Origin of the sequence: Aeromicrobium wangtongii, assembly GCF_024584515.1 — a bacterium.
Lineage (GTDB): Bacteria > Actinomycetota > Actinomycetes > Propionibacteriales > Nocardioidaceae > Aeromicrobium > Aeromicrobium wangtongii.
In genome coordinates, this window is the sequence record NZ_CP102173.1 from 2249884 (window position 1) to 2360975 (window position 111092).

General features: G+C 70.0%; 116 protein-coding genes and 1 riboswitch (2 of these 117 only partly in view). Of the genes, 35 read left to right on the forward strand and 81 right to left on the reverse strand.

Going from position 1 to position 111092, the window contains the following annotated elements; genetic code table 11:
* Positions 1-515, forward strand: partial view of a Dps family protein gene (locus NQV15_RS11025; RefSeq protein WP_232399906.1) — the 3' portion only. It extends 55 nt beyond the left edge of the window; only the last 515 of its 570 coding nucleotides appear in the window; its start codon lies off the left edge, out of view; it ends in the stop codon at positions 513-515.
* 67 nt (positions 516-582) lie between these two features.
* On the opposite strand, the gene NQV15_RS11030 is transcribed toward NQV15_RS11025, so the two are convergent.
* The 5 genes from NQV15_RS11030 to NQV15_RS11050 form a co-directional block, all read right to left on the reverse strand.
* Positions 583-813, reverse strand: coding sequence for a hypothetical protein (locus NQV15_RS11030; protein WP_232399907.1), 231 nt, complete (start codon positions 811-813; stop codon positions 583-585).
* A complete protein-coding gene (locus NQV15_RS11035) occupies positions 810-1487 on the reverse strand; it encodes a type 1 glutamine amidotransferase (protein WP_232399908.1) in 678 nt (225 codons plus the stop codon). Before NQV15_RS11035 ends, NQV15_RS11030 begins: the two co-directional genes overlap by 4 nt.
* Positions 1488-1501: 14 nt before the next feature.
* On the reverse strand, positions 1502-2407 hold the full coding sequence (locus tag NQV15_RS11040) for a hypothetical protein (RefSeq protein WP_232399909.1): 906 nt from the start codon (positions 2405-2407) through the stop codon (positions 1502-1504).
* Positions 2408-2451: 44 nt separating this feature from the next.
* Positions 2452-4347 (reverse strand): penicillin-binding transpeptidase domain-containing protein, encoded by a 1896-nt coding sequence (locus NQV15_RS11045; protein ID WP_232399910.1) that lies wholly within the window; start codon positions 4345-4347, stop codon positions 2452-2454.
* A gap of 162 nt (positions 4348-4509) precedes the next feature.
* Positions 4510-4863, reverse strand: coding sequence for a LysM peptidoglycan-binding domain-containing protein (locus NQV15_RS11050; RefSeq protein ID WP_232399911.1), 354 nt, complete (start codon positions 4861-4863; stop codon positions 4510-4512).
* Between the two features lie 280 nt (positions 4864-5143).
* Between NQV15_RS11050 and NQV15_RS11055 the strand changes: the two genes are divergently transcribed.
* Positions 5144-6148, forward strand: a complete 1005-nt coding sequence (locus NQV15_RS11055; protein ID WP_232399912.1) for a YihY/virulence factor BrkB family protein — start codon at positions 5144-5146, stop codon at positions 6146-6148.
* Positions 6149-6157: 9 nt separating this feature from the next.
* On the opposite strand, the gene NQV15_RS11060 is transcribed toward NQV15_RS11055, so the two are convergent.
* Positions 6158-6994, reverse strand: coding sequence for an SDR family NAD(P)-dependent oxidoreductase (locus NQV15_RS11060; RefSeq protein ID WP_232399913.1), 837 nt, complete (start codon positions 6992-6994; stop codon positions 6158-6160).
* Positions 6995-7077: 83 nt separating this feature from the next.
* Here NQV15_RS11060 and lexA point away from each other — a divergent pair, with 83 nt between their 5' ends.
* Positions 7078-7806: a transcriptional repressor LexA gene (gene lexA, locus NQV15_RS11065; RefSeq protein ID WP_232399914.1), complete on the forward strand. Its 729-nt coding sequence runs from the start codon at positions 7078-7080 to the stop codon at positions 7804-7806.
* A gap of 188 nt (positions 7807-7994) precedes the next feature.
* Here lexA and galE read toward each other — a convergent pair whose 3' ends face one another.
* The 7 genes from galE to NQV15_RS11100 are packed head-to-tail and all read right to left on the reverse strand — an operon-like array spanning position 7995 to position 16438.
* Positions 7995-8960: a UDP-glucose 4-epimerase GalE gene (gene galE / locus NQV15_RS11070; protein ID WP_232399915.1), complete on the reverse strand. Its 966-nt coding sequence runs from the start codon at positions 8958-8960 to the stop codon at positions 7995-7997.
* 58 nt (positions 8961-9018) lie between these two features.
* Complete coding sequence (locus NQV15_RS11075; RefSeq protein ID WP_232399916.1) at positions 9019-10596, reverse strand: selenium-binding family protein; 1578 nt, start codon at positions 10594-10596, stop codon at positions 9019-9021.
* Between the two features lie 41 nt (positions 10597-10637).
* A complete protein-coding gene (locus tag NQV15_RS11080) occupies positions 10638-12566 on the reverse strand; it encodes an ATP-dependent DNA helicase (protein ID WP_232399917.1) in 1929 nt (642 codons plus the stop codon).
* Between the two features lie 52 nt (positions 12567-12618).
* On the reverse strand, positions 12619-14028 hold the full coding sequence (gene hflX, locus NQV15_RS11085) for a GTPase HflX (protein ID WP_232399918.1): 1410 nt from the start codon (positions 14026-14028) through the stop codon (positions 12619-12621).
* Positions 14025-14852, reverse strand: a complete 828-nt coding sequence (gene dapF, locus NQV15_RS11090; RefSeq protein ID WP_232399919.1) for a diaminopimelate epimerase — start codon at positions 14850-14852, stop codon at positions 14025-14027. Before dapF ends, hflX begins: the two co-directional genes overlap by 4 nt.
* Entirely contained in the window at positions 14849-15778 is a 930-nt protein-coding gene (miaA, locus tag NQV15_RS11095) for a tRNA (adenosine(37)-N6)-dimethylallyltransferase MiaA (RefSeq protein ID WP_232399920.1), read from the reverse strand. The genes dapF and miaA overlap by 4 nt, the downstream gene beginning before the upstream one ends.
* Positions 15779-15790: 12 nt before the next feature.
* Positions 15791-16438, reverse strand: a complete 648-nt coding sequence (locus tag NQV15_RS11100) for a class III extradiol ring-cleavage dioxygenase family protein (protein ID WP_232399921.1) — start codon at positions 16436-16438, stop codon at positions 15791-15793.
* A gap of 35 nt (positions 16439-16473) precedes the next feature.
* Here NQV15_RS11100 and NQV15_RS11105 point away from each other — a divergent pair, with 35 nt between their 5' ends.
* The gene (locus tag NQV15_RS11105; RefSeq protein ID WP_232399922.1) at positions 16474-17064 is read left to right on the forward strand and encodes a hypothetical protein; all 591 of its coding nucleotides are present in this window, start codon (positions 16474-16476) and stop codon (positions 17062-17064) included.
* Positions 17065-17075: 11 nt separating this feature from the next.
* Here the strand turns inward: NQV15_RS11105 and NQV15_RS11110 are convergent, their stop codons facing one another.
* The gene (locus NQV15_RS11110; protein WP_232399923.1) at positions 17076-18011 is read right to left on the reverse strand and encodes a hypothetical protein; all 936 of its coding nucleotides are present in this window, start codon (positions 18009-18011) and stop codon (positions 17076-17078) included.
* Between the two features lie 66 nt (positions 18012-18077).
* Positions 18078-18647, reverse strand: a complete 570-nt coding sequence (locus NQV15_RS11115) for an HhH-GPD-type base excision DNA repair protein (protein WP_232399924.1) — start codon at positions 18645-18647, stop codon at positions 18078-18080.
* Between the two features lie 41 nt (positions 18648-18688).
* A riboswitch (guanidine-III (ykkC-III) riboswitch) is annotated at positions 18689-18752 on the forward strand.
* Between the two features lie 11 nt (positions 18753-18763).
* Here NQV15_RS11115 and NQV15_RS11120 point away from each other — a divergent pair.
* Positions 18764-19078, forward strand: coding sequence for a DMT family transporter (locus NQV15_RS11120; protein WP_232399925.1), 315 nt, complete (start codon positions 18764-18766; stop codon positions 19076-19078).
* A 13-nt stretch (positions 19079-19091) separates the two neighbouring features.
* Here the strand turns inward: NQV15_RS11120 and NQV15_RS11125 are convergent, their stop codons facing one another.
* The gene (locus NQV15_RS11125; protein WP_232399926.1) at positions 19092-19727 is read right to left on the reverse strand and encodes a TetR/AcrR family transcriptional regulator; all 636 of its coding nucleotides are present in this window, start codon (positions 19725-19727) and stop codon (positions 19092-19094) included.
* A gap of 79 nt (positions 19728-19806) precedes the next feature.
* Between NQV15_RS11125 and NQV15_RS11130 the strand changes: the two genes are divergently transcribed.
* On the forward strand, positions 19807-22698 hold the full coding sequence (locus NQV15_RS11130) for an MMPL family transporter (RefSeq protein ID WP_232399927.1): 2892 nt from the start codon (positions 19807-19809) through the stop codon (positions 22696-22698).
* Positions 22698-24818 (forward strand): YhgE/Pip domain-containing protein, encoded by a 2121-nt coding sequence (locus NQV15_RS11135; RefSeq protein WP_232399928.1) that lies wholly within the window; start codon positions 22698-22700, stop codon positions 24816-24818. Before NQV15_RS11130 ends, NQV15_RS11135 begins: the two co-directional genes overlap by 1 nt.
* Here NQV15_RS11135 and NQV15_RS11140 read toward each other — a convergent pair.
* The 4 genes from NQV15_RS11140 to miaB form a co-directional block, all read right to left on the reverse strand.
* Positions 24815-25378 (reverse strand): DinB family protein, encoded by a 564-nt coding sequence (locus NQV15_RS11140; protein ID WP_232399929.1) that lies wholly within the window; start codon positions 25376-25378, stop codon positions 24815-24817. The two genes, NQV15_RS11135 and NQV15_RS11140, sit on opposite strands and share 4 nt — an antisense overlap.
* Complete coding sequence (locus NQV15_RS11145) at positions 25375-26484, reverse strand: hypothetical protein (protein ID WP_232399930.1); 1110 nt, start codon at positions 26482-26484, stop codon at positions 25375-25377. The genes NQV15_RS11140 and NQV15_RS11145 overlap by 4 nt, the downstream gene beginning before the upstream one ends.
* A gap of 134 nt (positions 26485-26618) precedes the next feature.
* Complete coding sequence (locus NQV15_RS11150) at positions 26619-27860, reverse strand: M15 family metallopeptidase (protein WP_232399931.1); 1242 nt, start codon at positions 27858-27860, stop codon at positions 26619-26621.
* Between the two features lie 139 nt (positions 27861-27999).
* Positions 28000-29469: a tRNA (N6-isopentenyl adenosine(37)-C2)-methylthiotransferase MiaB gene (gene miaB / locus NQV15_RS11155; RefSeq protein WP_232399932.1), complete on the reverse strand. Its 1470-nt coding sequence runs from the start codon at positions 29467-29469 to the stop codon at positions 28000-28002.
* A gap of 265 nt (positions 29470-29734) precedes the next feature.
* On the opposite strand from miaB, the gene NQV15_RS11160 reads away from it, so the two are divergent.
* Both NQV15_RS11160 and NQV15_RS11165 read left to right on the forward strand, forming a co-directional pair.
* On the forward strand, positions 29735-30043 hold the full coding sequence (locus NQV15_RS11160) for a hypothetical protein (RefSeq protein ID WP_232399933.1): 309 nt from the start codon (positions 29735-29737) through the stop codon (positions 30041-30043).
* Between the two features lie 221 nt (positions 30044-30264).
* Entirely contained in the window at positions 30265-30534 is a 270-nt protein-coding gene (locus tag NQV15_RS11165; protein ID WP_232399934.1) for an excalibur calcium-binding domain-containing protein, read from the forward strand.
* A 26-nt stretch (positions 30535-30560) separates the two neighbouring features.
* Here the strand turns inward: NQV15_RS11165 and NQV15_RS11170 are convergent, their stop codons facing one another.
* The 7 genes from NQV15_RS11170 to NQV15_RS11200 form a co-directional block, all read right to left on the reverse strand.
* A complete protein-coding gene (locus tag NQV15_RS11170) occupies positions 30561-30728 on the reverse strand; it encodes a hypothetical protein (protein WP_232399935.1) in 168 nt (55 codons plus the stop codon).
* Between the two features lie 142 nt (positions 30729-30870).
* Positions 30871-31776, reverse strand: a complete 906-nt coding sequence (locus tag NQV15_RS11175; protein ID WP_232399936.1) for a hydroxymethylglutaryl-CoA lyase — start codon at positions 31774-31776, stop codon at positions 30871-30873.
* A complete protein-coding gene (locus NQV15_RS11180; RefSeq protein ID WP_232399937.1) occupies positions 31773-32396 on the reverse strand; it encodes an isochorismatase family protein in 624 nt (207 codons plus the stop codon). Before NQV15_RS11180 ends, NQV15_RS11175 begins: the two co-directional genes overlap by 4 nt.
* Positions 32393-34264, reverse strand: coding sequence for a hydantoinase B/oxoprolinase family protein (locus NQV15_RS11185; RefSeq protein ID WP_232399938.1), 1872 nt, complete (start codon positions 34262-34264; stop codon positions 32393-32395). The genes NQV15_RS11180 and NQV15_RS11185 overlap by 4 nt, the downstream gene beginning before the upstream one ends.
* Positions 34265-34266: 2 nt before the next feature.
* Positions 34267-36366 carry a hydantoinase/oxoprolinase family protein gene (locus NQV15_RS11190; protein ID WP_232399939.1) on the reverse strand — a complete coding sequence of 700 codons (2100 nt, stop codon included), beginning with the start codon at positions 36364-36366 and terminating at the stop codon, positions 34267-34269.
* A gap of 10 nt (positions 36367-36376) precedes the next feature.
* Positions 36377-37600: a CaiB/BaiF CoA transferase family protein gene (locus tag NQV15_RS11195; RefSeq protein WP_232399940.1), complete on the reverse strand. Its 1224-nt coding sequence runs from the start codon at positions 37598-37600 to the stop codon at positions 36377-36379.
* Positions 37601-37864: 264 nt separating this feature from the next.
* The gene (locus NQV15_RS11200) at positions 37865-38413 is read right to left on the reverse strand and encodes a hypothetical protein (protein ID WP_232399941.1); all 549 of its coding nucleotides are present in this window, start codon (positions 38411-38413) and stop codon (positions 37865-37867) included.
* A 211-nt stretch (positions 38414-38624) separates the two neighbouring features.
* Here NQV15_RS11200 and NQV15_RS11205 point away from each other — a divergent pair, with 211 nt between their 5' ends.
* The 4 genes from NQV15_RS11205 to NQV15_RS11220 all read left to right on the forward strand — a co-directional run bounded on the left by NQV15_RS11205 (position 38625) and on the right by NQV15_RS11220 (position 41849).
* Positions 38625-39353 (forward strand): amino acid ABC transporter ATP-binding protein, encoded by a 729-nt coding sequence (locus tag NQV15_RS11205; RefSeq protein ID WP_232399988.1) that lies wholly within the window; start codon positions 38625-38627, stop codon positions 39351-39353.
* A 32-nt stretch (positions 39354-39385) separates the two neighbouring features.
* Positions 39386-40291, forward strand: coding sequence for a glutamate ABC transporter substrate-binding protein (locus NQV15_RS11210; RefSeq protein ID WP_232399942.1), 906 nt, complete (start codon positions 39386-39388; stop codon positions 40289-40291).
* A 65-nt stretch (positions 40292-40356) separates the two neighbouring features.
* Positions 40357-41004, forward strand: coding sequence for an amino acid ABC transporter permease (locus NQV15_RS11215; RefSeq protein WP_232399943.1), 648 nt, complete (start codon positions 40357-40359; stop codon positions 41002-41004).
* Complete coding sequence (locus NQV15_RS11220; protein WP_232399944.1) at positions 41001-41849, forward strand: amino acid ABC transporter permease; 849 nt, start codon at positions 41001-41003, stop codon at positions 41847-41849. The genes NQV15_RS11215 and NQV15_RS11220 overlap by 4 nt, the downstream gene beginning before the upstream one ends.
* Before the next feature lies 1 nt (position 41850).
* Here the strand turns inward: NQV15_RS11220 and NQV15_RS11225 are convergent, their stop codons facing one another.
* Together NQV15_RS11225 and NQV15_RS11230 are read right to left on the reverse strand one after the other, a co-directional pair.
* Positions 41851-42315 carry a hotdog fold domain-containing protein gene (locus NQV15_RS11225; RefSeq protein ID WP_232399945.1) on the reverse strand — a complete coding sequence of 155 codons (465 nt, stop codon included), beginning with the start codon at positions 42313-42315 and terminating at the stop codon, positions 41851-41853.
* Between the two features lie 30 nt (positions 42316-42345).
* Positions 42346-43431, reverse strand: coding sequence for a WD40/YVTN/BNR-like repeat-containing protein (locus NQV15_RS11230; RefSeq protein WP_232399946.1), 1086 nt, complete (start codon positions 43429-43431; stop codon positions 42346-42348).
* 45 nt (positions 43432-43476) lie between these two features.
* Between NQV15_RS11230 and NQV15_RS11235 the strand changes: the two genes are divergently transcribed.
* Complete coding sequence (locus tag NQV15_RS11235; protein WP_232399947.1) at positions 43477-44022, forward strand: PadR family transcriptional regulator; 546 nt, start codon at positions 43477-43479, stop codon at positions 44020-44022.
* A 13-nt stretch (positions 44023-44035) separates the two neighbouring features.
* Here the strand turns inward: NQV15_RS11235 and NQV15_RS11240 are convergent, their stop codons facing one another.
* From NQV15_RS11240 to NQV15_RS11275, 8 genes are all read right to left on the reverse strand, one after another.
* Complete coding sequence (locus NQV15_RS11240; RefSeq protein WP_232399948.1) at positions 44036-44554, reverse strand: regulatory protein RecX; 519 nt, start codon at positions 44552-44554, stop codon at positions 44036-44038.
* 45 nt (positions 44555-44599) lie between these two features.
* Positions 44600-45616 (reverse strand): recombinase RecA, encoded by a 1017-nt coding sequence (gene recA, locus NQV15_RS11245; protein WP_439647523.1) that lies wholly within the window; start codon positions 45614-45616, stop codon positions 44600-44602.
* Between the two features lie 228 nt (positions 45617-45844).
* Positions 45845-46864: a Gfo/Idh/MocA family protein gene (locus tag NQV15_RS11250; RefSeq protein WP_232399950.1), complete on the reverse strand. Its 1020-nt coding sequence runs from the start codon at positions 46862-46864 to the stop codon at positions 45845-45847.
* Positions 46861-47898, reverse strand: a complete 1038-nt coding sequence (locus NQV15_RS11255; RefSeq protein ID WP_232399951.1) for a LacI family DNA-binding transcriptional regulator — start codon at positions 47896-47898, stop codon at positions 46861-46863. The genes NQV15_RS11250 and NQV15_RS11255 overlap by 4 nt, the downstream gene beginning before the upstream one ends.
* Before the next feature lie 22 nt (positions 47899-47920).
* On the reverse strand, positions 47921-49282 hold the full coding sequence (locus NQV15_RS11260) for a GH1 family beta-glucosidase (protein WP_232399952.1): 1362 nt from the start codon (positions 49280-49282) through the stop codon (positions 47921-47923).
* Positions 49279-50103 carry a carbohydrate ABC transporter permease gene (locus NQV15_RS11265; RefSeq protein ID WP_232399953.1) on the reverse strand — a complete coding sequence of 275 codons (825 nt, stop codon included), beginning with the start codon at positions 50101-50103 and terminating at the stop codon, positions 49279-49281. The genes NQV15_RS11260 and NQV15_RS11265 overlap by 4 nt, the downstream gene beginning before the upstream one ends.
* On the reverse strand, positions 50103-50996 hold the full coding sequence (locus NQV15_RS11270) for a carbohydrate ABC transporter permease (protein WP_232399954.1): 894 nt from the start codon (positions 50994-50996) through the stop codon (positions 50103-50105). Before NQV15_RS11270 ends, NQV15_RS11265 begins: the two co-directional genes overlap by 1 nt.
* 99 nt (positions 50997-51095) lie before the next feature.
* Positions 51096-52385: an ABC transporter substrate-binding protein gene (locus NQV15_RS11275; protein WP_232399955.1), complete on the reverse strand. Its 1290-nt coding sequence runs from the start codon at positions 52383-52385 to the stop codon at positions 51096-51098.
* 211 nt (positions 52386-52596) lie between these two features.
* Between NQV15_RS11275 and NQV15_RS11280 the strand changes: the two genes are divergently transcribed.
* The gene (locus NQV15_RS11280; protein WP_232399956.1) at positions 52597-53673 is read left to right on the forward strand and encodes an ABC transporter ATP-binding protein; all 1077 of its coding nucleotides are present in this window, start codon (positions 52597-52599) and stop codon (positions 53671-53673) included.
* Positions 53674-53688: 15 nt separating this feature from the next.
* Here the strand turns inward: NQV15_RS11280 and NQV15_RS11285 are convergent, their stop codons facing one another.
* From NQV15_RS11285 to dapA, 11 genes are all read right to left on the reverse strand, one after another.
* Positions 53689-53883, reverse strand: coding sequence for a DUF3046 domain-containing protein (locus tag NQV15_RS11285; RefSeq protein WP_232399957.1), 195 nt, complete (start codon positions 53881-53883; stop codon positions 53689-53691).
* Positions 53884-53905: 22 nt separating this feature from the next.
* The gene (locus NQV15_RS11290; RefSeq protein WP_232399958.1) at positions 53906-54208 is read right to left on the reverse strand and encodes a helix-turn-helix domain-containing protein; all 303 of its coding nucleotides are present in this window, start codon (positions 54206-54208) and stop codon (positions 53906-53908) included.
* 33 nt (positions 54209-54241) lie between these two features.
* Positions 54242-54730, reverse strand: coding sequence for a CinA family protein (locus NQV15_RS11295; RefSeq protein WP_232399959.1), 489 nt, complete (start codon positions 54728-54730; stop codon positions 54242-54244).
* The gene (gene pgsA / locus NQV15_RS11300) at positions 54727-55335 is read right to left on the reverse strand and encodes a CDP-diacylglycerol--glycerol-3-phosphate 3-phosphatidyltransferase (RefSeq protein WP_232399960.1); all 609 of its coding nucleotides are present in this window, start codon (positions 55333-55335) and stop codon (positions 54727-54729) included. The genes NQV15_RS11295 and pgsA overlap by 4 nt, the downstream gene beginning before the upstream one ends.
* A 31-nt stretch (positions 55336-55366) precedes the next feature.
* On the reverse strand, positions 55367-55804 hold the full coding sequence (locus tag NQV15_RS11305; protein WP_232399961.1) for a hypothetical protein: 438 nt from the start codon (positions 55802-55804) through the stop codon (positions 55367-55369).
* 2 nt (positions 55805-55806) lie between these two features.
* Positions 55807-58302 carry an FtsK/SpoIIIE family DNA translocase gene (locus tag NQV15_RS11310; RefSeq protein WP_232399962.1) on the reverse strand — a complete coding sequence of 832 codons (2496 nt, stop codon included), beginning with the start codon at positions 58300-58302 and terminating at the stop codon, positions 55807-55809.
* An 85-nt stretch (positions 58303-58387) separates the two neighbouring features.
* Positions 58388-59113 carry a sirohydrochlorin chelatase gene (locus tag NQV15_RS11315; protein WP_232399963.1) on the reverse strand — a complete coding sequence of 242 codons (726 nt, stop codon included), beginning with the start codon at positions 59111-59113 and terminating at the stop codon, positions 58388-58390.
* 454 nt (positions 59114-59567) lie between these two features.
* Complete coding sequence (locus NQV15_RS11320; protein ID WP_232399964.1) at positions 59568-59822, reverse strand: DUF6457 domain-containing protein; 255 nt, start codon at positions 59820-59822, stop codon at positions 59568-59570.
* Positions 59815-60411: a molybdenum cofactor guanylyltransferase gene (gene mobA / locus NQV15_RS11325; protein WP_232399965.1), complete on the reverse strand. Its 597-nt coding sequence runs from the start codon at positions 60409-60411 to the stop codon at positions 59815-59817. Before mobA ends, NQV15_RS11320 begins: the two co-directional genes overlap by 8 nt.
* Positions 60412-60418: 7 nt before the next feature.
* Positions 60419-62098 carry a ribonuclease J gene (locus NQV15_RS11330; RefSeq protein WP_283252409.1) on the reverse strand — a complete coding sequence of 560 codons (1680 nt, stop codon included), beginning with the start codon at positions 62096-62098 and terminating at the stop codon, positions 60419-60421.
* 6 nt (positions 62099-62104) lie between these two features.
* Positions 62105-63019: a 4-hydroxy-tetrahydrodipicolinate synthase gene (gene dapA, locus NQV15_RS11335; RefSeq protein WP_232399966.1), complete on the reverse strand. Its 915-nt coding sequence runs from the start codon at positions 63017-63019 to the stop codon at positions 62105-62107.
* Between the two features lie 54 nt (positions 63020-63073).
* Between dapA and NQV15_RS11340 the strand changes: the two genes are divergently transcribed.
* The 4 genes from NQV15_RS11340 to NQV15_RS11355 all read left to right on the forward strand — a co-directional run bounded on the left by NQV15_RS11340 (position 63074) and on the right by NQV15_RS11355 (position 66335).
* Complete coding sequence (locus NQV15_RS11340) at positions 63074-63862, forward strand: thioesterase family protein (RefSeq protein WP_232399967.1); 789 nt, start codon at positions 63074-63076, stop codon at positions 63860-63862.
* 52 nt (positions 63863-63914) lie between these two features.
* Positions 63915-64130, forward strand: coding sequence for an amphi-Trp domain-containing protein (locus tag NQV15_RS11345; RefSeq protein ID WP_232399968.1), 216 nt, complete (start codon positions 63915-63917; stop codon positions 64128-64130).
* A 64-nt stretch (positions 64131-64194) separates the two neighbouring features.
* The gene (locus NQV15_RS11350) at positions 64195-65361 is read left to right on the forward strand and encodes a mechanosensitive ion channel family protein (protein ID WP_232399969.1); all 1167 of its coding nucleotides are present in this window, start codon (positions 64195-64197) and stop codon (positions 65359-65361) included.
* Complete coding sequence (locus NQV15_RS11355; RefSeq protein WP_232399970.1) at positions 65358-66335, forward strand: glycosyl hydrolase family 18 protein; 978 nt, start codon at positions 65358-65360, stop codon at positions 66333-66335. Before NQV15_RS11350 ends, NQV15_RS11355 begins: the two co-directional genes overlap by 4 nt.
* A 7-nt stretch (positions 66336-66342) precedes the next feature.
* Here NQV15_RS11355 and NQV15_RS11360 read toward each other — a convergent pair whose 3' ends face one another.
* Together NQV15_RS11360 and NQV15_RS11365 are read right to left on the reverse strand one after the other, a co-directional pair.
* Complete coding sequence (locus tag NQV15_RS11360; protein ID WP_232399971.1) at positions 66343-66822, reverse strand: dihydrofolate reductase; 480 nt, start codon at positions 66820-66822, stop codon at positions 66343-66345.
* Between the two features lie 25 nt (positions 66823-66847).
* A complete protein-coding gene (locus NQV15_RS11365) occupies positions 66848-67642 on the reverse strand; it encodes a thymidylate synthase (protein ID WP_232399972.1) in 795 nt (264 codons plus the stop codon).
* 52 nt (positions 67643-67694) lie between these two features.
* Between NQV15_RS11365 and NQV15_RS11370 the strand changes: the two genes are divergently transcribed.
* Genes NQV15_RS11370 through NQV15_RS11385 form a run of 4 tightly spaced genes read left to right on the forward strand, consistent with a single transcriptional unit; the run spans position 67695 to position 69704 of the window.
* Positions 67695-68192: a hypothetical protein gene (locus NQV15_RS11370; protein WP_232399973.1), complete on the forward strand. Its 498-nt coding sequence runs from the start codon at positions 67695-67697 to the stop codon at positions 68190-68192.
* On the forward strand, positions 68189-68734 hold the full coding sequence (locus tag NQV15_RS11375; RefSeq protein ID WP_232399974.1) for a GNAT family N-acetyltransferase: 546 nt from the start codon (positions 68189-68191) through the stop codon (positions 68732-68734). Before NQV15_RS11370 ends, NQV15_RS11375 begins: the two co-directional genes overlap by 4 nt.
* Positions 68731-69402 carry an AzlC family ABC transporter permease gene (locus NQV15_RS11380; protein WP_232399975.1) on the forward strand — a complete coding sequence of 224 codons (672 nt, stop codon included), beginning with the start codon at positions 68731-68733 and terminating at the stop codon, positions 69400-69402. Before NQV15_RS11375 ends, NQV15_RS11380 begins: the two co-directional genes overlap by 4 nt.
* On the forward strand, positions 69399-69704 hold the full coding sequence (locus tag NQV15_RS11385) for an AzlD domain-containing protein (protein ID WP_232399976.1): 306 nt from the start codon (positions 69399-69401) through the stop codon (positions 69702-69704). Before NQV15_RS11380 ends, NQV15_RS11385 begins: the two co-directional genes overlap by 4 nt.
* Positions 69705-69712: 8 nt before the next feature.
* Here NQV15_RS11385 and dapB read toward each other — a convergent pair whose 3' ends face one another.
* Positions 69713-70456 carry a 4-hydroxy-tetrahydrodipicolinate reductase gene (gene dapB, locus NQV15_RS11390; RefSeq protein WP_232399977.1) on the reverse strand — a complete coding sequence of 248 codons (744 nt, stop codon included), beginning with the start codon at positions 70454-70456 and terminating at the stop codon, positions 69713-69715.
* A gap of 90 nt (positions 70457-70546) precedes the next feature.
* Here dapB and NQV15_RS11395 point away from each other — a divergent pair, with 90 nt between their 5' ends.
* Entirely contained in the window at positions 70547-71212 is a 666-nt protein-coding gene (locus NQV15_RS11395) for a hemerythrin domain-containing protein (RefSeq protein WP_232399978.1), read from the forward strand.
* Positions 71213-71215: 3 nt separating this feature from the next.
* Here NQV15_RS11395 and kynU read toward each other — a convergent pair whose 3' ends face one another.
* The 3 genes from kynU to rpsO form a co-directional block, all read right to left on the reverse strand.
* Positions 71216-72406, reverse strand: coding sequence for a kynureninase (kynU, locus tag NQV15_RS11400; RefSeq protein ID WP_232399979.1), 1191 nt, complete (start codon positions 72404-72406; stop codon positions 71216-71218).
* Positions 72407-72497: 91 nt separating this feature from the next.
* Entirely contained in the window at positions 72498-74723 is a 2226-nt protein-coding gene (locus NQV15_RS11405; RefSeq protein WP_232399980.1) for a polyribonucleotide nucleotidyltransferase, read from the reverse strand.
* A gap of 235 nt (positions 74724-74958) precedes the next feature.
* A complete protein-coding gene (gene rpsO / locus NQV15_RS11410; RefSeq protein WP_372490364.1) occupies positions 74959-75198 on the reverse strand; it encodes a 30S ribosomal protein S15 in 240 nt (79 codons plus the stop codon).
* A 203-nt stretch (positions 75199-75401) separates the two neighbouring features.
* Here rpsO and NQV15_RS11415 point away from each other — a divergent pair, with 203 nt between their 5' ends.
* The gene (locus NQV15_RS11415; RefSeq protein WP_232399981.1) at positions 75402-76256 is read left to right on the forward strand and encodes an SGNH/GDSL hydrolase family protein; all 855 of its coding nucleotides are present in this window, start codon (positions 75402-75404) and stop codon (positions 76254-76256) included.
* Here the strand turns inward: NQV15_RS11415 and NQV15_RS11420 are convergent.
* The 8 genes from NQV15_RS11420 to rimP all read right to left on the reverse strand — a co-directional run bounded on the left by NQV15_RS11420 (position 76253) and on the right by rimP (position 84623).
* Entirely contained in the window at positions 76253-77182 is a 930-nt protein-coding gene (locus NQV15_RS11420; RefSeq protein WP_232399982.1) for a bifunctional riboflavin kinase/FAD synthetase, read from the reverse strand. The two genes, NQV15_RS11415 and NQV15_RS11420, sit on opposite strands and share 4 nt — an antisense overlap.
* Before the next feature lie 43 nt (positions 77183-77225).
* Entirely contained in the window at positions 77226-78467 is a 1242-nt protein-coding gene (locus NQV15_RS11425) for a phospholipase D-like domain-containing protein (RefSeq protein WP_232399983.1), read from the reverse strand.
* A 16-nt stretch (positions 78468-78483) separates the two neighbouring features.
* On the reverse strand, positions 78484-79362 hold the full coding sequence (gene truB, locus NQV15_RS11430) for a tRNA pseudouridine(55) synthase TruB (protein WP_232399984.1): 879 nt from the start codon (positions 79360-79362) through the stop codon (positions 78484-78486).
* A complete protein-coding gene (gene rbfA, locus NQV15_RS11435) occupies positions 79359-79793 on the reverse strand; it encodes a 30S ribosome-binding factor RbfA (protein WP_232399985.1) in 435 nt (144 codons plus the stop codon). Before rbfA ends, truB begins: the two co-directional genes overlap by 4 nt.
* 85 nt (positions 79794-79878) lie before the next feature.
* On the reverse strand, positions 79879-82662 hold the full coding sequence (gene infB, locus NQV15_RS11440) for a translation initiation factor IF-2 (protein ID WP_232399990.1): 2784 nt from the start codon (positions 82660-82662) through the stop codon (positions 79879-79881).
* Between the two features lie 162 nt (positions 82663-82824).
* Positions 82825-83130: a YlxR family protein gene (locus NQV15_RS11445; RefSeq protein WP_232399991.1), complete on the reverse strand. Its 306-nt coding sequence runs from the start codon at positions 83128-83130 to the stop codon at positions 82825-82827.
* 3 nt (positions 83131-83133) lie between these two features.
* A complete protein-coding gene (gene nusA, locus NQV15_RS11450; RefSeq protein WP_232399992.1) occupies positions 83134-84171 on the reverse strand; it encodes a transcription termination factor NusA in 1038 nt (345 codons plus the stop codon).
* Complete coding sequence (gene rimP, locus NQV15_RS11455) at positions 84171-84623, reverse strand: ribosome maturation factor RimP (protein WP_232399993.1); 453 nt, start codon at positions 84621-84623, stop codon at positions 84171-84173. Before rimP ends, nusA begins: the two co-directional genes overlap by 1 nt.
* 165 nt (positions 84624-84788) lie before the next feature.
* Between rimP and NQV15_RS11460 the strand changes: the two genes are divergently transcribed.
* Together NQV15_RS11460 and NQV15_RS11465 are read left to right on the forward strand one after the other, a co-directional pair.
* Entirely contained in the window at positions 84789-85259 is a 471-nt protein-coding gene (locus NQV15_RS11460; RefSeq protein ID WP_232399994.1) for a hypothetical protein, read from the forward strand.
* Positions 85256-85657, forward strand: a complete 402-nt coding sequence (locus tag NQV15_RS11465; RefSeq protein WP_232399995.1) for a DUF4439 domain-containing protein — start codon at positions 85256-85258, stop codon at positions 85655-85657. Before NQV15_RS11460 ends, NQV15_RS11465 begins: the two co-directional genes overlap by 4 nt.
* Positions 85658-85740: 83 nt before the next feature.
* On the opposite strand, the gene NQV15_RS11470 is transcribed toward NQV15_RS11465, so the two are convergent.
* Genes NQV15_RS11470 through NQV15_RS11480 form a run of 3 tightly spaced genes read right to left on the reverse strand, consistent with a single transcriptional unit; the run spans position 85741 to position 88762 of the window.
* Positions 85741-87480, reverse strand: coding sequence for a proline--tRNA ligase (locus tag NQV15_RS11470; protein WP_232400348.1), 1740 nt, complete (start codon positions 87478-87480; stop codon positions 85741-85743).
* A gap of 50 nt (positions 87481-87530) precedes the next feature.
* A complete protein-coding gene (locus tag NQV15_RS11475; protein ID WP_232399996.1) occupies positions 87531-87893 on the reverse strand; it encodes a DoxX family protein in 363 nt (120 codons plus the stop codon).
* 26 nt (positions 87894-87919) lie between these two features.
* Positions 87920-88762, reverse strand: coding sequence for a GNAT family N-acetyltransferase (locus NQV15_RS11480; protein WP_232399997.1), 843 nt, complete (start codon positions 88760-88762; stop codon positions 87920-87922).
* A 145-nt stretch (positions 88763-88907) separates the two neighbouring features.
* Between NQV15_RS11480 and NQV15_RS11485 the strand changes: the two genes are divergently transcribed.
* Together NQV15_RS11485 and NQV15_RS11490 are read left to right on the forward strand one after the other, a co-directional pair.
* Positions 88908-89438, forward strand: coding sequence for a hypothetical protein (locus NQV15_RS11485; RefSeq protein WP_232399998.1), 531 nt, complete (start codon positions 88908-88910; stop codon positions 89436-89438).
* On the forward strand, positions 89432-90358 hold the full coding sequence (locus tag NQV15_RS11490; protein WP_257125045.1) for a hypothetical protein: 927 nt from the start codon (positions 89432-89434) through the stop codon (positions 90356-90358). The genes NQV15_RS11485 and NQV15_RS11490 overlap by 7 nt, the downstream gene beginning before the upstream one ends.
* A 3-nt stretch (positions 90359-90361) precedes the next feature.
* Here the strand turns inward: NQV15_RS11490 and ispG are convergent, their stop codons facing one another.
* The 5 genes from ispG to NQV15_RS11515 are packed head-to-tail and all read right to left on the reverse strand — an operon-like array spanning position 90362 to position 95772.
* A complete protein-coding gene (ispG, locus tag NQV15_RS11495; protein ID WP_232400000.1) occupies positions 90362-91510 on the reverse strand; it encodes a flavodoxin-dependent (E)-4-hydroxy-3-methylbut-2-enyl-diphosphate synthase in 1149 nt (382 codons plus the stop codon).
* Entirely contained in the window at positions 91507-92808 is a 1302-nt protein-coding gene (locus NQV15_RS11500) for a M50 family metallopeptidase (protein ID WP_232400001.1), read from the reverse strand. The genes ispG and NQV15_RS11500 overlap by 4 nt, the downstream gene beginning before the upstream one ends.
* Positions 92805-94007, reverse strand: a complete 1203-nt coding sequence (dxr, locus tag NQV15_RS11505; protein WP_232400002.1) for a 1-deoxy-D-xylulose-5-phosphate reductoisomerase — start codon at positions 94005-94007, stop codon at positions 92805-92807. The genes NQV15_RS11500 and dxr overlap by 4 nt, the downstream gene beginning before the upstream one ends.
* Positions 94008-94039: 32 nt before the next feature.
* Positions 94040-94861, reverse strand: coding sequence for an ABC transporter permease (locus NQV15_RS11510; protein WP_232400003.1), 822 nt, complete (start codon positions 94859-94861; stop codon positions 94040-94042).
* Positions 94858-95772: an ABC transporter ATP-binding protein gene (locus tag NQV15_RS11515; protein WP_232400004.1), complete on the reverse strand. Its 915-nt coding sequence runs from the start codon at positions 95770-95772 to the stop codon at positions 94858-94860. The genes NQV15_RS11510 and NQV15_RS11515 overlap by 4 nt, the downstream gene beginning before the upstream one ends.
* A gap of 130 nt (positions 95773-95902) precedes the next feature.
* Between NQV15_RS11515 and NQV15_RS11520 the strand changes: the two genes are divergently transcribed.
* Genes NQV15_RS11520 through NQV15_RS11530 form a run of 3 tightly spaced genes read left to right on the forward strand, consistent with a single transcriptional unit; the run spans position 95903 to position 98724 of the window.
* The gene (locus tag NQV15_RS11520) at positions 95903-97057 is read left to right on the forward strand and encodes a sensor histidine kinase (RefSeq protein WP_232400005.1); all 1155 of its coding nucleotides are present in this window, start codon (positions 95903-95905) and stop codon (positions 97055-97057) included.
* Positions 97054-97707 (forward strand): response regulator transcription factor, encoded by a 654-nt coding sequence (locus NQV15_RS11525; RefSeq protein ID WP_232400006.1) that lies wholly within the window; start codon positions 97054-97056, stop codon positions 97705-97707. Before NQV15_RS11520 ends, NQV15_RS11525 begins: the two co-directional genes overlap by 4 nt.
* A 30-nt stretch (positions 97708-97737) precedes the next feature.
* Positions 97738-98724 carry an SDR family NAD(P)-dependent oxidoreductase gene (locus tag NQV15_RS11530; RefSeq protein WP_232400007.1) on the forward strand — a complete coding sequence of 329 codons (987 nt, stop codon included), beginning with the start codon at positions 97738-97740 and terminating at the stop codon, positions 98722-98724.
* Between the two features lie 8 nt (positions 98725-98732).
* Here the strand turns inward: NQV15_RS11530 and NQV15_RS11535 are convergent, their stop codons facing one another.
* Genes NQV15_RS11535 through NQV15_RS11545 form a run of 3 tightly spaced genes read right to left on the reverse strand, consistent with a single transcriptional unit; the run spans position 98733 to position 101846 of the window.
* Positions 98733-99122 carry an Lsr2 family DNA-binding protein gene (locus NQV15_RS11535; protein ID WP_232400008.1) on the reverse strand — a complete coding sequence of 130 codons (390 nt, stop codon included), beginning with the start codon at positions 99120-99122 and terminating at the stop codon, positions 98733-98735.
* Between the two features lie 24 nt (positions 99123-99146).
* Positions 99147-100403, reverse strand: coding sequence for a saccharopine dehydrogenase family protein (locus tag NQV15_RS11540; RefSeq protein WP_232400009.1), 1257 nt, complete (start codon positions 100401-100403; stop codon positions 99147-99149).
* Between the two features lie 6 nt (positions 100404-100409).
* Complete coding sequence (locus NQV15_RS11545; protein ID WP_232400010.1) at positions 100410-101846, reverse strand: gamma-aminobutyraldehyde dehydrogenase; 1437 nt, start codon at positions 101844-101846, stop codon at positions 100410-100412.
* 112 nt (positions 101847-101958) lie between these two features.
* Between NQV15_RS11545 and NQV15_RS11550 the strand changes: the two genes are divergently transcribed.
* A complete protein-coding gene (locus tag NQV15_RS11550) occupies positions 101959-103359 on the forward strand; it encodes an aspartate aminotransferase family protein (protein ID WP_232400011.1) in 1401 nt (466 codons plus the stop codon).
* A gap of 168 nt (positions 103360-103527) precedes the next feature.
* Here the strand turns inward: NQV15_RS11550 and NQV15_RS11555 are convergent, their stop codons facing one another.
* The 4 genes from NQV15_RS11555 to NQV15_RS11570 are packed head-to-tail and all read right to left on the reverse strand — an operon-like array spanning position 103528 to position 107570.
* Positions 103528-104355 (reverse strand): ABC transporter permease, encoded by an 828-nt coding sequence (locus NQV15_RS11555; RefSeq protein ID WP_232400012.1) that lies wholly within the window; start codon positions 104353-104355, stop codon positions 103528-103530.
* Positions 104352-105269 carry an ABC transporter permease gene (locus NQV15_RS11560; RefSeq protein WP_232400013.1) on the reverse strand — a complete coding sequence of 306 codons (918 nt, stop codon included), beginning with the start codon at positions 105267-105269 and terminating at the stop codon, positions 104352-104354. Before NQV15_RS11560 ends, NQV15_RS11555 begins: the two co-directional genes overlap by 4 nt.
* A complete protein-coding gene (locus NQV15_RS11565) occupies positions 105266-106426 on the reverse strand; it encodes an ABC transporter ATP-binding protein (RefSeq protein WP_232400014.1) in 1161 nt (386 codons plus the stop codon). Before NQV15_RS11565 ends, NQV15_RS11560 begins: the two co-directional genes overlap by 4 nt.
* Entirely contained in the window at positions 106410-107570 is a 1161-nt protein-coding gene (locus NQV15_RS11570) for a polyamine ABC transporter substrate-binding protein (protein WP_232400015.1), read from the reverse strand. The genes NQV15_RS11565 and NQV15_RS11570 overlap by 17 nt, the downstream gene beginning before the upstream one ends.
* A gap of 156 nt (positions 107571-107726) precedes the next feature.
* Here NQV15_RS11570 and NQV15_RS11575 point away from each other — a divergent pair, with 156 nt between their 5' ends.
* Complete coding sequence (locus NQV15_RS11575; protein WP_232400016.1) at positions 107727-108206, forward strand: Lrp/AsnC family transcriptional regulator; 480 nt, start codon at positions 107727-107729, stop codon at positions 108204-108206.
* Between the two features lies 1 nt (position 108207).
* On the opposite strand, the gene NQV15_RS11580 is transcribed toward NQV15_RS11575, so the two are convergent.
* A complete protein-coding gene (locus NQV15_RS11580; protein WP_232400017.1) occupies positions 108208-108666 on the reverse strand; it encodes an AMP-binding protein in 459 nt (152 codons plus the stop codon).
* Positions 108666-109385, reverse strand: coding sequence for an enoyl-CoA hydratase (locus tag NQV15_RS11585; protein ID WP_232400018.1), 720 nt, complete (start codon positions 109383-109385; stop codon positions 108666-108668). Before NQV15_RS11585 ends, NQV15_RS11580 begins: the two co-directional genes overlap by 1 nt.
* Positions 109386-109470: 85 nt before the next feature.
* Between NQV15_RS11585 and NQV15_RS11590 the strand changes: the two genes are divergently transcribed.
* Positions 109471-110043 carry a YdeI/OmpD-associated family protein gene (locus NQV15_RS11590; protein ID WP_232400019.1) on the forward strand — a complete coding sequence of 191 codons (573 nt, stop codon included), beginning with the start codon at positions 109471-109473 and terminating at the stop codon, positions 110041-110043.
* A gap of 15 nt (positions 110044-110058) precedes the next feature.
* Here the strand turns inward: NQV15_RS11590 and NQV15_RS11595 are convergent, their stop codons facing one another.
* Positions 110059-110850, reverse strand: a complete 792-nt coding sequence (locus tag NQV15_RS11595) for an HAD family hydrolase (protein ID WP_232400020.1) — start codon at positions 110848-110850, stop codon at positions 110059-110061.
* Positions 110850-111092: the final stretch of a 23S rRNA (adenine(2503)-C(2))-methyltransferase RlmN gene (gene rlmN, locus NQV15_RS11600; RefSeq protein ID WP_372490361.1), read on the reverse strand. It continues 897 nt past the right edge of the window; only the last 243 of its 1140 coding nucleotides appear in the window; its start codon lies off the right edge, out of view; it ends in the stop codon at positions 110850-110852. The genes NQV15_RS11595 and rlmN overlap by 1 nt, the downstream gene beginning before the upstream one ends.

Here is a 111092-nt window from a genome sequence, read left to right on the forward strand (position 1 = left end):
AGCTCGCTGGCATCCTTCAGGACCGCCTGAACGCTCTCAACGACCTGCACCTGACGCTCAAGCACGTCCACTGGAACGTCGTCGGCCCGCACTTCATCGCGGTCCACGAGATGATCGATCCGCACGTGCTCGAGGTCATCGGCATGGTCGACGAGACGGCCGAACGCATCGCGACCCTGGGCGTCTCCCCGCAGGGCACGCCGGGCGCCATCGTCAACGGACGCACCTGGGACGACTACTCCCTGGGTCGCGCCACGACCAATGAGCACCTCGGTGCGCTGGACGAGGTCTACGTCAACCTGCTGAAGGACCACCGCAAGGCACAGGAGGCGGTGTCCGAGCTCGACCCGGTCACCGAGGACCTGATCATCGGTCAGCTGACCAAGCTCGAGCTGTTCCACTGGTTCGTCCGCGCGCACCTCGAGAGCGCCGGCGGCAAGCTGTCGACGAGCGACGCGCGGTCCGAGAAGGGTGCCGCGAAGGCCGCCCAGAAGGCAGCCGAAGCCACCAGCTGACGCAGCCCCCCCCAGCTCGGAGCCCCGGCCCACACGCTGAGCCGGGGCTTCGTCTTGCCCGGGGGCCCTACTGGCGCCTGCGGGGGCGCGGCTTGGGACCGGAGCGACGCTCGTCGGGTGCCTTGTAGGTGCCGCCGGCGATGCGCGCCATCAGCAGCTGCGGATCACCCTTCTCGGCCTCGCGGACGAACTGGTGCGCCCGCTCGCCCTTGAGGACCGCCGCCTCGGCGCCGTGGTGGGAGATCACCACCTCCTTGCCGCGGACCTCCCAGGCGTAGCCACTGGGACGGTTCTTCATGCGACACCCAGGTAGCTCAGCGCCGCGTCGGTGAGGCGGTGCGCCAGATTGCGGGACCCCGGGGCGTGATCGTAGGCCTGTCGGATCAGGTCCTTCGGATCGGCGCCCGTGTCACCCCAGTAGCCCTCCTTGACCCACCGCTCGTACGTCGTGGGGGTCACCTCGGGATGGAACTGCCAGCCGATCGCCCGGGCCCCGAAGCTGTCGTCGATGATGCACTGCGGGCCGCGCCACGAGGTGCCGATGACCTTGGTGGTCGGGCCGGGAGCGAAGACGTCCCGGTGCATCTGCCCCCACGGCCCCTCGGGGCACAGCGCCTGGTCGGTCGTGTCGACCCGGGCCCAGCCGAGCTCGGCCTGGTCGGAGCGCCAGGACGTCCCGCCAAGCGCGCGGGCCATGATCTGGGCGCCGTAGCAGATGCCCATGACGGGGGTGCCGGCCTTCAGCGACGCTCGCACGAAGCGGATCTCGGCAGTGACGGACTCGATCCACTTGTCCTCGTGCGCCGACTTGTCCGAGCCGAGCAGCAGCACCAGGTCGGAGTCGCCGATCGTGTCGTGGGCCGGGAGGTCGTCGCGGTCCAGCTCGACGATCTCTCCCCCGCGCTGCACGAGACGTTCCGCGACGTAGCCGCCGTCCTTGTCCGCCGTATCGGCGACGACATGAATTCGCATGCGCCCATTGTCGCCTACGGCTCGGCCGGCACCGGATGGTCCTTCGCCCGCACCCGGTCGAGGACCAGCGAGATGACGACGCCGGCCACGATGGCGACGATCCACGGGGTCAGCGGGCGGACGCCGGGCGAGGCGGCCATGCGCCACACGTCCAACGTCGCCGAGAGGTGCTCACCCAGCATGTCCGGCAACCCCATGCCTGGGCGCAGCATCGGCTCGATGTACGCAGCAGCGGTGACCGTCGGAGACACGATCCACGCCAGGACGATCGCGACCGGCCACCAGACCAAGCGCGCCACGCGCCGCAGCCCGATCGTGGCGAGCGATGCGGCCAACATGGCGGCGCCCACCCATCGCGCGACGTCGGTGACGTGCTGGAAGGCACCCGGGCCGTCCAGACCGACCTGGCTCAGCACTGCGGGGAGCCACACGGGCGCCGCGCCGGCGAGCGCGGCGCCGGCGATGCCGATCCCGGCACGACCGGCGGTCGCCAGCAGACCGATCGCGAGGGCGACGACCGACACGAGCACGACGAGCGCGGTCAACCCGTCCAGGACGCGTCCGTCGGTGCCGCCAAGCGCACTACGCGACTGCATCACGACGATCATGACCGTCAGCGTCACGCCGGCGGCCACAGCAGCGATGCGCGACGCCCGACGACCCCGGCCCAGCAGCGGCACGAAACCGGCGGTCAGCCCGCCGACGCCCGACCCGACCAGCAGCTCGCTCACGTGGCCGGTGAACAACGGCACCGCCGCCAAGGGCGTGCCGAGCCGGCTCAGCACGTCGTGACCCAGGCCGCTCAGAATCCACGGCAGGAACCCGGTGACCCACCACACGAGACCCGCAATCGGGATCAGCGCCGGCGCCGGCAGACCGCGCTCCCGGCTCGCGGGGCGTGCCGCCGGATCGGTGGCCACCGGCATCTCCACGGTTTCCGTCCCGTCCGACGGCCAGCCCGCGGTCACTGAGCGGCCCGCAGGAACTTCTCCAGCAGCGGGCCGGCGGTCTGCGATCCGGATTCGCCGTCGGCGACGAACACCGAGACGGCCAGATCGCCGTGGGTCGCGATCATCCACACGTGGGTGCGCGGCGGCGTGTCGGTGCCGTACTCGGCCGTGCCGGTCTTGGCCGAGACCGGTCCGCCGGGGACGTCGGCCAGGAACCGGCCGCTACCGTCGGTGACCACCGCGCGGAACATCTCCTGGAGCTGCTTGGCCTCGCCGGCGGTCAGCGGTTTGGTCGCCGGCGTGGCGGGCTTGGTCGGTGCGTCGGCCAGCAGCGTCGGGGTGACCCGCTCCCCCCTCGCCACCGATGCGGCGACGACGGCCATCGCCAGCGGGGACGCCTCGATCTTGCCCTGGCCGATCATCGACGCCGCGTGCTCGGTGCCGGCCGCCTGCTCGGGCACCGAGCCGAGGAAGCCGGGATATCCCAGGTCGACGTCCGGGCCGAGTCCGAGGGCCGCGGCGGCCTGCGCCAACTGATCCTGTGGCGCCTTGTCACGCATCGCGATCATCGCGGTGTTGCACGAGTTGGCGATCGCCGTGCGCAGCGGGATGTCGCCGACGGCGTTGCCCGGATAGTCCGAGTAGTTCTTGAACCGCCTGCCATCGACCGTCACGGTGTCGGTGCACGGCACCTGGCTGGAGGGGGTGAGCCCGGACCGCAGCAGGCTCAGCGCGGTGACGAGCTTGAACGTCGATCCCGGCGGGTAGTGGCCGGATGCGGCGGTGTCGGCGCCCTTGCCACCGGCCCCGCTGGCCAGTGCCACGACCTGGCCGGTCGAGGGTCGGATCGCCACGATCGCGCTGGCGGGCCCGACCCCGGCGAGGATCTCGTCGGCGGCTGCCTGCATCGCGACGTCGATCGTGGTGCGCAGCGGCTTGCCCGGCGTGGGCTTGCCGGTGAACAGGGCGCGCGGCTCGGCCCCCTCCGCGGAGGACACCGCCTCGACGATGACGCCGGGGCTCCCCCGCAGCTGCTTGTCGTAACGCAGCGCGAGCCCCGACAGACCGACGGTGTCACCGGCGCGCACCGAGCCCTTGGACTTCTGCACGATCTCGGCGGTCGCCTCACCGACGACACCGAGCATCGGCTGCCCGAACGTCCGGCTCGGGGCCAGCGGCAGCGAGCCGGGCAGCGCCACGGCACCGGGGATCGCGGCCAGCTCGCCATCGCTCAGCGCCGCGTCCGAGCCCGAACGGGCCACGAGGCCCAGGACGAAGGCCTGCGGGCCGGCGGCCTCGACCTGCTTGGCGTAGGCGTCGGGGTCGATGTCGATGCGCTGGGCCAGTGCGCGGGCGGACGCCCCGGCCTGCTCTGCGGGCACCTTGGTCTTGTCGATGCCGATGCGGTCCACGTCGCGGGCGGTGACGATGGGCTGGTCGCCGGCGCCCAGGATGTCGCCGCGATCGGCAGGCGTCGTGCGGACCCGCAGGCGCTCGTCGTCACCGAGCTCCGGGGCCACGATCGCCGCGCTCCAGGTGACCTGCCAGGCGTCGTCGACCTTGGACAGCGCGACCGGCGTCGTGTACTGCCAGGTCGACCCGGAGAGCTTCCACTCCGTGGCCAGCTCGGCGGTGGCGGTGTCGCCGTCCTCGGACACGTCGGCGACGGTGACCGAGGGCTTCAGTCCGTCCATGCCCTTGACGATGCGTTCCAGATCGACCTGCGGCACCCGCCCACCCTTGACGGTCTGCACCGACGAGAGGTCCTGCTTGGCCAGGCCCGCCGCCAGGTCTTCGGCGGCGTCGCGCGCGTCGGGCCCGCCCGAGGAGCACGCTGCGAGCAGGGACGCGATGACCGCGGAGGCGCAGCCGAGCGCGGCGACCCTTTGCCTGGAGCCGACACGGCGCATCTGGGGACCCCCCGGGTTCGCGACAGGCTCACGGCCCGAGACCACGAGAAGTCAAGCAGGTGCGTTGCGCGCGGTCAACGCGCACAGGGCCGGACACGACGAAGCCCGGCGGGGTCACCTTCCCTTGTGACCTCGCCGGGCTTCGACGTGTTCGCGTGCTGGCTACTTGACGTAGACCGGCACCGCGATCTCCGAGCCCATCTGCAGGGCGGAGGCATTGGGGAGGGCGTTGAGCTCGATGATCTCGTCGACCGTCGAGCGGATGTCTCCGTCGGGGTTGGCCGTCGCCGCGATCTCCCACAACGTGTGCCCCGGGAGCACTCGGACCATCGTGGTCTCGGTGGGGGCGCCGACTTGGTCGGTGGCCGTCGACGAGGGGCCGAACACGATCGCGAGGACGCTGATCGCGGCCACGGCGGCGGACAGGACCGCGGCCTTGCCGCGGCGGGTCAGCCGCATCTGGGGTGCGGTGCGACGGGCGGTGAAGGGGATCTGGCCGAAAGTGATGGTGCTCATTGCTGCCTCCGTGGGGGAAGTGAGACGGTGCTGGACGTGTGGGGTGCTCGAGCGAACGCTGCTCTCGATGTCATTCGATGGGTGCGAACAGGCGTTCGATCGAACACATGTACGACAATAGGGGCCACCTCCGACAAAAGGAAGAACCAATCGAACACAATTTCGATTGGGTGTTGCTCTGGCCTGGAATCCCAGTCAGAAATTGCTCCACTTTTTCTGCGCACGCCCCTGCCTGACGGCTCCGGAGGCGCCCGAGGGGTCGCCCCGCTACCGTCGACGCATGGCGGCGAAGAGCACGGTCCTCACGGCGTGGAAGCACGCATCTGCCCATCAGGCACCCCTGTTGGCGGCGGGAGTTGCCTTCTACACGTTCTTGTCGTTGTTCCCGGCGCTGATCGCCGGCGTCCTGACCTACGGGCTGGTCGCCTCACCGGAGACCGTCCAGCGGCAGTCGGCCGACCTGACCGAGGCCCTGCCCGCCGACGCCGCGTCCCTGGTGACCGGTCAGCTGGACTCGCTCGTGTCGACTTCGAGCGGATCCCTCGGATTCGGGCTGGTCCTGGCCGTGGTGCTGGCCGTCTACAGCGCGTCGGGCGGAGTCGGCAACCTGATCACGGCGATCAACGCGATGTACGGCATCCGCGACCGCCGCAACTTCGTGAAGAAGAAGCTGCTGGCCGTGGGGGTCACCGCGGGCGCCGTGGTGTTCATGCTGCTCGTCATCACCCTGGTCGCCGCCGCCCCCGCGGTCTTCAACGCGATCGACATCGTCCCGGGCATCCGCGTGGTGCTGGAGCTCGCCCGCTGGGTCATCCTGCTGGGTGCCATCGTCGTGGCGATCGGCGTGCTGTTCCGCATCGCGCCCGACCGCGAGAACAAGCCCTCGATCTTCACCAAGGGCGTGCTGGTCGCCAGCGTCATGTGGGCTGCGGTGTCGCTCGGCTTCTCGCTGTACGTCGACAACTTCGGCAGCTACGGCAAGACGTACGGCGCACTGGCCGGCGTCGTGGTCCTGCTGCTGTGGCTGTGGATCGGGATGTACGCGATCCTGCTCGGCGCCACGATCGAGGCGGTCCGTGAGGACGTCGTCACCGCCGAGACGGTCGCCGAGGACGCGGAGATCGCCGATCTGCGCGGCGCCGAGGCCGACGGCGACAGCGTCCCGGTCGAGGTCGTGGAGGAGCCGGAGCCCGAACCGGCCCCGGAGCCGAGCTCGAAGCCCGTCTTCAAGCGCCTGCGCAACCCGTTCCGCCGCGGTCGTCAGGACGCCGAAGCCGACCTCTGACGGCTCGGCTCAGCGCAGCCCGGCCCTGCGCAAGCGGTAGGCACCCAACCGGCGCATCGCCCGATCGGCGTGCATCGACGCCGCCGGCGCCAGCGAGGCCGTCCGCGCGATACCGCCGCGCCAGGCGGGGAGGGTCTTGACGACGCGCGCGGTGCCGAACATCCCCACCAGCTCGGCGGCCACCTTCTCGGGCGTCAGCATGACGCCGGCCGCCAGCGCCTCGCGGGCCCCGCCTCGGACGTCGAAGCCGTCGACCATCGCGGTGGCGACGCCGTCGGGGCACACCGCGTGCACGCCGATCCCGTCGTCGTGCAGCTCGGCGGCCACCGAGGTGACGACGGAGAGGACCGCGGCCTTCGTGGCGGCGTAGACGCTCAGGCCGGGAACCGGTGCGTGCGCGCTGAGCGAGGCGAGCACACCGATCTCGCCGCCGGGGACGCCATCGCTCGCCTGGGCGCGGAACGCGTCGGTCGCCACCCGCAGGCCCCACATCACGCCGAGCACGTTGACGTCGACCGTCAGACGCACCTGCTCGTCGGTCAGCTCCGGCAGGTCGCCGTCGAAGGCAACGCCGGCATTGCACACCCACGCACCCAGCGGTGCGATCTCCCGCGCCAGATCGGCCACCGCCCGGTTCGCCGCCGGGTCCGTGACGTCCAGCGCCAGTCCGGAGTGCGCGCCGAGCTCGGTCGCGGTCCGCTGCGCACCCGCCGCGTCGACGTCGGTCACCAGCACGTCGTAGCCGCGCTCGACCAGCTCGGCGCAGATCGCTCGCCCGATCCCCCGCGCACCTCCCGTCACGACGGCAGATCGACGGGTTCCGGGACTCACGCGGGGCTGGCTCACGCCGAAAACCTAGGCCACCCCCTCGCGACACGCCATCGAACATATGTTTGAACATGCGCCCCGGTTCGGGATAGCCTTTCCCCATGACCGATGATCGCAACGCCGACGTCACCGAGCTGCCCGACGGCCCCGCCGACTCCTCGGGCCTCACCACGCGCCAGCGCAAGGTGCTGGAGTTCTTGCGCGACGAGATCGAGAAGCGCGGCTACCCGCCCAGCATGCGCGAGATCGGTGCAGCGGTCGGCCTGACCAGCACCTCGTCGGTCGCCCACCAGCTGCGGGCACTCGAGGGGCTGGGCTACGTCAAGCGCGATCCCAACCGTCCCCGCGCCCTGGAGATCTTCCTGCCGGACGTCCTGAAGGCACGCCGCTCGATGAGCGGCGCGCCCGAGGGTGACAGCGGGGTCGACGAGACCGGCATCGGCGACGCAATGCCCAGCGCGGTCAACATCCCGATGGTGGGACGTATCGCGGCCGGCGGTCCGATCCTGGCCGAGCAGCGCGTCGAGGAGATCTTCCCGATGCCCAAGTCGCTGGTCGGCGAGGGGACGCTGTTCATGCTGGAGGTCTCCGGCGACTCGATGGTCGACGCGGCGATCTGCAGCGGCGACTACGTGGTCATCCGCCAGCAGCCCGATGCCGAGAACGGGGAGATCGTCGCGGCGATGCTCGACGGTGAGGCCACGGTCAAGACCTTCCAGCGCAAGGACGGCAAGGTCTGGCTGCTGCCGCACAACGACGACTACTCCCCCATCGACGGCACCCACGCCACGATCCTGGGCAAGGTCACCGCGGTCATCCGGCGCGTCTGAGCACTGCCCCGACCGGACTGGCGGTCCCGCGAGGCGGGACCAACGATGAGGGTTTGGGGTAGTCCTAGCTACCCAAAACCATCATCCTGCGTCCCCCACCACGATCCGCACGCCAAGGCGGGACCGACGATGAGGGTTTTGGGCAGTCCTGGCTACCCAAAATCCTCATCGTCGGTCCGCCGCGCCGGTCAGGCGGGGTGGTTCTGGCGCGCCTGCCAGGCGCTGCGGACCATCTCCTCGACCGAGTGGCTCATGGTCCAGCCGAGGTCCCGGGTGGCCAGCTCTCCGGAGGCCACGATGCGCGCGGGGTCCCCGGGGCGGCGGTCGGCGATCTCGGGCTCGAAGTCGATGCCGGTCGCTGCGGCCACGGCGGTCATGATCTCGCGCACCGACACCCCGTCGCCGCTGCCCAGGTTGTAGACCGGCTCCAGGTCTTCGCCGGCCAGCAGCTTCTTGGCGGCGACCACGTGCGCGTCGGCCAGGTCGGCGACGTGCACGTAGTCACGCACGCACGTCCCGTCGGGCGTCGGGTAGTCGGTGCCGTTGATGCGCGGCGTGCGCCCATCGACCAGGGCGTCCAGGACCAGCGGGAACAGGTTGTGAGGGCTGGTGTCGTAGAGCTCGGGGACGGCCGAGCCGACCACGTTGAAGTAGCGCAGCGAGGTGTGGTGCAGGCCGAACGCCTTGGCGGCATCGCGCAGCAGCCACTCCCCGATCAGCTTGCTCTCGCCGTACGGCGACTCCGGCGTGGTCGAGGTCTGCTCGGTGACCAGGTCGACATCGGGCGTGCCGTAGACCGCGGCGCTGGAGGAGAACACGATCTTGTCGACGTCGGCCTCGTGCATGGCCCGCAGCAGCGCAACGGTTCCCTGGACGTTCTGCTCGTAGGTGTGCAGCGGGCGCTGCACCGAGACGCCGGCGTACTTGAACCCGGCCAGGTGCACCACGGCGTCGACGCCGTGCTCGGACATCGCCCGGGTGACGGTGGCCGAGTCCAGGATCGAGCACTCGACGAAGGGCACGTCGTCCGGCACGAACTCGCGGTGGCCGCTGGACAGGTCGTCCACGACGACACAGTCCAGCCCTGCCAGGCCGAAGGCACGCACGATGTGGGAACCGATGTAGCCGGCGCCGCCGGTCACGAGGACAGTCATGGCCCCAGCCTGTCACGGCCCGGGAACGGACGTTCCCGGGGCCGGTGGTCCGCCGTGATCACTTGAAGCGCAGGTGCCCCGCGTTGTAGGTGCGTCCGGCCTTGACCTTGATGTAGTGCTTGCCGGTGAACGTGCGGCCGATACCACGCCAGGAGTCAGCGTTGAGGGTGATCTTCCAGCGGCCCGGGGTCAGGCCGGCGACGTAGAAGTTGCCGCGGCCGTCGGTCAGGTCCGTGCGCAGGACGCGCTTGCCGTCCTGCGACGTCAGCGTCACCATCATCTCGGTGCCCGTCTTGCCCTTGACGCGGCTGACGTGGCCCTTGACGATGGCGCCCTTCTTGGAGATCACCCGGGTGCTCCGGCTGTTGCCGGTGCCCGAGATGTCGATCGTCTTGATGCCGCCGGCGCCCAGCGCCTTGCAGTGCGTCCGGTACATCCAGCCCTTGAAGCCGCGCGGCTTCTTGCCCTGCTCGGCGCTCGTGGCGGGATTGGGGTTGGCCCGACGGGCGATGCCCTCGAGTCCACTGTTCGCGCCGCCCGACAGCTTGCTCAGGTACGGGAAGGACTTCCAGCGCTCGGGGCCGCGGTCGAGGCCCTTGAAGTAGGTGTTGTTGTTGGTGAACCGGCTCGGGTACCAGTCGGCGCAACCGGTACGGCGGCCCAGCTCGACGTAGTAGCGACCCGGTGCCAGGTTGTAGAACGTCGCGCTGCCGGCGCGGGTCGTGGCCTTCTGCGCCACGACGGGCGAGGCCAGGACCGGCACGCCCGGCTGGGCCTCGCGGATGCTGACCCACCGGTCGCCCTGCGCCGTGGGCTTGAAGCCCCGGAACGCGCCGTTGACCGTCAGGTGGTTGCCACTGGCGCCGACCTCGACCGGGTGGTTCGTGCCGGCAGGGTTCAGCGCCAGCATGTTGGACCGGGAGTAGCGGTAGTTCTGCACGTCGAAGCAGCTGCCGAAGCTGTTGTTCCAGCGCTCGTCATCACCCAGTCGGGCCGCGACCATGTAGCGCTTGTCGCCGGAGCCGTAGGGCAGGAAGTCGACCCGGTAGGTGCCGTTCGAGGCCGTGGTGGTCGCGTACACGTTCGCGCAGCCCGGGATGTCCAGCTCCCGCCGGGCCTCCTTGCCGCCCTTGTAGGACGGGGGTGCTGCGGCCACGGTGATCCGCGAGCCGGCCGGCGCGGTGCCGGAGAGCGTGGTGTACCGGAAGTCGGCCCGGAACGCGCCGTACTTGGTGGCCTTCACGACCGTCGCGTCACGCAGGTAGCGCCCACCGGTCGTGGGCTTTCCGTTCTTGCCGCGCCAGAACCAGGACCGGGCCGAGCCCGCGGTGGCGGGCGCGGAGATGCGCAACCGGTACGGACGCGAGGTCTTGTTCTTGGTGCCGTTCAGCGGGACGCTGAAGGAGTACCTGCCGCCGTCGGGGACGTTGTTGGCGAAGCGCACCACCTTGGTGTTGCCGCCGCGGACGACCGAGAGCAGCTCGACGCGGACGGGGCCGACGGTGCCGGCTCCGCCGGGACCGCTGACTGTTCCGGTGATCTGCTGCGCCCGAACTGCCTGGGCGGGTGAGGCGACCAGCACCCCACCGACAAGCGCCCCGAGGGCAGGAACCAGCAGGACGGCACGCAACTTCATAGGATCCCCGTGGTGATAGGTCGAACAACTCGATGACACTATCAGCCGTCAGCGGCGTTAGCGGCCTCATCGAGACGGCGAAGTGCAGCCAGTGCCACATTCCGGTCGGTGGTGCGCCACATGTCCGGCATCGAAGCGGTCAGGAACGACCCGTACCGTGCGGTCACCAGGCGGGGATCGAGGACGGCCACGACCCCGCGATCGGTCCCCCGCCGGATGAGGCGGCCCGTGCCCTGCGCCAGCAGCAGTGCAGCATGCTGCGCCGCGACGCTCATGAAGCCGTTGCCGCCACGCTTCTCCACCAGCCGCTGGCGGGCGCTCATCAGTGGATCGTCGGGCCGCGGGAACGGGATGCGGTCGATGATGACGAGCTGGCAGGTGTCGCCGGGCAGGTCGACGCCCTGCCACAGGCTGAGGGTGCCGAACAGGCATGCGCTGGGGGTCTCGGCGAACCGGCGCGCGAGCTCGGGCAGCTGCGCATCGCCCTGGCACCAGATGTCGAGATCGGGCAACCGCTCGCGGACCTCCTCGGCGGCCTTCTCCGCGCCGCGGCGCGAGGAGAACAGGCCGAGCGTCCGGCCGCCGGCGGCCTCGATCAGATCGGTGATCTCGGCGAGCTGCGCCTCCTCCAGGCCGTCGCGGCCCGGCGCGGGCAGGTGCTTGGCGACGTACAGCATGCCCTGCTTGGCGTAGTCGAACGGCGAGCCGACGTCGAGCGACGTCCACGGCGGGTCGTCGCCCCACAGGCCGAGCGAGCGGGCGACGGGCTCGAAGCCGCCGCCGAGCTTGAGGGTCGCGCTGGTCAGCACCACGGTCTTGTCGGCGAAGAGCTTGTCACGCAGCGCCCCGGAGACGTCGATCGGCGCGATGTGCAGCTGCTTGTTGCCCTTGAACTCGCTGATCCACAAGACCTCGGTCTCGCCCTTGGCGGCCATGCGCTCGGCGATCTTGCGGACGTCGTCCACCATGCCGCGGGCCTGCTGGAGGGCGGCATCGGGCTCGCTCTTGTCCTCCTTGGGGAACGCCGAGAGGCAGGCACGGGCGCTGTCGCGCACCAGCGCCAGGACCGCCTCCAGTGGCTGGGGCAGCTCGTCGATGCGCCCCGCTTCCGTGCGGGCCAGGATGTCGGCCAGCGCGTCGGAGGCGTCAGTGAGGTCATCGCCCTCCCCCGAGCTGATCCGGGCCCGCGCGCGGCGGGCGGCGCGCTCGACGATGACCGGGTCGAGCTCGTCGGTGGACGCCTGCGTCACGCGGGCCGCCAGCTCGTGGGCCTCGTCCACGACCACCGCGTCGTACTCGGGCAGCATCGGCACACCGTCGATCGCGTCGATGGCCAGCAGCGCGTGGTTGGTCACGACCACCTGGGCGTTGTGGGCGTCCTCGCGGGCCAGCTCGGCGAAGCACTCCAGCGCGTGCGCGCACCGAGATGCTCCCAGGCACTCGCGGTGGTTGACGCTGACCTGGCGCCACGCGCGGTCGTTGTGCGCGGGCGCGGAGTCCCGGTCGCCCGTGTGGCCGCGGGCCGCCTGCTCCTCGGCCCACTCGCGCAGCTCGAGCACCTCGGCACCCAGCGATCCCTCGGGGATCTCGACCAGCGTGCCCTGGTCGTCGGGCGCGCCCTCGCGGACCCGGTGCAGGCACGCGTAGTTGCCGCGGCCCTTGACCACGGCGTGGTGGGGCACCTTGTCGAGCGTGGCCCGGGCGGCTTCCTTGAGGGCGGGGATGTCGCGCTCGACCAGCTGGTGCTGCAGGTTCAGTGTCGCGGTCGCGACCACGACCCGCTTGCCGTGCAGCAGGCTCGGCACCAGGTAGCCCAGCGACTTGCCGGTGCCGGTGCCGGCCTGGACCAGCAGGTGCTCGCCGCTGTCGAGGGCGTTCTTGACGGCCTCGGCCATCTGGATCTGCCCGGGACGGTCCTGCCCCCCGACGGACTCGACGGCGGCGTGGAGGACGTCACGGATCGAGGGCACACCCTAGGTTATCCGGGCTCGGCCTCCGGGCCCTCATCCCGTCCACAGCCGGTCAGGCCGTGTAGGGCTCCAGCTCGCTGGCGAGGGCTCCGTTGACGCGGGCCACGACGTGCGTGCCGTCCGCCTCGTGGTCGAGGGACTCGATCTCGCCCTCGGTGTGGATCTGGTTGAGCAGATCGCCCCGGGCGTACGGGAGGACGACATCGACGTGCACCGAGGGCTGCGGCAGATCGGCCTCGATCGCGCTGAGCAGCTCGTCGATGCCCTCGCCGGTACGTGCGCTGACCACGACAGCGTGCGGCTCGCGCACCAGCAGCTGCTTGATGGCCATCGGGTCGGCGGCGTCGGCCTTGTTGATCACCAGGATCTCGGGGATCTCGTGGGCACCGGCCTCGAGCACGACCTGTCGGACCGCGGCGATCTGGCCCTCCGGATCGGGGTCGGAGCCGTCGACGACGTGCAGGATCAGGTCGGACTCGGCGACCTCCTCCAGCGTCGAGCGGAACGCCTCGACCAGCTGGTGCGGCAGGTTGCGGACCAGGCCGACGGTGTCGGACAGGGTGTAGACGCGTCCGTCGGACGTCTGCGTGCGCCGTGTCGTCGGGTCGAGCGTCGCGAACAGCGCGTTCTCGACCAGCACCCCGGCGTCCGTCAACCGGTTGAGCAGGCTGGACTTGCCGGCGTTGGTGTAGCCCGCGATCGCCACCGACGGGATGTCGTGGCGCTTGCGGTTGCCCTTCTTGGTCTCGCGGGCCTTGCTGAGCTCGGCGAGCTCACGGCGCAGCTTGGTCATCTTCATCTCGATGCGACGACGGTCGGTCTCGAGCTTGGTCTCACCGGGGCCACGGCCACCGATGCCCTCACCGGCGGCGGCCTGGCCGCCCGCCTGGCGGGACAGGTTGCCGCCCCAGCCGCGAAGACGCTGCTTCTGGTACTGCAGCTGGGCGAGCTCGACCTGCGCCTTGCCCTCCTTGCTCTTGGCGTGCTGGGCGAAGATGTCCAGGATCAATGCGGTGCGGTCGACGACCTTGACCTTGATCTTGTCCTCGAGGTTGCGCAGCTGGCTGGGCGCCAGCGCACCGTCGCAGATCACCGTGTCGGCGCCGGTCGCCTCGACGGCGGCGCGCAGGTCGTCGACCTTGCCCGAGCCGATGTACGTCGCCGGGTCGGGCTTCTGCCGACGCTGGATCAGCGCGTCCAGCACCTCGGAGCCGGCCGTCTCGGCCAGCAGCTTGAGCTCTGCCATCGAGTTCTCCGCATCCTCCGCGGTGCCCTCGGTCCAGACGCCGACGAGCACGACGCGCTCGAGGCGCAGCTGCCGGTACTCGACCTCGGTGATGTCCTCGAGCTCGGTGCGCAGGTTCGCCACGCGGCGCAGCGAGTTGCGCTCCTCGAGCTCCAGACCGTCGACGCCCTGGGGCGCGGGTCCGGTGGTCGTCGAGGTGCTGGTGTGTTCGGTCATGCAGTCCAATCCATGGTGCCCCGGGCGACGATCTGCGCGGGACCGGTGAGAACGATGTGGTCATCGGCGTTCCAGCTGACGTGCACGGTACCGCCGGGGACGTCGACCCGATAGGTGATGGGTCGCTCGGCTCCGTCGGCCACCGCGGTGGCCACGGCCACGGCGCAGGCGCCGGTGCCACAAGAACGCGTCTCCCCCGAGCCTCGCTCGTGCACACGCATTGCCACGTGGCGCTCGCCCTCGCGGACGACGAACTCGATGTTGACGCCTTCGGGGTAGACCGACTCGTCGAACTCGGGCTGCGTCAGCAAGGTGCCGGCGTCGCCCAGCCGGTCGACGAAGGCGACAGCGTGGGGATTGCCAGTTCTAACATCCTGGGCCTCCCAGGTGTTCCCGGCCGCGCTGACCTTCGAGACACCCTGCACCTGCGGGACGCCCATGTCGACGCTGATCTCCGCCCCTTGAGCCTGTCGAAAGGAGATCTCCTTGTCCCCATCCCGCGTGCCGACGACGAACGGCTCGCTCGGGTCGACGAGGCCCTCCTGCACCAGGTGCAGCGCGAAGACCCGCATGCCGTTGCCGCACATCTCGCTGATCGACCCGTCGGCGTTGCGGTAGTCCATGAACCACTCGCCGGCCGACGGCAGGCCGATCGCGGACGTCCGGATGACCCGCAGCACGCCGTCGGCGCCGATGCCGCGGCGGCGCTCGCACAGGGCCGCGACGAAGGACGGATCGAGGTCGCCGTGGACGGAGCCGTCATGGTCAGGGAGCAGCACGAAGTCGTTCTCGGTGCCGTGCCCCTTGAGCCATGCGAAGGTCATCCCCCCAGCCTAGCGCGACCCATCGCGTCGAGGGCCTGGTCGACGAGGTCGTCGGCGGCGTACGGGAGCCAGTGGATGCGCGGATCCTTGCGGAAGAGCCGGTCCTGGCGGCGGGCGAACTTGCGGGTGCCGGTGATCGTGGCCTCCCGCGCCTCGTCCTCGGTCATCTGTCCGTGCAGGTGGGCCAGGATCTGCTGGTAGCCCAGCGCGCGACTCGCGGTCAGGCCGTCCTCCAGCCCTTGCGGCAGCAACGCCCGGACCTCGTCGACGAAGCCGTCGGCCCACATCTGCTCGACCCGCTCGGCCAGGCGGACGTCCAGCACGTCGCGGGGGACGTCGAGCCCCAGGATCGTCAGGTGCGGGTAGATCGAGTCGTAGCCGGGCATCGTGGCGGTGAACGGCTCGCCGGTCAGCTCGATGACCTCGAGCGCCCGGACGATCCGGCGATCGTTGCTGGGGTGGATCTGCGCCGCAGCGGCGGGATCGCGCCGCGCCAGCTCGGCGTGCATCGCGCTCTTGCCGCGACGCTCCAGCTCACCGGCCCAGCGCGCCCGGACCGCCGGATCGGTGCCGGGGAACTCGAGGCGGTCGAGCACTGCGCGGACGTAGAGCGCTGATCCGCCGACCAGCACGGGCGTGACGTCGCGCGCGTGGCAGTCGGCGATGGCGTCCCGCGCGAGCTGCTGGAACTCGGCGACGCTCGCGGTCTCGGTCACGTCCAGCACGTCGAACAGGTGGTGCGGGACGATCGCCCGCTCGGCGGCCGTCGGCTTGGCGGTGCCGATGTCCATGCCGCGGTACAGCTGCATCGAGTCGGCGTTGACGACCTCGGCCGAGCCCAGCCGCTGCGCGATGCGGACGGCCAGCGATGACTTGCCCGATGCAGTCGGACCGACGACGGCGACGACTCGCTCAGATCCGGGCATGGGCCCATTGTCTCAGGCGCGCACGACCCAATCGGCCACGACGTAGCCGACGCCGAACGGCGCCTCGTCGTCGCGCAGGTGGGCCGTGACGGCGGCATCGGCCGTCAGGGCTCCGAGGGTGCGCAGGGCCGGGACACCCGCGGCCCCCAGCTCGGCCCCCAGCTCGGGATCGAGCGCGACCAGCGCGGCCGGGTCGCCGTCACGCAGGGCCGTGGCGATGGCCCGGTCGTAGTCCTCGGCGCGCTCGTCGAAGAACCCCGGCGCCTTTTCGGAACGGGTGTTGGTGCCGTCGGCCATGACGAGCAGCCCTACCTCGCCGTCGACGTCCGGGCGACCGGTGGAGTAGGTGCGGCGGCCGGTCCAGCCGGCCCGGTCGAGCAGCCAGGCGCCGATCGTCAGGCTCAGCGGCAGGCACACGTCCGGTCCCCCGGCGCGCACGTCGACGCCGTGACCGGCCAGCGTGCCGCCGGCGCGCTCGTCCCGATCGGCTCCGAGGTCCCCGGCGCCGATCACGACGACCCGCTCGGGGCGCGCGTCCAGCACCGTGCGGACCGCCCGGTCGCACGCCGCCCGCAGGGTCGCCAGCTCTTCGGTCGTGCCGGGCGCGATCTGCGGCACCAGCAGCGGCGGGCACGGGCAGACGGCGGCGGCGAGGATCACGGGTGGAACGCTACCCGGCATGACACGATGGGCCCGTGCTCGACGCCCCTGGTCCGGGATACCCGCCTCCCCGCAACACCTGGCAGTTCCCCCCGCCGGAGGTCCGCACGCGCTGGAAGTGGATCGCGGCGCTGGCCACCGTGCTGGGCCTGGTTGGCGCGGCCGGCCTGACCACCCTGCTGGTGGTCCTCGGCAGCCAGGACTTCTCCGGTCTGATCGAGGACGAGGAGCTCACCGACACGATCGCGTCGCAGTGCGAGCTGATGACCGCGACGATCGACAGCATGCCGCTGTCCGGCTCCACGCCGCAGCAGGCCGCGACGATCGTCGACCAGAACCGCGCCGTCGAGCTCATGGTGCTGGCGATCCGGCGCGAGAACGCACGGGAGGTGCGCGACGACGAGCCGGCCGAGCAGTGGCTGCAGGACTGGGAACGACTCGTGGACGCCCGCGAGCGGTACGCCCGCCGGTTGCTGCGCGATCCCGAGGCGTCCCTCGAGGTGCCGCGTGACGCCGACGGTCACAAGATCACCGAACGGATGAACGACGTGTGGCTCGGCGATCCGGCCTGCACGGTGCCCCGGACGCTCGCGAACCCGCGGACCGACGCCTACCGGGGGATTTGAACCCCGCCCGTTCACGGGCAGCCGATGGACTCCTTGACGTAGCGCACCAGCTCGATGGCCTCCTCGCGTCGCTCGGACTCCGGTCGCTGATCGGCCGGCGCCCAGCCCAGCGGCGAGGACTCGGCCCGCAGGACACACGTGTCGCCCACGTTGAGGTTGATGCCGCCGGCGGTGTCGAACTGCGCCTGGTCGCCGTCCACCTCGACTAAGGTGTCCGGGCCACCGGCGATCGCGCTGAACTTCCCGGTCGCAGCGACCGCCGCCAGCGTGAGCGTCCGCGCGTCACTCACGTAGTTGCACTCCACCCAGCTGTTGCCGCTGGCAGAGCCGCGGGCCACCAGCGTCGCGCCGACAGCCTTCTGGACCTGCGGGTCCGACGGCGGCGGGCATGCCTCCGGCAGACGCACCGCCCCCGGCTTCTCCTGGCCGAGGGCGGACGCGACCTCCTTGGCCACTGCGATCATGTCGTCGCGGCTGATCCCGTCGCCGCTGCTGCCGATGTACGCATCGCTGTTGACGATCAGCTCGTGGTCGCCGACGCGCGCCGCGATGCGGACGCCGTCGTAGCTGTTGTCTCCGATGTACGCCTGGTCACCGATGCCGTCCAGCGGCTGGGCCGCTTCCACGAGGGTCTCCAGACCGGGTCCTCCCGGGGCCGCCCGGACGGCGAATCCCACGTCGACCCCGGTGTTGATCCGGCACTCGACGAACAGCTCGGCGCCCCGCATCAGGCCCTCGTGGGGCTTGCTCTGCTCGTCGGCCGACCTGGCCTGCAGGTCCTTGACCGTGTCGTCCGACACCAGCGAGCAGACGTCGAGTCCCGCGTCGCCGGACGTCTGCGACCGGTCCCCGCCGTTCCCGCCGTCCCCGCCGTCCTCGCTGTCAGTGCCGCACGCGCCGGCCAGCGCCAGCACGCAGATGGTCACGATCGACACCAGACGCCGCATGAGATCCCCCCCGAGATGAATTCGCGTGAGGCGATTGTGGCAGCGATCGGCGCGCTCCGCAGGGGATCAGGCGCCGGCCTCGCGGGCGGCCTTCTTCTGCTCCTGCTTGAACGCACGCACCTTGGCCAGCGACTCCGCGTCCACGACATCGGCCACCGACCGGAAGCCCTTGCGGCCGTAGTCGCCGACGACGGTCGTCCAGCCGCGAGGCTTGACGTCCAGCTGCTTGGCCAGCAGCGCCGTGAAGATCTTGGCCTTCTGCTCGCCGAACCCCGGCAGCGCGGTGAGCCGCTTCATCAGCGCCTCGCCGGTGGACGCCTCGGTCCAGATCCGGGACGCGTCGCCGTCGTACTCGTCGACCACGATGCGCGCCAGCGCCTGCAGCCGTCCGGCCATCGAGCGTCCATAGCGGTGGATCGCCGGCGGCGTCGAGCACAGCTCGGCGAACGCCTCGGGATCGGCGTCCGCGATCGCGGCCGGGTCGAGCGTGCCGAAGCGGTCCAACACCTTGGCCGGGCCGGCGAAGGCCCGCTCCATCGGGAACTGCTGGTCGAGCATCATTCCGGCCAGCAGAGCGAACGGGTTCTCGGTCAGCACCTGGTCGGCATGGGGGTCCTGGGCGATCTGGAGGGGCATGGCCTCATTCTCCCACCGCAGCCGGACGTGCCAGACTGGGCGCAGAGCCCTGACGGGCTCCCGGACGAGCGGTGCCGTACCCGGTGTGCGACAAGACGGCGCCAAGGAGAACTCTCATGTCCTGGCTCGTCCTCGTGGTGTCCGGCGTCCTCGAAGCGGTGTGGGCCACCGCCCTCGGCCGCTCGGACGGCCTGACCCGTCTCGTGCCCACCATCGTCTTCGCGATCTCGATCGTGCTGAGCATGGGCGGCCTCGCCTATGCGATGCGCGAGCTACCGGTCGGCACCTCGTACACCGTGTGGGTCGGCATCGGTGCGACGCTGACCGTCACCGTCGCGATGATCACCGGCCAGGAGCCCGCGTCCGTCGTCAAGGTGCTGCTGATCGCCGGCATCGTCGGCTGCGTGATCGGGCTCAAGCTGCTGCACTGAGCCCGAGCGTGGCTCAGACGGCGGGCTCGGTCACGGTCAGCAGCAACAGCGGCAGCGTGCCCTTCAGCAGGCCCAGGTCGATCGGGCGGTCCTCGATCAAGGCCTCGCGCAGCGCGCTCTCGTAGGTGCCCATCAGGATCGTCGCGGCGTGCGAGACGCTGACCGTCAGGCGCAGCCGGAGCGTCTGCAGGACGGTGGACATGAAGTCCTCGAAGTCGGCCCGCACCTGGCGCCAGGCCTCGACGAAGGCGCGCCCGACGGCGTCGTCGCGCACCCCGCGCAGCTGGAACTCGGCGTTGACCAGGAACCACTCGCGGTCCTGCGGCTGCATCAGCAGGAACCGGTCGATCATGACGCCGAAGGCCTCGACGACGTCCAGCCCCTCGTACGACGCGGGGTCGGCCGCCGCCCGCAGCGCGGTGAACATCCGCTCGCGCTCCTGGTCGAGCAGCGCCAGCACCAGGTCGTCCTTGCTGCCGAAGTTGGAGTAGAACGCGCCGCGGGTGAACCCGGCCTGGTCGCAGATGTGCTCGACGGACGCGCCCTGGATGCCCTCACGGGCCAGCACCTCGCGGGCGGCGTCGAGCAGGCGCTCGCGGGTCGCGGCCCGGCGGCGCACGGCGGGTCGCGCGGGTGAGCTGTCCGACATACCAGTCCTTCCTGCGGTGAGGCCCACATCATAGTTCAATACATTGACGTACTCAATACACAAACGTATCGTCCTTGCGGTGTCGAACTCCCTGTACGCCCTCGGCCGCTGGGCCTTCCGCCATCCACGCCGCGTGCTCGGCGGGTGGGTGCTGGTGCTGCTGGTCGCCGGCGTCGCAGCCGTGGGCCTGGGCGACGGCACCAAGAACGCCTTCGACATCCCCGGCACCGAGTCGCAGGAGGCGATCGACTCGCTGGGGCGGACGTTTCCCGAGCTGAGCGGCACCTCGGCCTATCTCATCGTCGTGGCACCCGACGGCGGGACGGTCGACGATCCCGCCACCAAGCGCCTGGTCACCGACGCCGTCGCCGAGATCTTGCAGGTCGAGGGAGTCACCGAGGCGGTCTCGCCCTATGACAAGGGCAATGCGATCGGCCTGTCCAAGGACCGTCATGCCGCCCAGGTGCAGATCCAGTTCGACCGCGAGCTGACCGACGTCACGCCGGCCGAGCGCGACCAGCTGGTCGACACCGGGGACGCGCTGAAGGCCGCCGGCCACACGGTCGCCTTCGGCGGCGACGTGTTCACCAACACCGGCCCCCAGCTGTCGATCATCGAGGTCATCGGCATCATCGTGGCGTTCATCGTCCTGCTGGTGATGTTCCGGTCGCTGCGCGCCGCGGTGATGCCGATCGTCACCGCGGTGCTGGGCGTGCTGGTCACGATGGGCATCACGATCGCCGCCACCGGATTCGCCTCGATCTCCTCGACCGCTCCCCTGCTGGCGCTCATGATCGGTCTGGCGGTCGGCATCGACTACGCCCTGTTCATCGTGTCGCGCCACCGCGAGCTGCTCGGCGACGGGCTGGAGCCCGAGGAGGCCGCGGCGCGGTCGGTGGCCACGGCCGGCTCGGCGGTGGTGTTCGCCGGCATCACGGTCGTCATCGCCCTGCTGGGCCTGGCGATCGCCCGCATCCCGTTCCTGACCATCATGGGCGCGGTCGCCGCGCTGTCGGTCGTCATCGCGGTGGCCGTGGCGCTGACCGCGCTGCCTGCACTGCTGGGACGCGCGGGGGCGCGACTGACTCCGAGTGCCGGCCACGCGCCGGGAGGGTTCTCGCGCCGGTGGGTGACGGTGATGACGCGGTTCCCGCTGATCGCGATCGTCGTGGTCGTGGTGGGCCTGGCGATCACCGCCATCCCGGCCAAGGACCTGCAGCTCGCGCTGCCCGACAACGGCACCGCACCGGCCGGCAGCACCCAGCGAGTCGCCTTCGACCTGATCGACGAGCACTTCGGTCCCGGCCACAACGGTCCCCTGCTGGTCAGCATCGACATCATCTCCACGACCGACCCGATCGGCGTCGTGGACGACATCGCCGCCGACCTGCGCGCGATGCCCGGCGTGGCCGACATCGGTCTGGCCACGCCCAACCGCACCGCCGACACCGGCATCGTCCAGGTCATCCCCACGACCGGACCGACCGACGAGCGGACCACCGAGCTGGTGCGTGCGATCCGCGACCGCGCCCCTGAGTGGCGCACCGAGCACGGTGTCCCCGTGGCCGTCACGGGTCTGACCGCCGGCGGCATCGACGTGTCCGACCGACTGCAGGGCGCACTGCTCCCGTTCGGCGTCGTCGTGGTGGGCCTGTCGGTGCTGCTGCTGATGATCGTGTTCCGCTCGATCGTCGTGCCGCTCAAGGCCACGCTGGGCTTCCTGCTGTCGACCGGCGCCTCGTTCGGCGCGGTCGTCGCGGTCTTCCAGTGGGGCTGGCTGATGGAGCTCGTCCACCTGGAGCACACCGGCCCGCTGATCAGCTTCCTGCCGATCATCTTGATGGCGGTGCTGTTCGGCCTCTCGATGGACTACGAGGTGTTCTTGATGGCGCGGATGAAGGAGGAGTACGTCCGCTCGAACGATCCGCGCCGGGCGATCGTCGACGGCTTCGTGGGCAGCTCCCGCGTCGTCACGGCTGCCGCGGTCATCATGCTGGCGGTGTTCGCGGCCTTCGTCCCCGAGGGCGACCCGAACATCAAGCCGATCGCGTTCGCGCTGGCGATCGGCGTCTTCGTCGACGCCTTCCTCATCCGGATGCTGTTCGCGCCGGCCGTGCTCGAGCTGTTCGGCCGCCGCGCGTGGACCCTGCCGGCAGCGCTCGAACGACGCCTGCCCCACGTCGATGTGGAGGGCGAGGGCCTGCACCGCCGGGTCGACCTGGCCGCGTGGCCGCGTCCGGGCTCGACCGCCGCCATCACCGCGGCGGCGCTGACAACCGAGGGACCCGAGGGACCCGTGTTCAACGACGTCTCGGTCGAGGTCGAGCCCGGCGACTGGCTCGTGGTGCACGGCCCGACCGGGACCGGCAAGACCGCCCTGCTGCTGACGTTCGCCGGTCGGATGGCCTTCGACAGCGGACGCCTGCGCATCGCCGGCCACCTGCTGCCGCAGGAGTCCTCGCGGGTCCGCCACCGCGTCGCGCTGGCCGAGCTGGCGGGCGTCAACGACCTCGAGGACAACCTCACCGTCGACCAGCACATCGCCGAGCGCCTCTCCATCCGGTCCTTCGGGCTGTCGGTCAGCCGTCGCCGCCTCGGGCCGGTCCTGGGCCAGCTCAACGACGCCCTCGAGCAGGCCCACCGGCAGGCAGGCATCCCGTTCGAGCCGGTTGCCGGGTCGGCGCTCGTCGCGACCCTGACCCGGCTGGAGCGCAAGCTGCTGGGCATCGTGCTGGCGCTCACCGACGATCCCCGCATCGTCATCGTCGACGATGCGGACGAGCTGCGCGCCGCCGAGGACATCGACCTGTTGTGGTCGGCCCTGGCGACGTTGCTCGAGCACCACGACGTGACGCTCGTGGCGAGCGTCCTGTCGGCCTCGGCGGCACCCATGACCTCCGGCTCCACCTCCAGCCGGCTCCACCTCCTGGAGCTGGACACCTCCCGCACCCCTGCTGAGTTGATGCTCTGATGATCCCCTCGCCGTCCCTTCCCTGGTTCGAGCTGGCCAGGTTCCGGCGCAGCCGGCTGACCCGAGCCGCCATCGTCGCGGTCGCGCTGGTGCCGTTGTTCTACGGCGCGATGTACGTGTGGGCCAATCTCGACCCGACCGGCAACATCGACTCCGTCAAGGCTGCCGTGGTCAACGAGGACAAGCTGATCGAGATCACCGGCCGCGACGGCAAGAAGCAGCCCGTCGCGATCGGCCGCCAGCTGGCCGGCAACCTGGTCAGCGACGACGGCGACAACAACTACGACTGGGTGCTCACCGATGCCAAGGACGCCCAGCGCGGGCTGGCCACCGGCGACTACAAGGCCGTCCTGACGATCCCCGAGAACCTGTCGAGTGCCGCCACCTCCACCAGCGGGGACCCGCAGGACGCGATCCAGGGCAATCTGGACCTGCAGACCAATGACGCGGTCAACTACATCAACGGGACCATCGCCCGGACGATCCTGCAGGCGGCCAAGTCGGCGCTCAACGCGCAGGTCACCGAGACCTACCTGGACAACGTCTATCTGAGCTTCTCCGATCTCAAGCTCGCGCTCGACGACGCCGCCGACGGCGCGGCCGAGCTCGCCGACGGCTCCGACCAGCTGTCGGACGGCGCGGGCGAGCTCGGTGACGGGGCCGATCAGCTCGCCGGGGGTGCCGGCGAGCTGGCCGACGGCGCCGGCACCCTGGCCGACGGCAACCGCAAGCTCGCCCGCGGGGCGAAGCAGCTCGACTCCGGCGCCAAGCAGCTGTCCTCGGGCCTGGAGCAGCTGGACGAGCGCACCTCGACGCTGCCGCGCGACTCCCGGCGGCTGGCCGACGGGGCCGCCCAGGTCGCCGATGGCACGGCCCAGGTCGACGAGCTCGTTCAGGGCGTGACCAAGGGCCTCCTGGGATCCACCGACCGCGCCGAGACCGACATCGACCGGCTCGCGAGCTCGCTGCGCACCCTGGCCAACCAGTGCCGTGACGCTTCCCCGGCCGGCCTGGACTGCTCGGCGATCGAGGGTACCGCGAGCCGCGCCGGCGACCTCAAGACCTTCGTCCGCGACGTGCGCGGTCGGGCGTCCGGCGCCGGCCAGCAGACCCGCCTGCTCGCCGACGGTGCCCGCCAGGTCGCCGACGGCACCTCCGAGCTGGCCCGCAGCGTCCCGGCCCTGGTCGACGCGATCGGGCAGGCGTCCGACGGCGCGAACCGGCTGACCGACGGAACCGGCCAGCTCCGCAAGGGAGCGGACGCCGCGGCGTCCGGCGCCGACCGCCTGGCCGACGGCGGTGACGAGCTCGCCGTTGGCGCCGACCAGCTCGCCGATGGTGCGGGTCAGCTCGTCGACGGCGCCGACCAGCTGTCGGCGGGCGCGACGAAGCTGTCCACCGGCCTGGACGAGGGCAGCGGCCAGGTGCCGGACTACACCTCGTCCGAGCGCGAGAAGCTCGCGAAGACCGCCGCAACACCCATCGAGGACGCGGCTGATCGCCTGCACCCGGTGAAGAACTACGGCGCCGCGCTCGCGCCGTACTTCATCTCCCTGGCCCTGTGGGTCGGTGCCATGGCGATCTTCCTGCTGCTGCGACCGCTGTCGGCGCGTGCCATCGCATCGACGGCCGGCAGCATCCGCACCGCGCTGGCCGGCTACCTGCCGGGCCTGGCGATCTCGCTCGTCCAGGTCGCGCTGCTGCTGGCCGTGCTGCAGGGCATCATCGGCGTCGAGCCGGCCAACCAAGCACTGCTGATCGGCATCGCCCTGGCCACGGCTGCCGTGTTCGTCGCGATCAACCAGATGTTCGTCGCACTGCTCGGCCCGGCCGGACGCTTCGCGGCGCTGGTGTTCGTCAGCCTGCAGCTGACCTCATCGGGCGGCACCTACCCGATCGAGACGTCACCGCCGTTCTTCAACGTGCTGCACGACCTGCTGCCGATGACCTACACGGTCCACGGGCTGCGGGCGGCGCTGGCCGGCGGCACCGACGGGGTGGTGCGCGACGTCCTGGTGCTGGGGCTGTTCACGGCGCTGGCGCTGGGCGTCACGGTGCTGGCGGCACGGCGCAAGCAGATCGTCACGATCACCCGGCTGCACCCGACGCTGCAGGTCTAGCGGTGGGCGTCGGCCGCGTGCTTGATGCGGGCGACATACACCGGCCAGTCGGTGCCGCTGTCGTGGGTGTCGGACCCGGTGCGTCCGTCGGCCAGCTCGCGGATGATCTCGGCGTGCCCGGCGTGCTGGGCGGTCTCGGCGACCATCCGCACGAGCAGGTAGCCCAACGTCGTGCCGGCCGTCGCCGGTGGCCAGTGCGGCACCCGGCCGGGCGCGTCGATGGACAGCGCGTCAAGCGTCGTGTCGCCGTGCGCGCAGGCCCGGTGGTAGAGGGCCAGGATCTCCTGGCTGGACTCGTCGGCCGTGGCCCACATGTCGGCACCGTCCCACACCGAGCCGTCCGCGACCCACGGCAGCACATCGGGCGCCGGTCGTCCGAACGACTCCCCCAGATAGACGTGCTCGACACCAACCAGATGCTTGACCAGGCCGAGCAGATTGGTGCCGGTCGGTGTCATGGGGCGGCGCAGGTCGTACTCGCTCGCGCCGTCGACCCCGGCCAGCAGGGCGCCGCGGACCTCGCGCAGCTTGGCGTGCAGGACGTCCTTGAGGTCGCTCATGGCTCCATCGTGCCGCCTGCCGGGGACAGCGCCGGGTCGTCGTCCAGCAGTTCTCGATCGATCATGAAGCCGATGTTTCGGCTGTCGAGGTGCACGAAGACCAGGTCCCACTCACCCACCAGCTTGGCAGCCCCCTCGTACTCCGGCACCGTGACATGGCTCTTGCGGACCGCGACGAAGGTGTCCTCGTCGCGCCAGGTGAACATCCAGATCTGGCCGCTGCCATCAGCAGGGCCGGGGATCCACGCGAAGTAGTGCCCCTGCGGGTCGACGACGCAGTGCCCAGCGAACCGCTCGGTGTCGCACGGATCGTCGGCGAACCAGTCCGGTGGCCCCGGTGCGACGAGCACGTCCACCGTGGGCGACGGGTCGTCGCCGAGCCGACTCGTCGTGAACCGACCGCCGACCGCCCCGGCGCCCAGCTCCCTCACCAACGGGGACGGCCGGCGATCGCGCGCCGTGCCGCCGTCCGCGGTACGTAGGTATCCGTTGATCAAACCGTTGCCGGTCGCTGTCGTCTCGCTGATCTGAGAGGGGTCGGGCTCGCCGCCGAGCCAGTCGTCGACCCGCTCCCCCGCATCGATCGTCGCCTGCGACGTCGTGGGCCGCAGCCGCTCGTCCTGGACGAGGTCCTCCATGGCCGCGACCGGGATCCGCAGCCGTTGCCGGCGCGGATCGCCGGTGATGGCCTCGTCGGGGAGCCACGCGACCGAGACCTCACGATCGGCGGCATGCAGCGTCACGGAGACGAACCCGGGGTCCTCCTCCGGCTCCTCCTCCTGCCACTTCAGCACCATCGTGCCGTCGTCGACCTCGCGCTTCACGCATCCGTCGAGAAGCTCGTCGTCGCACACCGGCCGGTCCACGTCGGGGGTGACACTTACGCCGAGCGAGGAGCCATCTGTCTCACTCCCGTACCGGAACGAGATGCCGACGTCCCTCGTCTCCTTCGGATCGTCGAAGATCGCCCTGCGCGACGTCGTGTCGCCGGGCACGTGGTCGAGGGCGACCGCGGCTATCGCGCGCGGCGTGATGGGCAGGTCACCACCCCCGCGCTCCGCTGCGAGCCCGGAACCGCAGGCTGCCGCCGGCAGCAGGCTCGCCACGACCACGATCATCCTGCGCCGCCGGCCGGACCGACAGCCCCGAGTCCCCCGCACGCGTCCCCCTGTCGTCGATGCCGGACCCACCGTCGCACATGACATCGCGCTGCATACGCCCTTTGCGTCGCAGGCTGCGGTCAGCCGGCGAAGTGCTGTCCGTCGATCTTGCCGTAGGGCCAGCGGAATCCGTGGCGCCGCATGATGGTCGGCACCAGGTGTGACCGCTTGGTCCACGCGTAGGCGCCGGCCGCCTTGTTGCGCCACCAGGTGTTCGGGACCCACTTGCCGGCGCGGTACCGGTACGGGTTCTCGAAGGCGTTGATGTCGATCGCGCGGCCGTAGGCGTGGGGTGAGCGCACCCCCTTGCGTCCGATGACGTCGCGGCAGTTGAACGCACTGGTGTTGTCGGCGGCCATCGACGCGTAGTCGTTGGCGCCGCGCAATCGCTTGGAGTAGCCGAACCGGTCGACGCGGTACATCGCGCGGATGGGGACCTTGTGGCGGTACAGGTCGGAGAACGCCCGCACCGTCTTGCCGGTGATCGACCGGTGCACGACCAGCTCACCGCGATGGCGGTAGCCGTCGAAGCCCCAGTAGTTGATGCGCACCAGGCGCAGCTGGCTGCGGCCGACCGGGCACCCGGCGCGCCACGAGCGTCCCTTCATGCTCTTCCAGACCGGGTCGCTGATGGTCGACACCGACGGGTTCGGACCGTCGCCGGAGGCCCTCGGCTGGGCCGGCAGCTTGCGTGGCTTGGGCGCCTTCGAAGGCAGCTTGACGACCTTGCCGGGCGGGACGTTCGTGACCGTCACGGTCGACGAGCGAGCACCGGTGTACCAGTCGCCGGCTGCCACGATCGCCCGGTACTTGTACGTCACCCGTGGCTTCGAGCTCACCGTCGCGACGCCGGCGTCGTTGGTGCGTGCGGTGCCGAGGGTGCGCCACTTCTTGTCGCGGTAGACCTGCACGGTGACCGCCGCTCCCGGGACCACGGAGTACGGGGTGGTGACGCGCGCCGCGATGCGCAGCGTCCGCTCGTCCGTGACCGACCGCGGGGCGTCCAGCCCGACGGTGGTCGGCTGCTGGGCGCCGGCGACGACGACGGGCGCTGACGTCGAGGGCGCGTAGCCCTCCACGCCCAGGTAGGTGGCGCGCAGCGCGATGGGATTGGTGGTGAACGTCGCGGTGATGACCGCAGTGCCGGACGCGTCGAGGCCGGCGTCGCCCAGGACGATCCAGCCGCCCGCGGTCTGCTGCTCGAACCGGACCGCTCCCCCGGCTGGCGGCTGGGCGCCGCCCTGGACCGTTACGCGCGCAGTCAACGCGGCCGGCCGCCGCAGGGTCACCTGCGGGGCGTCCAGCCGGGTGGCGGTTGCCACCGGGTCGACCGGAGCCTGCTGGGTGGGCGCGGGCGCGGTCGGTACCGGCACAGGAGCGCCACTGGCCGGGGACAGCAGACTCACAGACATCACCAAGGCCGCGACTGCGACGAGCCCCGTCCTCACCATCGGACCGAGCTCAGATGGCGCAGGCCGGGGCGGCCGGCGGCAGCGGTGCCGGGACGCCCAGTGAGGGCATGCCCAGGCCCACCGAGCGGACCTCGGTGCGTCCCTGGCGCGACTCCCACGCATCGCCGGCCTTCGTGCGCCGGTACGCGATGGGTGCCTCGTCGCTGACCAGGTGGTGCGGGGCTGCGTAGGTCACCCGCACCTTGACCATGTCGCCGGGACGCACGTCGTGGTCGCCGGGGACGAAGTGCACGAGGCGGTTGTCGCGCGCACGACCGGTCAGGCGGTGCGTCGCACCATCCTTCTTGCCTTCGTGGTCGGCGACGAGCAGCTCGACGACGCGGCCCTCCTGCTTCTTCGCCTCGTCCCACGCGACCTCGTTGACGACCTCGATGAGCCGCTCGTACCGCTCCTGCACGACCGCCTTGGGCAGCTGGTCGGGCAGCGTGGCCGCGGGGGTGCCGGGGCGCTGGGAGTACTGGAAGGTGAAGGCGCTGGTGAAGCGGGCCTTGCGCACGACCTCGATGGTCTCGGCGAAGTCCTCCTCGGTCTCACCGGGGAATCCCACGATGATGTCGGTCGTGATGGCAGCGCCGGGCATCGCCTCGCGGACCCGGTCGATGATGCCGAGGAACTTCTCCTGGCGGTACGAGCGGCGCATCGCCTTCAGCACCCGGTCGGAGCCGGACTGCAGCGGCATGTGCAGCTGCGGCATGACATTGGGCGTCTCGGCCATCGCGGCGATGACGTCGTCGGTGAAGTCCTTGGGGTGCGGGCTGGTGAACCGGACCCGCTCGAGGCCCTCGATCTCACCGCAGGCCCGCAGCAGCTTCGCGAATGCCTGCCGGTCGCCGAACTCGACGCCGTACGCGTTGACGTTCTGGCCCAGCAGGGTCACCTCGACGACGCCGTCGTCCACGAGCGCCTGCACCTCGGCCAGGATGTCGCCGGGACGCCGGTCCTTCTCCTTGCCGCGCAGGGCCGGGACGATGCAGAACGTGCAGGTGTTGTTGCAGCCCACGCTGATCGAGACCCAGGCGGCGAACACCGAGTCGCGCTTGGTCGGCAGCGTGGACGGGAAGACCTCGAGCGACTCCAGGATCTCGACCTGCGACTCCTGGGCGATGCGGGCCCGCTCCAGCAGCACCGGCAGCGAGCCGATGTTGTGGGTGCCGAACACGACGTCGACGTACGGCGCCTTCTTGGTGATCGTGTCGCGGTCCTTCTGGGCCAGGCAGCCACCGACGGCGATCTGCATGCCGGGGTTCTTCTCCTTGACCGACGCGATGTGGCCCAGGTTGCCGTACAGCTTGTTGTCGGCGTTCTCGCGCACCGCGCAGGTGTTGAACACGACCAGGTCGGGCGTGACCCCGTCCTCGGCGCGCACGTAGCCGTCCGTCTCGAGCAGGCCGCCGAGCCGCTCACTGTCGTGGACGTTCATCTGGCAGCCGTAGGTGCGCACTTCGTAGGTCTTCGTCATGACCCGACCATGGTACGTGGCGGTTCGTCGGTGACCATCCAGGAACGCCTGTGTGCCGTGGCCATTGGAACGAGGACTACAGGAGACGACTGTTCGCCCCTATGGACGTCGCCCATGCAGAGCACAGAACGACGACGACCACTCCGAGGAGTCTTCCCCGAGATCGAGCGAGTGGACTTCCTTTTCAGGCGAGGCCCTAGCCACCTCCCCTCAGGACGATCTCGACGAGCTATCCATGACCCAGTGCCGACTGAGACCATGGGGCATGTCCGCGAAGTCGAAGATGTCCCCATGGGTCAAGGGGCCCCAGCACAACTGGAAGACGACGGACAAGAGCCGGCAAGATGCGGGCGGGGACATCATCGAAGAGGTCTACACCGAGAGGTGGATATACATCTTCGCAATCGCGGTCGTCGCCCTCTGCGTCGTGGGCTGGTGGTGGCAAGCGTCTCTGGACGGCTGGAGCCGTGGGATAGTCCTCGCAGCCACAGTCGTCGTCACGGCCTACATGGTGGTGATGAGCGCGGCCATGGTGGTGTTCTGGCTTGTTGGCCGGTTCCTTCGGAGTATCTGAGCGCGGTCAGACGACTACTCGGCCTTGGCCTCGCGCACTGGCTGGACATGATCGGTCCGACCCGCCGCAAGGAGTGGCCCACGCTGAGCCCGTCCGTGATGCGGCAGCTGGAGGCTTACAACGACTGGCGCTGGACGAGGACTGCGAGTTCCCGCGTTCGTCAGACGCCGAGCCGCGGCCCCGAGAGAATCGGACGGTAAGGAACTCACATCGGGAGAATCATGCTGCGCAAGCTCACCTCCGCCGTGTGCACCGTCGCCGTCGTCGGGCTCGGGGTCGTCGCGACCACGTCACCGGCCGAGGCCGCCAACAAGACGTACAAGAACTGCACCGCGCTGAACAAGGCCTATCCGCACGGGGTGGGCAAGCCCGGTGCGAGGGACAAGACCTCCGGCAAGCCGGTCACGAACTTCACGCGCAGCGCTGCCATCTACAAGAAGAACACGAAGTCCGACCGCGACAAGGACGGCATCGCCTGCGAGAAGAAGTGATCGCAGGCGCTCGTTTGCCGGTAGAGCTAGTCCGGCAGCTCGGTCTCGAGGGCAGCGATACGCGCCTCCCCCAGGCCGTCGTCCTCCGGGGTGTCGACGATCTCGGGCTCGGGCTCGGTCGGCAACGGCGCGCTGGGATCGGTGAACGGCGTGCCAACCGGCGAACCAGTCGGTGCGTTGGGGATCTCGGTCATGGGCTCTCCTCGGCTTGATCGTCGCGCTCCGTGATCGAAGCACGTCTACTTGGTACCCGTCGCGCGACGGAAGAATCTGGTTCCGTCGGCAACGGGTCTGACAAAACCAGATTCTCTCGTCCCGCCCCCGGCGCGGCGGCGGTCAGTTCGGGGGGAAGGCGCCGGCGCGCAGGAGGGCGCCGGGCAGGGTCTTGCCCAGGCGGTCCTGCAGCCAGGCGGTGGCGGAGGTGACGACGTCGAGGTCCAGCCCAGTGTCGACGCCCATCCGGTCGAACAGGTAGATCAGGTCCTCGGTGGCCACGTTGCCGGTCGCCGCCGGCGCGAACGGGCAGCCCCCGGTGCCGCCGATGCTGGCGTCGAGGGTCGCGACACCGGCGTCCAGCGCTGCGACCGCATTGGCCACGCCGGTGTGCCGGGTGTCGTGCAGGTGCAGCCGGACGGGGGTGCCGGCCGGCAGGAGCCCACGGGCCAGGCCGACCCGGACCGTGACGTCGGTGGGCACCGCGACGCCGATCGTGTCCGCCAGTGCCACCTCGTCCGGTCCCATGTCGACGACGCGCCGCAGCACCTCGGTCAGGCGCGCCTCGCTCACCTCGCCCTCGAACGGGCAGCCGAAGGCAGCAGCGACGGTGACCGTCGCGAGCACTCCCGCCTCACGCGCCTCCTGCACCAGACCGGCCGCCTCGTCGCACGCCTGCGCGGTGGTCATGCCCTGGTTGCGGCCGCAGAAGGTGTCGGTCGCCACCACGACGACGTCGATCTCGTCGACCTCGGCGGCCATCGCCCGCTCGAGGCCCCGGCGGTTCAGCACCAGGCCGGCGTAGTTCACCTCCGGGTGCCGCGGCACCTGGCGCATCAGCTCGTCCGCATCGGCCATCTGGGGCACGCGCTGCGGGTTGACGAAGCTGGTCACCTCGATGCGGCGCGCACCGGCGGCGACGGCACGTTCGACCAGCTCGATCTTGTCGGCCGTCGAGAGCACGGTGTCCTCGTTCTGCAGGCCGTCCCTCGGCGCGGTCTCCAGGATCTGGATGCTCGGGCTGGTCATGGCGTCGTCGTTCCTGTCGTCCGGAGATAGCTGCAGATGTCGTCGGCGTCCATGACCTCGGCGTACTTGCTGCGCAGGTCGTACAGATTGGCCTCGTGCACCGCACGGGTCCGGTCGCCCACCGCATCGGAGACCACCAGCGGCACGAAGCCGTGCTGGACGGCGTCCACGGCGGTCGCCCGCACGCACCCGCTGGTGCTCACACCGACCACCACGAGCGTATCCACCGCCTGGGAGATCAGGGTGCTGGCCAGCGACGTGCCGAAGAAGGCGCTCGCGTACTGCTTGACCACCACGACCTCGTCGTCGAGCGGTCGGACCTCGTCCATCGGCTGCCCCCAGGGACCGTCTCCGACCAGGTGACGCAGGGCCGGCACCTTGCGGAAGAACACCCCGCCGTCGGCGCCGCCGGACGCGTACCGCACCTGCGTGTGCAGCACCGGCACCCCGGACGCGCGGGCCGCCGCCAGCACCCGCGCCGCCTGCTCGAGGCACGACCTGTCGTCCAGGAACAGCGGGCTCTGCGGCTCGAAGTAGGCCCGCACGAGGTCCACCGCGACCACTGCCGGCCGGCGTCCCGGCTCCAGGGCAGCGCCGAACGGCTCCTCGCGGTCGGTCATCGCGGGATCGGCGCCTTCGGCGCCGGCAGCCCTGTCTCCTCCAGGCAACGCTCGAGGATCGTGGCCAGGTCAGGCCCACGGTCGAAGGTCGGCAGCGGATCGGGGCGGCCCGCACCCAGCTCGTCGCGCAGCGAAGACGTCGCCGCGTCGTCCACCGACCCGTCGTCGGCCAGCGCGACGCCGTAACGTCGGGCGCCCTCGGCCGTGACCAGTCCCCGGCGCACCTCCAGGGCCACCAGCTGCGGATCTCGGGCCAGCGGATCGCCCCAGCCACCGCCGCCCCAGGTGACGAAGTGCAGCAGGTCGCCGGGTAGCACCTGGACGTCGTGGACCTTGCTGCCGAGCACCTCGGTGGTGCCGTCGGCGCGCTCGAGCCACTTGCGACCGCGCGCACCGGGCTCCCCGCCGTTGACGCCCCACGGATAGGTCAACCAGCGGTCGTCGTGGATCGCGATCGTCCCGGCCTCGAGAAAGCGGTAGGCGACGTCGACGCCGTTGCCGCCGCGGTGCACGCCCGCTCCCCCGGTGTCGGCGACGGTCTCCCACCGCTCGATGCGCAGCGGGTAGTACGACTCGAGGTACTCGCACGGGATGTTGACGAACGAGGGCCACAGCGAGTGCCCGTCCGGGCCGTCGCCGATCGGACGCCCGGGGATGCCGCCGAAGCCGATCGAGTACAGCTGGAACCACTCCCCCTTGCGGTCGCCCTCCCCGTACGTGCCGGAGTACATGAAGTGCGGCGAGGACGAGAAGCCCGCCGCGTTCAGCAGATCGGGATTGGTCTGGCCGAGCAGGCCGCCGAACAGGTCGAAGACGCGGCCGATGCCGTGGTTGCGGGCATTCAGCGCCGCCGGATAGGCCGGCTTCCAGAACGAGTCGTCGGGGATCTCGACATCCACCAGGGGGTAGAAACCGTCGTTCCACAGGATCTGCGGATCGGCGACGGTGATCATGTAGATCCCGAAGAACATCCGGACCAGGTTCTCGTTGATGAAGTAGTTGATCGGCCCCTGCGCCTGCGGGCTGCTGCCGGTGAAGTCCAGCAGCACCTTGTCGCCGGTGCGGGTCAGGCTGAGCTTGAGCTCGTACGGGCCGTAGCCGATGCCGTCGTCGCAGATGTAGTCGGTGAACTCCAGCGTGCGGCCCTCCTCGAACACCATCGCGAGCAGCGCCTTCATCGCCCGGTAGTTGCGGTCCAGCAGGGCGTCCAGGGCCGAGTTGTAGGTGTCGACGCCGAAGCGCGCGCAGAGCTCCTGGATGCGCTTGGCCGCGGTGCGGCAGGCCGCCACGATGCCGTTGAGATCGGCCCGGTTCCAGTCGGGCTTGCGGACCTGGTTGAGGATGATGCGCAGCGCGTCCTCGTCCAGGACCCCCTTCTTGTACAGCTTGAAGGGCGGGATGACGACGCCCTCCTCGAAGATCGTGCGGGCATCGGTGGGCATCGAGGCCGGTGTCTTGCCGCCGACGTCGGACATGTGCCCGAACATCGACGCCCACCCCACGATGCGTCCCTCGAAGAAGATCGGCAGCACGACCAGCCAGTCGTTCGCGTGGCTGATCGCCGCACCGCACGAGTACGGATCGGACGTCAGCAGGACGTCCCCCTCCTCGATCGTGCCGTCGAAGTTCTCCAGGAAGTCCGGGATCGAGAGGCCGAACTGGCCCACCATCATCTTGCCCTCGTGATTGGCGATCAGCGGGAACTCGTCATGCTGCTCGCGGATGCCCGGCGACAGCGCGGTGCGGAACAGCACCTCGTCCATCTCGTAGCGAGCGTTGCGCAGGGCGTTCTCGACCAGGTCAAGCGTCACCATGTCCACGTCGACGGACCTCATCGGCGTGGTCGCGGTCTCGATCAGCTGTGCCATCGTCAGTGCCTCTCGGTGGGGTCGGTGTCGCTCGCGTGGTCCAGCGGCCTGATCAGCAGGCTCCCGCTGGGATGGACGGTCGCTGCGTGCCCGGCCAGCACGACCGTCGTGGAGTCCATCTCGGTGATGACGGCCGGACCGGGCACGACATGGCCGGCCAGCAGTGCGCCGCGGTCGTAGATGGCCGCGTCGACCATGGCGCCGTCGGACCACACCCGGTGGTCGGCGATGCGCGCCTTGGCCGGATCGCTGCCGCCGTCGTCGAGCGTCGGGGCGGGGACGTCCGGCCGTGGGGCGCGAGCCGTGACCCGGAAGGTGACCAGCTCGGGCTCGGTCTGCAGCGTGAAGGAGAACTGCCGGTCGTGCTCGGCGTCGAACGCGGCCTGCAGGGCGCGCAGCCCCACGTCGGGCGCCGATCCGTCGAAGGCGGCCAGGTCGACCTCGACCGGCAGCTCCGAGCCCTGCCCGTGGTACCGCAGGTCGGCGGTGCAGGTCAGCTCGATCGCGTCGCCCGGGACGCCCTCGGCGTCCAAGACGGCCCGGGCCGTCGCGGAGAGGTCCTCGGCCAGGGCCACGAGCTCGTCGTCGGTGAGCTCGGAGAACCGGCGCACCAGGGTGCGGACCGCCTCGTTGCGCAGGCTCGTCGTGGCGTCGCCGTAGGCGCACAGCACCCCCGGCGACGGCGGGATGATCACCGGCCACGAGCCCGTGAGACGGCCGAGGGCGTTGGCGTGCAGCGGCCCCGCTCCCCCGAACGCGACGAGTGCGAAGTCGCGCGGGTCGAATCCCTGCTGCACCGACACCAGCCGCAGCGCGCCGAACATGTTCTCGTTGACGATGTCGACGATGCCGGCCGCCGCTGCCTCCACGGAGTCCAGGCCCGTCGCGTCCGCGATGGTCTGCACCGCCTTGCGGGCAGCCTCCGCGTCCAGCACGATCTCGCCGCCGGCCAGGTCGCTGGGCAGGTGGCCCAGCACGATGTTGGCGTCGGTCACCGTCGGCTCGGTGCCGCCGGCGCCGTACGCCGCCGGCCCGGGAACCGCTCCCGCCGACTGCGGCCCGACGCGCAACGCCTGGGTCAGCTCGGGCACGTGCGCGATCGAGCCGCCGCCGGCGCCCACGCTGCGGACGTCGACCGAGGTGGCGCGGACCGTCAGGTCACCGACCGAGGTCTGGCGTCCCACCCGCGGGGTCAGCCCCTCGACCAGCGCGACATCGGTGGACGTCCCGCCCATGTCAAGGGTCAGGAAGTCCGGGTGGCCGGTCTGCTCGGCGTTCCAGGCCGCGCCGGTCACCCCGCCGGCCGGGCCGGACAGCAGCAGGTTGACCGGGTTGTCGGCGGCGACCGCGGCCGACACCAGCCCACCGTCGCTGCGCAGGATGGACAGCGAGCCGTCCATGCCGGAGTCGCGCAGCTGCGACTCCAGGTTGGCGACGTAGCGCGCGACCTGCGGCTGAACGACCGCATTGGCGACCGTCGTGATGGTCCGTTCGTACTCCCGCAGCTCCGGCAGGACCGAGGACGAGACCGACACCGGAAGATCCGGCAGCTCCTCGGCGGCGATCTGCGCGACCCTCAGCTCGTGCTCGGCGTTGGTGTAGGAGTTGATCAGGCAGATGCTGAGCGCCTCGATGCCGCGACCGGCCAGCGACCGCAGCTGGCGCCGGACGTCGTCCTCGTCGAGCGGATGCACGATCGATCCGTCGCTGCCGATGCGGCCCCGCACCTCGACGGTGTCCTCGAGGGCGGCCAGCGGCTCCGGCTTGGGCCAGATGATCCAGCCGGCGAGACCGCCCGGCACGAACGACCTGGCGATCTGCAGCACCTGGCGGAAGCCCTCGGTCGTGACCAGGCCGACCCGCGCGCCCTTCTTCTCCAGGATCGCGTTGGTCGCCACCGTCGTGCCGTGGAAGACGTCCGCGACCTGCGAGGGCGAGATCCCGGCCGCCCCGCACGCCTGCCGGACGCCGCGCAGGACACCGACGGACTGGTCCTGCGGCGTGGATGCGGTCTTGGCGCGGAACGTGCCGCCGCCGTCCTCGTCGATGAGCAGGATGTCGGTGAAGGTCCCGCCGACGTCCACTCCGAGCCGATAGGTCATGGCCGCTCCTTCAGATCACGCCATCGGCGCGCAGCGACGAGAGCTCGTCGTCGCTGAGCCCCAGCAGGCCTTGGTAGATGGCTTCGTTGTGCTCCCCGAGCTCTGGTCCGACACGGCGCACCGCCCCGGGCGTGCGCGACAGGCGTGGGGCGACGTTCTGCATCGCGATGGGGCCGAGCTCCGGGTGCGCGACCCGGATGATCGCCTCCCGGGCGGCGAAGTGCTCGTCCGCGAGCATGTCGCTGGCCCGGAAGATCCGGCCGGCCGGCACGCCGCCTGCGTGCAGCCGCTCCAGCAGCTCGTCGGCCCCGAGCTCACGGGACCACTGGGCGATCAGCGTGTCGAGCTCGTCCATGTTGGCGCCGCGCGCGCCATGGGTCGCGTACCGTTCGTCGGTCGCCAGCTCGGGACGCCCCATGACCTCGGCGAGACGCCTGAACACGGTGTCCTGGTTGGCGGCGATCAGGATCATCTCGCCGTCCGCGGTGGGGTACACGTTGCTGGGCGACACATTCGGCAGCACCGTGCCGGTGCGCTCACGCTGGTACCCGGCCACCTGATACTCCGGGATCATCGACTCCATCAGTGCCAGGACGGCCTCGTAGATGGCCGAGTCGACGACCTGGCCGCGTCCGGTGCGGCCCACCTGGTGCAGGGCGACGAGCGTGCCCAGGCAGGCGAACGTCGCGGCCAGGGAGTCGCCCAGCGAGACGCCGGTGCGCGCCGGCGGGCGGTCCGGGTCGCCGGTGACGTAGCGGATGCCGCCCATCGCCTCGCCGATCGAGCCGAAGCCCGCCCGCGCCGCATAGGGACCGGTCTGCCCGAATCCGGTGACCCGGGTGACGACCAGGCGCGGGTTGATCTCCCACAGCTGGTCGGGGGCCAGACCCCACCGCTCGAGCGTCCCGGGCCGGAAGTTCTCGACGAGGACGTCGGCATCGGCCAGCAGCCGGCGGACGAGGTCCTGGCCACGCTCGGTGCGCAGGTCGGCGGTGACCGACCGCTTGTTGCGGGCGACCACGGGCCACCACAACGACTGCCCGTGCGGCTTCTCCCGGCCCCACTGCCGCATCGGGTCGCCGCGGGCCGGATCCTCGACCTTGATCACGTCGGCCCCGAAGTCGCCCAGGAGCTGACCGCAGAACGGGCCGGCCAGCAGCTGTCCCAGCTCGACCACCCGCAGGTCGTCCAGGGGCATCGCGGTGTCGTCGCTCTGGGACGTCTGGTCGGCCACGCCGCACCACTTTCGTATGGCAACGAATTCACGCAGGTGGTGTGGATCACACCGATCCCGGCACGCTAGGCGTCATTCCGGCGGGTGGCAAGACCCTCGAGCAGAGCGATCCTGATGCATGACGACCGGTGTGCGGTCGTCATGCATCAGGATCGGGGGCGGGAGCGGTCAGCGGCTGAAGATGGCGATCACGATGAGCGTGCCGACGACCGAGATCGCCAAGGAGCCGAGACAGCCCAGCCTGTTGCTGAAGAACAGCACGGATCAGCCGAGGACGCGCTTGGCGATGCCCTTGTGCACCTCGGAGGGACGCTCCTGCTCACCGGCGAAGGCGCTGACGACGACCAGGGCGCCGGTGAGCGCAGGCACGGCCCACTGCAGCATCCGGAGCTGGCGCTGCGCAGCGGCGACCTCGGGCGGAGTGCCCATGGCCGGCTTCGTGCCCGACGAGGCAGGGACGTTCTGGTGCGCGGACACCTTCTTGCCCAGCACCCGGCTGTACGCCGTGACGCCGAGCGCTGCGGCGGTCAGTCCGGTCTTGGCCAGGGCCATCGACGCGACGCCCTGCTGATCCTTGATGCGCGCCTTGTTGCCGCCGATCTGGCCGAGGCTGCCGATCAGGTGAGCACCGATCGCTGCAGCGTTGACCGGCGTCCAGCGGTCCCATCCGGCGTTGGCGACGGCACCGACGTCAGAGGCTCCGGAGGCCTTCGCCGCTGCGGGGTTCAGCGCCACCGCATTGGCGAGCGTTCCGCCGAACCAGGCGGACAGGCCGAGATCGTGCAGGGAGCGAGAGATCGTGTTGCGGGACATGGTCCTCCTGGGAGTGAGTGCCGCCCGGACCGTTCCGGGCATCGGCGCTCGCAGTACCCGATGACCTCGACCGGCAAACGGCACTGCATCGTTGCCTGTCGCTCCCCCGCGCCATCGTTACATTTCGATGACAGCCGGTGCTGCACCCGGTGGCTCCCACGGGCGCCGCCCCGATCCCGCTAGGTTGTCCCGCATGGCTGACACGATTCCCATGGTGGCGATGCACGGCGTGCAGAAGTGGTTCGGCGACCTGCACGTCCTCAAGGACATCGAGCTGGAGGTCGCTCCCGGCGAGGTCGTCGTCGTGATCGGGCCGTCCGGCTCGGGCAAGTCGACGCTGTGCCGCGCGATCAACCGCCTCGAGGTCGTCCAGGAAGGCACCATCGTCGTTGACGGCGAGCCGCTTCCGGCCGAGGGCAAGGATCTGGCGCAGCTGCGTGCGGACGTCGGGATGGTCTTCCAGTCGTTCAACCTGTTCGCGCACAAGACCGTGCTGGAGAACGTAACGCTCGGCCCGATCAAGGTCAGGGGTCTGAAGAAGGCGGACGCCGACAAGCGCGGCATGGAGCTGCTCGCCCGCGTGGGCGTCGAATCCCAGGCAGGCAAGCTGCCGGCCCAGCTCTCCGGAGGTCAGCAGCAGCGCGTCGCCATCGCGCGCTCGCTCGCGATGGACCCGAAGGTCATGTTGTTCGACGAGCCGACCTCGGCCCTCGACCCCGAGATGATCAAGGAAGTCCTCGACACGATGGTGGACCTGGCCAAGGGCGGCATGACCATGGTCGTCGTGACGCACGAGATGGGCTTCGCGCGCACCGCCGCCGACCGCGTCCTGTTCATGGCGGACGGCCGGATCGTCGAGCAGAACACACCCGAGGCGTTCTTCACCAACCCCCAGACTCCCCGCGCCCAGGACTTCCTCGCGAAGATCCTGACCCACTGACGCACGTTCATCACATCGAGGGAAGGAAACCCATGAAGTTCCGCACCACACGAACGCGCCGGGCCCGCTGGGCTGCCATCGCCGCCACCGCCGCACTGACCCTGTCCGCCTGTGGCAGCGCCGGTGAGGACAGCTCCGACGACAATGACGTCGACGTCTCCTCGGACGCCGCATCCTCCTTCGAGGACGGCACCCGCATGAAGGAGCTGGCCGAGGCCGGCACCGTCAAGATCGGCGTCAAGTTCGACCAGCCCGGTGTCGGCTTCAAGGCCGCCGGCGCCAAGACGCCCACTGGTTTCGATCCCGAGATGGGCAAGGTGATCGCGGGCAAGCTGGGCATCTCCCCCGACAAGATCAAGTGGGTCGAGACGATCTCCGACAACCGCGAGCCCTTCCTGCAGGCAGGCACCGTCGACTTCGTCCTCGCGTCCTACTCGATCACCGACGAGCGCCGCAAGGTCGTCGGCCAGGCCGGCCCCTACTACGTGACCGGCCAGAGCCTGCTCGTGGCCGCGGACGACGACAGCATCAAGGGCCCGGAGGACCTCAAGGGCAAGAAGGTCTGCTCGGTCACCGGCTCGACGTCCATCAAGACGGTGGAGGAGAAGTTCGGCGCCCAGCCGGCCGGCTTCGACACCTACTCCGAGTGCGTCGAGCAGCTCAAGAACGGCTCGGTCGACGCCGTCACCACCGATGGCGCGATCCTGCTCGGCTACGCCGCCGAAGCACCCGACCAGATCAAGGTCGTCGGTGAGCCCTTCTCGGAGGAGCGCTACGGCATCGGCTACAGCAAGGACAGCCCCGAGCTGTGCGAGTTCATCAACGACACGCTGACCGAGTCGTTCGACGGCGGCGCCTGGAAGAAGGCGTTCGACGCCACGCTCGGCAAGTCGGGCAACGACGCGCCGGAGACCCCGGCCCTCGATCCCTGCAGCTGATCGACATGACGGCGGGCGGGTCACGACGACCCGCCCGCCGTCCCCTACTCATGAGGAGGTGACGCATGGACGCACTGACCGACAACTTCGACCTGATCCTGAAGGGATTCCTCGAGACGCTCAAGCTGCTGCTGTCGTCCGGCGTGTTGGCGCTGGTGCTCGGGACCCTGATCGGGGTGTTCCGTCTCAGCCCGGTGCCGATCCTGCGCGGAACGGCCATCGCCTACGTCACCATCTTCCGCAACACCCCGTTGCTGGTGCTGATCCTGCTGGCCATCTACGGCCTGCCGCAGCTGGGCATCGACTTCGGCTTCTTCTGGAACATCACCCTGGCGATGGGGGTCTACACCGCGTCATTCGTGACCGAGGCGATCCGTTCCGGCGTGAACGGCATCCCCCTCGGTCAGGCGGAGGCCGCCCGATCGATCGGCATGCCCTTTGGCATGACCATGACCCAGGTGCTGCTGCCCCAGGCCTTTCGACTCGTCGTCCCGCCGCTGGCGAGCGTGTTCATCGCGTTGACCAAGAACACCTCGCTCGCCGCCGGTTTCGGCGTCGCCGAGGCCACGTTCCGGCTCAAGGGCCTGCTCAACGACTACGCCACCGAGCGGATCGCGATCTTCGTGGGCATCGCCGTCGGCTACATCATCATCGTCGAGCTGATCTCGCTCGGCGCCCACCTCTTCGAGCGCAAGTATGCGGTGACCCGATGAGCTCTGTCCTGTTCGACGTCCCCGGGCCCAGGGCCGCCCGCCGCCACCGGATCATCGGCATCGCCACCGTGATCGCGGTGATCGCGATCATCGGCGCCGTGATCTGGAAGTTCCAGGCCGAGGGCCAGCTGACCTACGCCAAGTGGGAGCCGTTCTTCACCCCCAGCCTCATCCAGCTGCTCCTCAAGGGCCTGGCCTGGACCATCCTCGCCGGCGCGCTCGCGATCGTCTTCGCCGTTCCCCTGGGCATGGTCCTGGGCGTCGCCAAGCTGTCGGACCACCGGATCATCCGCTGGCCGGCCTGGCTGTTCGTCGAGTTCTTCCGCGCCGTGCCGCTGCTGATGCTGATCATCTTCATCTGGTCGATGCAGGGGTTCCCACTCGACACGATCTTCCCGTTGGTGCTCGGACTGCTGCTGTACAACGGCTCCGTGCTGGCCGAGGTGGTGCGCGCCGGCATCAACGCCGTGCCGGTCGGCCAGGCCGAGGCGGCGTACGCCCTTGGCCTGCGCAAGCACCAGGTCATGCGGATCATCCTGCTCCCGCAGGCGATCAAGATCATGCTCCCGTCGTTCATCAGCCAGTGCATCGTGGCGCTCAAGGACACCAGCCTGGGGTTCTACATCCTGGCGCCGGGCCTCACCTTCGCCGGCCGCGAGATCTACAAGACGTTCCAGAACTACCTGCAGACCGCGATCGTTCTCGCGGTCGTCTACATCATCCTCAACCTGCTGCTGGGCCTGCTCGGCGAGTGGCTGCAGCGACGGTTCGGCGGGGAGTCGAAGATCCAGATGGTCGGCGACGTCGTGCGGGCGCAGCCCGAGGGCGCGACCGCACGAGCGTAGGTCAGCGGTTCTTCGCCGGGACGACCCACAGGTGGATCGTCCCGGCAACCGTGACGGTGCCGTCCTCGGTGACCGCCTTCACGGTGACCGGGACGTCGGGAGCGCCGGCCCAGTCGGCCTCGGTCGTCTCGGCCGTGCAGGTCAGCGCGCTCGTCGACTTGGCCAGGTACTGCACGTCCATGCCCTTGGGCAGCCAGCGCATGCCGGGCGGGCAGGTCGCCTCGGCCAGCAGGCCCATCGCGGCCTCCAGACCGTTGCAGGCGGCGATGGCATGGATCGTGCCGATGTGATTCTTGACCGACCGACGCTTGGGGATGACGACCTGACCCAGGTGCGGCTTCATCTCCTGCACGCGCATGTGGATCGACGCGAAGTACGGCGCCTTCTGGCCGTACAGGACGGAGAACAGTCGCTTGCCCTGCGGCAGAGCGGTGATCTTGCGGTACAGGTCGAACGTCGATGACATGCCGTCATGTTACCCACAGGTAACCGCTGGTCAGACCACCGCCGCGCGGATGCACAGGACATCGGGCAGGTTGGTGCGCAGCTCGGTCCATGAGCCGCCCTCGTCGTTGCTGGCCCACACCGACCCGTGACGGGTGCCGATGTACAGGCCCGCCGGATCGGCACGATCGGCCGAGAAGCCGTCGCGGAGCACCGCTGTCCAGGCCTCCGGCGGCAGACCGGCGCCGATCTCCTCCCAGGTGTCCCCCGCGTCGGTGGATCGCCAGGCGGCCGGCTTGCCGTGCGGCGGGAACCGTCCGATCGCTCCGTCCAGCGGGTACACGTAGATCGTGCCGGGACGATGTGGGTGCGCCACCATCGGGAAGCCGAAGTCGGCCGGCAGACCGGCACTGATCGACTGCCAGCTGCGCCCGGCGTCGTCGGAACGGAACACGCCGCCGTGGTTCTGGGCGTAGAGCCGGTCGGGATCGCCGGCGTCGATCGCCACCTTGTGCACGCACTGGCCGAACTCGGGCGGCTCGCCCGGTAGGAACTCGGTGGTGATCCCGCGGTTGCGCGGAGCCCAGCTCGCTCCCCCGTCCTCGGAGCGGTAGACGCCGCCGGTCGACATCGCCACGGTCACGATGTCCGGGTCGGTCGGATGCGGCACGATCGTGTGGATCGCCTGGCCACCGAAGCCCTCTCCCCACTCGGGACGGTGCGGGTGGTCCCACAGGCTGCGCACGAGCTCGAAGTTCTCGCCCCGGTCACCGGAGCGGAACAGTGCCGACGGCTGGGTGCCGGCCCACACGACGTCCGGCTCGGCCGGCGAGGGCTGCAGCTGCCACACCCGCTCGACCGAGCTCCCCAGATCGGCCGGGAACCGAACCGTCCCGGTGGGCGACTCGGCCCACGTCCGGCCCAGGTCGTCGGACCGGTACACCATCGGGCCGTAGTGCCAGCTGGTCGAGCCGACCAGGAGGCGCGGGACGGCACCGCGCGTGTCGATGGCGGCGGCGTAGATCTCCTCCATCGGGAACAGTGGCGTGTCGTCCCAGTCCCAGTGCTCACGAGCCTCATCGGACCGGCCGACGAACAGACCCTTGCGGGTCCCGGCCAGGAGAACCGATGCTGTCATGCGGATCACCTCCCAGTGTTCCTAATTGGAAGTTACGCTACGAGCATGGCGCATTCACTGTCAACGACCTCGTACGCACTGCTGAGCCTGCTGGTGATCGACGGCGGCTCCGACGAGGGCATGACCGGGTACGAGATCAAGCAGCGCGCCGACTTCACGCTGCGGTTCTACTGGGTCTCCCCCGCGATGAGCCAGATCTACACCGAGCTGGACCGCCTGCTGTCGCACTCGTACGTCGCCGCGGTCGAGGAGACCTCCGGCAAGCGCACCAGCAAGCGCTATCGGATCACGCCGACCGGGCGCGAGGCCCTGCAGGCGTGGCTGCACCGCTCGGAGGACGACTTCCCGGTGCTCAAGCACCCCATCGCGCTGCGGCTGATGCTCGGCGCCATGATGGACCCCGACGAGGTGCGGGCCATGCTCGACCGCTACGAGAAGGCTCTGGCCGAGCGCCGCCAGGAGCTCGAGGCCGTGCGCGAGATGCTCGGGGACCGCGAGGAGGTCGCCTATCCGGCGCGGGTCGCCGAGTGGGGACTGTCGTTCTTCGACTCCGAGGCCGCGACGATCAACCGGGTGCGGGACTCGCTCTGAGCCGCCGCGGCACTCACATCGACTCGAGTGCCTCGGCCTCGGAGCCCAGCTCGGACCGTACGACGCCCACGGCCAGCTGCGGCGCATAGCCCTTGCGGGCCAGCATCCCCACCAGCCGGCGCATCTTGGTGGCCTCGTCCAGGCGCGACATCGAGCGCAGCCTGGTCTGCACCAACCGGTGTGCGGCCTCCAGCTCGACCTCGGGATCGAGCTCACCGAGGACCTGTTTGGTCAGCTCGTCGTCGACACCCTTGCGACGCAGCTCGTCGGCCAGGGCGCGCGAGGACAGGCCCTTGCCGCGCTGACGGGCCTGCACCCACGAGCGGGCGAAGTCCTCGTCGTCGATCAGGCCGGCCACCTCGAACTTGGCCAGCGTCGCCTCGACGACCCCCTCAGGCACCTGCTTCTTGGCAAGTGCCTGAGAGAGCTCGCCGCGACTGTGCGCTCGTTCGCTGAGCTTGCGGACGACGACCTCCTTGGCGAAGCTCGCCAGCTCCTCGGGGGTCATCTCGTCCACGGGTGTCCGGGCCACGGTTCACTCAGCTCTTCTCGCGCAATTCGGCGGCGACGCGCCGGATCAGAACTCGGTGGCGTCGAGGTCGGGACCGTCGACGACCTCGAGAGCCGGCTTGTCGTCCTGCGGGCCGATGCCCTTGGCCTTCATGATGCGCTTCTCGAGCTCCTCGGCCAGGTCGGGGTTGTCCTTCAGGAACGCCCTCGACTTCTCCTTGCCCTGGCCCAGCTGATCGCCCTCGTAGGTGTACCAGGCGCCGGCCTTGCGGACCAGACCACACTCGACGCCCACATCGATCAGGCTGCCCTCGCGGCTGATGCCCTGGCCGTACATGATGTCGAACTCGGCCTGCTTGAACGGCGGGGCGAGCTTGTTCTTGACCACCTTGACGCGGGTACGGTTGCCGACCATGTCGGTGCCGTCCTTGAGCGTCTCGATGCGCCGGACGTCGAGACGGACCGAGGCGTAGAACTTCAGCGCCTTGCCGCCCGTCGTGGTCTCGGGCGAGCCGAACATGACGCCGATCTTCTCGCGCAGCTGGTTGATGAAGATCGCCGTGGTGCCCGAGCCGTTGATGGCACCGGTCATCTTGCGCAGCGCCTGGCTCATGAGACGAGCCTGCAGACCCACGTGGCTGTCGCCCATCTCGCCGTCGATCTCGGCGCGGGGCACGAGCGCCGCCACGGAGTCGATCACGATGATGTCCAGGGCACCCGAGCGGATCAGCATGTCGGCGATCTCGAGCGCCTGCTCACCGCTGTCGGGCTGCGAGATCAGCAGGGCGTCGGTGTCGACGCCGAGCTTGCGGGCGTAGTCGGGGTCGAGCGCGTGCTCGGCGTCGATGAACGCCGCGACGCCGCCTGCGCGCTGCGCATTGGCCACCGCGTGCAGGGCGACGGTCGTCTTTCCGGAGGACTCCGGTCCGTAGATCTCGACGACGCGGCCGCGCGGCAGACCGCCGATGCCCAGCGCGATGTCGAGCGTCGTGGCGCCGGTGGGGATGACCTCGATCGGCGCACGGGCCTGGTCACCCAGTCGCATGACGGCGCCCTTGCCATGGGCGCGATCGATCTGTGCCATCGCGTTCTCGAGGGACTTGCCCTTGTCCTTGCTCGTCGCGAGGGAGCTGTTGGGCTGTGCCATGGTGGATCCGTTTCTGCTGGTGGGTGGCCGGTCATCGACGACGTTAGAAGGACCCTCAGACATATGTGGGCCTCGTCGACCCGTCTGTGGATGCTGTCCTGCTCACGTCCAACCTGTGGGCACCAGCCTATACGAACATCTGTTCGAGAGTCAGCGACACGCCGATCAGGTCCGCCCGATGCCGTCCAGCTCGACGTCGCCGGGTCGTGGCTGCATGCCGGCGGCACGGTACGTCGCGTCGACCAGGTCCATCGTGGCGACCGCGTCGTCCAGCCCGAGCGGAGGAGGCGCGGTCCCCCGCACCGCCGCGTCCAGCGCCGCGAGCTGCCAGTCATAGGACGTCGGCCCGGTGACCCACTCGTGCCGCTCGGCGCTGCCCACGGTGACCAGCAGCCGCTCGTCCAGCTGCGGCAGCACGAAGCACGGCGCCTCCAGCTGGCCGCGGCTGCCGGTCAGGACCAGTCGCATCTGCAGCTCCGGTCCGGCCATGTGTGCCAGGAGGGATGCGGTGGCACCCGCCGGCAGCTCGAGCTCGGCCTGCACCCACTCGTCGACACCGGCCCGTCCCACCCGCTGACCCGCCCGGGCCGAGCGGACCAGTGGGCTCCCACCCAGCCATCCGGCCACCTGGCCGAAGGCGTGCAGCCCGTAGCAGCCCAGATCCATCATCGCGCCGCCTGCCAGGTCCAGCCGCCACCGCGGGTCGTCGTCCGCAGGGGCGGGGATCATGACGGTCGCCTCGACGTGCCGCAGATCGCCCAGCTCGCCGCTGAGCACGATCGCCCGGATGCGCCGCAGCATCGGGTGCATCGCGTAGTGGAACGCCTCCATCACGATGCGGTCCGATCCACAGGCCGCGTCCGCGACGCTTCGCGCCTGTGCGCCGTTGGCGGCGAACGGCTTCTCGCTCAGCACGTGCTTGCCCGCCGCGACGGCGCGGAGGTTCCACGGCGCGTGCTGGCTGTTGACCAGTGCGTTGTAGACCACGTCCACCTCGGGATCGGCCAGCACCTCGTCGTACGAGCCGTAGGCACGCTCCACGCCGTGCCTGGTCGCGAAGGCGCGGGCCCGGCCGGCGTCACGGGCACCCACGGCCACGACCCTGTGCCCGGCCAGACGGGCCGGCGCGATCAGCGCGCTCTCGGCGATGCGGGCGGCCCCCAGGACACCGATTCGCAGCGTCACCCGTCGACCCGGACGGTGCTGGCCCGCACGAGGAGCTCCACCGGGAGGACGAGGTGCTCCGCGATCCGCTCCTCGGCGTCGATGTGGCGAATCAGCATCTCGGCCATCTGACGGCCGAGCTCCACCAGCGGCTGGCGGACCGTCGACAGCGGCGGGTCGCTGGTCTCGGAGGCCTTGGTGCCGTCGAAGCCGATCACCGCGACGTCCTCCGGGACGCGACGGCCGTGCGCGCGCAATGACCGCATCGCCCCCATCGCCATGAGGTCGCTGGCGGCGAAGACGGCGTCGATGTCCGGCCGGCGCGCGAGCAGCTCCTCCATGCCGGCCCAGCCGCTGTGCTCGCTGAAGTCACCCTCGACGACCAGCTCGTCGTCGTGCCCGAGCCCCGCGGCCGCGATGGCATCCCGGTAGCCGTCCAACCGGTCACGGCCCGACGCCATGACGTGGGGGCCGGCGATCGTGGCGATCGTGCGTCGCCCGGTCGCCGCCAGGTGGGCGACCGCCTGCCGCGCCCCGTCCACGTTGTCGACGTCGACGAACGAGCCGGCCCACTGGTCGGACCGGCCACCCACCACGACCGGCAGCCCGCGGGCGTCCAGGTCGACCGGGAAGGCCTCGTCGTCGTGCAGCGACAGCAGCAGGACCCCGTCGACGTGCTGCCCGGTCAGGTAGGCGCCGATCCGCTGGGCCTGGTCGGTGCTGTGCACGAGGGAGAGCACGAGCTGGCGCGATGCGTCGTTGAGCGCCGAGGAGATGCCACGGACGACACCGGCGAAGAAGGGTTCACCGAAGATGCGTTCCTCCGACTCGGCGATGACCAGCGCGACGGTGCCGGTGCGGCGGGTCACCAGGGTCCGAGCGGCCTGGTTGGGCACGTAGCCGAGCTCCTCGACGGCCCGCATGACGACCTCGCGGGTGCGCTGGCTGACCTGCGGCGATCCGTTGATGACGCGCGAGGCCGTCCCCCGACCGACGCCGGCCAGTGCGGCGACCTGCTCCAGCGTCGGCTGGCTCCGCGTCCCGTCGACGCTCATGCGTCTCGTCCTGTCGCAGTGGTCACGAGCCCAGTATCCCGGCGCGGTGGGTCCCGATGAGATCGGCGTACCAGCGGGCACTGTCCTTGGGGGTTCGCACCTGCGTCTCGTAGTCGACGTGGACGATCCCGAACCGCTTGTCGTACCCCTCGGCCCACTCGAAGTTGTCCCACAGCGACCACGCGAAGTAGCCCCGGACGTCCATGCCCCGCTCGCGCATCATGACCAGGGAGGCCAGGTGGCTCTGGATGAAGTCGATGCGGTCGGCGTCGTGCACCGTCCCGTCGACCACCTCGTCGTCGAACGCGGCACCGTTCTCGGTCAGGTAGACCGGGATGGGCGGGTAGTCGCGCTGCACCTGGCTGAGGACGTCGACCAGTCCGGACGGGTCGATGTCCCAGCCGGTGGCCGTGCGGGGCAGCCCGTTGTCGAGCTGGAACCGCACCGCGGCGGTGCCCGGCCACAGACCGGCGCCGACGACGTGGCGGGTGTAGTAGTTGACGCCCAGGAAGTCCAGCGGCTGCGCGATCGTGGCGGTGTCGCCGTCGCGGATGAACCCCGCATCGGTGATCGGCGCGAGATCGGCCAGGACGTCCTTGGGATAGCTGCCCTTGAGCATGGGGTCCAGGAACCAGCGGTTCATGATGCCGTCGATGCGGCGCACCGCGTCATCGTGTCGTCCGGAGTCGTCGACCGGCGTGATCGGGTAAAGATTGACCGTCACACCCACCTGGGCGTCCGGGACGATCTCCCGCAGCCGTTGCACCGCCAGGCCGTGGCCGAGCATCAGGTGGTGGGACGCCGCGACGGCCTCGGCCGGATCGGTCCGTCCGGGGGCGTGCAGACCGCTGGCGTAGCCCAGGAAGGCCGCGCACCACGGCTCGTTGAGCGTGATCCAGTGCTTGAGCCGGTCGCCGACCGCCTCGGCGATGATCGCGGTGTAGTCGGCGAACCGTTCGGCGGTCTCGCGCTGCGGCCATCCCCCGGCCTGCTCGAGCGCCTCGGGCAGGTCCCAGTGGTACAGCGTCGCCCACGGGGTGATGCCACGCTCCAGCAGCCCGTCGACCAGGCGGTCGTAGAACGCGATGCCGGGTGCGTTGCCGGTGCCCGCCCCGTCGGGCTGCACCCGCGGCCACGCCACCGAGAACCGGTAGGCGTTCAGGCCCAGTTCGGTCATCAGGTCCAGGTCGTCGCGCCAGCGGTGGTAGTGATCGATCGCGATCGCCCCGTCGTCCCCGTTCGCCACCCGTCCGGGCGTGGCGGCGAAGGTGTCCCAGATCGACGGCGTGCGGCCGTCCTCGTCGGCCGCACCCTCGATCTGGTACGACGATGTCGCCGCGCCCCAGCAGAAGTCAGCGGGAAGCCCCGAGATGTCGAGTGTCATGCCTTGAGTCCACCTTCCATGATGCCGCCGATGATCTGGCGACCGAAAACGATGAAGACCACCACGAGCGGCAGGGTGCCGATGAACGTGCCGGCCATGATGAGTGACTGGTCGGAGTAGTAGCCGCTGGACAGCCGCGACAGCGCGACCTGCACGGTGGGGTGCTCGGAGTCGAGGGTCAGGTAGGGCCACAGGAAGTCGTTCCAGCGCTCCATGAACGTCAGCAGGCCCAGCACCGCGGCCGCCGGACGCAGCGCTGGGAAGACGATGCTGAAGAAGATGCGGAACGTCGAGGCGCCGTCGACCCGCGCCGCCTCGATCATCTCGTCGGGAATCGCCTGCTGCGCGAACTGCCGCATCATGAACACCCCGAAGCCGGCCACGACGAAGGGCAGCGTCACCGACTCCAGCCCGCCGTTGAGGCCCAGCTTGGTCATCAGCATGTACAGCGGGATGAGCCCGAGCTGGACCGGCACCATCATCGTGCCGATCACGAACAGCAGCAGGATGTTGCGGCCCTTGAACCGCAGCTTGGCGAAGGCGAAGCCGGCCAGCGATGAGGTCACGACGACGCACACGGTCGCGACGGTGGCGACCAGGAAGCTGTTGACCAGCGCCCGGCCGAACAGCACATCGGGATTGGCGAAGACCTCGTCCAGGTTCGGGAACAGCCGGCCGCCCAGCGACAGCGGTGGCGGCAGGGACACGATCTCGTCGGTCGTGCGCGAGGCCATGACGAGCATGAAGTACAGCGGGGCGGCCGACAGCAGCACCGTCGCGGTCAGGCCGATGTACAGCAGCGGGTTCTTGGTCCTGAGCATCAGTCCACCGACTTGATCCGGCGCAGCAGCGCCACGTTGATGATCGCGAAGACCGCGATGAGGAGGAACAACACCCACGCGACGGTCGATGCGTATCCGAACCGCTGGCCGGTGAAGGCCTGCTGGACGAGGTACATCGCGACGGTCTGGAACTGCCCCGTCGAGCCGCCGGCGATCGCATTGATGCCCGAGCCGAACAGCAGTGGCTCGGTGAACAGCTGGATGCCGCCGATCGTGGCCACGATCGAGACGAAGATGATCGTGGGCCGCAGCATCGGGACCGTGATGGACCAGAACTGCCGCCATGCCGAGGCGCCGTCGATGCGCGCCGCCTCGTACAGCTCCTTGGGCACCGCCTGCAGCGAGGCCAGCAGGATCAAGGCGTTGTAGCCCGTCCACCGCCAGTCGACCATGACCGAGATCGCCAGCCAGGACGACCAGCGGTGCCCCTGCCAGTCGATCGGGTCGAGGCCGATGGTGCCGAGGGCCCAGTTCACGATGCCGTAGTCGCGGGCGAAGATCAGCCCGAAGATGATGCCGACCGCCGCGACCGAGGTGACATTGGGCAGCAGGACCCCCATGCGCCAGAAGGTCCGGGCGCGCAGCTTGCTGTTGAGCACCTGCGCCAGCACCGTGGCCAGGATCAGCTGCGGCACGGTGGCCAGCACGAAGATGCCGATGGTGTTGGTCATCGCCCGCCAGAAGTCCGTGTCGTGCATGAGCTCGCGGTAGTTGGCCAGCCCGACGAACCCCTGGTTGCCGGCGAGCAGGCTCCAGTCGTGCAGGGAGACCCACAGCGTGTAGACCAGCGGGAAGAAGCCGAAGATCGCGAAGACGATGAAGAACGGCGAGACGAACGCGTACGGGGCGACGCGGGCCTCGGTCTTGGCCAACCGGTCACGCAGTCGCAGTGGACGTCTGCTGACCGGGCCGGCGCCTGCACCCGCTGGAGGACGAGTGCAGGCACCGGGGCTCTGGGTCCGGACAGTCACCTACTTGGCGGCCTTCTGTGCGGCCTTGATCGCTTCCTTCCAGCCGTCGGCCTGGGATCGCTGACCGTTCTCGACACTGCGCAGGACGTTCTCGAACGCATCGCGGACGGGGACGTTCTTGGCACCGAGGTACACCGGCTCGAGGTTCCTGGCACCGGCCACGAACAGCTGGCCCGTCGGGGCGTTGTTGAAGTAGTCGTTCTTGGCGTCCTTCAGCTCCGGGGTGTCGTACAGGGCCGGCAGCGACGGCAAGCGTCCTTCGGACTCGAAGGCGCCCATCTGCCCGGTCTTGCTGGACAGGAACTTGATCAGCTCGATGGCCTCCTTCTGGTGCTTGCTCGACTTCGGCACCGCCAGCCAGGAGCCGCCCCAGTTGCCGCTGCCACCGGGCACGGTCGCGATGTCCCACTTGCCTGCCAAGGCGTCACCGGCGTTGCCCTTGATCGTGCCGGTCATCCAGGCGGGGCACGCGACGGTCGCGAAGGCGCCGTTCTTGAACCCGGCGTTCCACTCGTCGGAGAAGGCCACCAGCTTGGCGCTGAGGCCGGCATCGACCATCTCGGTGGACAGGTCCCACGCGTTCTTCACGGCCGGGTTGGAGTCGACGACCAGCTTGTTGTCGCGGTCGAAGTACGTCTCCTTGCTGCCCTGCATGAGGATCGAGTTGTACGTGTTGGTCGCGGCGTCGATGAAGTGCACCTTGGGATCGTTGATGCCCTGCTGGAACTTCTCGCCGGTCGCGATGAAGTCCTGCCACGTCGGCCAGAGCTTGGCGACCTCCTCGCGCTCGACGGGCAGTCCGGCCTTCTCGAACAGATCGCGCCGGTAGCACATCGCCAGGCCGCCGACGTCGGTCCCGAGACCGATCGTCGTCTTGCCGTCGGCGGTGGTCGCCGCATCGGCCACGTACGGCAGGTAGTCAGCCTTGATGTCGGCGTAGCCGTGGTCCTGCAGGTTGACGAACTTGTCGGCGCTCTGCAGGAAGTTGACCGTCTGGCCCTCCTCGATGGCGACGACGTCGCCCGCTGCGGCGTTCGCGGCGATCTGCTGGCTGAGCTTGGTGTTGTACTTGCCGAGATCGCCCTCGGCCGACTCCACGATCTTCACGCCCGGGTGCTCGGCCTCGAACTGCTTGTAGAGGTCCTTGTAGCCGAACTTGCCGAACAGGTTGACCCGCAGGGTCACCTTCCCGTCCGAGCTGTCGTCACCCGATCCCCCGCAGCCGGCGGCAAGCACTCCCACCGCAAGGGCTGAGACCGCCATGGCGGCGATGCGCTGTGTGCGATTCACGTCGTACCTTCTTCCGGCCCCCCCGGTGGGAGCGCTTCCACCGGAGTATGAGCCAGGTCACATCGGTGCGTCAAGAGAATTCTGGGAGCGTTCCCAAATTTGTTGTTCGGAACGCCATTCGGTCTCGACAAGGGCCCGAGGGGCACGTACGGTGTGACGACCATCACTCGGATCGTCCGGCACGTACCTGCCGGTGAAGGGACGTCCCGCCATGTCATCGGTCACGTTCGACCAAGCCACCCGCCTCTACCCCGGACAGGAGGCCCCCGCCGTGGACCGGCTGGACCTGGAGATCCAGGACGGCGAGTTCCTCGTCCTGGTGGGCCCGTCGGGATGCGGGAAGTCGACCTCCCTGCGCATGCTCGCCGGGCTCGAGGAGGTCGACGGCGGCCGGATCCTGATCGGCGACGAGGACGTCACCCACCTGCCCCCGAAGGCCCGCGACATCGCGATGGTCTTCCAGAACTACGCGCTGTACCCGCACATGAGCGTCGCCGAGAACATGGGCTTCGCGCTCAAGATCGCCGGCACCCCCAAGAGCGAGATCGCCACGCGCGTCAGGGAGGCGGCCGTGCTGCTGGACATCGAGCAGTACCTGGGCCGCAAGCCCAAGGCACTGTCCGGCGGACAACGCCAGCGCGTCGCGATGGGACGGGCGATCGTCCGCCAGCCCCGCGTGTTCCTGATGGACGAGCCGCTGTCGAACCTGGACGCCAAGCTGCGCGTCCAGACCCGGACCCAGATCGCCCAGCTGCAGCGTCGGCTGAACGCCACGACGGTCTACGTCACCCACGACCAGGTCGAGGCGATGACCATGGGAGATCGCGTCGCGGTGCTCAAGGACGGCGTGCTGCAGCAGTGCGCCGCGCCCCGGGAGATGTACGACCGGCCGGCCAACCTCTTCGTCGCCGGCTTCCTGGGCTCACCGGGGATGAACCTCATGGAGCTGCCGGTCGTGGACGGCGGTGTGCAGTTCGGCGAGCAGGTGGTGCGGGTCGCCCGTGACACGCTGGCCGATGCCCAGGCGCCGACCGTGACGGTCGGCGTGCGGCCCGAGAACCTGGCCATCGGTCACGCCGGGCTCAAGCTCGAGGTCGACGTCGTCGAGGAGCTCGGGGCCGATGCGTACGTCTACGGTCGCGCCGACGTCGGCGGGTCCGTGCAGCCGATCGTCGCCCGCGTCGACTGGCGCAATCCACCGGCCAAGGGCGAGACGGTGCACGTCGCACCGATCGACGACTCCGCGATCCATGTCTTCGCCACCGCGAGCGGCGCGCGCATCAGCTGACCGGCAGCCGGGGCCTCAGCGTTCGGAGGCGGGAAGCCCGCGGGTCGCGTGGACGGCCCGCCAGACGGTCTTGGGATCCTCGCCGGCGTCCAGCGCCTCGGTGACGGTTCGGCCGCCCAGCACGCTCATCACGTGGCTGTCGGCCCACACCCGCGCGTAGCCCTTGCCGAGGTGGCGGTCCATCCGGTCCCAGAACTCGCTGTGCCTCATGACAGCTGCCCGGTCGAGATGGTCAAGCGGCCGAGGCCGAGACGTCGCCCGGCGCGATCGAGGAGATGCTGGCGATCTGCTCGACCGAGGCCTCCTCGATCTCAAGCAGTGCGCTGACGTCCATCAAGACCTTGGACAGCGGCACCTCGAGGGCACCGGCGAGGGCGGCGAGCAGCTCGGAGCTGGCTTCCTTCTGGCCGCGCTCGACCTCGGAGATGTAGCCGAGGCTGACCCGGGCCTTGCCCGAGACATCGCGCAGGGTCAGGCCCTGGGAGATGCGGCGGGCGCGGAGCACCTCACCGACGAACTGACGCATCTGGGTCATCGGGAGCCTCCGTCCATCGCTGTCATGTACTGATCAACCCCGTGCGGTCCGAGATTCTTCCCCCAGCCTAGCGACCAGCAACGACAACACCGCATCGACCGTCCCGGTTCGTATCTCGTCGCGGTCGCCGGCCAGGTCCAGCAGCCGGGTCACGACGCCGTCCGGGCCCGCCAGACCGATGTGGACGGTGCCGGCGGGCTTGCCCTCGCTGGGGTCCGGGCCCGCCACGCCGGTGGTGGACAGGCCATACGTCGCCCCCGCCCGGTCCCGCGTACCCACCGCCATCGCGGCGGCCACGGCGGCGTCGACCGTGCCGCGCTCGGCGATCAGCGCGGCGTCGACGCCCAGCAGCGTCGTCTTGAGCTCGGGGGCGTATGCCACGACTCCCCCACGGACGACCGCGGACGCTCCGGGGACGCTGACCAGCGTCGCGCACACCAGTCCCCCGGTGAGCGACTCGGCGGTCGACACCGTCGCGCCTGCGGCTCGCAGCGCCTCGACGGCATCGACCGCCACGGTCATGAGCTGGCGCCGGCCTTCGCCGAGCGGCGCAGCGCGATGGCGTCCTTGACGTACTGGACGCCGGTGGTCAGCGTGAGGATGACGGCACCGGCCATCAGCAGGTGGGTGATCCAGAGCAGGATGTCGCTGGGCACGTTGTCCCACAGCTCGAGCGGCAGGATGTAGCCGCCGAGCGCGAGGGCCTGCAGCATCGTCTTGACCTTGCCGCCCTGGCCGGCCGGCATCACGCCGTACCTCTTGACCACGAAACGCATCGCGGTGATGCCCCACTCGCGCACCAGCACCACGATGGTGACGGCCCAGAACAGCCACGAGTCGAAGATGATCGACAGGCCCACGAAGGCCATGCCGGTCAGGGCCTTGTCGGCGATGGGATCGGCGAGCTTGCCGAAGTTGGTGACCAGGTCGTACTTGCGCGCGAGGTCGCCGTCGATGCGGTCGGTGATCATGAGCAACGCGAACGCGACCCATGCGGCCAGGCGGAAGCCGATCGACTCACCGTCGTGCGTGAGCAGCAACCAGCCGAAGAACGGCACTCCGACGATCCGCACGACCGTCAGAGCATTCGCGATGTTCAGGTTGCTCGGTGGGGTTGCCCCGGCCATGAGTCCCTCTCGATGCAGATTGACAGACTCCTCAGTATGAAGCAGCCGATCGGCGGTGCGCCAACTGGACCTCCGCCTCACCCGGCGAGACGTTCGTCGCAAGACCCAGCGGCGAGGTGTAGAACCGCTGGCCGTCCGAGCTGACGACCTTGATCCTGGGCTCGTGGCGGACGCCTTCACGGCGCTCGACCTTGATCTCGCCCATCTCGCTCCACAGCAGGCCGACCCAGCCCTCGCCGGCCCGCAGCCGGACCCCGTAGTCGTCGGCGACGAACAACGGCGTCCGCGCGTCGGGCAGGCCACGCAGGTGGTTCAGGCCCAGGGCGAGGAACAGCACGGCCGGGATCAGCAGCAGCGGCAGCTCACGGTCACGCGCCACCCAGGCGAACCCGCCGGCCAGCGCCAGGCTCGCCAGGGCCAGCAGGAGATACAGGCCCGCGCGGCGGTGGATCTCGAATGCCTCGGCCACCGTCAACCGACCTGGATGGTCGCGAGGACCTGCTCGAGCTCATCGGGCTTGACCAGCACGTCACGCGCCTTGGAGCCCTCGCTCGGTCCGACGATGCCGCGGCTCTCCATGATGTCCATGAGCCGGCCGGCCTTCGCGAACCCGACGCGCAGCTTGCGCTGCAGCATCGAGGTCGAGCCGAACTGGGTCGTGACGCACAGCTCAATCGCCTGCAGCACGAGGTCCATGTCGTCGCCGATGTCGTCGTCGATGTCGCGCTTCGCGGCCGCCGGGGCGGTGACGTCCTCGCGGTAGGTCGGCTGCAGCTGCGCCTTGCAGTGCTCGACGATCGTGTGGATCTCGGCCTCGGTGACCCACGCACCCTGCATGCGCATCGCCTTGTTCTGACCCATCGGCAGGAACAGACCATCGCCCTGTCCGACGAGCTTCTCGGCGCCGGGCTGGTCCAGGATGACCCGGCTGTCGGCCAGCGACGAGGTCGCGAAGGCCAGGCGGCTGGGGACGTTGGCCTTGATCAGGCCGGTCACGACGTCGACGGAGGGTCGCTGCGTCGCGAGCACCAGGTGGATTCCGGCGGCCCGGGCCAGCTGGGTGATGCGGACGATCGAGTCCTCGACGTCCCTCGGGGCGACCATCATGAGGTCGGCGAGCTCGTCGACCACGACCAGCAGGTACGGGTACGGCGCGAGGACCCGCTCGCTCATCGGCGGCAGCTGCACCTTGCCGGCACGCACGGCCTTGTTGAAGTCGTCGATGTGGCGGTACCCGAAGTTGGCCAGGTCGTCGTAGCGCTGGTCCATCTCGCGCACGACCCACTGCAGCGCCTCGGCGGCCTTCTTCGGGTTGGTGATGATCGGCGTGATCAGGTGCGGGACACCCTCGTACGCCGTCAGCTCGACCCGCTTGGGGTCGACCATGATCATCCGGACCTCTTCGGGCGTCGAGCGCATCAGGATCGAGGAGATCATCGAGTTCACGAACGACGACTTGCCCGATCCTGTCGCACCGGCGACCAGCAGGTGCGGCATCTTGGCCAGGTTGGCCACGACGTAGCCGCCCTCGACGTCCTTGCCCAGCCCGATGACCATCGGGTGGTGGTCGCTGCGCGCCTTCGCCGAGCGCAGGACGTCGCCGAGGCTGACCATCTCCTTGTCGACGTTGGGGATCTCCACGCCGATCGCGGACTTGCCCGGGATCGGGCTGAGGATGCGGACCTCGTTGGACGCCACGGCGTACGAGATGTTCTTCGACAGCGCCGTGACCTTCTCGACCTTCACCGCGGGGCCGAGCTCGACCTCGTAGCGGGTGACCGTCGGACCGCGCGTGTAGCCGGTGACGGTCGCGTCGATCTGGAACTGCTCGAGCACCTCGGTGAGGCGCGCGACGACCTCGTCGGACGCCTTGGAGCGCGCCTTGTGCGGCGAGCCCTCCCGCAGCATCGTGCTGTCGGGCAGCGAGTAGACGACGTCACCGGACAGGGCGAGCTGCTCGGCACGGGCCGGGATCGGCTCCATCGGGGGCAGCTCGGCCACGTGGGCCTCGTCGTCCTCGTGCTCCTCCTCGGCCTCGTCGACCGGCTCCGGCTCGTAGACGCGGGCGGGCGGCGTCTTGCGGGCGTCCTCGGGATCGTCGATCAGCGGGTTGTCGTACGGCTCGTCGGTCGTCGCGACGGTGCGCGGGTGCCGGCCCTTGCGGGGCTCGCTGACGGGCGCTTCGTCCGCCGCGTCGGGCTCGGCGTGGCGGCCCATCGCCGCGTCGCGCAGCTCGCGCAGGCGGTCGGGGACGGCGTACACGGGCGTGTTGGTGACGACCAGCACGCCGAAGGCCAGCACGAGCACCAGGATCGGTGCCACGACGTACTCGGTCTTGAGCAGGTCCATCGGGATCGCCGAGAACAGGAAGCCGATCGCTCCCCCGGCCTCGCGCATCGCGTCGGGATCGGGATCGCTGGGACGGGGCACGTCATGGGCGAGGTGGACCAGGCCCAGGATGCCGCCGACGATCGCGGCCCAGCCGATGACCTGACGGCCCGCGGGACCGTTGCGGTCCGGATGGCGCAGCGTCCGCCAGGCGACGACCAGCAGCAGGATCGGGACGGCCCACGCGAGCAGACCGACGGCACCGGACGCGACGTCCCGCACCCCCCGGCCGACGGCACCGGGCATGTCGGACCACACGGAGCCGGCGACCACGATGGCCACGGCCAGCAGGCCGAAGCCCACGCCGTCACGCCTCTGCTCGGGATCGAGCTCGCGGGCACTGTGGCCGATGCTGCGTGCGATCGCTCCCACGACACCGGCGATGCCGAGCCACAGGGCGGTGACGGCGCGCAGCAGCGCCGTGAGGACAACGGCCAGTGGACCAGGTCCGGTGCGGGCCGCGGGCTTGCGGGCTGCAGGCTTGCGGGCCTGTGGCTTGCGCTTGCTCGTGGTCGGCTTCTTGCGGGCCTGGCTGCCGGACGGCCGCTTGCGCGGCGGGGAAGTCGTTCGGGTCGCCATGGTCAAAGGGTAAAGCACAGGTCGAAGGTTGGCGGGCTGCCACGCGCAAACGGGGCCGATCCGGTGCGGCACCACAGCGGACCAGTCAGGTGTGGGTGACGCGAGGACCCGTCTCGCCACCGACGGACACCCCGCCGCCACGGGCCTGCGCCCGCGACACCACGAGACTCACCAAGCGCGGGTCGGGCGGACCGCCGTCCAGCATCGGGGCGGTGACCACATCGGCACCGGACGCCACCATCTGGTCGTGCACCGCACCCGGCGCCAAGACGTAGCTGGACACGACGACCCGCCGCCCATAGGCGCGTGCGACGTCGACGGCGTCGGCCAGGTGGGTGTCGGGCCCGCCGAGCGTCCCCACGTGGACCCGTCCGCCCCAGACGGCGCTGAGCAGCCGGGCGGCCTTGCTGACGTCCTCGACGGCGCGGTCGTCGGTCGCGACGTCGGCGGCCAGGACGATGGTGTCGTCCGAGCGCGCCCCGGCCTCGAACAGGCGCCGCACCCCGACCTCGGCCAGCACCCAGTCCGGTCCCAGGGGGGCCGTGACGCTCACGGCCGGGTCCAGGTGCGAGGCCTGCACGATGTCGACGCCGACGGGTCGGTCGTAGGCCAGCATGAGGGGCACGACCGCGCGGGGACCGACCGTCTCGGCCACGACCTGCGCGATGCGCGGCTCCTGGACGTCCACGAAGGCGTCGACGATGTCCAGGTCCCGCGCCTCGCGGCGCACGGCGTTGACCAGCCCGGCGAATGCCGAACGGCCCCGTGGCGCCTCCGAGCCGTGCGCGCACAGGATGACGGTGCGGTTCAACGGGCTCTCCGACGCTCGACCGCGGACCCCGAGATGTCCGCGGTCGGGGTCAGGGCCTCGGGATGCGCCGCTGCCGGCGGGACACCCCCCATGGTTCCGCCGGCAGCGCGCACCCCGCTGACCGCGCCGGGGCCGGGACCTGCGGTCGCCATTGCGTGAATGGCGGCAGGACCGGCGGACCCGGCGCAGGGACGACGACCCGACAGCGCCGGGGTGTCATGCATGAACATGTGCTCCCCTTCGATCGTCGGACCGCGGTCCCCCCGTTCAGCACCTTCAGGTTCCGCGATCGCTGTTTCGCGCCGGTTAACGCACGCGCCAGATTCGGTTACAACTCCGCAGAACGAACGCTGACGCGTGGGTTGCGCACGCTGACGCGTGGGTTGCGCACGCTGACGCGTGGGTTGCGCACGCTGACGCGTGGGTTGCGCACGCTGACGCGTGGGTTGCGACGTCAGCTGCCAGGGGTGGCGCGCGCACTGATGGCGGCGTCGACGCGCTGCAGGATGTCCGCGACCCGGGCGGGGTCTCCCCCGGCCTGACCGACGGCGACGCCCACCAGATAGGTCGTCAACGGCGCGGCGGGACGCACGATGCCGTGCGCCGCGTCCGCGGCCAGGTCCAGGACGGCATCGACGTCCAGCACCTGCTCGATGCCGAGCTCGGCGGCCAGCTCGCGGGCCCAGTCGGTCAGCACGGAATCATCCACGGCGCATCTCCTCGCTCGCACGGTGCAGGTCCTCGGGGGTGTCGATGTCGGCCACGACGGCGTCATCGGGCGAGATCTCCACCAGGTCCATCATGGCCACGATCCGCTTGACCGGCAGATCGGTCAGCGGCGCAGCCGCCGCGAGCACCTCGGCCAGCCGCTGCGACCGGTAGGCGGCGAGCAACGTCTGGCGGTGGCCGTCGGACGACCGGGGCACGACGCCGTCCGCCCGCGGATGCTCCGCCAGCGCGGCCAGCAGCACCGGGACCACCTCGGCCGCGCGGGGCACATCGGCGGCCAGCACCACCACGACCTCGGCCGGGACGCCTCCCAGCGCGTCCAGACCGGCACCGATCGCCGCCACCGGCCCCGCGAAGGGCGGGTCCTCACGCGCGGCGATCGCCCGCTCGGGCGCACCGGGCAGACTCGGTGGCCCGACGACCACGAGCCGCCCGGCGTCGGCGACGGCGTCGCACGCTCGTCCCAGCAGCGTCCGGCCACCGACGACGGCACCGGTCTTGTCGATGCCGCCCATCCGGGACGAGCGACCGCCCGCCAGCACGATCGCGTCGTACGTGGCGGGCGTCATGGCCCGGTCAGGCCTCGATGACGACCGGCAGGATCATCGGCCGGCGACGCAGGCGGCGTCCGACGAACGATCCGAGCACCCGGCGCACGACCTGCTGCAGCTGACGGTTGTCACGGGTTCCCTCGGACAGCGCCTCCTCGAGGGAGGCGCTGAGCTTGGGCAGGATCTCGTCGAAGGCCGAGTCGTCCTCGGCGATGCCGCGGGCGTGGATCTCCGGGCCGGACAGGATCTTGCCGGTGGCCGAGTCGATGACGACGACGACCGAGATGAAGCCCTCCTCAGCCAGGACACGGCGGTCCTTGAGCTCGGAGTCGGTCAGGTCACCGACCGACGATCCGTCGACGTAGACGTAGCCGCAGTCGACCGCACCGGTGATGGACGCGTGCCCGTCGACCAGATCGATGACGTAGCCGTCCTCGGCCAGCAGGACGTTCGGGACGCCGGTCTGCGTCGCGAGCTTGGCGTTGGCGTGCAGGTGACGGATCTCGCCGTGCACCGGCAGGACGTTGGAGGGCTGCACGATGTTGTAGCAGTACAGCAGCTCGCCGGCCGAGGCGTGGCCGGACACGTGCACCAGGGCGTTGCCCTTGTGGACGACGTTCGCGCCGAGCTTGGTCAGCCCGTCGATGACCCGGTAGATCGCGTTCTCGTTGCCCGGGATCAGCGAGGACGCCATGAGCACCGTGTCGCCGGGCTCGAGGCTGACCTGCTGGTGGCTGTTGTTGGCCATGCGCGACAGCGCCGCCATCGGCTCGCCCTGCGAGCCCGTCGACATCAGCACCATCTTGTGCGGCGGCGCGGCGTCGATCTTGTCGACCACGACACCGTCGGGCACGTGCAGGTAGCCCAGCTCGCGGGCGATCTGCATGTTGCGGACCATCGAGCGCCCGACGTAGGCGACCTTGCGGTCGTGCTTGACGGCCGCGTCGATGACCTGCTGCACGCGGTGGATGTGCGACGCGAACGACGCCACGATGATGCGCTTCTTGCTGCTGGCGAACACCGCGTCGATCGCGGGCGTGATGTTGCGCTCGGACGTCGTGAAGCCGGGAACCTCGGCGTTCGTCGAGTCCGTCAGGAACAGGTCGACGCCCTCCTCACCGAGCCGCGCGAAGGCACGCAGGTCGGTGATGCGGCCGTCCAGCGGCAGCTGGTCCATCTTGAAGTCGCCGGTGTGCAGCGCGACGCCGGCCGGCGTCTTGATCGCCACGGCCAGGGCGTCGGGGATGGAGTGGTTGACCGCCACGAACTCGAGCTCGAACGGCCCCAGGTCCATGATGTCGCCCTCGGACACGACGTACTTGGGCGCGTCCTTGAGCTTGTGCTCCTTGAGCTTCGGGTCGAGGAACGCCAGCGTCAGCTGCGAGCCGATCACCGGGATGTTGCCGCGCTCGCGCAGCAGGTACGGGACGCCGCCGATGTGGTCCTCGTGGCCGTGCGTCAAGACGATGCCGACGACGTCCTTGAGCCGGTCACGGATGGGACCGAAGTCGGGCAGGATCAGGTCGACGCCGGGCTGGGTCTCCTCGGGGAACAGAACTCCGCAGTCGACGACCAGGATCTTGCCGCCGTACTCGAAGATGGTCATGTTGCGACCGATCTCTCCGAGTCCGCCGAGGGGGATGACGCGCAGGGCGCCGGCGGGCAGTGCGGGCGGAGCGTCGAGCTCCAGGTGCATGTGGCTCATGTAGGCCTATCTCTTGAGTAGGCCCGACGCGTCGAGGCCGTCGCGAACGATCGCGACTTCTTCCTCGGTCGCGGCGGGCAGCGGGGCACGCATCGTGCGGTGGTCGAGCACCCCGAGCAGCTGCAGGGCAGCCTTGGAGGTGATCGCGCCTTGCGTGTGATTCATCATCGCCCGTACGGCGGGCTGAAGTCTGGTGTTGATGGCTCGCGCTGCGGGCAGGTCACCCGCGTCGACGGCGGCGACCATCTCGGCGTACTCGCGACCGGCGGCGTGAGCGACGACGCTGACGACACCCGCCGCACCCATGGCCAGCCAGGGCAGGTTGAGCGTGTCGTCGCCGGAGTAGATCTTGAGGCCGGTCTCGTTCATCAGCCAGGCACCACGGTCCAGGTCGCCGACGGCGTCCTTCATCGCGATGATCAGCGGATCGCCGGCCATCTGCAGGTAGGTCTCGTCCGCGATCCGGGTGGCGCTGCGTCCCGGGATGTCGTACAGCATCACGGGGGTGTCGTCACCCGCGTGGGCGACCTCGGTGAAGTGCGCGAGCAGCCCGGACTGGGGCGGCTTGCTGTAGTACGGCGTCACGATCAGGAGCCCGTGCGCGCCGGTCTTCTTGGCCTGCTCCGCCAGCTCGACGGAGTGCCGGGTGTCGTTGGTGCCGACGCCCGCGATGACGGTCGCCCGGTCACCGACCGCCTCGAGCACGGCCGCCAGCAGGCGTCCGTCCTCGGCGACCGTCGTGGTGGGCGACTCGCCGGTGGTGCCGCTGACGACGAGGCCGTCGTTGCCGTGGTCGACCAGGTGTGAGGCCACCTTCTGCGCCGCATCCAGATCGAGCTCACCCTCACGGGTGAACGGAGTGACCATGGCCGTCAGCACACGCCCGAAGGGCGCAGCCTCGGATGCGAGCGGCGACGTCATACCTACGAGGCTACCGCTTGGCGACCTGCTGTCGGCGACCGGCAGGATGACGGCATGATCGAGGACATCTACGACGTCGACACGAGCTCCGTCCCACGGGGCGACGGCACACGCGACCTGGTGCTGACCGACCGCTGGAACACCCCGCTCGGAAAGCCGAACGGCGGGTACCTGCTGGCCACGATGCTGCGCGGGCTGCACGACGAGATGGGCGCCGACGACCCCATGGTCGCCGCGATCACCTACCTCGCGCCGCCCGATCCTGGAGCGGCCGAGCTGCGGACCGCGACGGTCCGCGCGGGCCGCCGCGTGCAGACCGGCACCGCGTCGCTGTGGGCCGGCGACCGGCAGATCGCCGCGCTGACGGCCAGCTTCGGCCCGCGCCCGGACGGGCCGTCCGTCGAGCTCGGCGCTGCCCCGAAGCTGCCGGACCCCGACCGGTGCGCCGATCCGCGCGACCACGGCATGCCGACCGACGGGCTGTTCGGCCGCGTCGACTACCGCTTGGCGTCCACGCCCGGGTGGTCGCAGGGCCAGCCGAGCGGTGATCCGTCGATCGAGCTGTGGCAGCGCCTGGCCGGCGGTCGCCAGGTCGACTTCCCTGCGCTGGCCCTGCTGTGCGACTCGTTCGCCCCACCGGTGCTGGAGCTGGGTGACGGTTTCCAGCAGTCGATGACGGTGCAGCTCACCGTCCACCTGCACCGCCTCCCCCGGCCCGGATGGATCGCCACCCGGCTGTCCACCCGGCACGTGGTCAACGGCTTCCACGAGGAGGACTGCGAGCTGTGGGACGAGGACGGCAACCTGGTGGCGCAGAGTCGCCAGCTCGGCATCCTGCTGTGAGTTCCGCCCGCCCGCTAGCGTGATGGCCACTGCCCCGATAGAAGGAGACCCCATGGACCTGTTCGAGACCGAGAGCACCCAGCGCATGTCCCGCGAGGCTGCGGCCGAGCGCCTGCGCACCCTCGCCGACGCCCTGTCGCGACACAACTCGATCGAGCTCGAGCGCGGCGGCCACCGGATCACCGTCGACGTCCCCGACGAGGTGAGCTTCTCCCTCGAGGTCGAGGTGGGCGACGAGAACGAGATCGAGATCGAGCTCAGCTGGTGAACCTGCTCCGGGCCGGTCGGGCGCCTGCTGCGCACGATCGGCCCGGGCACGGGACGATGGGGTCATGAACGACGCCTGGCAGGACTTCGTCTCGACGGCGGCTGTCGCGCTGCTCAACGCGCTGGCCGTGGCGGTGATCGTCGCCCTGGTGACCCGCCGCCTCGGCCGGCGCTACCCCGTTGCGCGCTACCTGACCCGCGCCGCCGCCGTCCCGTTCCGTCTGCTGCTGCTCGTCATCGCCTTGACCGTCGCGGTGCACCGCGACGCGCCCTGGTCGGCGCGCGAGGACCTCGGCCGGTGGGTCGACCTGGCCACGCACGTCGGCATCATCATCACCGCCGCCTGGCTCGTCGGGGTCATGGTCCTGTCCCTGGAGGACATGGCCCTGCGCCGCTACCGACTCGACGCCGTCGACAATCTCGCGGCCCGCCGGGCCAAGACCCAGACAGCGGTGATCCGCCGGGTCACCCTGGTCGGGATCGTGATCCTGGCCATGGGCGCGGTGCTGCTGAGCTTTCCCGGCGTCAGCGCCGCCGGCCGCAGCGTGCTCGCCTCGGCGGGCATCATCTCGGTCATCGCGGCGGTCGCGGCGCAGTCGACGCTGAGCAACCTGATCGCCGGCCTGCAGATCGCCTTCAGCGGGTCGATCCGCTACGGCGACGCCGTGATCGTGGAGGACGAGTGGGGCTGGGTCGACGAGATCACCCTGAGCTATGTCGTAGTGCGGCTGTGGGACGACCGCAACATGGTCCTGCCGGCGACGTACTTCACGACGACGCCCTTCCAGAACTGGACCCGCAAGCACTCCGAGCTGCTGGGCTCCGTCGAGTTCGATGTCGACTGGCGGGTCAGCCCCGACGGCATGCGCGCCGAGCTCGACCGCATCCTGCCGACGACCGAGCTGTGGGACGGCCGCACCAAGGTCCTGCAGGTCACCGATGCCGTGGGCGGATGGGTCCGCATCCGCATCCTCGTCACCGCCAAGGACGCCCCGACGTTGTTCGACCTGCGCTGCTTCGTGCGCGAGCGGATGGTCGACTGGCTGCAGAGCGCCGACGAGGGCGGGCTGCCGCGGTTCCGGGTCGAGTCGGTCAACCGCCAGGCCCCGCGCCGGGCCAGCGAGGAGGAGGCCACCGGCCTGTTCAGCGGCGACCAGCAGGGCGACGAGCGCGCCGCCCGCATCACCGGCCAGATGCCCGCCCTCGACGAGGACGGACGGGCTCGCGAGTGAGCATCACGACCCGCTCCCGAGGGCTCGCCCTGGTCGCCGCCGTGGCGCTGGTCATCGGCGGCTCCACGACGCCGGCCTCGGCGAGGGGATCCGTCAACGCGACGGGCTACGCCCTGCAGGGCTCTGCCAAGCCTGCTGACGTGACGCGCGACGGACGCTACCTGCGCACGATCGCGATCTCCGGCGTCGCACTCGACGGCCCCGCCGGCATCACCACGGTCAGCCGCGACGTCGAACGCCTGCGCCGCGCCGCGCACCGGCACGGGCGCAAGGCGGTGCTGCTGCTCACCAACTTCAACGACGACCTCGGTGACTTCGACGAGCGGCTCGCCCACCGGATGCTGACCTCGCCGCCGGCGCGCGCTGCGGTCATCCGTGCGCTGACGCGGGCCGCCCGCGGCTTCGACGGCGTCCAGATCGACCTGGAGTCGTTGCGGGCCCGCGATGTGGACGGGCTGGTGGCCTTCACCCAGGAGCTGCGCGCCGCCCTGCCCGGCAAGTCCTTGTCGATGGCGTTCATGGCGTCCACGAACGAGCGCGGGTACCGGGCCCGCGGCTACGACCTGGCCGCCCTGGCGCCCAGCCTGGACCGGATGATCCTCATGGCCTACGACCAGCACGGACCGGACTGGTCGGGCCCCGGACCGATCGGCTCCCTGACCTGGCTGAAGCGCGAGCTGCGCTACTTCGCGAAGGTCCTGCCGAACCGCAAGATCGACCTGGGCGTCGGCACGTACGGCTACCAGTGGGGACGCAAGGCCGGCACGCTCACGGTCACCCAGGCCCGCCAGCGCGCCGGCGGCAAGGCCCGCTGGAGCGCCAGGCACGGCGAGTGGACGGCGAAGCTGTCCGGCGGTCGCCGGATCTGGTGGTCGGACCGGCGCTCGCTGGCCGCGCGCGAGAAGATCGCCCGCTCGTACCGCCTGCACGGGGTGTCGATCTGGCAGATCGGGTCGTCGGGCCGACTGCGGTAGGTGCTCGCTAGGACGCGGCGCGGTCGTACGTGACGATGTCGTACCCGTCGTACGCCTGCCGGTCGCCCTCGTGCCACTGCGACCAGTCGACGTCCGGGAACCAGGCATCGCCCTCGGGTGACAGGTCCACCTGGGTGACGACCATCCGGTCGACGACCCCGGCCTCGATCGCGGTGGCGTAGACCTGCGAGCCGCCGATGATGAACACGTCGTCGTCGAGCTTGGCGGCCAGGGCCAGCGCGGACGGCAGGTCCGCGGCGACCTCGACGCCGTCGGCGGTCCACTGCGGGTCGCGCGTCAGCACGATCGAGGTGCGCCCTGGCAGCGGACGCCCGATCGACTCGAAGGTCGCCCGTCCCATGACCATCGGGTGACCCATCGTCAGGGCCTTGAACTGGGCGAGGTCGCCGGTGCGCGGCCAGGGCAGGTCGCCGTCGCGTCCGATGACCCCGTTGCGGCCGATCGCGACGACGATCGTGACGGTCACTGCGCTGACTGCATTCGGCTTCGCCTCATACTGCGATCGGGGCCTTGATCAGGGGGTGCGGGTCGTAGCCGGTGATCTTGATCGAGTCGGGCGTGAACCCGTCGATCGAGGTGACCGAAGGGTCGAGCCACAGCTCGGGCAGCGCGCGCGGTTCGCGGGTCAGCTGCTCGCGCGCCTGGTCCAGGTGGTTGACGTACAGGTGGGCGTCACCGAGGGTGTGGACGAAGTCGCCGACCTCCAGGCCGGTGACCTGCGCGACCATGTGGGTCAGCAGCGCGTAGGACGCGATGTTGAACGGCACACCGAGGAAGACATCGGCCGAGCGCTGGTACATCTGGCACGACAGCTTGCCGTCGGCGACGTAGAACTGGAAGAACGCGTGGCACGGCATCAGCGCCATGGCGTCCAGGTCGGCGACGTTCCACGCGCTGACGACGTGGCGCCGGGAGTCGGGGTTGGTCCTGATCTGCTCGATGACCTGGGCCAGCTGGTCGATGTGCCGTCCGTCCGGCGCCGGCCACGACCGCCACTGGTAGCCGTAGACCGGGCCGAGATCGCCGTTGTCGTCGGCCCACTCGTCCCAGATCGACACGCCCTGCTCGTGCAGGTACTGCACGTTGGTGTCGCCCTTGATGAACCACAGCAGCTCGCCGACGACGGACTTGACGTGGATCTTCTTGGTCGTCACCAGGGGAAAGCCCTCGGAGAGGTCGAACCGCATCTGGTGACCGAACACGCTGCGGGTGCCGGTCCCGGTGCGATCGCCCTTGGCGACCCCTTCGTCGAGGATCCGCTGGACGAGTTCGAGGTAGGCCCGCATGTCTGCACACTATCAACGTCCGGGACCCGCCAGCGTGTGCCAAACTCTCACCATGCCGAGTGTCGAGTACGAAGCGACGCCCTCCGAGGTGCGCAAGTTCGCGTTGCTGCAGATCGTCCTGACCGCGGTGTTCTTCGTCTTGTTGTTCTTCATGCTCGGCGGTGACGACGCCCCCTTCCCGCCGGTGTGGCTGACCGTGCTGCTGGTGGTGCTGGTGGGCGCCGGGGCGGTCATGGCCGAGCGGGTGTGGCTGAGCTCATCACCCCTGCCCGCGGACGCCGATCCCGATGAGGCCCGACGTGACGCAGTGGGTGTCTTCGCCGCGCAGACGGTCCGCAAGCTCACCTACTGCGAGGCGCCGCTGCTGATCGCGGTGCTGGTCGCCTTCGTCACCGATCACGGTGGGTGGCCGCTGGTGATCGCCGGCTTCCCCGGACTGCTGGTGCTGACGTGGGAGCTGTGGCCGAGCCTGCGCAACACCTCGCTGACCGCGGCGATGCTGGACTCCAAGGGCGCCGACTCCCAGCTGGTGGAGAGCTTCCGCGAGTGAGCTCTGCCATGAACGCCGATGTCAGTGCCCGGCTGGCGTGGCCCGACGACGCCGCCGCGATCGTCCGGGTGCAGCTCGCCTCGTGGCGCCGCGGCTTCGCCGACGTGCTGCCGGCCGCCGAGCTGGACGCGATCGACTCCGACGAGCTCACCCAGCGCTGGGCGACCACGATCAGCGCGCCGCAGGACGCCCGCATGCGCGTCCTAGTGGCGCTGGAACGCGCGGACATCCGGGGCTTCGCCCTCGTCCACCCGTCCTACGACCCCGATGCCGACCAGGTGCGCGACGGCGAGGTCGGTGAGTTCGTCGTCGACACCGAGCACCAGCGCGCCGGACACGGCTCGCGCCTGCTGCAGGCCGCGATGGACACGCTGGCCGCGGACCGGTTCACCCGCGCCGTGTGGTGGATCGGCTCGACCGATGACGTGCTGCGCGGCTTCGTGACCGAGTCCGGCTGGGAGGCCGACGGCGCCCACCGCGAGCTCGCGACCGCCGACGGCGCGACGGTCAAGCAGGTGCGGCTCCACACCAGCCTGGCATGACGTCCGACCGCTCCATCGTCATCGACTCCCTCGGCGTCGGCCTGGCCACCGGCGCGTACGGGGTGTCGTTCGGCGCGATCTCCACGGCGTCGGGGCTGAGCGTGCTGCAGACCTGCCTGATCTCGCTGCTGGTCTTCACCGGCGCCTCGCAGTTCGCCTTCGTCGGCATCGTCGCCTCGGGTGGCAATCCGCTGACGGGTGCCCTGACCGCGGCGCTGCTGGGCAGCCGCAACCTGTTCTACGGCGTCAGCATGGCCCCCAAGCTGGAGCTGGGGCCCGGGGCGCGCCTGGCGAGCGCGCACTTCGTGATCGACGAGTCGACCGCGATGGGCGTGACGCGCGAGAACCGCCGCCAGGCCCGCCTGGGCTTCTACTGGACCGGCATCTCGATCTTCGTGCTGTGGAACCTCACGACGTTCATCGGGGCGCTGGCCGGTGACGCGATCGGCGATCCCCGCACCTACGGGCTGGACGCCGCGGTCGGTGCTGCGTTCCTCGGCCTGCTGTGGCCGCGCCTGGCGTCGTGGACGGGACGGCTGGTCGCCCTGACCGGTGCCGCCGTCGCGCTGGGCCTCGTGCCGGTCACCAGCGCCGGCCTGCCGATCATCATCGGCGGAGGCACGGCAGTCCTGCTGGGGATGCTGTGGCGGCCGAGGAGCCGGTCATGACCGCGCTGTGGGGTGGCATCGTGGTCATGATCGTGACCTGCTTCGCCCTCAAGTACGCCGGGCTGTCGGTGCCGCAGAGCATCCTGCAGCACGCGCTGACCGTCCGCGCCGTCGAGCTCATCCCCGCTGGGCTGCTCGGCGCCCTCATCGCGGTGCAGGTCTTCGCCGACGGCTCGTCCGTGCAGGTCGACGCCCGCCTGCTGGCCCTCGGGGTCGCCGCGGTCCTGCTGACGCTGCGCGTGCCGTTCCTGCCGATGGTCGTCATCGCCGCCGCGGTCGCGGCGCTCGTCCGCCAGCTCTGATCCTGCGGCTACAGGCCGAGGACCGCGTCGAGGCCCACGGTGACGCCGGGGCGGCCGCTGACGGCGCCGACGGCGGCCACGACACCGGGCATGAAGGACGCCCGGTCGTGGGAGTCGTGACGGATCGTGAACGACTCCCCCACCCCGCCGAACAGGACCTCCTGGGACGCCACGAAGCCGCGGGCGCGCACCGAGTGCACCGGGACACCGCCGAGCTTCGCTCCGCGGGCGCCGTCCGGGTCGGACGTCGTCGCGTCCGGCAGGGCCGCCGAACCGGCCGCCTCACGGGCAGAGGCGATCAGCTCGGCGGTGCGGACCGCGGTGCCCGACGGGGCGTCGATCTTGTCGGGGTGGTGCATCTCGATGACCTCGACGGACTCGAAGAACGGTGCCGCCGTCTCGGCGAACCGCATCATCAGGACCGCCCCGATCGAGAAGTTCGGGACGATCAGCACACCGGTCGACGGGGCATCGCCCAGCAGTGAGCGCACCGCGGCGATGCGGTCGTCGTCGAAGCCGGAGGTCCCGACGACGACGTGCACGCCGTGCTCGACGCACCAGGTCACGTTGTCGAGGGCCACCGCGGGCTGCGTGAAGTCGAGCGCCACCTCGGCGCCGGACGACGTGATGAGGTCCAGCGAGTCGCCTTGGTCGATCTCGGCGACGACCTCCAAGCCGTCGGCGGCGTTGATCGCCCGCACCGACTCCGAACCCATGCGCCCCTTGGCGCCCAGCACCGCGACCCGTGTCATGGCCCCGATCGTACGAGATCGGGGACTTCCCCCCGACGGCGCTCCGTCCTACCATCGTCGGATCGGGGCGACGGAGCGAAAGGCTGCGCCATGACCGATGAGGCCAGACAGCTCGGCTGTCAGACCGATGACATGTTGATGATCCACACGGTGTTCCGCCGTGAGTTCAGGCTCGCGGGCCCGATGGTCCGCCACGTCGATGCCGGCGACACCGCCCAGGCCGCCCGGGTCGCGACCTACCTGGCCGAGATCGTCACCGCGCTGCACCACCATCACCACCATGAGGACGAGATCATCTGGGACACCCTCGTGGACCGCTCCCCCGGGTGCGCGCTCCACGTCGGACAGATGAAGGCCCAGCACGCTGAGGTGTCCGATCTGCTCGACCGGGTCGACGGGCTCATCCCGGTCTGGGTCCCCACGGCGGACGCCGAGTCCCGCGACCGGCTGGCGAGCGCCGTCGAGGCCGTCTCGACAGCCCTCGACGCCCACCTCGGGCAGGAGGAGGAAGTCATCCTCCCGGTCGCAGCCAGCTCGTTCACGCAGGCCGAGTGGGACCGCCTCGGCGAGGCCGGCATGGCATCGGTTCCTCGCAACCGGCTCCTGGTGCAGCTCGGCTATCTGATGGAGGACGCCACCCCCGAGCAGCGCGCGATGGTGATGGCCCACGTCCCTCTGGCCGCTCGTCTTCTCTACCGGGCCGTTGGCAGGCGGCAGTACGAGAAGGAGATCCGGACGCTGCGCGCCCCGGTGTGACGTCTAGCGCGCCAGCTCGGCCAGGACGGCGACACCGGCGGCCACCTCGACGTACGACGTCGTCAGGGGGGACAGACCGAGCCGGATGAGGTCGGGCTCGCGGAAGTCGGGCACGACGCCGCGCTCGAGCATCTCTGCGGCGATCTCCCGCGCCCGCGGATGACGCACCGTGACGTGGCTGCCGCGCCGGTGCGGGTCGCGAGGGGTCACGATCTCCAGCCCGGCTGCGTCCAGCTGCTCGATCAGATAGGTCGTGAGGGCCACCGACTTGTCGCGGATCGGCCCGATGCCGGCCTCGGCGATCAGCCGCACACCCTCCTGCACGGCGAGGATCGCCGCGACGGGCGGCGTGCCGCTGAGCATCCGCCGGACCGTCGGCGATGCCTCGTACGTGTCGGACATCGCGAACAGGTCGGCCGCGCTCCACCACCCGGGGATCGGCTGCTCCGCCTGCGCCAGGTGCCTCGCGGCGACGTACGCGAACGCGGGCGCCCCGGGTCCGGCGTTGACGTACTTGTAGGTGCACCCGACGGCGAAGTCGACCCCGGCCGAGTCCAGCTCGATGGGGACGACCCCGGCCGAGTGGCACAGGTCCCAGATCACGACCGCACCGGCGGCGTGGACCGCGTCGGTGATCGCCGGCAGGTCCAGCAACGTCCCCGAGCGGTAGTCGACGTGGCTGAGCAGCACGACCGCGGTCCGCTCCCCCAGCGCGCCGGCGAGCACCTCGGTCGTGACGTTCTCGACCAGGTCCGGCTCGAGCCGGCGCACCGTCATGCCGCGGGCCTCGGCGACGGCCTCGACCAGGTACCGGTCGGTCGGGAAGTTCGTGGCGTCGATGATGATCTCGTCGCGATCCGCGCGCAGGCCCGCCGCCGCGTGCAGCAGCTTGTGGATGCACACCGACGTCGAGTCGGCGATGACGGTCTGGCCGTCGGCGGCGCCCAGCAGCTCCCGTCCGAGCTCGTCGCCGACCGTCACCGGCAGATCGACCCAGCCCTCGGACCAGCCGCGAATCAGGCGGCTGCCCCACTCCTGGCGCACGAACGTCGTCAACCGGTCGAGGGTCGCCACCGGGAGCCGACCCAGCGAGTTGCCGTCCAGGTAGGCGACCAGGTCGTCATCGATCACGAACCGGTCGCGGAAGGACGCCAACGGGTCGGCGGAGTCCAGGTCATGGGGGGATGCAGCCATGCCGCGATGCTCTCACGGCGCCGGGCGCCGCCCGGCTGGGGACGCAGAAGGGCCCCGCTGCCGAAGCAACGGGGCCCATCCGATGAGTGGATCAGGCGTCAGCCGTGGCCGACTCCTCGTCGGAGGAGGCAGGAGCCTCGTCCGACTTGTCGATGACCGGGATCAGCGAGAGCTTGCCGCGGTCGCCGAGCTCGGCGATCTCGACCTGGATCTTCTGACCGACCGAGACGACGTCCTCGACGTTGTTGACGCGCTGGCCACCGTTGAGCTCACGCAGCTTGCTGATGTGCAGCAGGCCGTCGCGACCCGGGGACAGCGACACGAACGCACCGAAGTCGACCGTCTTGACGACGGTGCCGAGGTAGCGCTCGCCGACCTCGGGCATCGTCGGGTTGGCGATCGCGTTGATCGCGTCGCGGGCAGCCTCGGCGGCCTCGCCGTTCTCCGCACCGACGTAGACCGTGCCATCGTCCTCGAGGGAGATGTTCGCGCCCGTGTCGTCCTGGATCTGGTTGATGATCTTGCCCTTGGGGCCGATGACCTCGCCGATCTTGTCGACGGGGATCTTGATCGTGATGATCCGCGGCGCGTAGGGGCTCATCTCGTCCGGCTCGTCGATGGCCTCGGCCATGACGTCCAGGATCGCGACGCGAGCGCCGTACGCCTGCTGCAGGGCACCGGCCAGCACGTCGGCGGGGATGCCGTCGAGCTTGGTGTCCAACTGCAGGGCGGTGACGAACTCACGCGTTCCGGCGACCTTGAAGTCCATGTCGCCGAAGGCGTCCTCGGCTCCCAGGATGTCGGTCAGGGTGACGAACTTCTGCTCGCCGTCGACCTCACCGGAGATCAGGCCCATCGCGATGCCGGCGACCGGCGCGCGCAGCGGGACACCCGCGTTGAGCAGACCCAGCGTCGAGGCGCAGACCGAGCCCATCGACGTCGAGCCGTTGGAGCTCAGCGCCTCGGAGACCTGGCGGATCGCGTAGGGGAACTCCTCGCGCGTCGGCAGCACGGGCAGCAGCGCACGGCCCGCGAGGGCGCCGTGACCGATCTCGCGACGCTTCGGCGAACCGACCCGGCCGGTCTCACCGGTCGAGTAGGGCGGGAAGTTGTAGTTGTGCATGTAGCGGCGCGCCGTCTCGGGAGAGAGCGTGTCGAGCTTCTGCTCCAGGCCCAGCATGTTCAGCGTCGTGATGCCCAGGATCTGGGTCTCACCGCGCTGGAACAGCGCGGAGCCGTGGACGCGGGGAACGATGCCGACCTCGGCGCTGAGGGCACGGATGTCCTCCAGGCCACGGCCGTCGATGCGGACCTTGTCGCGCAGGACGCGCTCGCGGACGACGGTCTTGGTGACCGCGCGGATGGCCGCACCGATCTCCTTCTCGCGACCCTCGAAGTCGGCGCCGATCTTGTCGATGACGTCGGCCTTGATCTCGGACTCGCGCTCCTCGCGCTCGGCCTTGCCGGCGATCGTCAGGGCCTGGGCCAGATCGGCCTTGGCGACGGCCTCGACGGCCTCGAGGACGTCGTCCTCGTAGTCCAGGAAGATCGGGAAGTCGCGGACCGGCTTGGCGGCGACCGCAGCGAGCTCGGCCTGCGCCTCGCACAGCTGCTTGATGAAGACCTTGGCGGCCTCGAGGCCACCGGCGACGATCTCCTCGGTGGGCGCCTGGACGCCGCTCTGGACGAGGTCCCAGGTCGACTCGGTCGACTCGGCCTCGACCATCATGATGGCGACGTCGTCACCGGCGACACGGCCGGCGACGACCATGTCGAAGACCGCGTTCTCGAGCTGGCTGTGCGTCGGGAAGCCGACCCACTGGCCGTCGATCAGCGCGACGCGGGTGGCGCCGACGGGGCCGGTGAACGGCAGGCCGGAGATCTGCGTCGACGCGGAGGCCGCGTTGATCGCGAGCACGTCGTACGGGGTGTCGGGGTTGAGCGCCAGGACCGTGATGACGACCTGGACCTCGTTGCGCAGACCCTTCTTGAAGGTCGGGCGCAGCGGGCGGTCGATCAGGCGGCAGGTGAGGATCGCGTCCTCGGAGGGACGACCCTCACGACGGAAGAACGAGCCCGGGATGCGTCCCGCGGCGTACATCCGCTCCTCGACGTCGATCGTCAGGGGGAAGAAGTCGAAGTGGTCCTTGGGGTGCTTGCCGGCCGTGGTGGCCGACAGCAGCATGGTGTCGTCGTCGAGGAATGCGGAGACCGCGCCGGCGGCCTGCTGGGCGAGGACGCCCGTCTCGAAACGGATGGTGCGGGTGCCGAAGGCACCGTTGTCGATGACTGTCTCGACGGAGTGGAGTTCGGACATAGATGTCCCTTCCGCAGACGAATGTCTGCCTGTAGGGACGAGAGCCGCGGGGCGGTGAATTCTGCCGGTCTTCGATCGAGGCCTGCGGCACGCGTCGTGCGTCCCGAGGGCCACTACCGAGGACCGAGCCCGTGGGTGCCCGCGCTCTCGTCTGGTGTGTTTCGTGTGTGGAGTTGTGGTGCGTGCCCTTGCGGGCGGGGCGGCCACTTCAGAGAAGTGACCGCCTCCGGCAGTGCTAGCGGCGCAGGCCGAGACGCTCGATGAGCGAACGGTAACGCTCGATGTCGTTGTTCTGCAGGTAGTTGAGCAGACGACGACGCTGTCCGACCAGGAGCAGCAGACCACGACGGCTGTGGTGATCGTGCTTGTGCTCCTGCAGGTGACCGGTCAGGTGTGCGATACGAGCCGTCAGCAGTGCGATCTGGACCTCCGGGGAGCCCGTGTCGCCGTCGCTGAGCGCGTACTGCTTGATGATGTCTTCCTTGGCAACGCCCGCAACTGTGGGCGCAGCAGTCTTCTTCGACACTTTTTCTCCTAGGATTTCCGTTGCACGGCGCGCCCGGGCACATCCACCGGGGCACTCTCTGTCCGTGGCCGATCACACGGCAACGTCAAGCGTATCAGCGGCGGCGTCGCCAGAGCCAATCGACAGCTTGTCCCGCGCTATAGCCTCGGGGCATGAGAACTCGCGCCGTGATCGCTGCGACGGCGCTGCTGATGATCGTCGCAGGATGCTCGTCCGACCCGACGACGGACTCCCCCCGAGCATCCGGCACGAGCCAGACGCCGACCGCTGCGGCGCCGGCACCCCGGCCGTCCAGCTACGTCGCCCTGGGCGACTCGTTCACCGCCGGACCGGGCATCGACCCGCTGCAGGCCGGCTCGGGCTACTGCGGGCGCTCGCAGGACAACTGGCCGACGCGGGTGGCGGACTCCCTCGACCTCACGCTGACCGACGTGAGCTGCTCGGGCGCGACGACCGCCGACCTGGCCAGCACCGTCCGCTCGGGCGCGTTGTCCACCGGTCCGGGTCTGGTCACGGTCAGCGCCGGCGGCAACGACGGCGGGCTGTTCCTGTCGCTGATCCGGTCGTGCACCGCCGGGTCGGACGCGTGCGGCTCGTTCGTGAAGCAGCAGGTCCCGCCGATCCTGAAGCAGACGACGACCGACGTGGTGTCGTTGCTGGACGCCGTGCGGTCGGCCGCCCCCGACGCCCGCGTCGTGCTGGTCGGCTATCCGCGCCTCATGCCCGCCGACGGCACGTGCGACGCGGTGGGCATCGCCGCCGGCGACGTCGCGACCGTCGTCTCGGCCGAGGAAGCGCTCGACACCGCGCTGGCGTCCGCGGCCGAGCAGGCCGATGTCCCCTACGTCTCGGCCAGGGACGCATCGACGGGTCATGACGCGTGCGCCGGCGACCAGGCATGGACCAACGGCGCATCGCCCGGCACCGGCGACGGGATCTTCTTCCACCCCAACCGCCGGGGCATGGCCGCGGTCGCCTCGTTGGTCGAGGCAGCCGCGAAGGGCTAGAGCCCGAGCAGCTCGCGGGTGCGGACGACGTCGTCGTTCATCTGCGCGATCAGCGGATCGATGCCGTCGTACTTGACCATGCCGCGGATGCCGTCGACCAGCTCGATGCGGATGGCCTCGCCGTACAGGTCCAGGTCGGTGCGGTCCAGGACATAGGACTCGACCCGCCGCTCGACCCCGTCGAAGGTCGGGTTGGTGCCGACCGAGATCGCCGCGGGCAACCGCTGGCCGTCGGAACGGACGACCCAGCCGGCGTACACGCCGTCCGGCGGCACCGCGTAGGCCTCGTCGACCGGCACGTTGGCGGTCGGGAAGCCCAGCTCGCGACCCCGCTGGTCGCCCTTGCGGACGACTCCGTAGACCTCGTGCGGACGGCCCAGCACCTCGGCGGCGTCCCGCATCCGCCCGGCGGCGACGTGGGCGCGGACGAGCGTGGACGAGTAGGGCTCGGCGCCGCCGTCCAGGTGCAGGGCGTCGACCGTGAAACCGGCCTGCTCACCGGCGTGCCGCAGGAATGCCGTGTCTCCCGTGGCGCGGTGGCCGAAGCGGAAGTTGTCGCCGACGGCGACCACCGACGCCTGCAGCTCGTCGCGCAGGACGCGGTCGACGAACTCCTGCGGCGTCCACGCGGCCATGTCGCGGGTGAAGTCCAGGATGCGCACCTCGTCGGCGCCGGCCGCCAGCAGCAGCTCGACGCGGCGCTCCGTCGTCGCGAGCCGCTTCGGCGCGTGATCGGGTGCCACGACCGCCAGCGGGTGCGGCTCGAACGTGACCGCGATGACCGGCAGCCCGCGCGACAGCTCGCGGGTGCGCTTGATGACGTGCTGGTGGCCGCGGTGCACCCCGTCGAAGTTGCCGACCGTCACCGCCGCGGGCTCGTCACGCGCGGTGGTCGAGGCCCCGGGGAAGTCGCGCCAGATCGTCACGGGAAAACTGTGCCACACCCCGGTGCCGCCGCCGCGAGGACGGTCACAGCAGCAGGGCCAGCGGCTTGAGCAGCGCCTCGTAGACGCGAGCCACGAAAGGCCGGCGCATCCAGTCCTCCAGGCTCAGCCGCTCGCACTTGACGCAGTCGTCGGCGAACACCTGCTCCATCCCGGCAGCGAGCCCCTGGTCGAGGATCTCCAGGTTGATCTCGTAGTTGCCCAGCAGGCTCAGCCGGTCGATGTTGGCCGTGCCGATCGTGGTCCACTCCCCGTCGATCGTCGCCGTCTTGGCGTGCACCATGTGGTCGTTGTAGCGGTAGATCTCGACGCCCGCCCGCAGCAGCCGACCGTAGAAGCCGCGCGACAGCCAGTCGGTGACCACGTGGTTGGAGATCCGGGGCACGATGATGCGCACCCGCACGCCGCGTCGTTTGGCGTCCAGCAGCGCGGCGAGGATGTCGCGGTCGGGGATGAAGTAGGCGGCGGTGATGTCGATGCTCTTGTGCGCCCGGTCGATCGCCTCGAGATACATGCCGCGGATGGGGAACATCAGCTGCCGCGGCACGTTGCGGTGCGCGCGGATGTGCGGCCGCCACCCGGTGGACGGGTTCTGCTCGATCATCGGGGTGTTGCGCCGCGGGTGCGTGTTCCAGAAGTCGACGAAGGCATTGTCCAGGTCCCACACCGCCGGGCCCTCGATGCGCAGGTGGGTGTCGCGCCACTCCGTCGCGTACGTGGAGCCGATGTTGTAGCCGCCGACGTACGCGACCCGGTCGTCGACGACCAGGATCTTGCGGTGGTCGCGGCCGATGTGCCGCGGGCTGAGCACCTTCCACGACGACACGATGGGGTACACCAGCACGTTGATCGGCGGCGGGAACTTCAAGAAGCTGCGCTTGACCACGAGGTTGGCGAACTGGTCGAAGATGACGTAGACCTCGACCCCCCGGTCGGCCGCGTCGATCAGCGCCTGCTTGAACCGGCGCCCCATCTCGTCGCCCTTGATGATGTAGGTCTCCAGCAGGATCCGCCGCTGGGCGCCCTCGATGGCGGCCAGCATGTCCTCGAAGAGGATCTCGCCGTACGTGTACGTCGTGGCGACGCTGCCATCCCCCACGGGGTGCGAGACCGGGTCGGCCGGCGGCAGGTCGGGGATCTTGCGCCCGCGCAGGAGACGCCGGACCCGATCCGCGCCCATCAGCGTGACCACCGCCGTGAGCTGCGCGCCGAGCATCGCCAGAAGACCCTGACGCAGCAGACGAGGGGTCCTCCAGCGCAGACTCATGCCAAGACTGTACCGATCAGACGAACACGGCCACCGGCTTGGCGACGCCACCACGCTGCTCGTACAGGGCCAGGAACTGCCCCGACGGGTCGAACATCGCGACGGCCCGCGGCGCTCCCAGATCGATTCCGGTGAGGGCACGGCCGAACCGCACGTCCTGCGCCTCGCGCTCGGGCAGGTCGTACGAGTCGAAGCTCGCCCGCGCGACGTCGTCCAGGCTGATGACGTGCAGCTCCTGCTCGAGCTCCTCGAGCGTGCGGGCCAGCCGCAGCGGGAATCCGCCGACGCGGGTGCGACGCAGCATCGTCAGGTGTCCGCCGACGCCCAGGTCGGCGCCGATGTCGCGGGCCAGCGCCCGGATGTAGGTGCCGCTGGAGCACACGACCCGCACGTCGACGTCGACGACGTCGCCGTCCACGCGCACGGCGTCCACGTCGAACGTCGAGATGGTCACCGGACGAGCCTTGAGGGTGACCTCCTCCCCCGCGCGCACGGCAGCGTACGACCGCACGCCGTCGACCTTGATGGCCGAGACCGACGACGGGACCTGCTGGATGTCACCGGTGTACGCCTCGACGGCGGCACGCACGGCAGCCTCGTCGATGTGACCGGCCGGCGTGGTCGCGGTGACCTCGCCCTCCGCATCGTCCGTGACGGTGGACTGCCCCAGGCGGATCGTGGCGAGGTACTCCTTGTCGGCGTGCGTGAGGTAGCCGAGCAGGCGCGTGGCGCGGTTGATGCCCAGCACCAGCACGCCGGTGGCCATGGGGTCGAGTGTGCCGGCGTGGCCGACCTTCTTGGTGCCGGCCAGCCGGCGCATGCGTCCCACGACGTCGTGGGACGTCCAGCCGGCCGGCTTGTCGACGATGACCAGGCCCGACTGCACATCGGTCACGCGTCGTCGTCCTCGTCGACCGGCTTCTTGTACGGATCGGGGTCGCCGGCGTACTGCGCGCCCGCCGTCCGCGACAGGACCTCGTCGTCGGACGCCTTGACCTTGGCCAGCAGGTCCTCGATCTCCTTGGCCGTCTCGGGCACGGAGTCCAGGAAGAACGTGATCGAGGGCGTGATGCGGGTGCCCAGCTGCTTGCCGACCTCGGAGCGGATGAGCCCCGTGGCGCTGCGCAGGGCAGCGGCCGTGTCGTCGCGCTGCTTCTGGTCGCCCATCACGGTGTAGAACACCGACGCCTGCTGGCCGTCACCGGTCATGCGGACATCCGTGATCGTCACGAAGCCCAGGCGCGGATCCTTGACCCGTCGCTCCAGCATCTGTGCCACGACGACCTTGATCCGGTCACCGACCTTGGCGTTACGCGGTCCGGCCATCTTCCATCTCCTGAAAATCAGTGGGACGTCATCCCGTGCGAGCCGCAGAGGGCTCGCACGGGATGACGTCCCGGGACTGAACTACTTATGCGCGAGGCTTCTCGCGCATCTCGAAGGTCTCGACGACGTCGCCGACCTTGATGTCGTTGAAGCCACGGAGCACGAGACCGCACTCGAAGCCTTCGCGGACCTCGGACACATCGTCCTTCTCACGCCGCAGGCTCGAGAAGTCCAGGTTGTCCGCGACGACGGTGCCGTCGCGCAGCAGGCGTGCCTTGGCGTTGCGCTTGATCGTGCCGCTGGTGACCATGCAACCGGCGATGTTGCCGATCTTGCTGGAGCGGAAGATGTCGCGGATCTCGGCGGTACCGAGCTGCGCCTCCTCGAACTCCGGCTTGAGCAGGCCCTTGAGGGATGCCTCGATCTCCTCGATCGCGTTGTAGATGACCGAGTAGTACTTGATCTCGACACCCTCGCGGTCGGCCAGCTCCGTCGCCTTGCCCTGCGGGCGGACGTTGAAGCCGATGATCACGGCGTTGGACGCCGCGGCCAGCATGACGTTGGTCTCGGTGATCGCACCGACACCGCGGTCGATGACCCGCAGCGCGACCTCGTCGCCGACGTCGATCTTGGCCAGTGCGTCCTCGAGCGCCTCGACCGAACCGGAACCGTCACCCTTGAGGATGAGCAGCAGCTCGTCGGTCTCGCCCTTCTCCATCGAGGACATGAAGTCCTCGAGGGTGCGGCGACCCGTGCGCTGCGCCAGCAGTGCGTTGCGCTCGCGCGCCTCGCGCTTCTCGGCGATCTGGCGGGCCAGGCGGTCGTCGCCGACCACCATGAAGTTGTCGCCGGCTCCGGGGACGGCCGTCAGGCCGAGCACGAGCGCCGGACGCGACGGGGTCGCTTCCTCGATGTTGTTGCCGTACTCGTCGAGCATGGCGCGCACACGACCGAACGCCGGGCCGGCGACGATCGAGTCGCCCACCTTGAGCGTTCCGCGGTGGACCAGCACCGTGGCGACCGGGCCGCGACCGCGGTCCAGGTGCGCCTCGATGACCAGGCCCTCGGCGTTCTGCTTGGGGTTGGCGCGCAGGTCCAGCGATGCGTCGGCGGTCAGGATGACCGCCTCCAGCAGCGCGTCCAGACCGGTGCCGGCCTTCGCCGAGACGTCGACGAACATCGTGTCTCCGCCGTACTCCTCGGGCACGAGTCCGTACTCGGTGAGCTGGCCGCGGGCCTTGGTCGGATCGGCGTCGGGCTTGTCGATCTTGTTGACCGCGACGACGATCGGGACGCCGGCAGCCTTGGCGTGGTTGAGCGCCTCGACCGTCTGCGGCATGACGCCGTCGTCGGCCGCGACCACGAGGATCGCGATGTCGGTCGCCTGGGCACCACGGGCACGCATGGCGGTGAACGCCTCGTGACCGGGGGTGTCGATCAGGGTGATGCGACGCTCGGTGCCGTCGACATCGGTCGCGACCTGGTAGGCACCGATGGTCTGCGTGATGCCACCGGCCTCCTTGTCCACGACGTTGCTGCTGCGCAGCGCGTCGAGGAGCTTGGTCTTGCCGTGGTCGACGTGACCCATGACGGTGACGACCGGCGGACGCGGCGCGAGATCTTCCTCGGCACCCTCGTCCTCACCGAACTCGATGTCGAAGGACTCGAGCAGCTCGCGGTCCTCGTCCTCGGGCGAGATGACCTCGACGTGGTAGTTGAGCTCCTCACCGAGCAGCAGCAACGTCTCGTCGTTGGCCGACTGCGTCGCCGTGACGATCTCGCCCAGGTGGAACAGCACCTCGACGAGCGATGCCGAGTCGGCACCGATCTTGTCGGCGAAATCGGCCAGCGAGGAACCGCGGGTCAGGCGAACGGTCTCGCCATTGCCCTTGCGGACGCGGACGCCGCCGATGGCGGGCGCCTGCATCTGGTCGAATTCCTGACGCTTCGCGCGCTTGCTCTTGCGTCCACGACGGACGGGTCCGCCGGCGCGACCGAACGCGCCCTGCGTGCCGCCACGGGTGTTGCGGCCACCGGGGCCACCTGTGCGCGGCGGGCCGCTGAAGCCGCCGCCACCAGGACGACCCGGTGCGCCGGCTCCGGCACCTCCGCCGGGACGACCGGCGAATCCGCCGGGTGCGCCACGACCGGGCGCTCCGCCACCGGGACGACCGGGGGCGCCGCCGGGACGACCGCCGCGAGCAGCGGACGGTCCGGGCAGGCCGGACTGGCGCGGCATCATCGCGGGGTTCGGACGGGGCATCCCGCCACCGGCGCCACCGGGCGCGGGAGCGGACGAGCCGCCCTCACGAGCGGCGGGCGGGCGCGGGGTGTTGCGCTGCATGCCCTGCGTGGACGAGAACGGGTTGTTGCCGGGGCGTGCGCCACCTGCTGCGGGCGGACGCGGGCCGGGGGTCGGTCCGGGCGTCGCGCGGGCGGCGGGCGCTGCCGGCTTGGGTGCGGCCGGGGCAGCGGGTGCCTCGGCGGCCGGCGCCTTGGGGGCGGGTGCCTTCGGGGCCGGCGTGGGCTCGGCCGGACGGCGCGGGCCGGGCATGGGGCCCGGGGTGCGCGTCGGCGTGGGTGCTGCGGACTCGGCAGCGGGGGCCGCCGGAGCGGCCTTCTGCTCCGGTGCCGCGGGCGTGGGAGCGCCGGGCTTGGGTGCGCCGGGCTTCGGCGCGGCCTTGCCCGACTTCTTGGCGCCCTGCGCGCGCAGGGCCTCTCCGTGCTCCTCGTTGAGGCGCCGGACGACGGGTGCTTCGACGGTCGAGGAGGCCGACTTCACGTACTCACCCATGTCTTTCAGGGTGGACAGGACGACCTTGCTCTCGACACCGAACTCGCGTGCGAGCTCGTGGACTCTTACAGCCACTTTTCTCCTTCAGGGGGGTCCGACCCCGAAGGAGGATCAGACCACTAGTTGACGAACGTGCTCATTGCGCAGTACTCATCGCGCAGTACTCATCGGTTCTTCATGAGCGAGTGCTCCGATTTCGTGTCGTGGAACGGCCGCGGGTGCGGACGTCCGTGGTGGTCACTCATCTGATCCGGGGCCCTCGACGACGGCAGCCAGGCCACTCAGGTCCAGCGGCCCCTCGACTCGAAGGGCCCGACCGAATGCCTTGCGGCGTGTCGCGAGCTCCAGGCACCGGGTCGTGGGGTGCAGGTGCGCCCCTCTTCCCGGAAGCGTCCCGCGCGGATCGGGGGTCACGACGACTGTCGTGGACTCTCGAACTGCGACGACTCGCACCAGAGCGGTCTTGTCTGAACGTTGCCTGCAACCGATGCACGTTCGGACGACCGCGACCAGTCTACCCGTCTCGCGCACTGGTTGCCTCATTGGTCAGTCCGCCTTGGTCCGGGGGGCCTCGGTGTCCGAGCGGATGTCGATGCGCCAACCGGTCAGCTTCGCTGCGAGGCGGACGTTCTGGCCCTCCTTGCCGATCGCGAGCGACAGCTGGAAGTCCGGCACCACGACGCGCGCCGAGCGGGTCGCGGCGTCGACGATCGTGACGCTCTTGACCTGCGACGGGGACAACGCCTGGGCGATGAACTCGGCCGGGTCGTCGCTGAAGTCGACGATGTCGATCTTCTCGCCGTGCAGCTCGTGCATGACGTTGCGCACCCGCTGGCCCATCGGGCCGATGCACGATCCCTTGGCGTTGACGCCGGGGATGTTGGCGCGCACGGCGATCTTGGTGCGGTGGCCGGCCTCGCGGGCGATCGCGACGATCTCGACGGACCCGTCGGCGATCTCGGGCACCTCCAGCGCGAACAGCAGCTTGACCAGGTTGGGGTGCGTGCGGGAGACCTTGACCTTCGGTCCGCGCGTGGTCTTCTCCACCTCGTACACGTACGCCTTGAGCCGCTCACCGTGGGCATACTTCTCCTCCGGGACCCGCTCGGTGCCGGTCAGGACGGCCTCGACACGCCCCAGGTCCAGCATGACGTCGTGGGGGTTGCGGCCCTGCTGGATGACACCCGAGACGATGTCGCCGACCTTGCCGGCGAACTCGCCGTACTTCGACTCGTCCTCGGCATCGCGGATGCGCTGCATGATCAGCTGGCGCGCGATCGTCGCGGCGAACCGGCCGAAGTCGTCGGGGGTGTCGTCGAACTCGGGCGTGAACGCCGGCTCGGGGCGCGGCGCGGGAGCCTCGCCCTCGGCGGGCTCGGGGGCGGGCGGCACCTCGATGCGCTCCTTCGCCCAGACCGTCACGTGCCCGGTCTTGCGGTCCAGCTCGACCCGCGAGTGCGGGCGGGCCACGCCGGTCTTGTGATAGGCCGAGAGCAGTGCTGTCTCGATGGCCTCGCAGATCGCCTCGAGGGGGATCTCTTTCTCGCGTTCAAGGGCGCGCAGGGCAGCCATGTCGATGTCCATCAGGCGTCCTTCCGGTTGAGCTCGATCTGTACGAGCGCTGAGGTGATGTCTGCATACAGGTACCGCGTCGTCGTGCGGCCGATGATCTCGACGCCGGTGTCGTCGCTGGCGCCGATGCGCCCGTCGATCGACGAGTCGTCCGAGGCCAGCCGGATCCGGACCAGTCGGCCCTCGTTGCGGCGCCAGTGGCGCGGCAGGGTCAACGGCCGGTCGACACCGCGCGAGGTGACCTCGAGCGTGTAGGGCTGCTCGCCCATGACGTCGGACGAGTCCAGGACCTCCGACAGGGCGCGGGTCGCGTCGGTGATGTGGTCGATGCCCACTCCCCCGTCGCGGTCGACCGCGATCAGCAGCACCCGCTTCTTGCCGGCGGGCGTGAGCTCGAGTGCCTCGAGGTCGAGGCCCAGCGATGCCACGGTGCTCTCGACGAGGGCCTCCAGACTGTCGGTCATGGGTCGTCCTTCGTCTTGAGTTGTCGACACCGTCCCGGTGTCGTGCCGCATGCGGCGGGCTGTGCATGCGGGTCCCACCTTATCGAATGTTCGGAGGTGCCCGGACCGCCTCGGCCGCTCGGTGTGCCCGCGTGGCGCCCCCGGACCGTCGGATAGCCTTCCGGGGTGATCACGCGACGCGTCCTTCTGGGGACGGGAGCGGCCGTCGTCGGGGCAGGCGGGCTCCTGACAGTGGGCCATCTCACGCACCGGCTCGACGATGTCGCCGATGCCGTGGGGCTCGATCCGAAGCCGCTGCCGGACCCGGCCGACACGCGGATCGTCCGCCGGGCCGCGCGGGCGTGCGCGACGCTGTTGACGACCGTCGAGGCGGCGGCCGCAGCGAACCCCGGGGTCGACCTGGCCCCGGTGGCCGCCATCGTGCGGGAGCAGCTGGCCGCGGTCGGCGGCTCCCCCGCCACCACGGCGTCCCTCGCACCGGTGACGCTGGACGCGCTGGAGCAGGCGCTCTCGAACGCGGCCGCGGATCGCGCGGCGGATGCCGTCGATGCCGGTTCGGCCGCCTTGGTGCGGGTGCTGGCCTCGATGTCGGCCGGGCAGGCCCAGTGTGCCCGCGCCGTGCGGAGGCTGGCATGACCCCGGTCGAGGCCCTGCAGGCCTGGCTCGCGTTGGAGCACGAGGCGGTCTGGTTCTATCCCGTCGTGGGTGCCCGCCGGGCCGACCTGGTCGACCGCGCCAGCGCCTCGTTCGAGCAGAGCCGCGACATCCGTGACGCCTTGGAGTCCCGGCTGCGGGCGCTCGGCGCCGAGCCCGTCGACGCCGAGCTCACGTACGACGTGGGGCCGATCACGACCTCGGAGCAGGCCTCGGCCGCCGCACAGTCGCTGGAGGCGCGCATCGCCGCTGCGTGCGTGTTGCTGGCCGGCCTCGCCGACGGCGGCCTGCGTCGCTACGCGGTCCGCGGGGTCACCAGGGCCGCCTTGGCCGAGCAGACCTGGGGCGGCGCCCCGCAGGCCTTCCCCGGCCTCCCCTAGCCCCCAAGATTTGGCGCCTCAGCAACCGTTCAGGACGATCCGACCGTCGGAGACGGTTGATCATCGGCCAAATCTTGGTCGGGTCAGCCGCGCAGGGTCGAGATCAGGTCGGCCAGGGGGACGTCCTGGCGCTCGCCGGTCGCCCGGTCCTTGACCTCCACGACACCATCGACGAAGCCCTTGCCGACCACGACGATCGTCGGGACGCCGATCAGCTCGGCGTCCTTGAACTTGACGCCGGGCGAGACCTTGCCGAGACGGTCGTCGAACAGGACGTCGAAGCCCTCCCCCACGAGGTCGGCGTAGACCTGCTCGGCTCCGGCGACGACCGTCTCGTCCTTGCCCGCCACGATCAGGTGCACGTCGAAGGGCGCCAGCTCGCGGGGCCAGATCAGCCCGGCGTCGTCGTGCGCGTACTCGGCGACGGCCGCGACCGCGCGGGAGACACCGACGCCGTACGAGCCCATCGTGACGGTCACGAGCTTGCCGTTCTCGTCCAGCACCTTCAGATCGAGCACCTCGGCGTACTTGCGGCCGAGCTGGAAGATGTGGCCCATCTCGATGCCCCGCGCCAGCTCGAGCGGTCCGGAGCCGTCCGGGGCGGGATCGCCCACGCGCACCTCGGCGGCCTCGATCGTCCCGTCGGCGGTGAAGTCACGGCCGGCCACCAGGTCGATGACGTGTGAGCCGGAGACGTTGGCGCCGGTGACCCACGACGAGCCCTCGACCACGCGGGGATCGAGCAGGTAGCGGATGCCGCTCGCGCTCTCCAGGCCCAGCGCCTCGGGCCCGATGTAGCCCTTGACCAGTGCGGGGTTGGCGGCGAAGTCCTTGTCGTCGAACGCCTCGACCTCGGCAGGCGCGGCGAAGGCCTCCAGCCGCTTGGCGTCGACCTCGCGGTCGCCGGGCAGGCCGATGGCCAGCGGCTCACGCGTCCCGTCGGGGTGGCGCAGGATCACCAGGACGTTCTTCAGCGTGTCCGAGCCCTCCCACGGGCGGTCGTCGCGCGGGAACGCCTCGTTGAGGTGCGCCACGAGGGTCTCGATCGTGGGCGTGCCCGGGGTCTGCTCGACGTGCGCCGCGGGCAGGCCGTCGAGCGGGATGGCGTCCGGGACGACCGTCGTCACGGCCTCGACATTGGCCGCGTAGCCGCCGGCGGACCGCACGAACGTGTCCTCGCCGGTCTCGGAGACCGCAAGGAACTCCTCGCTGGCCGAGCCGCCCATCGCGCCGGAGTCGGCCTTGACGATGACGTACTCGAAGCCGAGCCGGTCGAAGATGCGGATGTAGGCCTCGCGGTGCGCCTGGTACGACCGCTCCAGGCCGGCGTCGTCGATGTCGAAGGAGTACGAGTCCTTCATGATGAACTCGCGCCCACGCAGGATGCCGGCGCGGGGGCGGGCCTCGTCGCGGTACTTGGTCTGGATCTGGAACAGGCTCAGGGGCAGGTCCTTGTACGACGAGTACAGGTCCTTGACCAGCAGCGCGAACATCTCCTCGTGCGTGGGGCCCAGGAGCATGTCATTGCCCTTGCGGTCCTTGAGGCGGAAGAGGTTCGGGCCGTACTCGGTCCAGCGGTTGGACGCCTCGTAGGGCTCCCGCGGCAGCAGCGCCGGGAAGCGGACCTCCTGGGCGCCGATGGACTCCATCTCCTCGCGGATGATGCGCTCCACCTTGGCCAGGACCTTCAGGCCCAGCGGCAGCCACGAGTAGATGCCCGGCGCCACGCGGCGGACATAGCCCGCACGGACCAGCAGCTTGTGGCTGGGCACCTCGGCATCGGCCGGATCGTCGCGGAGCGTACGGAGGAAGAGCCTGGACATGCGCATGCCTCGACCCTATCCTCCGGCCCGGTCGGGTCCCCGAGCAGCGGTCAGCTCCGGGCGGCCTTCAGCGCGATGCGGATCATGGGCAGCTGCAGCGGCAGCCGCGCGATCGTCCCGGCCTTGTACCAACGGGGCGCGCGACGGCTGCGCACCACGTCCGCGGCCATCTGGACGTTCGCCGGGAACACCGCGAGGAGCAGTGCCACGGCACCCAGGCCACCGAGCCGCCGGGTGCGGTCGTTCAGCATCAGGGCGCCGGCAGCGATCTCGACGACACCGGAGGCGTAGACCAGCTCCTTCTTGCGCGGGAGCACCTTCGGGACGATGCGCTCGAAGGGACCGGGCTTGACGAAGTGGAGCACGCCCATGCCGACGAAGGCGCCGGCCATCAGCTTGATGTCGCGAGTCATCCCGCGAGCGTAGCCGCGCGGCCGGGTCACAGCAGGATGGACGCGAAGGTGGTCGTGTGCTCGAAGCCGACGCGTTCGTACGCGCGCCGCGCCACCGTGTTGTGGTCGTTGACGTAGAGGGTCACGATCGGCGCGATCGTCTGGCGCACGAGGTGCACGACGCCCGCGATGGCCGGCCCGGCGATGCCCTGGCCGCGCAGGTCGGGGTGCACGTACACGCCCTGCAGCTGGCAGGCCTGGGGCGTGGCTGCTCCGACCTCGGTCTTGAAGATGACCTCGCCGTCCTCGATGATCGCGAAGGACCAGCCCTGGGAGATGAGCTGCGCGACCCGTGCCCGGTACCCGGCCCGGCTGGTGGCCTCGGGGTCGACACCGACCTCCTCGGTGAACATCGCGACACAGGCCGGGTAGACGGCCTCGAACTCGTCGATCAGCACCGGCCGCACCCGCGGATCGGGCGGGATGCGGCTGTCGCGGTCCAGCACCATGAACGGCTGCGCGAGCCGGGGCGACCGCGCCGGCCCCCAGCGTGGCTCGAGCAGCTTCCAGAACGGGAGGACGGTGTCCCGCGGCCCGACGATCGACGACGGTCGGATGTTGTCGGCCAGGATCTGCTCGGCGAACATCTCCAGCGCGGCGGGCGTCGCCTCCACCGGCACGACATTGGCACCGGCGTGGCACGCCGACACCAGGGCGCCGTCCTCGAAGTACCCCCACACCTGACCGCCGAGCCAGCGGGCCTGCAGCTTCGTGGCGTCGACCCGGTTGCGGACGAACAGGTTGACCAGCGGGTCGAGGTCGAGCAGCCGGTGCAGCTCGGGCAGGTCCTGGGGCGTCAGGGCACGAAGATGAGTCGTCGTCCTCAGCACTTCGCCTCCCAGGGTGGTGGGCTCCAGCCTACGGCCCGCCCTGGACCACCACGACCGTGCCCGCGGGGAACAGATGAGTAGACAGCCGATCACCGATACCATCTGGTCAGGCGCAGGGGTTTGCGCCCTGTGAAACGGGGGGTTCATGACATCCAGGCGACCAGCACGATGGATCGCGACAGCGGTACTGGCGGTGTCCGCGCTGACAGCGTGCGGGAGCTCCGACGACGAGCCCACGATCAAGCCGACCTCCGACGCCCCGACGGCGTCGGCCGCTTCCGACCCTGACGGCTACACCGCCGAGCAGCGGGCGGTTGTCGACGTGGTCCAGGCCTACAACCAGGCAGGTTTCGGCTCCGGGGACCTCCCCATCTCGACGGCGATCGCCGACCTGGCGACGCCCGAGGTGCTCGACGCCGTGAAGTCCGCCGGTGACGACGCCAGGTACAGCGGGGTCCCGAGCCTGACGATCTCGACCGTCACGGTGTCGGGCGACACCGCGACGGTCAAGGGCTGCCGCGACGGATCGCGCGTCTTCACGCTGAAGAAGGGCCAGGCCCAGCCCGGCGTCGGCTCCAAGCCCGTGGGTGTCACGGACTTGACAATCGGCCTGGAGCGCATGGACGACCGCTGGGTCATCTCGGATCCGCGAGGAGAGCAGGTGGAGAAGTGCTGATCAGATCGAGGATGGGCCATGCCGCGGCGACCGCGATGGTGGCTCTGGCGGCCGCCCTCAGCGGCGCGCTGGTGGCGGCGTCGCCCGCGGCCGCCGAGGAGACGTGCGAGATGGTCAACCTGGTGCTGACCTGCACGGAGACCACGACCGAGGAGACGCCCGCCACCACCCCCGAGACCGGTACTGGCAGCGGCTCGGAGGGCTCCTGCGAGCTGCGCCCCGTCGACAGCGGCTACGACAATCCCTCGGCTCCGTTCTGCATCAAGAACGACGTCTGCTTCAACGTCGATCACTTCGCCCCCCTCGTGATGCCCGAGGGGGACAAGCCCAACGAGGACTCCACTGCGCGCGTGACGCTCTGCTACAACGGCTCGATGGGGCCGCCCGCCCCGCGTCGCATCTTCTGGACCGGCGACGAGGAGGAGCCGCCCTCCCTGATCGAGCAGGTCAGGTCGGCCGTCGACGCCCTGGACTTCGCAACGCCGACCGTCGGTGTCAGCCCCGCGGGCCTCACACTGGTCAACCTCGACACGTGGTTCTGGCTCGACGGGGTCCAGCGCGAGGTCACGGCCACGGCGTTCACCGTCACGGCGCGCGCGACCATCCGCACGATGACCGTCGATCCGGGCGATGGTTCGGGGACATTCACATGCCCGACCATCGCGACCACCTCGGCTGAGGCGCAGAACAACTGCGTCCACGAGTACCGACGCTCGTCGAGGCGAGGCGCGGGATCGGTGGACGGACAGCCTGCGTTCAAGGCGACGGTGACGACGGTCTACGACCTGACGTTCACCCATGGCGGCAACCCGATCCCTGCAGCAGCGATCCCCGGCGCTCCGACCACGATCGATGGCGCCCCGGCCACCGCCGCCGTCCGCGTCGTGGAGGCACAGACCGTGGTGCGGCCCAACCGCTGACCGTCAGCTGATGCTGACGGCCGGCGTCGCGCCGTCGACGGGCTCCATGCCCTCGGCGAGGCGCATGGCCTCCTCGATGAGCGTCTCGACGATCTTGGACTCCGGGACGGTCTTGATGACCTCGCCCTTGACGAAGATCTGACCCTTGCCGTTGCCGGAGGCGACGCCGAGGTCGGCCTCACGGGCCTCGCCCGGACCGTTGACGACGCAGCCCATGACGGCCACGCGCAGCGGCACCTCGAGCCCCTCGAGACCCGCGGTGACCTGCTCGGCCAGCGTGTAGACGTCGACCTGGGCGCGACCGCACGACGGGCACGACACGATCTCGAGCTTGCGGGGACGCAGGTTCAGCGACTGCAGGATCTGGATGCCGACCTTGACCTCCTCGACCGGCGGGGCCGACAGGGAGACGCGGATCGTGTCGCCGATGCCCTTGCTGAGCAGGGAGCCGAAGGCGACCGAGCTCTTGATCGTGCCCTGGAAGGCGGGCCCGGCCTCGGTGACACCGAGGTGCAGCGGCCAGTCGCCACGCTCGGAGAGCATCTCGTACGCCTTGACCATCACGACCGGGTCGTTGTGCTTGACCGAGATCTTGAAGTCGTGGAAGTCGTGCTCCTCGAACAGGGACGCCTCCCACACGGCGGACTCGACCAGCGCCTCGGGTGTGGCGGAGCCGTACTTGTCGAAGATGCGCTTGTCCAGCGAGCCGGCGTTGACGCCGATGCGGATCGAGACGCCGGCGTCCTTGGCCGCACGGGCGATCGCGCCGACCTGGTCGTCGAACTTGCGGATATTGCCCGGGTTGACGCGTACCGCGGCGCAGCCGGCGTCGATCGCAGCGAAGACGTACTTGGGCTGGAAGTGGATGTCGGCGATGACCGGGATGTTGGAGTGCTTCGCGATCTCCGGCAGCGCGTCGGCATCGTCCTGGCTGGGGCACGCAACGCGGACGATGTCACAACCCGCGGCGGTCAGCTCGGCGATCTGCTGCAACGTCGTGTTGACGTCGGAGGTCAGCGTCGTGGTCATCGACTGCACCGAGACGGGAGCGTCGCCGCCCACGTACACCGAGCCGACCTTGATCTTGCGCGTCTTGCGCCGCGGCGCGAGCACCGGCGGCGGCATGGCCGGGAGTCCGAGGTCCGTACTCATGAGAGGCTCACTGGGTTGACGATGTCTGCGTAGATCAGGATCACACTCATCAGGATAAGGATCGCGCCCACACCGTAGGCGACGGGCAGCATCTTGGCGACGTCGACGTATCCCGGATCGGGTGCCCCCCGCAGCTTCGCGAAGCCGCGGCGCACGGCCTCCCAGAGGGCGCCGGCGATGTGGCCGCCGTCCAGGGGCAGCAACGGGATGAAGTTGAACATGGCCAGGAACAGGTTCAGCCCGGCCAGCAGGACCAGCACGCGCTGCGCCCGCTCCGACCACGTCGGGTCGTCGATCGTGAACGACTCCCCCGCCACCCGGCTCGCGCCGACGACGCTGATCGGTCCCTCGGGATCGCGGTCGGCGCCGAAGGCCGCCCGGGTCACGTCGACCATGCGCTCAGGCAGGTGCCAGATCGCCTTGGCGGTGGCCACGACGTAGTCGCCCATCACGTCCACGACGTACAGCGGGCCCTGGCGCTGCATCTCCTCGGTGGGCGTGACGCCCAGGAAGCCCACCTCGACGGTCTTGGTCGGGTCGTCCAGGTCGGCGCGCGCCAGCACCGAGGTCGCGACCGTCGCGCTCATCGGCCTGCCGTCGCGGACGAACTCGATCGTGGCCTCTCGCGAGCCGTTGGCGCGGATGTCCTTGGACAGCTGCTCCCAGTCGTCGATCTTCTCGCCGTTGAATGCGGTGATCCGGTCACCCGGCTGCAGACCGGCCTTGCTGGCCGGCGTCTGCGGATCGGTCGGCTTGCAGGTGCGTCCGGCCTCGGCATCGCTGATGGCGCAGTCCGACACCGCCTGGACGGTCGTGGTGGGCGTCAGGGCACCGAAGCCCATGAACACGACGCCGAACAGGAACACCGCGATGATGATGTTGACGATCGGGCCGCCGGACATCACGATCAGCTTCTGCCACCACGGCTTGCGGTAGAAGAGCCGGTCGAGATCGTCGTCCTTGACGTGCTCGTACTCCGCGGTGCGGGCGTCGGAGATCAGCTGGGTGAACATGCCCGTGTTGGTCTTGCGCACCTCGTGCGGATCGGCGTCCTTGGCCGGCGGCAGCATCCCGACGAGCTTGACGTAGCCGCCCAGCGGGATCGACTTGATGCCGTACTCGGTCTCGCCACGCTTGGTCGACCAGACCGTGTTGCCGAAGCCCACGAAGAACTGGGTGACCTTGATGCCGAACTTCTTCGCCGGGTACATGTGCCCGCACTCGTGCAATGCGATCGAGAGCACGACTCCGAGGACGAAAACCACCACGCCGATCGTGTAGATCACCGCATCGCTCATCGCTTCTCCACCAGCTCCGCGGCCCGCTGCCGGGCCCATGTGTCGGCGCCCAGCACGCCGTCGAGGGACATTTCCTGGCGGGCTGCGTCCGGATCGGACATGTGCTCGTCCAGGACTTCGCCCACCGTGTCCACTATGCCGAGGAAGTCCAAGTGCCCGTCGACGAATGCGTCGACGCACACCTCGTTGGCGGCGTTGAACACCGCCGGCCCCGTGCGCCCGAAGGCGCCGGCGGCGCGGGCCAGGCTGACGGCCGGGAACGCCTCCTCGTCGAGGGGAAAGAACTCCCACGTCGCCGGCTGCGTCCAGTCGCAGCCGGCCGCAGCATCCGGCACCCGTTCGGGCCAGGCCAGGCCGAGGGCGATGGGCAGCTTCATGTCGGGCGGGGAAGCCTGCAGCATCGTGGCGCCGTCGACGAACTCGACCATCGAGTGGACGATCGACGGCGGATGGACCACGACCTCGATCCGGTCAAAGCCGATGTCGAACAGCAGATTGGCCTCGATCACCTCCAGGCCCTTGTTGACCAGGGTCGCGGAGTTGATCGTGATGACCGGGCCCATGTCCCAGGTCGGGTGGGCGGACGCCTGCTCGGGCGTGACGTCGGCGAGCTCGGCCCGGGTCCGTCCACGGAACGGCCCGCCGCTGGCGGTGACGACGAGCTTGCGGACGTCCTCGGGACGCTCGCCCCTCATCGCCTGCGCCAGCGCGGAGTGCTCGGAGTCGACCGGGACCAGCTGGCCGGGCTTCGCGGCACCGGTGACCAGCGACCCGCCGATGATCAGCGACTCCTTGTTGGCCAGGGCCAACGTCGTGCCGGCCTCCAGCGCCGCGAGGGTCGGCAACAGGCCCACCGCGCCGGTCATGCCGTTGAGCACGACGTCGCACGGCGTGCGGGCGACCTGCGTGGCGGCGTCAGGGCCGGCCAGCAGCCGCGGCACCCGGTGGTCGCCGTGGGCGTATCCCCGGCGCTGCGCCTCGGCGTAGAGCGCCAGCTGGACGTCCTCGGCGGCGCTGGCCCGGGCCACCGCGACGAGCGGGACGTCGAAGGCGATGGCCTGCTCGGCCAGCAGTCGTGGGTTGCTGCCACCGGCTGCGAGGGCGACGACCTCGAACCGATCGGGGTTGGCGGCGATGACCTCGAGGGCCTGGGTACCGATCGAGCCGGTCGAGCCGAGAATGGCGACACGCTTGCGCATGCCGCCATCCTCCCGCACGTCGCGTTCGTGACCTACTTGACCTCGGTCGTGAGCACCCGTCGCAGGCCGATCACGAACGGAATGACGATCCACAGCACCAGCGTGGTCGCGAACTGCGCGTACTGCAGGAACCCGACGTCGACGGTTTCGCCACCGAAGTCCTCACCGGAGACGAGTGGGCTCGCCGCGTAGTTGAAGTCGACCCACGGGATGAGGTCCTGCGCCCAGTCGAAGGCGAAGAACAGCGGCGGGTAGACCATGAACGGCAGCAGCAGCGCGAAGATGTAGAACACCACGATCGTGCCGGGAGAGCTCAGGAACACCATCGACAGCGCGAACGCCATCAGGAAGTACGCGAGCTGCAGCGCGATGGTCCAGGCGATGTTGCTGGCATCGAGGTTCCACACGACGTCGTAGCCGCCGATGGCCGCACCCACCACGTTGGCGATCGCGCCCAGGACCAGTGCCAGCACGATCGTGCCGACCGCGAGCACCAGGACGCTGACCAGCTTGGCGCCGATGATGCGGCCCCTCCGCGGCTCGAGCGTGAACAGCGACAGGTGGCTGCGCTGCCCCCACTCGCTGGTGACCGTCACGATCGCGAAGACCGGGAGCAGGATCGACAGCGGGATCGTCAGGACCGACGAGAAGTCGCCGGCGCTGAGCGACGTGTCATCGTCCAGAGCGATGACCAGCAGCGTGATGCCGACGGTCAGCGCCAGCAGGATGCCGGTCGAGAGCATCAGCCAGAAACCGGACCGGGTGTCGAACATCTTGCGGATCTCGACCCGGACCAGGCGTCCGAACGGGACCTCCGGCCGCGTCGTGTCGATCGTGGCGACTGCGCTGCTCATGACTGGGCTCCTTCGGGGGTGATGACGTCGCGCTGGGTGTCGCTGGTGAGCTCGAGGAACATCTCTTCCAGACCCGCACCCTCGGCCTTCCGCAGCTCCAGGAGCGCGACGCCCCCGGCGGCAGCGGCCTTGCCGACCAGCTCTGCGGTGGCCTCCGTGCGCAGGCCGCCGTCTCCGGACGGCCTGGCGTCGATCCCCGCAGCCGTCAGCGCGTTGGCGAGACCGGACATGTCGCCGGCCTTCACGAACGTGCCGGCGTTCTTGAGCAGCTCGTCCTTGGTGCCCTGGGCCACGATCTTGCCGTGCCCGATGACGATGATCTCGTCGGCGATGACCTCGATCTCGTGCAGCAGGTGGGACGACAGCAGGACGGTGCCGCCCCGGTCGGCATAGTCGCGCAGCAGGGCGCGCATCCAGTGGATGCCCGCGGGATCGAGCCCGTTGGCCGGCTCGTCGAGGATCAGGATCTTGGGGTCCCCGAGCAGCGCATTGGCGATGCCGAGGCGCTGGCGCATGCCGAGCGAGTAGTTGCGCACGCGGCGCTTGGACTCGGACTTGGTCAGGCTCACCAGCTCGAGCATCTCGTCGACGCGCGAGGTCGGCAGGCCCATCGTGAGGGCGCTGAGGGTCAGGATCTCGCGTCCGGTGCGACCGGCGTGCTGCGCGGAGGCGTCCAGCAGGACGCCGACCTGCGTGCCCGGGTTCGGGATGTGCTGGTAGTCGACGCCACTGACCAGGGCGGTGCCGGACGTGGCCCGCGTCAGACCGGCGATGATACGCATGGTCGTGGACTTGCCGGCGCCGTTGGGACCGAGGAAGCCGGTGACGGCGCCGGGCCGGCACGTGAAGGAGACGTCATCGACGGCTCGGTAGCCGCCGTAGGTCTTGGTGAGTCGGTCAACTGTGATCATGGGACCACTGTGGTGCACCGGAGCGCCCGAGTCATCCACCGGGCGTCCATGTCGCGCTAGCCGAAAGTATGAGCCGCCCGCAGACCCTCGGACGTCGCCGGCAATGCCCGCAGGCGCCTAGCCTTGGGTGGTGCACCCCGTGACGTACCAGCCGCCCGTGTCGTGGTGGGACAACGCGTGGCGGATCGCCCTCGTGCTGCTGATCTCGGCCCTGGCCTGGGCCGAGCTGGCCCGGTGGCAGTGGGAGAACCGCCAGTGGTGGTTCTGGTGCGACCTGACCATCGGTCTGGTGAGCCTGCTGCTGCTGCGCTGGCGGCGCCGGCACCCGTTCGCGGTCGCCTTGGCCACCAACCTCGCCGGGTTCGTCTCGGTGTCCGCGGGCGGCCCGGCCACGCTGGCACTCGTCTCGCTGGCGACCCGGCGGCGGTGGCGCGAGGTCCTGCCGGTCAGCCTCGTGGGTCTGGCCGCCGGGGTGACCGTCGAGGCCCTCAACCCCGTCGGCGTCGAGTCGTACGCGCTCACGATCTTGTTCCTCGTGCTGATCTTGGCCGTCACCGTCGGATGGGGCATGTACATCGGCTCCCGCCGCGAGCTGATGGCGACGCTGCGCGAGCGCGCCGTGACCGCCGAGACCGAGCAGGCGGCCCGGGTCGCGCAGGCCCGGACGGCCGAGCGCGCGCGCATCGCCCGCGAGATGCACGACGTCCTGGCGCACCGGATCTCGCTGGTGACGATGCACGCCGGGGCGCTGGTCTACCGCCAGGACCTGTCGGCGGACGAGATGCGGGCCGCCGCCGGGATCATCCAGGACAACGCCCACGAGGCGATGGTCGAGCTGCGGGAGGTGCTGGGCATCCTGCGGGACGGTCCCGGCGACGCCCATCCCGAGCTGCCGCAGCCCGCCGCGTCCGACGTCCCGGCGTTGCTGGACGAGGCACGGTCGTCGGGGATGCGGCTCGAGCAGGTCGGCGCGGTCGACCTGGCCGCGGTGCCCGAGTCGCTGGGCCGCACGGTCTATCGGGTCGTGCAGGAAGCACTGACCAATGCCCGCAAGCACGCCCCCGACACGCTGGTGACCGTGACGTTCGCGGGTGGACCGAGCGAGGGTCTGCGGGTCATCGTCCGCAACCCGATGCCGATCGGGGCGGGGGCGCGGGCGCCCGAGTCGGGTCTGGGCCTGATCGGCCTGGCCGAGCGTACGGCGCTGGCCGGCGGCACCCTGACGCACCGCCTCTCCCCCGACCGCGCGTTCATCCTCACCGCATGGCTACCGTGGCCGGCATGACGGTCCGTGTCCTGCTCACCGATGACGACGCACTCGTCCGGGCCGGCCTGGCGCTGATGCTCGGCGGGTCGCCGGACATCGCCGTGGTGGGCGAGGCGACCAACGGCCGCGAGGCCGTCGACCGCGTGCGCGCCGGCGGGATCGACGTCGTGCTGATGGACATCCGCATGCCGGTCATGGACGGGATCGCCGCGACGGCGGCCGTCCTGGCTCTCCCGGAGCCCCCCAAGGTCATCGTCCTGACCACGTTCGACGCCGACGAGTACGTGGTGCGGGCCCTCGCGGCGGGCGCCAACGGCTTCCTGCTCAAGGACACCGCCCCGGCAGACATCGTCGACGCGGTCTCGCGGGTCGTCGCCGGGGAGCCGATGCTGTCTCCGGCCATCACCGAGCAGCTCATCCGCCAGGTGACCGATGCGGCGCCGGACGCCCGCGCGGACATCGCCCAGCGTCGGATCGCCTGCCTGACCGACCGGGAGCGCGAGGTCGCCGTCGCCGTCGGGCGCGGCTCGTCCAATGCCGAGATCGCCGCGGCGCTGCACATGAGCATCGCGACGGTGAAGGCACACATCTCGCGCATCTTCACCAAGCTCGACGCGACCAACCGGGTGCAGGTGGCGATCACGATGTACGAGGCCGAGCTGCTGTAGCGCGACCCGGGGCCCGGCTACCGTGGTGACATGCCTTCACGCCTGACGTCCGCCGTCGACACGCTGCTCGACAAGTCCCTGGTGCTCGGGTACTCCTCGATCGGCCCGGCGGTGCGCCGGCGCTGGTGGCCCGCCGATCCGGAGCCGGGGTCGCTGGTGGGCCGCCACGTCGTCGTCACGGGCGGCAGCAGCGGCCTCGGCCGGGCGGCGGCCACCGGGATCGCCCGGCTCGGCGCGACCGTCCACCTCGTGGGCCGAGGCGCCGACCGGCTCCGTGAGTCCGCCGCGCTCATCCGCTCGGACGTCCCGGACGCCCGGCTGCTGGAGGAGGTCTGCGATGTCAGCGACCTGGACTCCGTTCGGGCCTACGCCGCCGATCTGGGCACCCGGGTTCCCGTCCTGCACGCGATCGTCCACGATGCCGGCGTGATGCCGCCGGAGCGCACCGAGACCGCCCAGGGCCACGAGCTGGCGCTGGCCACGCACGTCATCGGCCCGCTGCTGCTGACCGAGCTGCTGCGCGAAAACCTCGCGGCGGCCGACTCGCCGCGGGTCGTCATCGTGTCCTCGGGCGGCATGTACTCCGCGCCCCTGGACCGCACGATCGGTGAGGACGTCGAGTACGAGCGCAGCGACTACGAGCCGGTGCGCGCGTACGCCCGCACCAAGCGGATGCAGGTCACGATGGCCGAGCTGATGGCCGGACGCTACTCCGGCGACGGCATCACGGTGCACAGCATGCACCCGGGCTGGGCCGACACGCCGGGCGTCACCGACTCGCTGCCGCGGTTCGCGAAGATCGCGGGTCCGATCCTGCGCACCCCCGAGCAGGGCGCTGACACGATCGTCTGGCTCACCGCCTCACCCTTGGCAGCTGCGTCGACCGGCACGTTCTGGTCGGACCGGCGTGCCCGGCCGACGTACTTCCTGCCCCGGCACGCCGACGACCCGTCCGCGCGGCGCGCGATCTGGGCCCATGCCTGCGAAGCGGCCGGGATCGACCACGTCCCTGCCTGAGACCGGTCTCAGCGCGAGGATGAGTGTGCTTCGTTGAACGCCTCGATCACCTTCGTGGGCGCCCGCCGGTTGTCGCTGACCTCGTGGCCGTTGGCGCGGGCCCACTCGCGCAGGTCGTGGATCGTGAACCCGTCGCGGATCCTGACACCGCCACCGCCACCGCCACTGCGGCGTCGCCGCTGGGTCGGGGATGTGGTGTCGCGGACCTCCTGCGCTCCGTCGACCAGCTGGTCGAGGAATGAGTCGACGGCCTGCTTCGACTCCTTGGACAGGTAGAGGTCGTACGTTCGCCCGCGCAGGAGATAGCGCTCGGGCGGCGTGTCCGGGGGTAATTCCTTGCCGTCGTAGTCGTCGATCACCGTGACGATGGGGTCGGGGACGATCTCGCGCTTGGGCATTCGGCCTCCTCAGGGCGGACGCCGTCAGGATAGTCCAAAATGTGACCCACGGCTCATTTCCTGCTGTCCCCACGGCGAGTCGTACCCATCGCGCAGCAGGTCCAGGAACGGGACGGCGTCGAATGCCTCCGGTCCGAGGACGCCGGCACCGCTCCAGACACCGGTCGCCAGCAGCTCCAGCGCCACGACCGGGTTCACCGCCGTCTGCCACACGACGCACTGATGGCCGTACTCCTGCATCGACCAGTCGTTGTCGACCACGTGGTACAGGTACGTCGACCGCGGCTGGCCATCCTTGCCAGTGCCCCTCACCCACAGCCCGGCGCAGGTCTTGCCGTGCATCCGGTCGCCCAGGGTCGCCGGATTCGGCAGGCACGCCGCCACGACGTCGCGCGGCGAGATCGGCGCGATCACCGGGCGTCCGCCCACGACGGCCGGGACGTTGACCTTGTCGGTCGAGTCCAGGCCGAGCATGTGCAGGGTCTTGAGCACCTCGATGAACTCGTTGCCGAGGCCGTACTTGAACGTCGCCCGCTTCGTCTCGATCCAGCGGGGCATCAGCAGCACCTCCTCGTGCTCGACGTTGACGCACTCGACCGGGCCGATGCCCTCGGGGAAGTCGAAGATCTCCGGCTCGCTGAACGGCGCGGTCGTGAACCACTGCCCGTCCTGCCAGATCACCGGCGGGTTGAGGCACTCCTCGATCGTGGTCCAGATCGAGAACGACGGCGCGAAGTCGTAGCCGTCAACGGTCAGATTGGCGCCGTCGCGGACGCCCAGCTCGTCGATCTGGCTGAACAGGTGGTCTGCGGCATAGCGGGCGAAGACGTCGGACAGCCCCGGCTCCACGCCGATGCCGACCAGCGCCAGGCGGCCGGCCGACTCCCACCGGTCGGTCGCCGCGAACTGCTCGTCGCCGAGCTTGACGCCGGTCAGCCCGTGCGGTTGCTCCGGGTGCGGGCGCGACAGGCTCATCGCCATGTCGAGGTAGTCCGCGCCCGCGGCGAGCGCACCGTCGAAGATCGGCATCACGAATCGCGGGTCGACCGCGTTCATGACATGGGTGGCACCTGAGGCACGGACCAGCGCCTCGACCGAGGCGGCGTCCGAGGCATCGACCTGGGCGGCCGTGAAGCGCGGGTCCGCGACGGCCTCGACGGCACGCTCCGCACTGGCCAGCGCGTAGTCGGCCACGACCACCGTCTCGAAGAAGTCGCGCCGGGCGGCGATGGCGCAGAATGCAGCGCCGACGCCACCGGCGCCGATCAGCAGGATCTTCATGGGCGGTCAGGCCTCCAGACTGGTCATGACGTGCTTGATGCGCGTGTAGTCCTCCAGGCCGTACATCGACAGGTCCTTGCCGTAGCCGGAGTGCTTGAACCCGCCGTGCGGCATCTCGGCGACGATCGGGATGTGGGTGTTGATCCACACGCAGCCGAAGTCGAGGCGCCGGGCCATCCGCATCGCCCGGCCGTGGTCCTTGGTCCACACCGATGACGACAATCCGTACTCGACCCCGTTGGCCCACCGAACGGCCTCGTCCTCGTCGCCGAACTGCTGCACCGTGATGACCGGGCCGAAGATCTCGTCCTGGCTGGCCCGATCCTCCTGGCGCAGGCCCGAGAGCACGGTCGGCTCGAAGAAGTAGCCGTCACCGAGCCCCGGGATGCGGCGGCCGCCGGTCTCGACGGTCGCGTGATCGGGCAGGTCGTCCAGGAAACCGGCCACGTGCGCGAGCTGCTGGGCGTTGTTGACCGGCCCCATGTCGACGTCGTCGTCCGGGACACCGACCCTCGTCGCCCGGGCGGCCTCGGTCAGCGCCGCGGTGAAGTCCGCCGCGACCCGGGGGTGCACGAGCACCCGGGTCGCCGCGGTGCAGTCCTGGCCCGCGTTGAAGTAACCCGCACCCGCGATGCCCGCTGCCGCCGCCTCCAGGTCGGCGTCGTCGAACACCACGACCGGCGCCTTGCCGCCGAGCTCCAGGTGCGGCTTCTTCAACCCGGCCGCCGCAGCAGCGGCCACCTCCATCCCGGCGCGCACCGAGCCGGTGATCGCGACCATCTGGGGCGCCGGATGCGCGACCAGCGCCTTGCCGGTCTCACGATCCCCGCAGACCACGTTCAGGACGCCGGGCGGGAGGAACTCCTGCGCGATCTGCGCCAGCAGCGCCGTCGAGGCGGGCGTCGTGTCGCTCGGCTTCAGGACGATCGTGTTGCCCGCCGCCAGCGCGGGTGCGATCTTCCAGATCGCCATGACGAACGGGTAGTTCCAGGGCGTCACCTGACCGACGACACCGATCGGCTCGCGCCGGATCATCGAGGTGTGCCCACGCAGGTACTCCCCCGCCGACCGTCCCTCCAGCACCCGGGCGGCCCCGGCGAAGAACGTGATCGCGTCCATCGCCTGCCCGTGCAGCTCCTCGGTCAGGGTCAGCGCCTTGGGCTTGCCGGTGTCGCGGCACTCCACCTCGACGATCTCCTCGGCCCGCGACTCGATCGCCGCCGCCAGGCGGTGAAGCATCGTCGAGCGCTCGTAGGGGGTCGTGTCGCGCCATGACTCGAACGCCCGGGACGCCGCGCCGTAGGCCAGGTCGACGTCCTCGGCGTCCGACAGCGGAGCCGTCGTGTGGACCTGCCCGGTGGAGGGATCGATGACGTCGTACGTGCGCCCGCTCGCGGCGGGGCGCAGCTGGCCGTCGATGACATTGGTGATGGGACCGCTCATGCGCCCATCCAACCCCACCGGGTCGGGGCCGAGCAACGGATTCCGAAGTAAACAATGGATGACACGACGAAATCCCTTGTCTTTGGTCCGGACCCCTCGCGATACTGGGCGCATGAGCAACGACGATCTGGACCACCTGCAGCGCGCGGGCAAGCGGCACCTGTGGATGCACTTCTCCCGCCACGGGAGCTATGACGACACCCACGACATCCCGATCATCACCAAGGGTGACGGGATGTACATCTGGGACGCCGCGGGCCGCAAGTACCTGGACGGGCTGGCCGGGCTGTTCGTCGTGCAGGCCGGTCACGGGCGCGAGGAGCTGGCCGAGGCCGCCGCCAAGCAGGCCAAGGAGCTGGCGTTCTTCCCGCTGTGGACGTTCGCGCACCCCAACGCGATCCTGCTCGCCGAGCGGATCGCCTCGTACGCGCCCGGCGACCTGAACCGGGTGTTCTTCACCAGCGGCGGTGGCGAGGCCGTCGAGACGGCCTGGAAGCTGGCCAAGCAGTACTTCAAGCTGACCGGCAAGCCGGCCAAGACCAAGGTCATCAGCCGGCAGGTCGCCTACCACGGCACCCCGCACGGAGCGCTGTCGATCACCGGTATCCCGGCGATGAAGCAGATGTTCGAGCCGCTGGTGCCGTCGACGTCCCACGTGCCCAACACCAACTTCTACCGCGCGCCCGACTCGTCGCTCGGCGGGTTCAGCGACGAGAAGGAGCAGCTGCAGTCCTTCGGCCGCTGGGCCGCGGACCGCATCGAGGACGCGATCCTGGCCGAGGGCGCCGACACCGTCGCCGCGGTGTTCCTCGAGCCGGTTCAGAATGCGGGCGGCTGCTTCCCGCCACCGCCGGGCTACTTCGAGCGGGTGCGGGAGATCTGCGACGAGCACGACGTCCTGCTGGTCTCCGACGAGGTCATCTGCGCCTTCGGCCGGCTCGGCGAGATGTTCGGCGCGACCAAGTTCGACTACCAGCCCGACATGATCACCTGCGCGAAGGGTCTGACGTCCGGCTACTCGCCGCTCGGGGCGATGATCGCGTCCGACCGGCTGATGGAGCCGTTCCTGCAGGGCAGCACGTCCTTCATGCACGGGTACACCTTCGGCGGCCATCCCGTGTCCGCAGCGGTCGCGATGGCGAATCTGGACATCTTCGAGCGCGAGGACCTCAACGGTCACGTGCTGCGCAACGAGGGTGCATTCCGCTCGACCCTGGAGAAGCTGCTCGACCTCGACCTGGTCGGCGACGTCCGCGGGGACGGCTACTTCTACGGCATCGAGCTGGTCAAGGACAAGGCCAGCAAGGCCTCGTTCGACGAAGCGGAGTCCGAGCGTCTGCTGCGCGGGTTCTTGTCCAAGGCGCTGTTCGAGGGCGGCCTGTACTGCCGCGCCGACGACCGCGGGGACCCGGTCATCCAGCTGGCTCCCCCGCTGATCGCCGACCAGTCCCACTTCGACGAGATCGAGCAGATCCTCCGCTCGGTGCTGACCGAGGCCGAGGGCCTGATCTAGGTTCGCGGCCGCGACGGTTTACCACGGTCCCCAGGCAAACCGTCGCGGCGAAGCGTCCGCCCCACCCAAACGTCGTCCGCCCACGGGAAACCTCCCTTGGGCGGACGACGTTTGCGGAGGGACCGTGGTAAACCGTCACCCACCGGCCCGGCACGGGGGTGGTGGGGGTCAGGCGGCGAGGGCCTTGGCCTGGCGGCGGCGGGCCACGTCGGCGGAGACGACGATCGTCACGGCGATCAGGAACATCGCGGTGCCGATGACGTTGACCTCCATCGGGACGCCGCGCTGGGCCGAGCCCCACACGAACATCGGGAACGTCACCGACTGGCCCGAGTTCAGGTTCGTGATGATGAAGTCGTCGAACGACAGCGAGAAGCTCAGCAGCGCCGCGGCGACGATGCCGGGCAGGACGAGCGGGAACGTCACCCGCCAGAACGCCTGCCACTCCGTGGCGTACAGGTCCATCGCGGCCTGCTCCAGGTTGTCGTCCAGCCCTCCCAGACGCGCCTTGACCGTCACGATGACGAACGACAGGCAGAACATGATGTGGGCGATCAGGATCGTCCAGAAGCCGAGCTGGCCGCCGAAGCCGCTGGAGACGAACAGCGCCAGGAGCGACGAGCCCATCACGATCTCGGGCGAGGCCATCGGCAAGAAGATGATCAGGTTGGCCGAGGACCGTCCGGCGAACCGGTGCCGCACCAGGGCGAACGCCGCCAGCGTGCCCAGCAGCGTGGCCACGAGCGTGGCCCAGAAGGCGATCGAGATGCTCAGCACGACCGAGTCCCACATCCCGTTGGCCCAGCTGCCGGGATGCAGCCAGTTGTCCAGGGTGAACTCCTGGAACCTGTAGACGTTGCGCGACCGGCTGCTGTCGTTGAAGCTCATCAGCACGACGACCGCGATCGGCACGAATGTGTAGACCAGCACCAGGATCCCGAGGCCGAGGATCAGGTGGTCGCCCAGCCAGCGCCTGACCCCTCGCAGGCCGGTCACACCAGGTCCTCGGTCCCGGCGGTGCGGACGTACACCAGCACGGCCGCCACGATGATGACCATCAGCGACACCGACAGCGCGCCGGCGGCGGCGTAGTCCCCCTGGGTCGTGAACAGGCTCTGGATCACGTTGCCGACCATCCGCTCGTTGGGGCTGCCCAGCAGCTGGGCGTTGATGTAGTCGCCCGCGGCCGGGATGAACGTCAGCAGCGTGCCGGCCACCACCCCGGGCATCGACAGCGGGAAGGTGACCTTGAAGAATCCCCGCAACGGCGAGGCGTACAGATCGCTGGACGCCTCGATGAGGCGCCCGTCGATCTTCTCCAGGCTCGCGTACAGCGGCAGCACCATGAAGGGCAGGAAGTTGTAGGTCAGCCCGGCGATCACCGCGAACGGGGTCGCCAGCAGCCGGGCGTCCGGGCCCAGGACGTGCACGGCCTGCAGCGCGTTGACCACGAACCCGTCGTCGGCCAGGATCAGCTTCCACGACAGCGTCCGCAGCAGGAAGCTGGTGAAGAACGGCGCGATGACCAGGATCAGCATCAGGTTCTTCCACCGGCCGGCCTTGAACGCGATCGCATAGGCCAGGACATAGCCCAGCACGAGACACAGGGCCGTCGCGACGCCGGCGTACCAGAGCGAGCGCAGCAGCTGGCTCTTGTACTGGCCGATCGCGTCGACGAAGTTGGCCACGTGCCAGGTCATCTCGTAGCCGGTCAGCACCGAGCCGTTCGGGTCGTACAGGCTGGTGGAGATCAGCGAGTAGAACGGGACGACGAAGAACAGGCCGAGCCAGATCGCCGCCGGCAGGATCAACCAGTACCCGGTCAGCCGCCGCCCCCTCGGCGGGTCCTCGGTGAGGTCTGGAACCGGGTCCGCGACCGGGACGGGGGCGACCCCGGCGGTGGACGTCACCGGTCCCCCTCGATGCCGGCCTTCGCGTCCTGGCTCGCATCGAGCAGGAAGGCGAACTCCGGACGCCACGAGACGTCGACCTTGGTGCCGACCGGGAGCATCTCACGCGCCCCGGTGTTCTGCTCGAACACCGTGAGCTCCTGCCCCCACGGCATCATGACCTGGTACTGCGTGCTGACGCCGACGAAGCTGACATCGGTGACGTAGCCGCCGGTGATGACGTCGCCGGGCGCGTCGATCGGCTGTCCCGACTCGGCGATCAGCACCTTCTCGGGACGGATGCCCAGCCAGCCGCGGCCCGACTCGGCGTGGGACCGCTCGCCGGGCACCGATGCCAGCGCGCCCTGCACCCGCACCCGCACGTGGTCGCCGTCGCGTCCCTCGATCTCGCCGCCGATCAGGTTCGACTGGCCCAGGAAATTGGCGACGAACGTCGTGCGTGGGTTCTCGTACAGCTCGTCGGGGGCACCCATCTGCTCGATGACGCCCTGGTTCATGACCGCGATGGTGTCGGCCATCGTCATGGCCTCCTCCTGGTCGTGGGTCACGTGCACGAAGGTCAGACCGACCTCGGTCTGGATGCGCTTGAGCTCCAGCTGCATGCCGCGGCGCAGCTTGAGGTCGAGCGCGCCCAGCGGCTCGTCCAGCAGCAGCACCTCGGGCTGGTTGATCAGCGCCCGCGCGAGCGCGACGCGCTGCTGCTGCCCACCGGACATCTGGGCGGGCTTCTTGTGCGCCTGCGACGTCAGCTCGACCAGCTCCAGCATGTCGTTGACCTGGTGCTTGACGTCCTTGATGCCGCGCCGCTTCAGCCCGAAGGCGACGTTCTCGGAGATGTCCAGGTGCGGGAACAGGGCATAGTTCTGGAACACCGTGTTGACCGGACGTTTGTACGGCTTCTCGTAGGTCACCTCGGTGTCGCCGAGGTGGATCGTCCCGGACGTCGGCGTCTCCAGACCCGCCACCATGCGCAGCGTCGTGGTCTTGCCGCACCCCGACGGACCCAGCAGCGCGAAGAACGAGCCCTGCGGCACCACGAGGTCCAGCGACTTGACCGCGGTGAACGTCGCGTACTCCTTGGTGAGCTGCGTCAGCCGCAGATCTCTCGAACCGGGCGACCGGGTGTCGTCGGCGATCACCTCATGCACCTGTGACATCGGCAAAATCCCCTTCGTAGGTCCGCATCGTGGCCTCGTCGAGGGCCATGAAGCGATGGGTCTTCGAGAGCGTCTCCTCGGTGGGGAAGATCAGCTCGTTGTCGACCTGCTCGGGATCGACGTCCTGCATGGCCTCCTGGGCGCCCTTCACGGGGCAGATGAAGCTGTTGTACGCGGCGAGCTTCGCGGCGACCTCGGGCTCGTAGTAGTAGTCGATCAGCCGCTCGGCGTTGGCCTGGTGGGTCGCCAGGTTGGGCACCAGCATGTTGTCGGCCCAGATGATGATCCCCTCCTCCGGCGGGATCCAGACCAGGTTCTCGTCGCCGGCGTTGGCGATGTCGCCCGACCACGCCTCGCACGCCACGACGTTGCCGGACGCCAGGTCCTGGACGTACTCGTTGCCGGTGAACGAGCGCACCTGCCCGTCGCTGCGGGCCTTGCGCAGCAGGTCGACCGCGGTGTCCCACTGGTCGGGGGTGAAGTTCGCCGGGTCGGCCCCGTCGATCAGCAGCAGGAAGGCCATCGTGTCGCGCATCTCGGTCAGCAGCGAGATGCGTCCCTTGAGGTCCTTGCGGGTCAGCAGCTCCTTGAAGGACTTGATCTCGCCGACCTTCGCCTTGTTGTAGGCGATACCGGTCAGACCGCTCTGCCACGGCGCGGAGTACTCGCGCTTGGGGTCCCAGTCGGGCGACTTCAGCGAGTCGATGATGTTGGCGTGCAGATTGGGCACCTTGGTGGCGTCGAGCTTCTGGATCCAGCCCACCTGGATCATCCGGGCGGCCATCCAGTCGGTCAGGGCGAACAGGTCCCGCTTGGACGAGCTGCACGAGCCGAGCTGGTTGGAGACCTTGGCGAAGAACTCGTTGTTGTCGTTGACGTCGGCGGTGTAGCGGACCTTGATGCCGGTGTCCTTCTCGAACTGGGTCAGGGTCGAGACGTAGTCACCGTCGTCCTCGTCGATGTACTCGGGCCAGTTGGAGAACACCAGGCGCTTGTCGGTGGCCGAGATGTCCTCGGCGGAGCACGTGGCCGGGTCCTGCTCGCGGTCCGGCGTGTCGAAGCGGGTCACGGCGAACGCGCTGACCCCCAGCGCCGCGGCTCCCCCGACGCCTTTCAGCACGGTCCGTCGGTCGACACCAGCCATCTATCGCCCTCGCTTCTCCCCGTGTCCACGAATAGTCGCAAGATGCCGGGGTCTGCACAAGGGATTCCGCTGTTAATAGTGTGTTTCACTCCTGAAATCGTCGCTCGCGCGCCGGGGATCTGCGGCTCGGCCGCACGCATGCGGCACAATGTGGTCATGACCGACCCCAGGCCGTCCACCGTGCGCGGGCCGCAGCTCGACGAGACCGCCAAGCGCATCATCGAGCTGCTGCAGGACGACGGCCGGCTGTCGTATTCGGCGATGGCGAAGGACGTGGGCCTGTCGGAGGCGGCGGTGCGTCACCGGGTGCAGAAGCTCATCGACAGCGGCGTCATGCAGGTCGTGGCCGTGACCGATCCGCTGCAGATGGGCTTCGCCCGGCAGGCGATGGTCGGCATCAAGGTCAGCGGCGACGTGCGCAAGGTCGCCGCCGAGCTGGCGACGATGGACCAGCTGGACTACATCGTCATCACGACCGGACGCTTCGACATCCTGGCCGAGCTCGTCGCCGAGAGCGACGACGAGCTGCTGGACGTCATCTCGTCGCGGATCAGCGCCCTCGACCAGGTCGTGACGACCGAGACCTTCGTGTACCTGCGCCTGGAGAAGCAGACCTACGCGTGGGGCGTCCGCTGACTCAGGGGTGGGTGATCGCGCCGCCGGCCAGCAGGACCTGGAAGATGTCGCCGTGCGCCGCGAGCAGCATCTCCTCGTAGCCGTCCGGGTCCTCCACCGGAGCCACGGCCGGCTCGGTGCGCCCGGCCTTGTCCAGCACGTCCCACGTGACCTGGGTGTCGGGAGCGTGCAGGACCGGCGGGGTGCCCACCAGCCGGAAGTCGCCGGTCGCCGACGGCACCGCCGTGATGCGGGCACAGGCCAGGACCGAGACGACCAGGTCGCGACCGTGCAGGTTGTCCAGCACGACGAAGGTGCCCGCTTCGATGCCCATGTGGTGCAGGCCCGCAGCGATGCACGCCGACTCGTGCAGCAGCTGGGCGTACGACATCGTGCCCCGGGCATCGCTGACGGCGATGTCGTCGGCGAGCCCGGAGATGACCTGACGGTCGAGGGTGCGGAACACGAGGCTGTTGGTCATCAGTTCCCCTTGAAGACGGGCGGGCGCTTCTCGAGACGTGCCTGAGCGGCCTCCTGGACGTCGGCGCTGGCCCACACCGCGGCGAAGCTCGTGGCGATCGCCGAGTCGTCGTCGTGCGAGCTGTTGAGCACCAGCTTGTTGTGGGCGAGCGTCAACGGCGCGAAGGTCGCGATCTCGTGCGCCCACGCGATGGCGTCGGCGAGGGTCCCGGCGCGATCGGCCAGCCCGCAGGCCAGCGCCGCGTCACGGTCCAGCGACTCCGCTGCCAGCATCAGTCGGCGCGCCGGGCCCATGCCGGCCAGCTGCGCGAGCGTGCGGATCGTCCAGGCGTCCACGGCCATGCCGTTGCGGACCGTCGGCACCGCGAAGCGCGCCGTCTGGTCCACGACCCGCAGGTCGCAGGCCATCGCGAGCTGGGTGCCGGCGCCGATCGCGGGGCCGTTGACGGCCGCGATGATCGGCACGGGCAGCCGGGTCAGGTCGCGCAGCATGCCGTAGAGCGCGTCGAGGAACTCCGAGCCGTACACGCCGCCCAGGTCGGCGCCGGCGCAGAACGCCGATCCCTTGCCGGTCAGGACGATGACGCGGGCACCGTCTGCGACGGCCTGCCCGGCAGCGGTGTGGATGGCGCGGCACAGCTCGACGTCCAGGGCGTTGCGACGGTCCTCGCGCTGCAGCTCGAGGACGACGACGTCCTTGTCGCGGGTGGTGGCGATCATGGCTCAACGGTATCGGCCGTGCGGGCGCCCGCGGCACGGCGCCTCGTGGTGGCGAGGTGTCGGCGGTCGGTCCTAGCCTTGGACGATGGTGAGCTTTGCCGACAAGCCGATCCTCGACCTGACGCTCGCGCAGTGGGAGGACTATCTCGCCGGTGACCCCGACGACGGCGGCGTGCGTCTCAAGCTGCGCAAGAAGACCTCGTCGGCCCCCGGCATCACGTGGTCACAGGCACTGGACGTGGCGCTGTGCCACGGGTGGATCGACGGCCAGTCCAAGCGGCTCGACGACGACTACATGCTGCAGGCCTTCACCCCCCGCCGGCGCAACAGTCCCTGGTCGCAGATCAACGTCGAGCACGTCGCGCGGCTGATCGCCGAGGGCCGCATGCGGGCCGGTGGCCTGGCCGAGGTCGAGCGCGCCAAGGCCGACGGACGCTGGGACGCGGCCTACCGGGTCAAGGGCGCGACAGCCCCACCCGATCTGCAGGCGGCGCTCGACGCCGACCCCACCGCGGCGGCGTTCATCGCATCGCTCCCGAAGGCCGACCGGTTCCGCATCTACTTCCGGCTCTCGACCATCAAGACCCCCGCCGTGCGCGCCGCCCGGGTCCGTGACGTCGTCGAGAAGGCCCGCCGCGGCGAGCAGCACTACCGCTGACGCCGGGCACGGCGGTCAGACCAGCGACTCCAGCAGCTGCGCGACGGCATCGTCGTCGTTGGACCCGATGACGTCCGACGCCGCCGTCAGGACGTCGGGGTGCGCATTGCCCACCGCGAAGGAGCGTCCGGCCCAGGCCAGCATGGGCAGGTCGTTGGGCATGTCGCCGCACGCCCACACCTCGGCCGCGGCGATGGCGTGCTCGGCGCACCACGTGGCCAGGCCACTGGCCTTGGTGACGCCGGGAGCGGTCATCTCGGCCAGGCCGACCGCCCCGGAGTAGCCCAGCTCGACCCGGCCCGCGACCAGCTCGGCGACCTGCGCCAGGAACGCCTGCGGCTCCGCGCCCGGCAGCCGGGCGAGCAGCTTGCCGACCGGGCCGGTGGTGATCTGCTCGAACGTCCCGACCGCGTGCGCGTCGGCGCGCTCGTGGTCGTAGAGGAAGTGCCTCTCGGCGCCCATGCCGTCGGCGCGCTCGACCGCGAACACGATGCCCGGGACCGCCCGGCGCAGATCGGCCACGAGGGCCGCCATCATCGTGTCGTCGTGACCCCGCGAGGCCACCACCTCGCGCGCCGCGACGTCGTACACGAACGAGCCGTTGCCGCAGATCGCGACGCCGTGACCGCCGACCGCATCGGCCAGCTCGTCGAGCCAGCGCGGCGGGCGGGCGGTCACGAACAGGGTCGGGACGCCCGCTGCCTCGGCGGCGGCGATCGCCGCACGGGTGCGCGGCGACAACGACCCGTCGCTGCGCAGCAACGTGCCGTCCAGGTCCGTCGCGACGACGCGGGGCCTCGGCGGCATCAGACCTCGGTGGCGGCCAGCTGTCCGCAGGCGCCGTCGATGTCGCTGCCGCGGGTGTCGCGGACGGTGGTGGGGATGCCCTTGGCGATGAGCCGGCGCACGAACTCGCGCTCGTCCTCAGGACGCGAGGCGGTCCACATCGATCCGGGCGTCGGGTTCAGCGGGATCAGGTTGACGTGCACCCAGCCCCAGTCGCCGTACGACTGCAGGACGTCGCCGAGCAGGTCGGCACGCCAGGCCTG

Coding starts and splice junctions, on each gene's coding strand:
- NQV15_RS11030 (WP_232399907.1), bottom strand. CDS start 813: ATGAAGAACCGTCCCAGTGGCTACGCCTGGGAGGTCCGCGGCAAGGAG.
- NQV15_RS11035 (WP_232399908.1), bottom strand. CDS start 1,487: ATGCGAATTCATGTCGTCGCCGATACGGCGGACAAGGACGGCGGCTAC.
- NQV15_RS11045 (WP_232399910.1), bottom strand. CDS start 4,347: ATGCGCCGTGTCGGCTCCAGGCAAAGGGTCGCCGCGCTCGGCTGCGCC.
- NQV15_RS11050 (WP_232399911.1), bottom strand. CDS start 4,863: ATGAGCACCATCACTTTCGGCCAGATCCCCTTCACCGCCCGTCGCACC.
- NQV15_RS11055 (WP_232399912.1), top strand. CDS start 5,144: ATGGCGGCGAAGAGCACGGTCCTCACGGCGTGGAAGCACGCATCTGCC.
- lexA (WP_232399914.1), top strand. CDS start 7,078: ATGACCGATGATCGCAACGCCGACGTCACCGAGCTGCCCGACGGCCCC.
- galE (WP_232399915.1), bottom strand. CDS start 8,960: ATGACTGTCCTCGTGACCGGCGGCGCCGGCTACATCGGTTCCCACATC.
- NQV15_RS11075 (WP_232399916.1), bottom strand. CDS start 10,596: ATGAAGTTGCGTGCCGTCCTGCTGGTTCCTGCCCTCGGGGCGCTTGTC.
- hflX (WP_232399918.1), bottom strand. CDS start 14,028: ATGACCGAACACACCAGCACCTCGACGACCACCGGACCCGCGCCCCAG.
- dapF (WP_232399919.1), bottom strand. CDS start 14,852: ATGACCTTCGCATGGCTCAAGGGGCACGGCACCGAGAACGACTTCGTG.
- miaA (WP_232399920.1), bottom strand. CDS start 15,778: ATGCCCGGATCTGAGCGAGTCGTCGCCGTCGTCGGTCCGACTGCATCG.
- NQV15_RS11110 (WP_232399923.1), bottom strand. CDS start 18,011: ATGCGGCGTCTGGTGTCGATCGTGACCATCTGCGTGCTGGCGCTGGCC.
- NQV15_RS11115 (WP_232399924.1), bottom strand. CDS start 18,647: ATGCCCCTCCAGATCGCCCAGGACCCCCATGCCGACCAGGTGCTGACC.
- NQV15_RS11120 (WP_232399925.1), top strand. CDS start 18,764: ATGTCCTGGCTCGTCCTCGTGGTGTCCGGCGTCCTCGAAGCGGTGTGG.
- NQV15_RS11125 (WP_232399926.1), bottom strand. CDS start 19,727: ATGTCGGACAGCTCACCCGCGCGACCCGCCGTGCGCCGCCGGGCCGCG.
- NQV15_RS11135 (WP_232399928.1), top strand. CDS start 22,698: ATGATCCCCTCGCCGTCCCTTCCCTGGTTCGAGCTGGCCAGGTTCCGG.
- NQV15_RS11140 (WP_232399929.1), bottom strand. CDS start 25,378: ATGAGCGACCTCAAGGACGTCCTGCACGCCAAGCTGCGCGAGGTCCGC.
- miaB (WP_232399932.1), bottom strand. CDS start 29,469: ATGACGAAGACCTACGAAGTGCGCACCTACGGCTGCCAGATGAACGTC.
- NQV15_RS11160 (WP_232399933.1), top strand. CDS start 29,735: ATGTCCGCGAAGTCGAAGATGTCCCCATGGGTCAAGGGGCCCCAGCAC.
- NQV15_RS11165 (WP_232399934.1), top strand. CDS start 30,265: ATGCTGCGCAAGCTCACCTCCGCCGTGTGCACCGTCGCCGTCGTCGGG.
- NQV15_RS11170 (WP_232399935.1), bottom strand. CDS start 30,728: ATGACCGAGATCCCCAACGCACCGACTGGTTCGCCGGTTGGCACGCCG.
- NQV15_RS11175 (WP_232399936.1), bottom strand. CDS start 31,776: ATGACCAGCCCGAGCATCCAGATCCTGGAGACCGCGCCGAGGGACGGC.
- NQV15_RS11180 (WP_232399937.1), bottom strand. CDS start 32,396: ATGACCGACCGCGAGGAGCCGTTCGGCGCTGCCCTGGAGCCGGGACGC.
- NQV15_RS11185 (WP_232399938.1), bottom strand. CDS start 34,264: ATGGCACAGCTGATCGAGACCGCGACCACGCCGATGAGGTCCGTCGAC.
- NQV15_RS11190 (WP_232399939.1), bottom strand. CDS start 36,366: ATGACCTATCGGCTCGGAGTGGACGTCGGCGGGACCTTCACCGACATC.
- NQV15_RS11200 (WP_232399941.1), bottom strand. CDS start 38,413: ATGTCCCGCAACACGATCTCTCGCTCCCTGCACGATCTCGGCCTGTCC.
- NQV15_RS11205 (WP_232399988.1), top strand. CDS start 38,625: ATGGTGGCGATGCACGGCGTGCAGAAGTGGTTCGGCGACCTGCACGTC.
- NQV15_RS11210 (WP_232399942.1), top strand. CDS start 39,386: ATGAAGTTCCGCACCACACGAACGCGCCGGGCCCGCTGGGCTGCCATC.
- NQV15_RS11215 (WP_232399943.1), top strand. CDS start 40,357: ATGGACGCACTGACCGACAACTTCGACCTGATCCTGAAGGGATTCCTC.
- NQV15_RS11220 (WP_232399944.1), top strand. CDS start 41,001: ATGAGCTCTGTCCTGTTCGACGTCCCCGGGCCCAGGGCCGCCCGCCGC.
- NQV15_RS11225 (WP_232399945.1), bottom strand. CDS start 42,315: ATGTCATCGACGTTCGACCTGTACCGCAAGATCACCGCTCTGCCGCAG.
- NQV15_RS11230 (WP_232399946.1), bottom strand. CDS start 43,431: ATGACAGCATCGGTTCTCCTGGCCGGGACCCGCAAGGGTCTGTTCGTC.
- NQV15_RS11235 (WP_232399947.1), top strand. CDS start 43,477: ATGGCGCATTCACTGTCAACGACCTCGTACGCACTGCTGAGCCTGCTG.
- recA (WP_439647523.1), bottom strand. CDS start 45,616: ATGGCACAGATCGATCGCGCCCATGGCAAGGGCGCCGTCATGCGACTG.
- NQV15_RS11255 (WP_232399951.1), bottom strand. CDS start 47,898: ATGAGCGTCGACGGGACGCGGAGCCAGCCGACGCTGGAGCAGGTCGCC.
- NQV15_RS11260 (WP_232399952.1), bottom strand. CDS start 49,282: ATGACACTCGACATCTCGGGGCTTCCCGCTGACTTCTGCTGGGGCGCG.
- NQV15_RS11265 (WP_232399953.1), bottom strand. CDS start 50,103: ATGCTCAGGACCAAGAACCCGCTGCTGTACATCGGCCTGACCGCGACG.
- NQV15_RS11280 (WP_232399956.1), top strand. CDS start 52,597: ATGTCATCGGTCACGTTCGACCAAGCCACCCGCCTCTACCCCGGACAG.
- NQV15_RS11285 (WP_232399957.1), bottom strand. CDS start 53,883: ATGAGGCACAGCGAGTTCTGGGACCGGATGGACCGCCACCTCGGCAAG.
- NQV15_RS11290 (WP_232399958.1), bottom strand. CDS start 54,208: ATGACCCAGATGCGTCAGTTCGTCGGTGAGGTGCTCCGCGCCCGCCGC.
- NQV15_RS11295 (WP_232399959.1), bottom strand. CDS start 54,730: ATGACCGTGGCGGTCGATGCCGTCGAGGCGCTGCGAGCCGCAGGCGCG.
- pgsA (WP_232399960.1), bottom strand. CDS start 55,335: ATGGCCGGGGCAACCCCACCGAGCAACCTGAACATCGCGAATGCTCTG.
- NQV15_RS11310 (WP_232399962.1), bottom strand. CDS start 58,302: ATGGCGACCCGAACGACTTCCCCGCCGCGCAAGCGGCCGTCCGGCAGC.
- mobA (WP_232399965.1), bottom strand. CDS start 60,411: ATGACGCCCGCCACGTACGACGCGATCGTGCTGGCGGGCGGTCGCTCG.
- NQV15_RS11330 (WP_283252409.1), bottom strand. CDS start 62,098: ATGAGCCACATGCACCTGGAGCTCGACGCTCCGCCCGCACTGCCCGCC.
- dapA (WP_232399966.1), bottom strand. CDS start 63,019: ATGACGTCGCCGCTCGCATCCGAGGCTGCGCCCTTCGGGCGTGTGCTG.
- NQV15_RS11340 (WP_232399967.1), top strand. CDS start 63,074: ATGATCGAGGACATCTACGACGTCGACACGAGCTCCGTCCCACGGGGC.
- NQV15_RS11345 (WP_232399968.1), top strand. CDS start 63,915: ATGGACCTGTTCGAGACCGAGAGCACCCAGCGCATGTCCCGCGAGGCT.
- NQV15_RS11350 (WP_232399969.1), top strand. CDS start 64,195: ATGAACGACGCCTGGCAGGACTTCGTCTCGACGGCGGCTGTCGCGCTG.
- NQV15_RS11365 (WP_232399972.1), bottom strand. CDS start 67,642: ATGCGGGCCTACCTCGAACTCGTCCAGCGGATCCTCGACGAAGGGGTC.
- NQV15_RS11370 (WP_232399973.1), top strand. CDS start 67,695: ATGCCGAGTGTCGAGTACGAAGCGACGCCCTCCGAGGTGCGCAAGTTC.
- NQV15_RS11380 (WP_232399975.1), top strand. CDS start 68,731: ATGACGTCCGACCGCTCCATCGTCATCGACTCCCTCGGCGTCGGCCTG.
- NQV15_RS11385 (WP_232399976.1), top strand. CDS start 69,399: ATGACCGCGCTGTGGGGTGGCATCGTGGTCATGATCGTGACCTGCTTC.
- dapB (WP_232399977.1), bottom strand. CDS start 70,456: ATGACACGGGTCGCGGTGCTGGGCGCCAAGGGGCGCATGGGTTCGGAG.
- NQV15_RS11395 (WP_232399978.1), top strand. CDS start 70,547: ATGACCGATGAGGCCAGACAGCTCGGCTGTCAGACCGATGACATGTTG.
- kynU (WP_232399979.1), bottom strand. CDS start 72,406: ATGGCTGCATCCCCCCATGACCTGGACTCCGCCGACCCGTTGGCGTCC.
- NQV15_RS11405 (WP_232399980.1), bottom strand. CDS start 74,723: ATGTCCGAACTCCACTCCGTCGAGACAGTCATCGACAACGGTGCCTTC.
- NQV15_RS11415 (WP_232399981.1), top strand. CDS start 75,402: ATGAGAACTCGCGCCGTGATCGCTGCGACGGCGCTGCTGATGATCGTC.
- NQV15_RS11425 (WP_232399983.1), bottom strand. CDS start 78,467: ATGAGTCTGCGCTGGAGGACCCCTCGTCTGCTGCGTCAGGGTCTTCTG.
- rbfA (WP_232399985.1), bottom strand. CDS start 79,793: ATGGCCGGACCGCGTAACGCCAAGGTCGGTGACCGGATCAAGGTCGTC.
- NQV15_RS11445 (WP_232399991.1), bottom strand. CDS start 83,130: ATGAGGCAACCAGTGCGCGAGACGGGTAGACTGGTCGCGGTCGTCCGA.
- nusA (WP_232399992.1), bottom strand. CDS start 84,171: ATGGACATCGACATGGCTGCCCTGCGCGCCCTTGAACGCGAGAAAGAG.
- rimP (WP_232399993.1), bottom strand. CDS start 84,623: ATGACCGACAGTCTGGAGGCCCTCGTCGAGAGCACCGTGGCATCGCTG.
- NQV15_RS11465 (WP_232399995.1), top strand. CDS start 85,256: ATGACCCCGGTCGAGGCCCTGCAGGCCTGGCTCGCGTTGGAGCACGAG.
- NQV15_RS11470 (WP_232400348.1), bottom strand. CDS start 87,480: ATGTCCAGGCTCTTCCTCCGTACGCTCCGCGACGATCCGGCCGATGCC.
- NQV15_RS11475 (WP_232399996.1), bottom strand. CDS start 87,893: ATGACTCGCGACATCAAGCTGATGGCCGGCGCCTTCGTCGGCATGGGC.
- NQV15_RS11485 (WP_232399998.1), top strand. CDS start 88,908: ATGACATCCAGGCGACCAGCACGATGGATCGCGACAGCGGTACTGGCG.
- ispG (WP_232400000.1), bottom strand. CDS start 91,510: ATGAGTACGGACCTCGGACTCCCGGCCATGCCGCCGCCGGTGCTCGCG.
- NQV15_RS11500 (WP_232400001.1), bottom strand. CDS start 92,808: ATGAGCGATGCGGTGATCTACACGATCGGCGTGGTGGTTTTCGTCCTC.
- dxr (WP_232400002.1), bottom strand. CDS start 94,007: ATGCGCAAGCGTGTCGCCATTCTCGGCTCGACCGGCTCGATCGGTACC.
- NQV15_RS11510 (WP_232400003.1), bottom strand. CDS start 94,861: ATGAGCAGCGCAGTCGCCACGATCGACACGACGCGGCCGGAGGTCCCG.
- NQV15_RS11515 (WP_232400004.1), bottom strand. CDS start 95,772: ATGATCACAGTTGACCGACTCACCAAGACCTACGGCGGCTACCGAGCC.
- NQV15_RS11525 (WP_232400006.1), top strand. CDS start 97,054: ATGACGGTCCGTGTCCTGCTCACCGATGACGACGCACTCGTCCGGGCC.
- NQV15_RS11530 (WP_232400007.1), top strand. CDS start 97,738: ATGCCTTCACGCCTGACGTCCGCCGTCGACACGCTGCTCGACAAGTCC.
- NQV15_RS11535 (WP_232400008.1), bottom strand. CDS start 99,122: ATGCCCAAGCGCGAGATCGTCCCCGACCCCATCGTCACGGTGATCGAC.
- NQV15_RS11540 (WP_232400009.1), bottom strand. CDS start 100,403: ATGAAGATCCTGCTGATCGGCGCCGGTGGCGTCGGCGCTGCATTCTGC.
- NQV15_RS11545 (WP_232400010.1), bottom strand. CDS start 101,846: ATGAGCGGTCCCATCACCAATGTCATCGACGGCCAGCTGCGCCCCGCC.
- NQV15_RS11550 (WP_232400011.1), top strand. CDS start 101,959: ATGAGCAACGACGATCTGGACCACCTGCAGCGCGCGGGCAAGCGGCAC.
- NQV15_RS11565 (WP_232400014.1), bottom strand. CDS start 106,426: ATGTCACAGGTGCATGAGGTGATCGCCGACGACACCCGGTCGCCCGGT.
- NQV15_RS11570 (WP_232400015.1), bottom strand. CDS start 107,570: ATGGCTGGTGTCGACCGACGGACCGTGCTGAAAGGCGTCGGGGGAGCC.
- NQV15_RS11575 (WP_232400016.1), top strand. CDS start 107,727: ATGACCGACCCCAGGCCGTCCACCGTGCGCGGGCCGCAGCTCGACGAG.
- NQV15_RS11580 (WP_232400017.1), bottom strand. CDS start 108,666: ATGACCAACAGCCTCGTGTTCCGCACCCTCGACCGTCAGGTCATCTCC.
- NQV15_RS11585 (WP_232400018.1), bottom strand. CDS start 109,385: ATGATCGCCACCACCCGCGACAAGGACGTCGTCGTCCTCGAGCTGCAG.
- NQV15_RS11590 (WP_232400019.1), top strand. CDS start 109,471: ATGGTGAGCTTTGCCGACAAGCCGATCCTCGACCTGACGCTCGCGCAG.
- NQV15_RS11595 (WP_232400020.1), bottom strand. CDS start 110,850: ATGCCGCCGAGGCCCCGCGTCGTCGCGACGGACCTGGACGGCACGTTG.